Below are 101,395 nucleotides of genomic sequence, written 5' to 3' on the forward strand. Positions count from 1 at the left end.
ATCGAGGTGCAAATTACGCCGGAGCGGGGACACGGCTTCGACGCGATCGCCGAGCGGATTTATTTGTATCCGGAAGTAAAGAGCGTCTATTTGATGTCGGGCGCGTACGATTTGCAGGTTGAGGTGGAGGGCAAGAGCCTTCGCGAAATCGCATCGTTCGTCTCGAACAAATTGTCGACGCTCGAGCGGGTGCTGTCTACGAAAACCTTTTTCATATTGAAGAAATACAAGCAGGACGGCATCATCTTCGAGGAGCACGAAGGGGATCACCGGATGGCTGTTTCGCCATAAACAAAATAAGGGGAAAAAGGAGGGGAAGCAAGTGTCCATGCATCGATATTTAACGCCGCTCGTTCAAGAGCTTCAGCCTTCGGGCATACGGAAGTTTTTCGATCTGGTCAGCGCCAGCAAAGATATTATCTCGCTCGGCGTAGGCGAGCCCGATTTCGTAACGCCTTGGCGGATGCGCGAAGCGGCGGTTTACGGCTTGGAGCAAGGGCGCACCACCTATACCGCCAACTCCGGCTTGCCGGAGCTGCGGGAGGAAATCGCCTCTTATTTGTTCAACGGCTTTGCGGTTCGTTACGAGCCCTCGAACGAGGTGCTGGTAACGGTCGGCGGCAGCGAGGCGATCGATTTGGCGCTCCGGGCGCTCGTATCGCCGGGCGACGAAGTGCTCATCCCGGAGCCTTGCTACATCTCTTATTCTCCGATTACGCTGATCGGCGGCGGCGTGCCCGTCGGGGTCGAGACGTTCGCCGCAGACAACTTCAAGCTCCGGCCGGATATGCTGGAGAAGGCGATCACGCCGAGAAGCAAAGTGCTCATCCTCAGCTATCCGAGCAATCCGACCGGCGGCATTATGACGAAGGAAGATTGGGAGCCGATCGCGCGGCTGGTCGAGAAGCACGACTTGATCGTCATTTCGGACGAGATCTACGCGGAGCTTACGTACGGCGGGAAACATGTCAGCTTCGCGTCGATGCCGGGCATGAAGGACCGGACAATTCTCGTCAGCGGATTTTCCAAGGCGTTCGCCATGACCGGCTGGCGCATGGGTTACGCATGCGGCCATCCCGATCTGATCGGCGCCATGCTGAAAATTCACCAATATACGGTCATGTGTGCCCCGCATATGGGTCAGCTGGCCGCTCTTGAGGCGCTGAGAGGCGGCATGGAGGAGAAGGACCGGATGGTGGAGTCGTACAATCAGCGGCGCCGTCTGGTCGTGAAAGGCTTCCGCGAGCTCGGGCTCGAATGCCATGAGCCGCAAGGCGCATTCTACGCCTTCCCTTCGATCGCTTCCACGGGAATGACGTCCGAGGAATTCGCGCAGCGGCTCCTGGTGGACGGTAAGGTTGCCGTCGTACCGGGCCAGGTGTTCGGCTTGGGAGGCGAAGGCTATGTGCGCTGCTCGTACGCGACGTCCGTCGCCAAGCTGGAGGAGGCGCTGGAGCGAATCGGCGCATTCCTGCGAACGGTGGTTTAGGTTTCAGAGACGATATAGACGAACGAATACGTAGTTGGGAGAGTCGAACGATGCTGCGGGGCAAATTTATTATGATGACGCTGCTTGCCTTATGTATGCTGGCGCTGCTTTCCGGCTGCGGAGGCGGACCGAAGGCCGACGTATCGGTTTTTATCATTACGAAGGCTCCGCTTGATATGGAGAAGACGGACGGGATGAAAGCCGCGCTGCAGGAGCGGATGGGCGAGAACACCGTCGATGTGGCGGTCAGTCCGATGTTCTCCATAGAGAAGCTGATTGTCGAGCTCGCCGCCGGAGGGCATGGGATCTTGATCGTGGACGAGGAGCAGTTCAAGGCGTTCGCTAATCAAGGGGCGTTCTATTCGCTGGAGGATACGTTCGATCCGGCCGAATATCCGGAAGGCGTCATCGATATGACGATTAAAAAAGGCGATACGGAGCAGGTGGTTAACGGGCTGTACGGCATGCCGGTCGATCGGACGGATTGGCTTCAAAGCGGCGGATATGCCGGTGGGCGCGCTTATGCGTTTATTCCGCTGAATGCGCCGAATCCGGAGCTTGCCAAGCAGGCGCTCAAGGCGATCGTGGAGTGGAAGGCGCAAAATTAACGTTGCCAACGATTGTCTAAATCTATATAATCTCTATTTGAGATGAAGCTCGAGAAAATTCAATAGCCTGGAACGTATGCAGGTCCTTTCAATCCCGTTTATGACGGGTGGAAGGTTAATAGGGAAGCCGGTGCAAGTCCGGCACGGTCCCGCCACTGTAAATGGGGATGCCCTCACGATGCCACTGTCCGATTGATCGGATGGGAAGGCGAGGCGCGTCATCCAACCCATGAGTCAGGAGACCTGCCTGCATATGATAAGCTGACGAAATCCTTCGAGGAAGAGGATGCGGCTGTTCGTTCATAATCGGAAGGTTTGGCCCTGCACTGCCGGCGCGGGAGATTCAAGCCTTTGCTAAGAACAAGCTGACTGCCCCTGTTTCTTCGGAAACGGGGTTTTTTCGTTGGAACAGGGTGAAGATCGGGTTCTTCTCTCCAACAGCTCAACAACATCGCACAAGGGAGAGGGAAAAAGGTGGATAAAAGATTGTTTACGAAAAAATGGTTCGCGGTATTGATGCTTGTAGTTTTGGCGCTCGGTTTGGCGGCGTGCGGGGGCGGCGGCGGAAGCGCTGATTCCGGCGATGCGGTGCAGGGAGCGGCTCCGGGGGACACGGCACAGACCGACGTGACGAATGCGGAGTCCGCGGATGCGGAGGAAACTGCAGCGGAGGCGGATGTGCAGCAAACCCAATATCCGCTGACGGTGACGGATGCCTCCGGCAAGCAATTTACGTTTGAGAAGGCGCCGGAGAGAATCATATCCTTGGCGCCGAGCTTGACGGAGGTGCTTTTTGCGCTCGGGCTCGACGATAACGTCGTGGGCGTCAACGATTGGAGCGACTATCCGGAAGAGGCAAAGTCGAAGCCGAAGGTCGGCGGGATGGAAGCCAACACCGAGGCGATCATCGAGGCCGAGCCGGATCTTATTGTCGGCGGCTTGTCGTTGAACGGCGCCACGGTCGAGCAGCTTCGCGGTCTCGATTTGACCGTTTTTACGACCGAGCCGAAATCGGTTGAAGAGACGATTGCGCAGATCGAGCTGGTCGGGAAAATTACGAATCGGAATGCTGAAGCGGCCGAGGTCGTCGCCAACATGCGCGAAGAGCTGAAGCAGGTTCAAGACGCGGCGGCAACGCTCTCGGATGAAGAAAAGCGCTCGGTGTATCTCGAGTTTGCGCCGGGTTGGACCGTCGGCAAGGGCGAGTTTTTGGACGAGCTGATCGCGTTGTCGGGTGCCGTGAATGTAGCGGATGGAACCGGCTGGTATGAAATTAACGAGGAGTCGATTATCGAAGCGAACCCCGACGTTATTTTGTTTACGCGAAATATCGAGGGATTGGGCGATCAAATTAAAGCCAGGGCAGGCTGGGACAAAATCGAGGCGATCGCTCAAAACCGCATCGTCGGCGTAGACGACAATTTGGTAACCCGCACGGGGCCTCGCGTGACGCAAGGCTTGCTTGAAATCGCAAAATCGATCTATCCGGAGAAATTCAAATAACAATGAGAAAAAAATTGGCGTTTTGGGGAGGGGCAGGCATTCTGTTCCTCCTTCTCTCTATCGTGGTCAGTGTGTCGATCGGCTCGGCGCAGGGGCTCTCGATCGGGACCGTGTGGCGCATTTTGCTTCGGGCGGTTCCTTTTATCGGCGATTGGGTGGTTGCTGACTGGAAGTCGGCTTACGAGCAGATCGTGCTGGATGTTCGTCTCCCTCGGATAGTTCTGGGCGTGCTGGTCGGCGCATCGCTGTCCGTTGCAGGTGCCGGCTTTCAAGGGGTGCTGCGCAATCCGCTGGCCGATCCGTTCACGCTGGGAGTCGCATCCGGCTCCTCGGTGGGGGCGGCGTTCGTCATTTTGGTCGGATTGCAGTACTCCTTGTTCGGCAATTGGACGATTCCGCTCATTGCCTTCGGAACGGGGCTGGCTACGCTTGCGGCCGTATACACGCTTGCCCGGGTCGACGGCGTCGTGCGCCGGGAAACGCTCATTCTTGCGGGTGTCGTCGTACAGGCATTTTTGGGAGCGGTCGTTTCCTTCATGGTTTCGTTGTCGGATGAGGTGATCAACTCGATCGTCTTTTGGCTGATGGGGAGTCTGCACTTGCGCGGATGGGGTTACTCGGGGATGGTGGCGCCGTTTTTGGCGGCGGGGCTTGTTGTTCTGCTGTTGTACGCGCGGACGCTCAATTTGTTCGAGCTGGGCGAGCGGAGCGCGGCGCATCTGGGGGTGAACGTGGAGCGGACCAAATGGATCGTGCTCTCCGTATCGACCTTGCTGACGGCGGCGGCGGTATCCGTAACGGGCGTCATCGGCTTTGTCGGGCTCATCGTTCCGCATCTCGTGCGTCTTACGGTAGGCCCCGATTATCGGCTCATCGTTCCGCTTTCGGCTGTCATGGGGGCCGTTTACGTCGTCTGGGCGGATACGCTCGCCCGAACGCTGCTGTCGCCGACCGAAATTCCGCTCGGCGTCGTGACGGCGTTTATCGGAGCTCCGTTCTTTGCTTATCTGCTCGTCAAGCATAAGAGATCGTTAGGAGGGATCGAGCGGTGATCGAAGTCGTTTCATGCTCCCGGTCGTTCGACGGCCGAGCCGTGCTAAACGGCGTAAGCTTCGGTGCTGCTGCCGGCGAAATGCTCGGCGTCATCGGACCGAACGGAAGCGGCAAATCGACGCTCCTGAAGCTGATCTCGGGGTTGGATACGCCAAGCTCCGGCGAGGTGCTGATCGGCGGCAAGCCGATAGGCTCGTATCGGCGCAAAGATTTAGTGCGCATGCTGGCGGTGCTGCAGCAGGATGCCTTGCCGCCGACCGGCTTTAAGGTGAAGGAAATCGTGGAGATGGGCCGGTACCCTTACCAGAATTGGCTTGGAGAGGAGCGGGGCGGCGGCGATGTGTCGAGGTTCATTCACTCCGTCATGGTGCGGATGGGACTGACGGAGCTGGCCGATCGCCCGACGGAGCTGCTTAGCGGCGGAGAACGGCAGCGGACGGCGCTCGCCAAGGCGATGGTCCAGCAGCCGAAGGTGCTGCTGCTGGATGAGCCGACGACGTATCTGGACATCGGCTATCAAATTTCGCTGATGGATTCGATCAAGGAGTGGCAGCGGGAAAGCGGGCTAACGGTCATTGCGGTGCTCCATGATTTGAATTTGGCCGCCCAGTATTGCGACCGGCTGCTGCTGCTGCACCGGGGCGAAACGGTGAAGATCGGGGATCCGGCCGAGGTGCTTCGCCCGGAAACGATCCGATACGTATACGGGGCGAGCGCTGTCGTGCTGGAGCATCCGGATTCGGGGAAACCGCAAATTTTGCTGCAGTCGAAGGTTTAAAGGGATGCCGTCTTTTTCGCACTGCAGAAAATGTTGGATATTTCAAGTATAATACGTGTAAGACATGCGAGGAATTTGACGATGAGTATTGAACGATTGCGGGACATAGCAGCGCGAATCGAACCGCTCGACGAGGAATGGATTCGGCGGGCTCGGTCGCGGCTCGATTCGCTGACAAAGCCCCAGGGCAGCTTGGGGGAGCTTGAAGCGATCGCCGCTCGGATGGCGGGCATTCATCGGACGCTTCAGCCTCCGGTATCTCCGAAAGCGGTCATTGTGATGGCGGCGGATCACGGCGTTTGCGAGGAGGGCGTGAGCGCTTATCCTCAAGCGGTGACGGAGCAGATGGTCCGCAATTTTTTGGCCGGCGGCGCCGCGGTGAACGTTCTTGCGCGGTCCGCGGGGGCGGATGTCGTTTGCGTCGATATGGGCGTGATCGCGGATATCGGGCACCCAGGGCTATCGGTGCTTAAGCCGGCTCGGGGCACCGCGAATATGACGAAGGGTCCGGCCATGAGCGTCGAGGAGGCGCTTCGAGCGATCGAAGCGGGGATCCGGACGGTTGGGGATTGGGCCGAGAAAGGCTATCGTCTGTTCGCTGTCGGCGAGATGGGCATCGGCAACACGACGGCGGCTGCCGCGCTGCTGACGGCGCTGACCGGCGTCGAGCCGGGGGGGCTCGTCGGCCGCGGAACCGGAGTCGACGATGCCGGGCTCGCGAGGAAGCGCGGTGCGGTGGCGAGGGCGCTTGAGGCGAACCGGCCGGACCGCGGGGATGCGTTCGATGCGTTGCGCAAGGTAGGCGGGTTGGAGATCGCCGGTATGGTCGGCGTTTATTTAGGCGCCGGGCTGCTGCGGGTGCCGGTCATCGCCGACGGGTATATTTCGACGGTGGCGGCGCTGGTAGCGGCACGGATCGCTCCGGCGGCGGGGCAGTACATTATCCCGTCGCATTTGTCCGAGGAGCCGGGGCATGCGCTTGCGCTGCGGGAGCTTGGCCTTTCGCCGCTGCTTTCCTTGAACATGCGGCTTGGGGAAGGCACCGGTGCGGTGCTGTGCATGAGCTTGGTCGAGGCGGCGGTGCGCCTGATGAACGAGATGGCGACGTTCGATTCGGCCGGCGTGTCGGGGAAGGACGGCTAGAAGGCGCAGTCGAGGCAGCCAAGGCGGGCCGGTTTAACGCCAAAAACTCTCTTGTCCATGCGGGGAATGTACTGTCGGCGCTTTCGGTACTGCCGATGCTGCCGGTATCGCCGGTGTTGTCGGTATCGCCGGTGTTGTCGGTATCGCCGGTTACCACTGCTTCCCGAACTGGCGCTAATCGCGTTGGCGCTAACGGAACCGGATGTCCGCTAATTTTGTCGAAACCGGGTAAAAGGGCTCATTAGCGGAACCGAATGTCCGTTAATTCGCTTGAATCGCCTGTAATTGGCGGTTTTCGGGCGATTAGCGGACAACTTGTTCCGTTAATTTGCAGCTTTTAGGGGTGAGGCGGATTTTAGCGGACATTTTGTTCCGTTAACTCCGTCGGCGCAAACAGGCGTTAGCACCAAAAGTTGGTGCTAACGGAACCGCAAATCGAAAATAAAGCCGTAACAGGGAGTCGTATACTTTGATCGTATTGGTGACAGGCGGGGCGCGGAGCGGGAAAAGCACATTTGCGGAGCGTTATTCCCACAGTCTCGGGAAAAATGGCATTTACGTAGCTACCGCCGAGTCGTGGGACGACGAAATGAAAGACCGCGTAAAACGGCATCAAATAAGACGCGACGAATCCGGCTTCCAATGGAGAACGCAGGAGGAGACGCTGTGCCTGCCCGAACGGCTGGAGTCCATCGACTTTGAATATAATGTGTATCGCAGCGGCAGTACGGTCGTGCTGGTAGACTGCCTGACGCTTTGGTTAACGAACCTGCTGCTGCAGTGGGAGAACGAGCCGGATGCCGAGCAGCGCTGCATGCAGCGGGTCGGCGAGCTTACCGACGTGCTGCGGCGCTTCCAAGGCGATGCGGTGCTCGTAACGAACGAGGTAGGCTACGGCATTGTCCCCGCAACGCCGCTCGGCAGAAAGTTCAGAGACATATGCGGCCGAATGAATCAGGAGGTTGCCGCCGCGGCAGATCAAGTGTTTTTGGTTACGGTAGGCATACCGATCGAGCTCAAAAGCCGTCAATTTAAGTGGTGATGCGAAGTTGCTGTTTTTTTCATGGGAAGAAACGTTATGGATGGCGGCCGCGGCGCTGGCGGTGGACCGCATTGTAGGAGACCCGGAGCGGATCGTGCATCCGGTCGTTCTGTTCGGACGGTGGATCCGCGTTTTCGAGAAACACATGTATAAAGCTGAGGCCGCGCGAGGGACGTTTCTGCGCGGTTTATTACTATGCGCATCAACAGTCGTCGGAGCCGGTGCGGCGGCATGGGCCGTCGTCGCGGCGGCATCGGCGGTGCATCCTTGGCTGGGGTATGCGGCGAACGTGTGGCTCATCTCTACGACGATCGCATGGAAAGGGCTGCGAGACGCCGGCAAAAAGGTGTACGAGCCCTTAACCGCAGGCGATTTACCCGAGGCAAGGAAGTACACAGGGTACATTGTGGGCAGGGACACGCATTCGCTGGACGAAGCGGAGTGCTCGCGCGTCGCGGTGGAGACGGTTGCGGAAAATACGGTGGACGCCGTCGTGTCGCCGGTCGTATACGCGCTGCTCGGCGGGGCGCCGCTCGCTTTCCTATATCGTGCCGCCAATACGCTCGATTCGATGGTCGGGTACCGGAACGAGCGGTACGAACGGTTCGGCAAGGCGTCGGCAAGGCTCGACGACGCGCTCAATTATGTCCCGGCCAGACTGGCCGGGCTGCTGCTTGCCGCCGCGGCGGCAGTCACCCGAGGAGGCGCCGCCGGGTGGAAAGCGTTACGGTCGATCGCCGCATTCGCCCGCCTGCACCCGAGTCCGAACAGCGGCATTCCCGAATCGGCGGTGGCCGGCGCGCTCGGCATTCGGCTCGGCGGCGTGAACAGCTATAACGGGGTGTTGTCGAAACGGGCGACGATGGGCTTCGGGGAACGCCCGCTGGAAATGAACGATATCGTGCGCTCCATCGCTCTGCTCGATGGAACAAGCGCGCTGCTGACAGGAGGGATCGTATGCGCCGCGGTATGGATTACTTGGCTCAGTGGGGCATAGCCGCCGTCGCTTCGCTTCAGTTGTTGACCCGGATTCCGATTCCGGTCATGCTCCCATGGAACGACAAAACGGGCCGAAGAAGCGTAGTGTTCTACCCGTTCGCCGGCGCCGTCATCGGAGCGCTGTTGTTTGGCGCATATCATCTGCTCACAGCGTTTCTTCCGCCGGCGCCGTCGGCGGCGCTGCTGCTCGTTTGCTGGATTTGGCTGACGGGCGCGCTGCATCTGGACGGCTTTATGGATACGGCGGACGGGTTCGGCAGCAATCGCCCCAAGGAGCGAATGCTTGAAATTATGAAGGATCCGCACGTAGGGGCGTTCGGCGTCGTTGCCGGCGCCGGCCTCATGATCGCGAAGTTTGCGCTGCTGCTTGCGCTGATCGAATATGCTCGGTCGGGCAGCGTCAACGTCATTGCGGCGGTGGCCGCGGTGCCGGTGCTGAGCCGCGCGTTCATTCCGTGGGCCGTTGTCCTATGGCCCTACGCGGGCGGCAGCGGCGGCATGGGCGCCGCGCTTAAAGCTACCGGCGTCCGGCACGCGGCCGCCGCAACGCTCGTCGCCGCGTTATGCGGCGCGGCGCTGTTTGCGTCGCTCGGCTCGGGCGACGCCGAATTTGCGCTGCCGCTGCTGCTCGGCGGCGCGGTCATGACGGCGGCGGTCGGAACGCTCGCCGCCTGGCGCATGTCCCGCCGGCTCGGCGGGCTCACCGGCGATACGTACGGCGCCTTGATCGAGATCCTGGAGCTGGCGCTGCTGCTCGCGCTTACGGCGCGTTAAAGATAATAAGCACGCAATTGCAAAGCGTTGGGAGAGGAAGAAGCATATGCTTGAAATATACGGTCACGGGGGCGACACGGCTACGGCGGAGAAGCTGTACGGGCGCCCTCGCGACACATTCATCGATTTCAGCTCGAATATGAATCCGTGGGGACCCCCGCAAGGGGCAAAAGAAGCGATGCTGGCCGCATGGGAACGCATCGCAGCTTACCCGGACCCCGAGTCGCGGGAATTAAGAGCCGCGTTAAGCCGGCGGCACGACGTTCCGATCGAAGCCGTCTGGGTCGGCAACGGAGCGGCGGAGCTGATCGATTTGACCATGCGATCGATCCGCCCCGCCTCGGTAACGCTGCTCGCCCCCGGCTTTGCGGAATACGAGGCCGCAGTGCGGCACGCGGGAGCCGTTCCGGAGTTCGTGCCGCTGGACGAAGAAAACGGCTTTGCACCCGACGCCGGCCGATTGCTGGACTCCGCTTCGCGGACGGATGCCGTTATGGTCGGCAATCCGAACAATCCGACGGGCCGGCTGCTGCCCCCTTCCGTCGTAGAAGCGCTGCTGCGGCTGGACAAGCCCGTCGTCATCGACGAGGCGTTTCTCGACTTTGCGCCGGACGAAGCCGTACGTTCGGCAGCCTGCCGTGCGGCATCGAAAGACGGCGTGTACGTTATCCGATCGTTAACGAAGTTTTATTCGATCCCGGGACTGCGTCTCGGATACGTAGTCGCGCATCCGAACGCAATCCGGCGCATTCGGGAGTTAGCCGTCCCGTGGAGCGTAAATGCGATCGCTCAAGCTGTCGGAGCGGCCATTGTGACCGACCGCCCATTTGAGCGGCTCACGTTGAAGTGGCTCGCGGAAGAACGGGCATGGCTCATACGGCAACTCACGGACATTGGCCTCAAGACGTACCCCGGCGAAGCCAATTATATATTGTTCCGGTTTCCCCCGGAAAGCGGCCGCAGAGCAGGCGAGGCGCAAGCCGCTCTGGGCGCTCAAGGTATTCTGATCCGGAACGCGTCCACGTTCCGCGGCTTGGACGATACATACTGCAGAGTGGCGGTAAAAAAGCGGGAGGACAACGACCGATTGGTCGAAGCGCTGCGTCAGTGGATGAACGGAGGATGAACGGGATGAAGACTAAAGGCAAAACGCTGATGATCCAAGGAACGGCCTCGGATGTCGGAAAAAGCCTGCTAACCGCCGCGTTGTGCCGCATTTTCGCCGAGGAGGGAGTTCGTGCGGCTCCTTTTAAATCGCAAAATATGTCCCTCAATTCGTACGTTACTCCGGACGGAAAAGAGATCGGCAGAGCGCAAGGCATGCAGGCGGACGCCTGCGGCGTTCCGGCGACAACGGATATGAATCCGATTTTATTAAAGCCGTCCGGGGACCGCACCTCGCAGGTAGTCGTACACGGCAAGCCGCTGCGGAATTACGATGCATACGAATACCGAGAGTCGTATTTGCCGGTCGCCGAATCGATCGTAAAACAATCGCTGGGGCGGCTGCGGGAGTCGTATGATCTTGTCGTTATGGAAGGCGCGGGCAGTCCGGCGGAGGTCAATTTGCGGGACCGCGACATCGTCAATATGCGGGTCGCGGCTTGGGCGGACGCTCCTGTGCTGCTGGTGGCCGATATCGACCGGGGCGGCGTGTTCGCCTCGATCGTCGGAACGATGGACATTTTGAGACCGGAAGAACGGGATCGGGTAAAAGGCTTCATCATCAACAAGTTCCGCGGCGACGTTTCGCTGCTTAAGCCCGGGCTCGATTGGCTCGAGGAACGGACGGGAAAGCCGGTTTTAGGCGTAGTGCCGTATATGCGGGATGTAGGGCTCGAGGACGAGGACTCCGCAGGCTGGAAGGATCGCGAAACGGAGCGCGCCCGCGCGGCCGAATCGCGTGACGATGTGCTCGACATTGCGGTCATCCGTTTTTCGCGAATATCCAACTTTTCGGATTTTGACGCGTTTCGCGGCGAAAAGGACGTGCGAATCCGCTACATAAGCCGTTTGGAGGAATGGGGGAGTCCGGATGCGGTTATTTTGCCGGGGACGAAAAACACGATCGGCGATCTTCGCGAGCTTCGTTCCGAAGGGCTTGATGAAAAGCTGCTTCGGTATGCGGCCGAAGGCGGCCATATTGCGGGCGTGTGCGGCGGCTATCAGATGCTGTGCCGAACGCTTTCCGACCCTTACGGCGTAGAGTCCGGGGCGGAGAAGGAAGAGGCCGGTCTCGGGCTGCTCCCGGGGGATACGGTGTTTTTGGAAGAAAAAAGGACGGTACGCGTAGTCGGTTATTTTACAGGTTGGGGCTCGGAGGAGGAACCGCTTCGGATTCCGGTTAGCGGCTACGAAATTCATATGGGGGATACGAGGCATCAGGATGGAGTTCGGCGTCCTTTTGCCGTTGGAGAAAGCAGTGATACGGTAAGGGCGGAAGGGGCTTGCGCCGAGGATGGGCGAGTGTGGGGCACCTATGTACACGGTGTTTTTGATAACGACGAGTTTCGGAGATATTGGTTGAACGTGCTGCGTGCGGGTAAGGGCTGGACGCCTCTCGAGGTCGGCTTCCGGTACCGGGAGCGGCGCGAGGCGGCTTTCTCCGCTTTGGCGGAGCATGTGCGAAGAGCTGTCGATATGAATGCGATCCGCGGGATTGCGGGATTGTAACCATAGATGCGGAGGTTGAGCGAAACGATGAAAATTTATACGAGGACCGGAGACGCCGGGCAAACCGGTGTGATCGGCGGAAGAGTGAGCAAGGACGATGCGCGCGTGGAAGCGTACGGCACGGTGGATGAACTGAATTCGTTCGTGGGCGCGGCGGTCAGTATGATGTCGAAGGACATTTTTGCCGATATGATGGAGGATTTGGTCGAAATTCAGCACGAGCTGTTCGATTGCGGCGGAGATCTTGCGATATTGAAGCCGGGCGTGCGCCCCTACAAGGTGAATGATTCGCATGCCGAAAGGCTTGAAGCGTTAATTGATAAGTACGATAATGAAACTCCCGATATTACGAGGTTTATTTTGCCGGGCGGGTCTGCGGTTTCTTCCGCGCTTCATGTGTGCCGTACGGTTTGCAGGCGGGCGGAACGGCGCATTGTGACGCTCGCGGCTGCCTCTGAGATCAACGAGCCGGTACGGAAATATATAAACCGGTTGTCCGATCTGTTCTTTACGATGGCGCGGGCCGCCAATGCCCGCGAGGGTGTCGGCGACGTGGAGTACGTCCGAAGCGCGGAGGTTTTCAGGAGCTCGAAAAAAGGATGAGCGGAACGCCGGAGCTGGTGCACGTTGTAACGCCGGAGGAGGAAGGCTGGAGGCTGCGGTCGGTACTGCTGACGGGGATGAAGCTGTCCAGGAAAATGCTGTCCAGGCTGAAGCTTGTGGAGGGCAGCATTTTGGTGCATGGGGAGCGCATTCCGCTGCATACGCCGATGCGGGCGGGGGACCGGGTGGTGGTCAGGCTGCCGGAGGATTCGTCGGACGACATTTTGCCGCAGCCGATGCCGATTGAAGTGCTTTACGAGGATGAGCATCTGTTCATCGTGAACAAGAAAGCCGGGCGGATCGTCCATCCGACGAAAGGTCATTACACGAATACGGTGGCGAACGGCGTCGTTCATTTGTGGTTGAGTCGCGGCGAGACATACCGGTTCCGTCCGATTCACCGGCTCGATCAGGATACGTCCGGCGTGCTGGCGATCGCGAAGAACGCTTATGCGCATCAATACGTTTCGGATCAGTTTCAAGAGGGTCGCGTTCGTAAAACTTATTTGGCGGTAGTTTACGGTGTGGTCGGTCTTGACGCCGGAACGGTCGACGGGCCGATCGATCGGGATCCGAACGAACCGCATGTGCGCATCGTGACGCCGGACGGGTATGCGTCGGTGACGCATTATGAGACGGCGGAGCGTTTTCCGGGGGCGTTCGGCGGCTTAGGCGCGTCGCTCGTCCGGCTTCGTCCGGTGACGGGCCGGACGCATCAAATTCGGGTGCATATGAAGCATATCGGGCACCCGTTGGTCGGGGACGGCTTGTATGCCCGCGAGCTGGAGGCGCAGCTTTACTCGGAGTCGGGTGCGCTTCGGCCTCTCATTGCGCGACAAGCGCTGCATGCCGCGGATTTGTCTTTTCTGCATCCGGGGTCGGGGGAGCGGGCGACCTATGAGGCTCCGATGCCCGAAGATATGATGAGCCTTCTTGAGGCGCTTCGCTGGGAGTAAGTGTTTGTTCCGTGTTCGCTATATATTAAATGGTTTGAAGAAAGGTGTTGACCGCATGTTATGAAACTGACAGTATATCATTTACCCCAATGCGGGACATGCAAAAGCGCGCTGAAATGGCTTCGCGCCAAAGGCCATGAGCTGAACGAAATCGACATCAAGGCCGAGCCTCCTTCGAAGGAGGAGCTGCGAACCCTGATTGGCAACAGCGGGCTGGGGCTTAAAAAGTTTCTTAACACCTCGGGGGATTTGTATCGCGAAATGGGCATGAAGGATAAAATTCCGCAAATGAGCGAGGATGAGGTGCTGCAGTTGATGTCCGAGAACGGGATGCTCATTAAGCGGCCGATCGTGACGGACGGTACCCGGGTGACGGTCGGCTTTAAGGAAGAGACGTACCAAGAGGTATGGGCGTCATGATCGTTCGGCCGTCATCGCGTTTGGGCAGGCTGGGGTCTTCGATTTTCGCCGAGGTAGCGCAATGGAAAAGGGATGCGGCCGCCGGTGGGCTTAGGGTGATCGATCTCGGCATCGGGAGTCCGGATCAGCCGCCGATCGAGGCGGTTCGGAGCATATTGGCGGAAGCGGCTTTGCGGCCCGACAGCTACGGGTATCCGACCTCCGAGGGAAGTATACAGTTTCGGAGCGCTGCTGCCGACTGGCTCCGGCATCGGTTCGGAATCGAAGTGGATGCCGAGCGGGAAATTACAGTGCTGATGGGTTCCCAAGACGGGCTGGGGCATTTGGCGCTTGCGGTAACGGAGCCCGGCGATCTGGCTATTTTGCCGGATCCGGGTTACCCGATTTACGGCGCGGGACTTGCGGTGGCAGGCGTTGAGCCGTACCCCGTTCCTCTCGTTGAGGAGAACGGCTATTTGTTTCCGTTAGACGATATTCCTTCGGAGATTGCCGAGAAGGCGAAATTTATCGTCGTTAACTATCCTAGCAATCCGTTAAGTGTAGTAGCCGACCGTAGTTTCTACGAGAAGTTGGTCGCTTTTGCCGAGCGATATAAGCTTCTGATCGTTCACGATGCCGCGTATTCCGAGCTTGCTTTTGACGGCTTTCGTCCGATGAGCATATTGGAAATACCGGGTGCGAAAAATGTCGCGATAGAATTTCATTCACTTTCTAAGAGCTTTAATATGGCGGGCTGCAGAATTGCTTTCGCGGTCGGTAATCGTGAAGCGGTGGCTGCGCTGCGCCAATTAAAGGCGAATTTGGATTATGGAGTGTTTACTGCGGTGCAAGAGGCGGGAATTGCCGCGCTTCACCACGATCTGTCGAACGCCGGAGAAAAGGCGGTTTCCGTCTATCAGCGCCGGCGCGACCTGTTTGTTGGCGCGCTGCGGCGTGCCGGCTGGCCGGTTCCGGTTCCGCAGGCCACCATGTTCCTTTGGGCTCCGGTTCCGGCAGGGTGGAGTTCTCGACAAATTGCCCGGGAAATTTGTCGGCAGGCAGGAGTTGTTGTCGTACCGGGAAACGCGTTTGGCGCGCAAGGCGAAGGCTATGTGCGGATTGCGTTCGTGCAGCAGGAAGAAGTATTGTTAGAGGCTGCGGAGCGTCTCGGCCGTTTCTTTCGGGAGAACGGGATTGTGTTCTAACGGAATTAGTGTGGGGGAGCGTGCAGTAGCGGCGCTGGGGAAGTTCCGTAAGGGGTGATCGGTTGGGCGGTGCGGTGGCTGGCTGCAACGGAACGAAGTTCCGTTGGAGGTTGCTAGTTTGTGTGTGTGAGGGGCTGCAGCGGAATAAAGTTCCGTTCGAGGTGGTTGTCATGCGTTGCAGCGGGAGCAGCATTACATGCTGAGTCATGCCCAACAAGTGGAGATTCTCCCATTACTAGCCGCTTCACATGCTGGTTCACGCCAAGCAAGTGGAGATTCTCCCATTACTAGCCGCCTCCCATGCTGGTTCATGCCGAGCAAGTGGAGATTCTCCCATTACTAGCCGCCTCCCATGCTGGTTCATGCCAAGCAAGTGGAGATTCTCCCATTACTAGCCGCTTCCATGCTGGTTCATGCCAAGCAAGTGGAGTTTCTCCCATTACTGACCGCCTCCCATGCTGGTTCATGCCAAGCAAGTGGAGATTCTCCCATTACTCGCCGCTTCCATGCTGGTTCATGCCAAGCAAGTGGAGTTTCTCCCATTACTGACCGCCTCCCATGCTGGTTCATGCCAAGCAAGTGGAGATTCTCCCATTACTTGACCGCCTCCTAAGCTGAGTCACGCCGAGCAAGTGGAGATTCTCCCATTGCTGCCCGCCCCTCATGCAGGTTCGCACCAATCAAGTGGAGTTTCTCCTTTTACCGCTAATACGTTCCTCCATAACTGCCCGCCCGCCATTGGCATTCCCCGCAATATCTCTTATAATGCAAGAAAGCCTAGTTTTCTAGAGACTTACATATTTGACATTGCTAGAGAGCGTGCGAGACTCGTCAATGAATCGCTCCCACCCATAATGCAGAGGAGAATCCAAAGTGCCCGACGCCCAACTTCAACCCCAATCCCAATCCCAAACCCAGCCATCGCTCATGCTGGTCGACGGAATGGCGCTGCTGTTCCGCGCCTATTTCGCTTCCGCCTACGGCGGCTACGTCCGCAAAACGAAAGCCGGCCTGCCCGTCAACGCGGTGTACGGCTTCGTCCGCTATTTGTTCGACGCGGTCAACACCTATAAACCTACTCATGTCGCCTGTTGTTGGGACCTGAGCAGCAAAACGTTCCGCACGGAACATTTTCCGGAATATAAAGCAAACCGCCCGGAAGCTCCGGACGATATGCTGCCGCAGTTCGATCTCGTAAAAGAAGTGGTAGACAGCTTAGGAGTGCCCAATATCGGCGTGCCCGGCTACGAGGCGGACGACTGCATCGGAACGATGGCCCGCATCCACGAACAGGACATGGATGTCCTGATCTATACGGGCGACCAAGATTTACTGCAGCTCGTCTCGGACCGTACACGGGTGATGATGCTGAAGAAGGGCGGCAATTACCTTGTATACGATAAAGAGCTGCTCATGAGCGAAAAAGGTATTACCCCCGCCCAAATGATCGACCTCAAAGGGCTGACGGGGGATACAAGCGACAATTACCCGGGAGTCAAAGGGATCGGCGAAAAAACGGCCGTCAAGCTGCTCGCCGAATACGAATCGATCGACGGGATTTTGCAAAACCTCGAACAGCTTCCCGCCTCCGTGCGCAAAAAAATCGAGGCGGATATGGATATGCTGCACCTGTGCAGAAATCTCGCGACGATTCGCACCGACGTGCCGATCGAATGCGCGATTGACGACTGCCTTTGGGTCCCTAACCCCGAGACGGCGCACAACAAATTCGAGGAGCTCGAGTTCCGCAGCCTGATTAAGGAAATCAGTTAACGTAACGTTTCGCCGAACGCGCTTTCGTTGCCGTCTTCGTCGTGAGTCGCGTGGCCCGGCGGATATTGCCGGTCAAGGCCCTCATGAAGCTCCCGATTTTCCCAAGTAAACGTGTTTGGCGGCCTCTGGTCTACGCGCCACGGCGTGCTTTTGCCCAGCTTCTCCGCATCGATGCTCGAGCCGTACGGACCCTCCGGGAACTCCTCCGCCGTGAGGTCGTTTCGCATGGACTCGACGGTGGATACGTCCGTGTACTTGGAACGGCCTTCTTTCATAAAAGCCATAAAAAAACCTCCTCGCGGATGATGTGACAGTATTGTTGCCGCCGGGGAGGTTTTGTATTAAGTAAAACATAGGGTATTTAATCCGTGAACGTAACCGGCCCGACCACTTCCTGCAAGAAGTGATTCAAATCCAAAGCCGCTTCCTCATCGAGCCGAAACACGTGCTCCAAGTAGCCTTCCTCTTCCAGGTCGTCCGGTCCGATGACGGCGGTTATGCCTTTTTGCATGTCGGTAACGAGCTTTTTGCCGTAAAACCGGTTCGTTGTCGTTATCGCAAGATCGAAGCGGTGCACATTCGGGGATATAAACGTGACGAATCGAGTCGTCGTCTGCTCGGTGCTGTCGGATAAAAAATCAAATTCGTTGGACACAAAATTTACCTCCTAAAATTAGGAACTTTTTTAAACGGATTGCGTATAAAAGGTTAATTACGCACATTATAACGGAGAGAAACCGATACGGCAAAAAAAAGGAGGCGGCCTACGCATGCGTCGATTTATTGCAAATATGACCCGCCGGATCCTTGACGTCATCGTGGCCGTCTTCATCGGTCCGGTGCCGCAGGGCGGCGAACGCAGCAACAGAATCGCGGAAAACAATATGAGGCGGAGAAAATATTCGTTCATCCTGTTCGGCGTCACATTGCTGGCGATTACGGCATACACCGTCATCAGCCGCATTAACGGAACTTCGATTTAACTGGAAAAATGTTGTTGCATTCCCAATCAAGTACGTGCTAATATATAGACAACTGAATGAGCGGAGGAAGCACCTCTCTTACGATCGTCGTAGGAGAGGTGCTTTTTTTCGTTCGCTCAATAGGTTATCCCAAACCGGAAAGGAGTTTTGCGTTTTGAATCTGGTATTTATGAACAGCCTGGAGAAGAAGACGGGGGAGGATCGGGTCGCCACCGCCAAGGTTTCGATCTGCGAGCACAACGGCATTTGGCAAGTGTATTGGGCGGAGCCGAACGACAGCGGGGAGCCGGAGCAAACGATGTGGTTCGAGGGCAGCGCTTGGAATGACATGCTGAAGGTATTCCGGGTCAACGTGCTGCAGAAGATGGCGGACGGCTACGCGCCGCTGCTGGACAATGTGACGGGAGACATTCAATCGATCAACGGCAAAGCGGAATTGATCCAGAAGCTGTATTATTACAGCGAGCTTCATAAGAATGAGCCGGTGTTTGAGGAGCTCAGAGCTTGGCGGCGCTCTCAGGCCGGCAAGGAAGGCAAAGCGCCTTATTTGATCGCGACGAATCGGCTTCTGCAGGTTATCGGCTGCTTCCTTCCGCAAACGCCGGAGGAGCTGCTTCAACTGCCTGGCTTCGGACAATATAAATTGAACTTGTACGGCAGCGGGATCCTCGCCATCACGTCGAAGGCTTCAAGGGATTGGTCGTTCCCGCTAAACTGGGTGGCCGATAAGATCGATTATGTACAGTACAAGCTGTGGGTGCACCAGCAGCAGCAAGCGTTCGAGCAGCGGGAGACCGAACGGAAAAACCGGAAGCTGGCGGTGCTGGAGGCATCGCTTAGAGGGGATGATTTGGCGGCATTGGAAGCAGCGTCGGTTCCGAGAAGAGAAGCGGTAGCGTTGCTTGAGGAGCTCGATCGGGAGGGATATGACGTTGACAAAATTATCGATACGGAGCTGGAGCGGGTCGCCGCCGAAGAGCGGGACAAAGCCGCCGCAGCCTTTAAGGAGCACGGCGACCGCTACTTGAAGCCGGTGCTGAAGGCGGTCTACGGGGAGGAGGCCCTTAAGGACCAAGAGGCGGACCGGGCCTACGAGTGGCTCCGTCTGCTGCGCATCCGTCTGCGGAAGGAGAAAGAAACAAGCGCGGCCGCTTAAATCGCAAAAACCGCCGCAGCCAAGCGAATATGCTCGACCGCGGCGGTTATTTTGATAAGGCTGAAGCGTTCGGTTTCACAGCCAGTCTTTTTTCCTAAAGTATACGAACATTGCGATAGCAAGAACGATCATTACCAGAATCAACGTCAAATCGAAATGCGGCAGGTTCACCCCAGGCAATGACTCTACATTCATTCCGTAAATCCCGGTGATAAATGTAAGCGGAATAAATATGGTTGTAACGGCGGTAAATACGCGCATGATTTCGTTTGCCCGGCTGGCAATGCTGGATTGGTACGCTTCGCGCAAGTTGCCCATCAAGTCGCGGAACGTATCGAACGATTCCGCAACCTTCAACGAGTTTTCGTACATGTCCGCAAAATATTTTTGCAGGGTGCCGTCGATGAGGCGCAGCTCTTTTCGGGCCAACAAGCCGATGACATCCTTTTGAGGTCCGAGCATCTTCTTCAGCCACAGGATTTCGCTTCGCAGACCGATGATCTCGTTCAAATGCGACTTTCGGGTACGCATCAGAATGTCCTCTTCCAGCTTCTCAATGCGCTCCTCGATCCGGTCGCCGACGAGGAAGTAGTTGTCGACAATCAGGTCGGCCAGGTGATACAGGAATCTGTCGGGGGAATTGACTTCCTCTTCCCATAGAATCGGCTTTACGGATCGAAGCTCGTTGACCTTCTGTTTCGTTACGGTAATAATAAAGTGTTTCCCCAAGAAAATATTTACGGCTCGCAGAAAAATTTCTTCATCATCAAACCGAATGCTGTTGACTACGATAAAGTAATGACCCTCATGCAGCTCCAGCTTCGGGCGCTGCTCCTCTTCGGATAAGCAGTCCTCCACAGCGAGCTCGTGAAGATGAAACATAGGCTGAAGCTTTTCCAAATCCTCCGGATCGGCATCAATCCAATAGAAGCCGTTGACCGGCGGGATTAAAGCTTCGGCGACGTTGTCGATGAGCGTAAAGACGCCGTTATGAACCAAACGCACCTTCATCCGTATCTCCTCCTAAACCATAAGAAGCACCGGACGAGGTTCGCGTTTACTCGGAGATCATCAAGGAGGAGCGAATTCGCCGGTGTTCCGTATGAATGATTGACAAGCACAAGCTAGACATGCAGCATAAACACGGTCGATCGCCGTCCATTCCTAATGTCACCCCGGTTATCGTCAAAATTGCACGAACGCCGTTTGCGTTCAGTACCCGATAAGTATACTCCTGTCCCATACCGATTTTCAAGAATCATCTTGACGTCTTACTATTCATCCTTTACATTTAAATATAGATTTCATACGCGCATAAACCTAACCGAATAAAGACGTACTCTTATCAAGAGCAGGTGGAGGGACTGGCCCGATGATACCCGGCAACCGGCAGCAATCGTCAAGATTGGATGCACGGTGCTAATTCTTGCGGAAACCTACGGTTTCTGAGAGATGAGAGAGGTCTTTCGCTTGCAAACGAAAACCTTTCTCTCTGTATTGAGAAAGGTTTTTTCTGTTTACCCAATCCAACCGAAAAGGAGCGACCCAACATGCCGATCAAAGTTCCCGACAATTTGCCCGCGAAAGAAATACTTACCCGCGAAAATATTTTTATTATGGATGAGTCGAGAGCGTTTCACCAAGATATCCGGCCGCTTCGCATCGCGATCCTGAACCTTATGCCGACGAAGGAAACGACAGAGACGCAGCTGCTTCGTTTACTCGGCAACACGCCCTTACAGATCGATGTGACGCTGCTTCACCCAAAGACGCACCAATCGAAAAATACGTCCGAGCTGCATTTGGAGACGTTCTACAAAACGTTCGACGATATTCGCCATCGCCGTTTCGACGGGATGATCATTACCGGTGCGCCGGTAGAGCAGCTGGAGTTCGAGCAGGTCGATTATTGGAGGGAGCTTCAAGACATTATGAATTGGGCGGATCAGAACGTAACGTCCACCCTTCACATTTGTTGGGCCGCCCAAGCGGGTTTGTACCATCATTTTGGGATCCCTAAATATAGTATGCAAGAAAAAATATTCGGTGTGTTCCCTCACTACGTCACTCGTCCGAACGTTAATTTGACGAGAGGCTTCGACGAAGTGTTCTTCGTCCCTCAATCGAGGCACACGGATGTGGCCAAGGAAGATATCGAGAAGGTCGAGGCGCTCGAAATATTGTCCGAATCGGAAGAAGCGGGCGTGTATATTGCGGCGACGAAAGACGGGAAACATATTTTCGTCACCGGCCATTCGGAATACGATCCAGAAACGCTGAAATGGGAGTACGACCGCGACATCCAGAAGGGATTAAGCGTGCCGATTCCGAAAAATTATTTTCCGAAGGACGACCCGGCGCTGCCTCCGCGTTCCACTTGGCGGGCGCACGCGAACTTGTTTTTCTCCAACTGGCTGAACTATTACGTATATCAAGAAACGCCGTACGAGCTGGACGACGCCAACGTTTACGTGCAAGCAGGCGCTGATATTTAAACGGGAGAGTGCATTCACACCATGAAACATATCGAGAGCAAATTGGCGCAGATCGGCTCATTGGAGGATCCTGCAACGGGCGCCGTCAGCTATCCGATTTACCAGGCGACGGCGTTCCGCCATCCGAAGCTCGGACAGAGCACGGGCTTTGATTATGCGCGGACGAAATCGCCTACGCGAAAGGTGCTTGAGGAGGCTTTCGCGGAGCTGGAGAGCGGCGACGCCGCTTTTGCCTGCAGCTCCGGAATGGCCGCATTAACGACCGTTTTCGCCATGTTCGGATCCGGCGATCACCTGCTCGTAAGCCTGGATTTATACGGCGGCACGTACCGTTTACTCGAGCAAATCATGTCTCGTTACGGGGTAGCGGCGACGTACGTGGATACGAACAGCTTGGATGAGCTGGAATCCGGCTTCAGACCCGGTTCCACGAAAGCGGTACTGATCGAAACGCCGACTAACCCGCTCATGATGATCACGGACCTGGAGAAAACGGCCGCATGGGCGAAGCAAAAGCAGCTGCTGACGATCGTCGACAACACGCTGCTCACCCCGTTCTTCCAGCGTCCGATCGAGCTCGGTGCGGATGTCGTCGTACACAGCGCGACGAAATATTTGGCGGGGCACAATGACGTGCTTGCCGGACTGATTGTCACGAAAGGCAAAGAGCTTTCCGACCGTATGGCTTTCCTTCATAACTCCCTTGGAGCAGTGCTCGGACCGCAGGATTCGTGGCTGCTGATGCGCGGCATGAAGACGCTCGCTTTGCGAATGGAGCGGCACCAAGAGAATGCGACCCGCGTCGCGCACTGGCTTCAAGCGCATGACATGGTGTCGGAGGTGTTTTACCCCGCGCTGGAGTCGCATCCGGGAAATGACATTCAGCGGCGCCAATCGTCGGGGAATACGGGCATATTATCGTTCAAAATGAAGGACGCGCGGACAATCGAGCCGATCCTGAGACATATACGGCTCATCGCTTTCGCGGAAAGCTTGGGCGGAGTCGAATCGCTGATGACGTATCCGGCGGTGCAGACGCATGCCGACATTCCGGAGGATATTCGCCGCAAGGTCGGAGTGGATGACCGGCTGCTTCGGTTTTCCGTAGGCATCGAGCACGCGGACGACATCATTGCGGATCTGGACCGGGCATTCCGAAGCGCGGCGGAGGAGCTTGCGTAACGCGTAACGCGTAACGTACCCCGGCGGGGCTTTCCTTCCATATGCCGATTCAAAACCTCCGCCACAAAATGATCAATGTTTTGTATGTTTCGAAAGCCGCGATATGGTACGATAGGTTTATGTAACGTTTTTAAGGCATGGAGGGGAAGCTTTTGACAGCGATCGATGCGATATTGGACAAAGCGCTTCGCGGCGAACGGTTGACGATGGAGGACGGACTCGCTTTATTCGCTTCTGATGAAATAGAAAAGATGGGCGCGGCGGCCGACCGGATCATGCGGAAATTCCATCCCGAGCCGGTTACGACCTTCGTCATTGGCAGAAACATAAACTATACGAATATTTGCGATGTGTATTGCAGATTTTGCGCCTTCTACAGGGCTCCCGGCTCGAATGAGGGCTATGTGCTGCCCAACGAAACGATATACCAAAAAATTCAGGAAACGATCGACGTAGACGGAACGGAAATTTTGATGCAGGGCGGGACGAACCCGAACTTGCCGTTCTCTTATTATACGGATTTGCTCCGCGGCATTAAGCAACGCTTTCCGAACATTACGATGCATTCCTTCTCGCCGGCCGAAATTCGGAAGATGACAGACATATCCGGTTTGCCTCTTGAGGAAGTGCTGAAGCAGATCAACGAAGCGGGACTGGACTCGCTGCCGGGCGGCGGCGCCGAAATTTTGGACGACCGTACCCGCCGCAAAATATCGCGCCTCAAAGGGTCCTGGCGGGACTGGATGGACGTCATGACGGCGGCGCATAAGCAAGGCATGAACACGACGGCCACCATGGTTATCGGCTTCGGCGAATCGATGGAGGAGCGCGTGCTGCATCTGCTTCGCATCCGCGATGCGCAGGACGAATGCATACAGAACGGTTACCCGTCCAAAGGGTTCCTCGCCTTCATTGTATGGACGTTCCAGCCGGACAACACGAATTTGAAGGCCGAGAAGCTCGGACCGGACGAATACTTAAAGACGCTGGCCATTGCCCGTCTCATGCTGGACAACATCCCGAACTTCCAGTCGTCTTGGGTGACGATGGGACCGGAGGTCGGGAAAAAATCGCTCAGCTTCGGCTGCAACGATTTCGGGAGCACGATGATCGAGGAGAACGTCGTCTCCGCCGCAGGAACGACGCACAAGGTCAATATCGAGCTTATTTTGAAGCTCATTCGCGAAGCGGGGAAAATTCCCGCGCAGCGGAATACGAAATACGAAATTTTGCGGATGTTCGACGATGCCAACGCGCAAGTGGACAAGGACTTTATCATGCAAAATTAATAAACGGACCGTAAGAAGCTTCGGCAAACCTTGGTGTTTGCACGAAGCTTTTTTGTAGATTTCCCCCATTCTTCCAGTCTTTTGTTTGTATATCCCCTCCTTGGCGACCATATACTTTTAGAAATGAAAGGAGGGGAGAACGTGGAGCTTTTCACACTGCTTGTCAACCCCGCCCGGCTTAATACGAAGCAAATGATGGAAGAGCTGGCGAACGCGCTGCGCAGCGAGCTCGGCTTTTCCGACGATTTCGAGCTTCGTCCGGTTCCGTTATCCGGCGGCACCGGGATCGTATGCGACGTTGCCGCAAGCCAGCGCTCCGATGAAGCTTTGCCCGCGCTTCGCAAGAGCGTCGCAAGCGTGCTTGCCAGCTATATGATGACCGCCTACGAAGAGCAGGTAATGGCGCGCCTGATTCACAAAGAAATGAACTCGGCAGCGAATGAAGATATCGCATCGGTTGCCGTGCATTGCAAGCAGCTTCTGACGATGGACGTGGAGGAATGGGGAACGAAGGACGGCTGCCCGCAGCGTCAGACCAAGCTTGCGTCATTGATCGAAGCTTACTTGAGGGATGAAAAATATTTGCATTTTGAAGGCTTTCTCCGGTTTCGGGCGGGGCCTTATGTAGAAGAATTGCGCGATACCGTTTCCTATGCTGTCGACGAGTGGATGATGGAGCGGCAGTATCAAGAATTTATCGCCCTTTTGAAATATTTCGTGTACATCCAAGAAGCGAAAATTCCGGTTGCCCATCTGGTTCATAAAGGGAATCATGAATTTACGCTCCTGAACGAACAGATGAAACCGATCGATACGAAGCAAATGGATCAGTTCGTCGTCGAGCTGATCGATAAGGATATTAATTACGAAGACGTCATTGTCAGCACGCTCATTACGGTTTCTCCCGGGAAGCTGCTCATTCACACCAAAGCGCCGGAGCTTCAGGTCATTAAGACGATCTTGACGATATTCGAGGGCCGCGTCGACGTTTGCACCGACTGCCACGTCTGCGTCCCGCTGCTTGAAGAAAGCAAGAGGTAGACCGCTTCTTAGCGTTATTGAAATACGGTGACGGCTGTGGTATGATGTATGACAATCTTTATTTGATCAAAAGGCTGCGACCAAAGACAACAGCGCATATGCCGCACCGCGACAGAGAGAGGAAACATCGGCTGAAATTTCCTTCGGACTGCGAATATGGGTTTACCGCTTTGAGAGCCGCACGGATGAACACGGCAAGTTCGCGTAAGTAATCGGTGCCGGGACGTTCCCGTTACAGGACGGCATGAACGAGAGCATTCGGCGCTGTGCATGACTTTAGCCGAGTGAACTAGGGTGGAACCGCGAATGAGAAGCATTCGTCCCTATTTTGGGATGGGTGCTTTTTTTGTTTGCCAAAAAAACCGAAAGGATGAGTAGCATGTCGAAGGTAAAAATTACGCTGCCGGACGGAGCGGTTCGAGAATATCCGGCCGGCTCCACGGTGGAAGACATTGCCGGCGCAATCAGCCCGGGACTGAGAAAAAACGCGCTGGCCGGGAAGGTGAACGGCAAGCCCGTAGACCTTAGCTTCCCGATCCATGAAGACGCAGCGCTTGAAATTCATACGGTCGATTCCGAAGCCGGTTTGGAGGTGCTGCGGCACAGCACGGCGCATTTGATGGCCCAAGCGATCAAACGCATTTACGGCGCGGACAAGGTCCGCCTCGGAGTAGGTCCGGTTATCGAGGACGGGTTCTTTTACGATATCGACCTGGAGACCCCGATTTCCGTCGAGGACCTCGGCAAGATCGAGAAGGAAATGGAGCGCATCGTCGGCGAAAACCTTCCGGTGAGCAGAAGAGAAGTTAGCCGCGAGGAAGCGAAGCGTATTTTCGAAGAGCTCGGCGACCCGCTCAAGCTCGAGCTGATCAACGATATTCCGGGCAACGAACCGATTTCGATTTACGATCAGGGTGAATTTTTCGACCTGTGCCGCGGTCCGCACGTTCCTTCGACCGGCCGCATTAAAGCGTTTAAGCTGTTGAGCGTGGCGGGCGCGTACTGGCGCGGCGACGCGAAGAACAAGATGCTGCAGCGCATTTACGGCACCGCGTTCGCGAAGAAAGCGCAGCTTGACGAGCATCTGGAGCTGCTCGAAGAAGCGAAAAAGCGCGACCACCGGAAGCTGGGCCGCGAGCTGAAGATGTTCGCATTCTCGCGCGAGGTCGGCCAAGGGTTGCCGCTGTGGCTGCCGCGCGGCGCGAAGCTTCGCCGGATTATGGAGCGCTACATCGTCGATTTGGAGGAGCGTCTCGGTTACAGCCACGTGTATACGCCGGTGCTCGCCAACGTCGAGCTATACAAGACGTCCGGCCACTGGGATCATTACCATGAGGACATGTTCCCGAAGATGGTCATGGACAACGAAGAGCTCGTGCTTCGCCCGATGAACTGCCCTCACCACATGATGGTGTACAAGAGCGACATGCGCAGCTACCGCGACCTGCCGCTGCGGATCGCGGAGCTTGGCACGATGCACCGCTACGAAATGTCCGGAGCGCTCACCGGCTTGCACCGCGTTCGGGCCATGACGCTGAACGACGCGCATATTTTTTGCCGTCCGGATCAAATTAAGGAAGAGTTTGCCCGCGTCGTCAACCTGATCCGTCAAGTATACGAAGACTTCGGCATTAAGGATTACCGTTTCCGCCTGTCGTACCGCGATCCGAAAAATACGGAGAAATACTTCCAAGACGATCAAATGTGGGAAATGTCCCAGCGCATGCTGAAGGAAGTCGTGGAGGAGCTCGGATTGCCTTATTTCGAGGCGGAAGGCGAAGCGGCGTTCTACGGTCCGAAGCTGGACGTTCAAATCAAGACGGCGCTCAAGAAGGAAGAGACGCTGTCCACGGCACAGCTTGACTTCCTGCTGCCGCAGCGCTTTGAGCTGGAATACGTCGGCGAGGACGGACAGAAGCATCGCCCGGTCGTTATCCACCGCGGCATTATTTCCACGATGGAACGGATGACGGCGTTCCTGCTGGAGAATTTCGCGGGTGCGCTGCCGACTTGGCTTGCGCCGGTTCAAGCGGTCGTCATTCCGGTTTCCGATAAATTCAGCGATTACGCGAACGAGGTGCGGGACAAGCTGGCCGCCGCCCGTATCCGCGCGGAGGCGGACAACCGAAACGAGAAGCTCGGTTATAAAATCCGCGAAGCGCAGCTTGAACGGATTCCGTACATGTTCGTCGTCGGCGAGAACGAGCGCCAAGGCGGCACCGTGTCCGTCCGGATTCGCGGCGAGGGCGATATCGGGGCGAAGCCGATCGACGAAGCCATTGCCATGATCCGCGAAGAAGTAGGCGGGAAGGTCTATTAAACTAGCGTTAACCGCATAAAACCGAACGTTTTGGTCTCCCCTTTTTCCATGAAATAGGTCATCCATGTATAGAAACGAAGTTACGTGGAGAACCTCTCTGGTATAGGGGGAGGTAACCAAATGATGTTAATTGCTATGAAACGCCGATGGGTCGGAATGGGGCTTACGTTTACTCTATTGTTTACGATGCTCGGTCCGATAGAGAACGGGAAAATACTAGGGGCTCACGTCGAGCTGGCCGATCAGCTCAAGCCCGTTAAGCACCAAGTCGACAAAGTAAAGCCTGTTCCGTCCTTCGACATGCATGGGATAGTCCCCGTGGAACCGCTTGATGCGGCCGGCGTCTTCTCGGAGAGCGGCGGCAAGGTCGCGCTCGTCGATCGGCTGCGGACGACGCTTACATCCGAGAAGCAGTGGATGGAAGTCGCCAAGCTGACTCCGGTGTTTCATCACGAAAGCGTTAAGGATTTCGATACCGTTGAAGTGACGGCGACCGGTTATTACGCAGGCTTCGAGTCGACGGGTAAAACTCCGAAGGATCCGGGTTACGGCATAACATATTCGGGCGTAAAGGTTCGCCGGGGCTTATTCTCGACGATCGCCGCCGACAAGAACGTATTTCCGATCGGGACGATTTTGCATATACCGGGCTACGGCTACGGCGTCGTTGCGGATACGGGTTCGGCCATCAAAGGAAAAAAAATCGACCTGTATTTTGAGACAAAGAAGCTGGTATACTCCCAATGGGGGAAAAAGAACGTTAAGGTGAAGGTGATCCGCAAGGGCACCGGGAAGCTGACGGAAAAAGATTTGGATGCGCTGAACAGCCTCATTTTGGCAAACGATCTCCGCAAGGTTTCCGTCTAACTGGACATAATACCTCCTGTGGAGGTGATACCAGTGGCGAAACGGAACAATCGCGCAGCGAACGTTACAGCAGGTGCTAACGGCGCTGCCCAAAACCAACAACAACAACAATACAATGCAGAGTTTGCTGAAGAGGCCGTAGCAAACCGCAACGCGAGAAAAGCGGGTCAAGCGGGTGCTCAACAAGGCATGAACAAACAATAATACACAACGGGGGACGCCTAAGCGGTGTCCCTCTTTCTTTTTCTTCGTTATGTGTACATAATGACCGAGGTTGTGTCGCAACCTACTATCATTCAAATCATCTGCATTCGGGAGGCTAAGTTCGGAAATGATCCAGTTGGAATCGAAGCTGTCCGGGATTGAAACGGATTATAAAACGCTTCAGGAGCTTCTTGAGCGAAACAATTTTACACTCGGCGGAAATTGGGAGTATTCGAAGGGATGCTTTGACCGCGCATTGGACGGAGAGAAGCAAACGGTTTGGCTGCGCATTCCTTTCGACGTGCCGAACGGGAATTTCGACCCTAGCGCTTCGGACGAGCGCACGCGGCTTACGCTCGGTACCCCGGTTGTGCTGAACCATCAGTACAATACGGGAGACGATCGCAGCGCCGAGACCGGGGTATTTAGCGGGATGGTGAACCAGTTCCAATCGCCTGCCGATCCTAACGGTCCTGTGGACGAGCAGTACGTAAAGAAAGCGGAGGAGATCGTGCGGGAGCTCGAGCTGCAGTTGTAAGTCCGTTATGGCAAAAGTGTGTTCAAAATGTGTTGCGCGCACCGCAGATTTTGAACCGACTTTTGCCATACAACTCCTTATTTATGACCGCTATCCCCTCAAATCAGAAACTACCGCACCGCATCATATCGATTCACCCTCCTCTTATGACCGCTATCCCCTCGAATCTGAAACTACCGCACCGCATCATATCGATACACCCTCCTCTTATGACCGCTATCCCCTCGAATCTGAAACTACCGCACCGCATCATATCGATTCACCCTCCTCTTATGACCGCTATCCCCTCGAATCAGAAACATACAGCACCGCATCATATCGATTCACCCTCCTCTTATGACCGCTATCCCCTCGACTCAGAAACTCCCGCACCGCATCATATCGATACACCCTCCTCTTATGACCGCTATCCCCTCGACTCAGAAACTCCCGCACCGCATCATATCGATACACCCTCCTCTTATGACCGCTATCCCCTCGACTCAGAAACTCCCGCACCGCATCATATCGATTCACCCTCCTCTTATGACCGCTATCCCCTCGAATCAGAAACTACCGCACCGCATCATATCGATTCACCCTCACTTATGATCGCTATCCCCTTGAATCAGAAATGACCTTGTCCCTTTTCCCAGCAACAGCTCCTTTCCCGCCGCCTTTTTACCGCTATCCCGTCGCCTCAGAAACCATCCCGAGTGTACCGCGGCACTGCCTCGGAAAGCACTATGCTGAGCGAAGGGAATAGCGGTCAAAAGGAGCTCGGCCCCCTTAGCCTTAAGCCCCCGACATAGCGCGGTCGATTCTATAACTTTGTCTTCGTATTTTTTTATTTCGCTTTTACCCTCGTTTAAGGTTGATTTAAGCTTTCTAGTCCAAAATAGGTATCAAGCGAGGCACAAGAGTGCAAGTAAGGAAGGAAGCCTTAAACAAGGAGGAAGTTACAATGAGCGACCAAAATAAGTCTAATGAATATCATTATTTTTCATATGGGAAGCTGCCGAGCGAGCCGGAACAGGAGCGTAAGCACGAGGAAGAGGCGGCCGCCGAAGCGGAGGCGGACATTGCTTCGCCGACGAAAGAGTTCGGGGGATATCCGTATACGTTCCAGACATCGCAATCGCAGCTGCAAGCACCGCCGCCGCAGCAGCCTCAAGCTCAAGCGAGAACGAGCATGCCGTTCATCCCCGAGGCTCCGCGGAAATCGTCTTTCAAAAGCGTATTCGCATCGTTCCTTGCCGGAGCCGTGGTTGTCGGCAGCTTGATGTTCGCGAGCGACCATTATAATTTGTTCTCCGGCGGCGACGTGCTTGCCAGCGGCTCGGCGGCGGGCTCTGCGGGAACCGCGGAAACGGCCGCGAGCGGCGGAAACGGCGGAAGCGGCATTTCAACGGCTGCACTCGATATCCAAAGACCGACCTCGATTGCGGACATGGTTAAGAAAACATCGCCCGCGGTCGTAAAGATCGAGACGTTCGCAACCCAGACGCAGCGGAGCGCAAGGTCGTTGTCCCCGTTCTTCGACGACCCGTTCTTCAGTCAATTTTTCGGGGATCCGGGCAGCGGGCAGGACAACAATTCGGGGGGCGGCCAGCCGACGACCAAGCGTGTCCAAACGGGTGCGGGCTCCGGATTTTTCTTCGATAAAGAGGGCTATATCCTGACGAACGAGCATGTCGTCGACGGCGCGGAGGAAGTCCAAGTCGTTGTCGAAGGCGAGAAGGAGCCGTACAAAGCGAAGGTGCTCGGCACGGCTTACGATCTCGACCTTGCCGTGCTCAAGATCGAAGGCAAACACGATTTTCCGACGCTGCCGCTTGGAAGCTCAGACAACATTCAAGTCGGCGACTGGGTCGTGGCGATCGGCAATCCGTACGAATTCGAGCATACGGTCACTGTCGGCGTGTTGTCGGCGAAGGAACGCCAAATCAGCATCCCCGACTCTCAAGGGACGCGTAAATACCAGGCGCTTCTGCAAACCGACGCATCGATCAACCCGGGCAACTCGGGCGGTCCGCTGCTGAACCTGAACGGCGAAGTCATCGGCATTAACACGGCGGTGAACGCGGAAGCGCAAGGCATCGGCTTTGCGATTCCGACAAGCACGATCAACGATGTGCTTAAAGCGCTCAAAGAAAACAAACAAATTCCGCGTCCATTCATCGGCATCAGCATGTCCGACGTACCTGAAAAATATTTGGACGATTTAGGTCTAAAAGACAGCAAAGGTGCGTTCATTCAAGACGTTCTGTTCGGGTCTCCTGCTTACAAAGGCGGCCTGCAAAAGTATGATGTCATCCGTCAATTGGACGGTGCCGAAGTGAAAGATTCGAGTCAGTTCTCCGACTTGATCGCCAAGAAAAAGCCGGGCGAAAAAATTTCGCTCGTCATCGTCCGCAACGGCAAAGAGATGACGGTGAACGTAACCGTCGGCGACAAAAACGATCAGCCGCAGCAATAAGAAAAAAAAACCGCTCAGCGGGGCCGCAGGGTCCCGCTTTTTTTGCCGACGCCCCCCTGTGGGAGTTACAATATGGAAAAGGCGGCATACAGGGCAGGAGTCAGGAGGGAAGCAGCATGCGCGAAATGATATTGGTGATCGACGACGATGAGAAGATTACTTCGATGCTTCGCCGAGGCCTTGCGTTCGAAGGGTATCGGGTCGTTACGGCCCGTAACGGCCAAGAAGGGCTGCAGGCTGCCGCGGAGCACGATCCGGATTTGATCATTTTGGATATTATGATGCCGGTGCTCGACGGCTGGGAGGTTTGCCGCAGGCTGCGGGAAGGCGGGCTGAAGATGCCCGTGCTCATGCTGACGGCGAAGGACGAAGTCGGCGACCGCGTGCGCGGGCTCGATGCCGGCGCGGACGATTATCTCGTGAAGCCGTTCGCTCTGGAGGAGCTGCTCGCACGGGTCAGGGCGCTGCTGCGCCGCAGCGTCAGAGACGATTCGGACGGCGCGTCCGCGAAAAACCGTCTGCAATTCGAGGATTTGGCGCTCGATCTCGATACGCGGGAGGCGTTCAGGGGCGAGCGGGCGATGGAGCTGACGGTAAAGGAATTCGATTTGCTGCACATGTTTATGTCCAATCCTCGCAGGGTGCTTTCCAGGGACATTTTGATGGACAAAATATGGGGGATCGACTACAGCGGCGAATCGAACGTGCTCGAGGTTTATGTCGCGATGCTGCGTCAGAAGCTGGAAGAGGGCGGCGAGCCGCGGCTCATTCAGACGGTTCGCGGGGCGGGCTACGTGCTGAAGGGTGATCGGGGATGACCATCCGTTTAAGACTTACGCTATGGTATTCCGCCGTCCTGGCCGTTACCGTCGTCGGTCTTTGCATCGCCATTTATTTATTCGTGTCCTACGTGCTGTACTCCAGCGAAAAGAACGACATGCGCGCTCTGGCGCAGAAGGTATACAACGAAATGGGAGTTCGGTACGGTTGGGACTTTTTTGAAGGGCCGCAATACGTGCTGGAGCTCCCTGAATTGAACGAATTCGGGTATTCGGGGTATTTCCTGCAAATTGTGGACAGAGATGGGAACATTCGCAGAAAAAATATTCGCGGGAATTTGCCTGTGCCCGAGGAAATAACCAAAGGCGGCGAATTGAAACAGGCGGTATTCCGGGAAAGCTACGTAAAGCCGTACAGCCTTCTCACTTATAGCAAACCGATTCTTTTCCAGAATCAATTTGTCGGCGTACTGCAGGTCGCGACTACGATCAACGATTTAGAGAAGACGCTCGCGAATATTCGGACCGTGCTGACGCTGGCAAGCCTCGCTTCCGTCGTTGTCGCGGCGACGCTCGGGTGGCTGCTCGCCCGCAAGGCGCTTCGCCCGATCGAGCAGGTAATCGGCCAGACCGACAAGATCGAGGCGGGCCCGGATTTGGACAACAGGATCACCTACGCGGGCCCGATGGACGAAATCGGCATGCTGACGGTGAAAATCAACGGCATGCTGGGGCGCATCCAGTCCGCCTACGGCGAGCTGGAGGAAGCGGTATCGGCGCAGAAACGGTTCGTTTCCGACGCTTCGCACGAGCTCCGCACGCCGCTGACCACGATAAGAGGGAACGTAGAGCTGCTTCAAAAAATGTGGACGACGCTGCACCAAGAAAAAACTTCGCCCGTGACCGGCATTTCCGACGATCAATACGAGATTGTGCTGGAAGCGCTGCGGGACATCGCCGGCGAGGCCGAGCGCATGAGCCGTCTGGTGAACGATCTTCTTATGCTGGCGCGCGCGGATGCGGGGAACAAAATGCGGATGGAGCCGGTGGAGCTGCTTCCGCTCGTGGAGGATGTGGCGCGGAAGGCGCAGCATTTGCCCAGAAGCGCGGAATGGATGACGGGCGACCTGTCTCCGCTTGCCGGCGTGCGGGTAATGGGCGATCCCGATTATTTGCGGCAGCTGCTGTTCATTTTCATAGAGAATGCATTTAAATATACGCCGAGCGGGGAGGTTGAGCTGAGCGCTTTGCCGTCTCCGGCACCGGACAGAGTAGGTATCCGGATTCGCGATACCGGCATCGGCATGGACAAAGAGGATGTGCCCCGCATCTTCGACCGGTTTTACCGCGCAGACCCGTCGCGGGGCGTCACAAGCGGCACGGGGCTCGGACTGTCCATTGCCCGCTGGATCATCGATCAGCATAGCGGTTCCGTCGAAGTATTGACACGAAAAGAGGAAGGCACATCGTTCATCATTTGGCTTCCGGTGGTATAATGGTGATGCGTGTACTGTTTTTTCGGCAACTGAAGAAAGGAAGGGAACGAACGATGGAAGTCGTGAAAATATCTCCCCGAGGGTATTGCTACGGCGTGGTGGATGCGATGGTGCTGGCGCTGCAGACGGCGCGAAACCTCGATTTGCCGCGGCCGATATATATTTTGGGCATGATCGTCCACAATGCGCATGTGACGGAGGCGTTCGAGAAGGAAGGCGTCATTACGCTCGACGGGCCGAACCGGCTGGAAATATTGGAGCAGGTGGACAAGGGTACGGTCATATTTACCGCGCACGGCGTCTCGGAGGAGGTGCGCAGCCGGGCCGCGGAGAAAGGGCTCACGATCGTGGACGCGACATGCCCGGATGTGACGAAGACGCACGATCTGATCCGGAGGAAGACGGCGGAAGGCTACGAAGTGATCTATATCGGCAAGAAAAACCATCCCGAACCGGAAGGTGCGATGGGCGTTGCGCCGGGTAAGGTTCATTTGATCGAGCGCGAGGAGGATATCGAGAGCCTCGCCGTGCCGCAGGATTGCCGGGTGCTCGTAACAAACCAGACGACGATGAGCCAGTGGGATATTCGCCATATTATGAAGCGCGTCGTCGACAAGTATCCTCATGCAGAGATTCACAACGAGATTTGCCTGGCGACCCAGGTACGGCAGGAGGCGGTAGCCGAGCAGGCGTCGCAGGCCGATTTGGTCGTTGTGGTCGGCGATCCGCGAAGCAACAACTCCAACCGTCTCGCTCAAGTGTCGGAAGAGATCGCGGGCGTGAAGGCGTACCGCGTGGCCGATGTAACGGAAATTCAAACAGAATGGCTGCTTCCGCTCCGCAAGGTGGCCGTTACCTCCGGAGCGTCGACGCCTACGCCGATTACGAAGGAAGTCATCGCGTATTTGGAAGCGTTCGATCCGAACGACCGGTCCACCTGGGAAATTCGCCGGACGGTAAATCCGAATAAGCTGCTGCCGATGGTGAAGGAAAGATAATTGAACTGTTGTACCCTTTGCGAGATCCCTTGCGTATATTTTGCGTAAGGGATTTTCGGCATGATTGCGCTCGCTCGAACATTTTTTCCTTGACGGGTTCTCGTTTCATCGCTTATAGTTACTTTAGTGCTTAAAAGCGTATAAGCGTCGAAGTGTCGAAGTGTCGAAGTATAAAAGTGTCTAAAAAGGAATCAGCAACGGGGAGTGGAGAGCATGATCGCGATTTTGTCCAACAAAGCAGGGGATGAGCGAATTCAAGAAATCGTGCAGCATATCGAGAAGCGGGGGCTGCAGGCGCACGTGTCCAAGGGGACGGACCGTACGGTCGTCGGAATTATCGGGAAATTCGAGCCTACGCTCGCGGAGCAATTGCGCCAGATGAAGGGCGTAGAGAACGTTATTAGAATATCGAAGTCGTATAAGCTTGCGAGCCGCGATTTTCATCCGGATAATACGGTTATTGAAATTAAAGGCGTAAAGATCGGCGGAGACGAGCTTGTCATTATGGGCGGTCCGTGCGCGGTCGAATCGCGGGAGCAAATTATGGAGATCGCCGCGCGCGTGAAAGCGGCCGGAGCGCAAGTGCTTCGCGGCGGCGCGTTCAAGCCCCGTACCGGTCCATACAGCTTCCAAGGCGTCGGGGTGGAAGGACTCGAGTGGATGGCCGAAGCGGGAGAAAAGTACGGCCTGCTTACGATTACGGAAGTTATGACTCCGGAGTATGCGGACGTATGCGCGCAATACGCGGATATTCTCCAGGTCGGCACGCGCAACATGCAGAACTTCGATCTGCTGCGCAAGCTCGGCACGCTGGATAAGGCTGTCCTGCTAAAGCGCGGCTTCAGCGCCACTTACGATGAGTGGCTGAACGCGGCGGAGTATATTTTGGCCGGCGGCAATCCGAACGTCATGCTTTGCGAGCGCGGCATCCGCACCTTCGAATCGTACACGCGCAACACGCTGGATTTGACGGCGATCCCGGTCATGCATCAATTGAGCCACTTGCCGGTCATCTCCGACCCGAGCCACGGCACGGGACGCCGCGAGCTGGTGGAAACGATGTCCAAGGCTTCCGTAGCAGCCGGCGCGGACGGTTTGATTGTCGAGATGCATACGGATCCGGACAATTCCATGACGGGAGACGGTGTTCAATCGTTGTTCCCGGATCAGTTCGACAACCTGCTGCGGGACTTGGAGAAGATGGCGCCGCTCGTCGGACGCACGTTCTCGACTCCGAAGCAGCCGGTATACGCTCAGAAGTAAATTGAAAGATAGTGTGGCCTGTCGTGCCTGGCGCGGCAGGCTTTTATGTGTTGACACGGCACGGGGCGTAACCTTAGTACCAAACTTTGGTGCTAACTCAGTCGAGCGGCGGGGAAGTGGCAGGGTTAGTACCAACTTTTGGTGCTAACGCCGGAGCGTCACCGTTATCCGGTTTACGCCGCCGAAGTTAACGGAACGAAATGTCCGCTAAAAACCGCCTAACCCCTAAAAGCTGCGAATTAACGGAACAAGTTGTCCGCTAATCGCCCGAAAACCGCCAATGACCGGCGATTCAAGCGAATTAACGGACATTCGGGTCCGCTAATGAGCCCTTTTAGCCGGTTTCGACAAAATTAGCGGACATCCGGTTCCGTTAGCGCCAAAGCGATTCGCGTCAGTTCCCGAAGCAGTGGTAACCGACGTACCGGCAGCACCGGCGATACCGGTAGTACCTGAGATATCGGCAGTTCCGGGGATACCGGCAGCGTCGGCAGTATCGGAAACGCCGAAAGCATCGACAGTACTGATGGCGTCCGCATGGACAAAAGAGATCAGAGTTTTTGGTGATAAGTCGCCCATTCTTCATACATTCATTTCCTCCCCGGTTTACAATTACCAAACCCCACCACACCGTGTCACAATACCTAACACGAAATTTAAAAATACCTTACATAAGTGTTGACGAATCGAAAAGGACGCGTATATAATAAACCACAAGGATAATTAATTTACTGAACGATTCGTACCAATATAAAAAGGAACGTTCGGATTTGGGGAGGGTATAAGCATGTCTGTGCAAAATTTGCTAAACCTTATCAAGGAAAAAAATATCGAGTGGATCGATTTCCGGTTCATCGGGTTGTCCGGAAGACAGCAGCACATCTCATTGCCTGCAGTAGAAGTTGACGCGGAAACTTTCGTTAACGGCGTTGCGTTCGACGGTTCCTCGATCCCTGGCTTCCGCGGCATTGAAAACTCCGATATGGTTATGATCCCGGTGCCTGAGACAGCTTACATCGATCCGTTTACCGCTCATCCGACGTTGATCGTAATGTGCGATATCTTTACACCGGATGGGGAGCGTTACGACCGCGATCCGCGCGGCATCGCTCAGAAAGCCGAAGAGTATTTGCAATCCACCGGTATCGGTACGGCCGCTTATTTCGGTCCTGAATCGGAGTTCTTTATCTTTGACGACGTTCGCTTTGAATCCGGCATGAATAAATCTTACTTCGAAGTAGATTCGGTAGAAGCCGCATGGAATAGCGGCCGCAAGGAAGACGGCGGCAACCTTGGCTTCAAGGTGCCTGTCAAGGGCGGCTATGTTCCGGTACAACCGGTCGATACCCAGCAAGATATCCGCAGCGAAATGTGCAATTTGCTGATGGAAGCGGGCCTTCGCATCGACCGTCATCACCACGAAGTGGCAACGGCGGGCCAAGGCGAAATCAACTTCCGTTTCGATACGCTTACGAAAACGGCAGACAACCTGATGAAATACAAATACATCGTTCATAACACGGCTCGTAAATACGGAAAGACGGCAACGTTCATGCCGAAGCCGCTCTTCGGAGACAACGGCAGCGGAATGCACGTGCACCAATCGATCTTCGACGGCGACACTCCGCTGTTCTGGGAAAAAGGCGCATACGCAAACATGAGCGAGCTTGCAATGTACTACATCGGCGGCATTCTGCACCACGCTCCGGCGCTGATCGCCTTTACGAACCCGAGCACGAACTCGTTCAAGCGTTTGGTTCCGGGCTATGAAGCTCCGGTTAACCTCGCCTTCTCCAAGGGCAACCGTTCCGCGGCGGTTCGGATCCCGGTCGCAGCGGTAACGCCTAAAGGCGCGCGCATCGAGTTCCGTACGCCGGACTCCACTGCGAATCCGTATCTTGCATTCGCGGCTATGCTGATGGCGGGTTTGGACGGCATCAAGAACAAGATCGATCCCCGCAAGCTCGGCTACGGTCCGATGGACAAGAACATCTACGAGCTGTCCGACGAGGAGAAGAAAGATATCCGCAGCGTACCGGGCTCCATGGAAGAGTCGCTCGACGCACTCGAAGCGGACTACGAATTCCTTACCCAAGGCAGCGTATTTACGAAGGAATTCATCGAAAACTACGTGGAAATGAAGCGCGCCGAAGCGAAATCGGTAAACATCCGCATTCATCCGTACGAGTACAACCTGTACTACGACTTGTAAAACGCAATCTTAAAAAGACCGTCCGGGACTGTTCCCGGACGGTTATTCTTCTTTAAAAGCCGATTATTCGAAAGCTATAACGGCAACAATCTTGAAAAGGGGGAAGGAGGGCGTTACAGTGGTAATAAGGCAAGATAAGCAAAGGGGTAAAAAGATGTCTTCAGACTTTCGTATAACCGGACCTAACGCTTCGACGCCGGAATGCAACGACCAGGTGCTGTACATCTGCTCGGACTCCGTCGGCGAAACGGCCGAGGCGGTTGCCCGCGCTACGATCCGCCAATTCGAAGGGAAATCGATACGTATTAAACGGATCGGACACGTGAAGCAGGTGTCGGAGGTTCGCAAAGTCGTCAATGAAGCGAAGGAGCACGGGAGCTTTATCGCCTATACGCTGGTCCAGCCGAAGCTAAGAGAAGCGATGAAGGATGAAGCCGCAAGGCTCGGTGTAAAGGCGGTCGACATTATGGGCCCCATGCTTCAGGCGTTCACCGATACGTTCCATGACGCGCCGAAGCGCAAGCCGGGTCTGCTCCACGAAATGGACGACGATTATTTTCGCCGGGTGGAAGCGGTGGAGTTTTCCGTCAGGTATGACGACGGCCGCGACCCGTCAGGCTTGCTGCAAGCTCAAGTCGTGCTGATCGGCGTCTCGCGAACGTCCAAAACGCCGCTAAGCATGTTTTTGGCGCATAAAGGCTACAAAGTCGCCAATTGGCCGCTCATTCCGGAGGTCGGGCTGCCGACCGAGTTCGAGAAGCTCGAGACAAGCCGCATCTTCGGACTTGTTATGAATGCGGAGGCGATTCATAAAATCCGCACCGAGCGGCTGAAGGCGGTAGGATTGCCGCCGGGGGCGAAATATGCGACCATGGAGCGAATCGAGCAGGAGCTGAAATACGGACAAGAAATAATGAAGAAGCTTCGATGCCGGGTGATCGACGTTTCCGATAAAGCGATCGAAGAGACGGCGGGCATCATTATGGGATATTTCTCTTGAAAGCCGTGGAAACTCGCTGTATCATTACGGGTAATATTCAGATAAATAGGAGTGTGGAGAGTGTGGCGAAACGAGCGTACAACTTTAACGCCGGACCGGCGGCGCTTCCGATTGAAGTGCTGCAAACCGCGGCGGAGGAAATGACGGATTACAAAGGTACGGGCATGTCCGTTATGGAAATGTCACACCGGAGCAAGCAGTTTGAAGACTTGAACAACGAGACGCAAAGCTTGTTCAAGGAGCTGCTCGGTTTGCCCGACGGCTATAAGGTTTTGTTCCTTCAAGGCGGCGCGAGCACGCAGTTTGCCATGATCCCGATGAACCTGCTCGGAGCGGGCAAATCGGCGGGTTACGTGCTGACGGGGGCGTGGGCGACGAAAGCTTACAAGGAAGCTCAGCTGTTCGGCGATACGTTCGCGGCCGGCTCGTCGAAAGAGTCGGGATACCGGAGGGTGCCGGATATTTCGGGATTCGCGACGCCGGACAATGCGGCGTATTTGCACGTCACTTCGAATGAAACGATCGAAGGCGTCCAGTTCCAGCGGTTCCCCGAAACGGGCAATGTGCCGCTGATCGCCGACATGTCCAGCGATATATTGAGCCGTCCGGTCGACGCGTCGAAATTCGCTCTCATATACGCCGGCGCCCAAAAAAATCTCGGACCTTCCGGCGTGACCGTCGTGATCGCCAGGGAAGAACTCGTATCCGAGTCGCCGAAGCACCTGGCGACCATGCTTCGCTATGACACTCATGCGCAAAGCAACTCTTTGTACAATACGCCGCCTTCCTTTTCGGTTTATATCATGAATTTGGTGCTGCGCTGGATTCGCGATAACGGCGGACTCGCCGCGATGGAGCGCAAAAATATCGAAAAGACGGATTTAATCTATAAAGCGATCGATGACAGCGCGGGTTTATATGTAGGACATGCCGACAAGCCATTCCGCTCCCGAATGAACATTACGTTCCGCCTGAACGACGAAGCGTTGGAGAAGACGTTCCTGAAGGAAGCGGAGGCGGCAGGATTTGTCGGTCTGAAAGGACACCGCAGCGTCGGCGGCTGCAGAGCGTCCACCTACAACGCAGTACCTTACGAATCATGCAAAGCGCTCGCCGAGTTCATGACGGATTTCCGCCTGCGCCATATGTAAAAGAGGTGTTCCTAAGAGAATGGCATTTCATATTATGCTTGTCGAACCTGAAATACCCGCCAATACGGGCAACATATCCAGAACGTGCGCCGGAACCGATACGCATCTTCATCTGGTGAAGCCGCTCGGCTTCTCGATCGAGGACCGCGAGCTGAAGCGGGCGGGGCTGGACTACTGGCCGTCCGTAAAGCTTCATGTGCACGACTCCTTCGATGAAGCGGTTGCCGAGTGCGAAGGCGGACGGTTTTTCCTGGCTACGACGAAAGCTAAGAAGTCGTATGCCGATTTCGAATATCGGGACGGGGACGTGTTTGTGTTCGGCAAAGAGACGGCCGGCTTATCGCAGTCGATTTTGAGCCGATACCCGGACACGCTGATCCGGATTCCGATCAACGACAACATTCGTTCGTTAAACTTGTCCAATTCGGTTGCCATCGTGTTGTTCGAAGCGCTTCGGCAAACGTCGTTTCCCGGGTTAAGGTAACTATCTAGAATCAAGAGCCGCGATGTATGCGTGATGCATGCATTGCGGCTTTTTTTAACGATGCGCCAACGGATAACTAACTCACGCCACAGACGCTAAACTCCGACTTTTGGCGCTGATGCGTACTTTTTCTAGGCAATAACTGCATCGTTGTCCGTTAGAAAGCTCCGGCTTTTCCGTAACGGGAACCAAGGGCGATTGTCCATTACGAAAAAAGTGAGTCATACATATAGCTGTAACATCAATGCTAAGGAGGCGTTACAGCCTATGAAAAATATTCCGGTCAAAGGCTTCGTCGTGCATTCGGACAACGGAGACGGAGAGCATTCGCACCGGTTATACATTACTTCCTGGAACGGAAGGCAGGTGCATGTGCATCCTTTCGCCGGTACGACTTCGTTCGACGACGGACATGTGCATCAATACGCGGGAACGACGGAGCCTGCACCTACAGGCGTACAGCACACTCACGGCTATTATGTGGAAACGAGCTTCAATCACGGGCACACTCACGTCATCCGGGGCGTAACCGGGCCGTCGGTGCCGCTTGCGGGAGGCGGCCATATTCATTACTTCGAAGGGGTTACAACCGTTAACGGCCGTACGCCCCACACGCATCATTACCGGGGGCATACCGGGAACGAAAGCGGACGATGAGCGAAAATAGGGGGTGCGGCGGAGCTGACGGATAAAATCGCTGCCCCCTATTTTATGGATCCAGCATAAACCAGCATATGGTAAAATTGGAGTACATTCACGCGGCCGGGGGTGATCGTTTTGTCCAACATTCTCTATGTATTATGGGCGGTACTATTGGGCGTCGTTTCTTTTTTTACCGGGGAAGTCGTTACGTATGTAATGTTAGGTTTTATATTGCTGGCATTGAACAATATTCACAAAGTAATGAAAGAGATTTCGCGGAAAATGGAACGAAAAGACGGAAGCTGAGGTGATCTATTGTTCGTGCGCATTAGGGAGAAAATGATATATATCAAAAACGCTTTGATGATCGTAATCCCGGTTTTATTCATCCTGATGCTTTGGTGGTTTCAGCCTGCCAAATCTTTGTATGATCGAATCGAAAGTGCGTTGCGTTTAGCAAATCCCCATTATCAACAATTGCTGCACGTTCATGTCGATCGGCAATGGTCCATAGCGTTCTTCAAGACGGAAAGAGGAGAACTGGGGGCAGGCCTGCTGGAAGAGAGATACGGCCGATTCAAAGTCGCCGATTTACTCGGGAGACATCCGATACATACGGGAAAAGCCTTGGACTGGTATGGGATTGAGCACAGCGAGCGTAATATTCATTTGCTGTTTGGGATCGTTCAAGATCCGAACGTATCGCAAATTATTTTGATCAGCGAGAGGAATAAAGCGGCGCGCATCATTTCCGAAGGAAACCTTACGATTTGGTATTCGTTGATGGAGGACGGCTTGAACCTGCCGGTTACGATCCGCGCAACGAATCGGAACGGAGACGTTATATATGAAACGGGAGATGCGGAATATTGGGGCCAATAAAGAAGGCATGTCGTCAATGATCTCTCGGTTTGCCGCAGGAAGTATATAAGAGGAAAAGGATATTATATATAAACTATCGAAATGGTTAGGAAATGTTGAAACTACCGTAATTCAAGGAGGTTGGTTAACTATGGCGACTGCGTTTCCGGCGATATCCGAGGAGCTGCGTGTACAGCGGCTCGCTCACCCCGGCCGCAAAATCCGGATGGTGCTCGACACCGACACGTTCAATGAAATCGACGACCAATTCGCCGTCGTCTATGCGCTGAAATCTCCGGAGGCGATGGAGGTCGAAGCGTTGTACGCGGCTCCGTTCTTCAACGAGCTGTCGAGCGGACCGGCGGACGGAATGGAGAAGAGCTATCAGGAAATATTGAAAATCCGAAGCATTCTCGGACGGGAAGACATTCCGGCGTACCGCGGCTCCGCCGCTTACTTGCCGGGCGCGGACCGGCCGGTCGAGAGCGAAGCGGCCCGCGATTTAGTGAGCCGCGCCATGGCGAGCGATCCGTCGGATCCGCTGTATGTCGTGGCGATCGGAGCGATCACCAACGTCGCATCGGCGCTGCTGCTCGAACCGCGGATTGCGGAGCGCATCGTTGTCGTCTGGCTTGGCGGCAACGCCATGCACTGGCCGGACACGCGCGAGTTTAATTTGCAGCAGGATATTCACGCGTCCCGTCTCGTGCTCGATTGCGGCGTGCCGCTGGTCATCGTGACGTGCATGGGGGTCGCCACGCATTTGACCACGACGCTGTCGGAGCTGGCCGAGCATGTGAAAGGGAAAAGCCCGATCGGCGATTACTTATACGAAACTTACAAGGGGTGCGCTTCCGACCACTATGCCTATTCCCGGGTCATCTGGGATATTTCCGTAATCGCGTGGCTGAACAATCCGGCTTGGTGCCCGAGCTCGCTGGTGCACAGTCCGCATTTGTCGGACGATCTGCGGTGGAGCTTCAACCCGCACAGGCACTTCATCCGCTGCGTGCAGTTTATTCAGCGGGACAGCGTGTTCCGGGATTTGTTCCGGAAAGTCGCAAGCGCTCAATGACGGTGGCGGCGTACGAATGAAGCGCAAAAATCGACCGTCTTCCCGATCATTCGGGATCGTGTGACAAATTTTACTGGCTGAGAAAACTTTCCTCCTTTATAATGGTGACATATGATTATGTAGCCTGCAGGAGGGGAACTCGATTATCATGTCTTGGACGATTGTTCGAAAGATGGTTCTCGGCATATCTTGCGTTTCGGCTGTAACTTACGGCACGAGCGCCTTTTTTATTTTTGTTCTGAAGCCGTACTTGGCTCCGTCGATGCCCGACGGGATATACATAAGCGGTGTGCTGGCACTGGGCGTGTTCTGGACCGGCTTTCTCGGATGGTTGGCCGCAAGAGCGCTCGCGAATCCGCTCCGCAAACTGACCGAAGCTTTGAATACGGCCGCGCAAGGTGACCTTCGCATTGAAATTCCGGCATATTCGAGTAAAGACGAAATCGGAATGCTCACCGAATCGGTCGGGACGATGCTGCACAATTTGCGGGAAACGATTCGCGACGTATCGGAAAGTGTGGCCATGTCGTCGCGGCAAGCGTCTTCCTTGAGTACGGCGACTCAGCACGCCGCCCGAGGGGCGGAGACGATCCGCAACGTTACGGAGCAAATATCAATCGGCGCCGAGCGGCAATCCGAATCGACGCGCTCGACGCTAATTTCCGTGGAGCAGGTAGTACAGTCGGCTAATTCCGTAGAGCAGCACGCCGGACAAGCGAAGCTCTCGGCGGAACGGCTCCGGAATGCGGCGCGGGAAACCGGCGCAGCCATTCAAGCGCTGGTCACCGGCTTATCCCAAATGATCGAATCGACCAGAGGTTCGATTCAGGATATGAATCGGCTGCAGGAGGAGGCGGCCGAGATCGGAAACATTTCATTGCTTGTACAGCAAATTTCCAGCCAAACGCAGCTTCTCGCATTGAATGCGACGATTGAGGCGGCTCACGCGGGCGAGCACGGGCAAGCCTTCGGGGTTGTAGCCGCCGAGGTGCGGAAGCTGTCGGAGCAAACGTCGGAAGCTGCCGCGCATATCGACGAATTGATCGGCCGAATGCAGAGAGGCGTAGTCGATGCGGTGACGCGGATCGAGTTGGATGCTGCGGCGGCTGAAGCGGAGGCCGTCAGAGGCGAACAGGCAACGGAGGCACTCAAGGATATGGAGAGAGCGGTGGGCGAATCGGCCGCCGCAGTTGGCATTATATATGAAGGCACACAGGCGCAGGCTGCGGATGTAGAGGCTGCGCTCGGCGAGACGAAGCTCGTTGCCGAAGCGGCGGTACGGATCGGCGAAGGGGCCAGGCAGGCAGCCGATGCGGTTAAGGAGCAATTCGCTGTGATGGAGGAAATTGCGGCTTCCACGGAAGAATTAAAAGTGTACGGGGAGCGATTGCAAGGGAAGATGGGCAAATTCATTCTCGAATAAAGTCGCATATTTACTTTAAGCAGGCCGATCCCTAATCGGCTTGCTTTTTTTTCTTCCTATACGGGTCGGTTGACCATATCGGACGGATGCCGTTCTGAGTAGAATAAATGGACGTAAAGGGAGAGGAGGTAAAGCCTTGCAGCTTATTAGTCCGATCAACGCTGCCACTTGTACGCCTTATATCGGCCGGCAGGTTTGCGCCGTTCTTGTGGATGGAACGCCAGTCGTCGGAACACTCGCGGGTGTAACGCCGGATGGATTGCAGTTTAATGCGGCTTATCCTGGCGCAACCGTGCTTTCCACGCAACCCGGGAAAGCGAAGAAGCAGCTGAAAGCTCTCAATGAAAAAGCGAAAACAAAGTTCTTCGGTTTCCCTGGCTTCGGATTCGGAGCTTTCTTCCTTCCGTGGGCGCTTTTGTCGCTGCTGTTCCTTACTCCGTTCTTCTTTATTTAATGTACATGCACGGATCGAAAAAACCGGAGGTGCTCCCGAGCATCTGCCGGTTTTTTCAAGAGAAATACGACTGCATTGGAGACCGGAACTATACGCAGGCGGTTTTCTTGGCGCCATAACAAGAAAAAAAGCCGGCAGGTAAACATCGGTTTACCCGCCGGCTTATTTACTTGGCCGGCATAAGCCGGACGTTCTTAGATGAAGAACGAACGAGTAATGATGACAAGCAGGATATACAATACGAGAATAAATGCTGTGCTAGCACCGAAACCGCCGAAACCTCCGAAACCTCCTACACAGGACATGGAAACGCCCCCTCTCACCGTATTATTCGAGATGAAATACGAACCTCCGCATTAAATTACAAATGTCATAGAGATAATGACAAGAAGGATAAACAGCACTAGAATGACACCTGTACTAGCAAAGAGCCCGCCTCCGAAGCAACCCGTACCGAAGCCGCCTGCAAATCCCATCTGCGTTCCTCCTTTCCCTTATCCTGTGAGTCATTATATTCACCCGATGCCCTGCGGATTGGACGGATACACCATAAATCAAAAAAGCGGGCAAACACCCGGCATACCCTTTGCAGGCAAGTAACGATTTAATCATAAGCGCCATATGATGAAAGGACTGGAGGAATGGTTAAATGCCTACGGTGAACAACATCTTTAACATAAAGATTACTTATGTCGCCAATAACGGTTCCATAAATTTCGGAAATACGATTCAAAAGGGCCATACGGCGAACCAAAAGAGCGTCGGCGGTTTCTCGGTCATCGGTGACGGCAGCTTAGGAATGAATGCGGAGCTAAGCAAAGTGAACGATCCTGATTTTGCCGATCAGCCCAATAGTCAAGTGTAGAAGGTGCGCCATGAATATCAATATCGGAATGATCAAGGTAAACACGATCGGTACGATTGGTTCTCTAAATATCGGGAAAGTCATCTTGTGCAGAAATGAGAGCAATGTGGCTCAGTATGGCACAGGGGAAATGGTTGGCGACGGAGTGAAGCATATACCGGAGAAGGTGCCGTCGCAGCAGCTCGAGCTGCCGGAAGCGCCGGAACCTTCTCCGGTGCCGCCCGTACCGGCCGCGCCCCCGGCAGCCTCATAATAATATTTCCGCCGAATAAGGAGTGTGAAAAACTCGCCATGTACAATTACCATGCCTATTTGCAAATGCTGGAGCATCGTGTGAGGCAGCTGGAAGACCGCGCCTTGCTCGCCGAGAAAGAAGTCAAAGATCTGAAAGAGGCGCTTCAGAAGATCAAGCCGGTCAATATCGAGGCGATCAACTACAAAGTGCAAGAGCTTGCGGTCAGAGATTTGTCGGGAACGCTGAATATCGGATTGACGGCATTGTCCGACCCGGAGCAGCTGCAGCAATGGCTTCATCAAGGCGAGGGAGACTCCTCCGGCGGCGAAGTGACGCTCGAAAACCTGCAGCACACTCAAGAAGGAGATGGTCAGCTTGGCTGACGCTAACGAGAAGGGAAATCCGTGCCTCCGATGCGGTTATGAACCCGACAAAAAAGATCAATATTGCGTAGCTTGCGGGGCTCCGGTCGTAAACCGGTGTATGGACGAGGGGGGGCTGCTGAATGAACCGTGCAACAACGTTTGCGGTCCGAACGCGGCCTTTTGCCCGAAATGCGGTTGTAAGACGGCTTTCAATAAGGCGGGGCTTGTACCGTCCCCGTATCCCGAAAATCAGGTGCTGGCAAGGGATGAAACGCAGGAAATGAATCTGTTTTCGCATCGGTTTTTTATGACGGATTAAAAGCCCCAAGGGTAAGAGAAAGCGGTTCGTCTCCGCCCCTTGGGGAATCTTTACTCTTCGATATACACTTCATGAAACGATTTCGGCTCCCGAATTTTCGGCATCCGGACTTCCAGAACACCTTCCTTATATACGGCTTGCGACCGTTTCGGATTGACCGGCTTCTCCAGCTTAATTTCCTGCAGCTTTCCCGACGGGAGCTCGATCCGGACTTTTCTTCGGTTGACGGACGCTTTGACCTCGTGCGGCGACATATTTTTCGGTATATTCAAACGCAAAATGACGCTGCGATGCGTTTCGAACAAGTCGTAGCTTAACAATGCGGAGGCAAACGGATTAAAGACGTTCGGCTGCAAGCCTTCATTTAAGTACCGGTCGATGCTTTTCTTCACGATGTCGCCTACCCAAGAGTTGTTTCGGATCGATCCGCCGTTCATAAAATCTTTCGGTAAGAAAGGGAATTGCTTCAGCATTTGTTTTTCAAATTCGCCCCAGTCCACCGGGAAATTGGAATCATTCATCACCCTACCGTCCTCTCCAAGATGATCTCTATATTTTATGACGCGAGCGCAGAGGTGATACTAACGGGACTTTAGCGGAACATGGACATGGGTTCAACATATATTAGTAATATGCGGCGAAAGGGGTAGCTTCTAATGCCGGCTATTGTAGGCAATATAAAAATATTAAGCGTCGGGTCCAGCGGGATCGTGCAGTTCGGAGATGCGCTGTTTCTGGTTCCCCGGAGCACCTCAAAGACGTTCTCCGGATCGGGCTCCTTCAATACGGGGGATTTCCCGGTGACGAATTCAGGGGTTAATATGACGCAAACCTGGGACCCGGATTTGATAGACTCGTCGGTTACGAAGGGGGTCGGACCGTTATAATATGCAAATTGTTCAAACGATCTCCATACAAAATTTACGCATAGAAGGCATTACCAATTCATCCGTGCTGCAAATCGGCACCGCCGGAATCATAAAAGCTCTATCCAATCTATACAACACAGGTGCCTTTACCGGCCCTGCGCCGGCACCCGGCGAGCTGTCGGGAACGCCGCTGATTCCATTTACGGGCGGCCGGTAAACATCGCGTTCCAAGGGGAGTGATTCCATGTTCACAAACCAGCAGGCTATGAATATATTATGCGAGACATACCGTCTCGTCCGCTGGCAAACGGAGAGGATCGCGCAGCTGGAGGTTGAGCTGTCCGAAATCAAGAGCCAGCTGCAAAGCCTGCAATCCTCCCCTCGAACGAATATTGAAAAGATCGAATATAACTTCGAGCAGCTAAAGGTGGAAACGCTGGAGGGTACGCTGACGATCGGCATAAGCGGGGCGGGCTTAACGGGGAACATCGAGGACTTGATGGCCGGTCAGCAGCATTCGCAAGACGTGTCGATCGGCCAACAGGGAGACGATGCCGGAGGCGGGATGCTGTCCCGGCTTCGGGGGGAGGTAAACCAATACATACATAACAGCATCTCAAGCAGTATCGACAAACGATCCGAAGCAATGCAAGTGCCAATTACCCCCGAACAAAAAAGCATGATCTTGGAAGATATGGTCCGGCAAGCCGGAGAGCGAATCACATTGTATATAAAACAGCTGAAGGAAACATTGGCGGACGGGGACCCGTCGCTGCCCGGGCAGGTATTCGAACGGCTGCGCGGCGATATCGATTTGGCGGTCGATGCGTATATCGAGCATTTCCGAAAGGATGAGGAAGATGATCAGACAGGCACCGGCAATACAAGTGATCAATAGGCAGCTTCAGGTGAATCACATCCGCATTATCGGCGTAGCGAGCTCGGCCGTTGTCCTTGTCGGAGATACGCGGAGCATTAACTGCTCTTCTATCTTCGATACGCCGCCGGAATCTTTGATCGTGGGTCCGCTCGTTCCATTTGTAACGTAAGGAGAATACCATATGTTTAGAACGTCGAGAGTCGGCGGAATCAAAGTCAGATCGCTGCTGTTTTCCTCCACCATACACGTCGGAGACTGTTTAAACATATCTCCGCACAGCTCCGTGCTCGCGATTCAAAGGGAGCAGCCGCGTTTTCGGGGGAATGAAGGAGACTTAAGCCGATATCCGGTGTTTCAACAGCCGTTCGTCCGGCCGGAGCACGAGGAGCCGGATTTTATGTCGGTCGAGTCGCTTGACCCGTTCATCGATGTCGGTATCGTTGATATTATCGGTATTTCCGTAGCTGCCGTCCTGCAAATCGGCAGCACGGGGGATGTAGACACGACGACAAGGGTAAAGCATGTACGCGAGATTTTGCCGCGGCGGCGCTAAGAAGCAGGCTACCAGTTGGAAGGCTCCTGGCCGATCGGCGTGCCTGTTCGTCCAAAGAATGCGTGGGTGTGACGGGGAATCTCCTGCACCGTTTCATAGTAGTTTCCTAAAAAAATAAACGGCTCATCGTCAACCTCGGCGCTGATTTCATGCACGTGAGAGCCGTCCGGCAGCGGAATTGCAGGCCGTGTCGAACCGAAAAACCGATGGAAATGGCCGGCATCGGTTCTGGTTATCCCTTGGTACCGATGAACATGTCCGTCCGTACCGGAGCCGTTCGTCGGATACGTATTTAGGACCAGGAAATGGGCGTGGCCCATCGTTTCGGATGTGAGCGCAGCAAAGCCGTGAGCGTGCGCCGGAGCCGGAAACCGGTCATGCTTCGCAACCATTAAGGTGACAACTCCTTTTTTGTGCAATACCATTCAGACGGAAAGGATTTGATATGCAGCTATGAATTATTTGGATTTATTAGCCCGCTTCGGAGCGGGCAGCGCCCATCCGGGCGGATTTTCGGGCACACTGGAGCAGCTGGAGCAATATCCGATCAAGGAGGGCAGCCGAATTCTCGAGGTCGGCTGCGGGACCGGGAGAACCGCTTGCTACCTGTCAAAACAAGGATATGAAGTAGTGGCTGTCGATATACGTAAAGAGATGATCGAGAAAGCTTTAAGAAGGGCGGCGGCGGATGAAGCGGAGGTTACGTTCCTTCAGGCGGATGCCAACGAGCTCCCCTTTGCGGACGGCAGCTTTGACGTCGTGCTTGCGGAATCGGTTACGCTGTTTGCCGGACCGCGAGCCTTCAAGGAATATAATAGAGTGCTTGTCCCAGGCGGCCGATTGTTTGATAGAGAGCTGCTGCTAATGAAAGAGCTCGATGCGGAACAGGCGGAGCCGATCCTCACCTTCTTCGGAATCGAACGGTTATATTCACCGGACGATTGGTGCATGGCGGCAAAACAAGGCGGATTAGCGGAAGTGGAGCTGTGGAACAAAAGCGCGCTGCCCGATAACCAGTGGGAGGACACGTTGAAGCATCCGGATTTCCATCAGATGTTCGACGACGACGTCGTTGTCGGAAGCGCGGAATGGGAAGCGGCTGCTCAATATGAGGATATTATGGCTAGAAACAGAGCGTATTTAGGCTACGGCGTCATCATCGGAACGAAGGGGTAAGAACGATGGCACGTATAGGCGCTGTCGAGGCTGCGGAAATGTTTGTCGCGGAACATTTTCCCGATTGCTTGCTTGCCGTCTTGGGCGGCAGCGTCAGCAGAGCGGAAGCAACCGACCGTTCCGATTTGGATATTGTCGTCTTGCTCGGTTCGGAGGAGGATCCGTTTCGCAAGGTTTATAGAGAGCACGGCTGGATTATCGAATGCTATGCAGTCACTCCGGAGACATTCAGAGAATATTTCGACGAGGGAATCCGATTGGGCGTTCCTTCCTTGCAGCGAATGCTCGTCGAAGGGCTTCCGATTCGCGGGGACGATCGGGCGGAAGGAATCATTGAGGAGGCGCGCACCGACCTCGAATACGGACCTATGCCGTGGTCTGTCTTCGAAATCGATCGGGCCCGCTATACGATTTCCGATTATTTGGAGGATGTAAGAGGGGCGGAAGAAAGCTGGGACAGGTGGTTTTCGGCCAACAAGCTCGTCGCTTCTTTATGCGAGTTTGTTCTGCGGACGAACAACTGTTGGCTCGGAGAAGGCAAGCATTTGTACCGGGCGCTGGCGTCCTGCTCGAAGGAAACGGCGGAGAGGCTCGCGGCGGCGATGGAAGCTCTGTACCGAAACGACGATATTGCCCCATTGGAGCGGTTGTGCCTGGATGTGCTTGAGCCGTTCGGCGGATATTTGCTGGAAGGCTACGAGGAATAGCGAATGAAACGAAAGCGTGCATCTCCGGAAGCGGGATGCACGCTTTTATCGTCCGTTATTTAAAACTTTGTCGAATAAATTGTCTTCCTTCTTGGGGGGGGACTGCTGCTGCCCGTTGTTCAGAAGCTGGAGCAACGTATCCTTCGTCACCGGCTTGGCATGCTCAAACAACTCGTATCCGAGCTGTCCGTTCGGCTCGATGGTCGCCACCTTCACGTCCGAAATATATGAAATTCCTTGCTCCCTAAGACGCATTTCAAGCTGCCGCTCCGTCATTCTAAGCCGCCTGAGCTTCTCGAAGAGCACTTCTCCGTTAATGATGACAGGGGTAGCGACGCCGATTGCGTATTTTTCCACCTTATTTACTTTTAATTGAGCGTACTGAACGAAGATCATGAGCATAACGAACGTAACCAAGACAAGGAGCGTTTTCCAAACCGTAGTTTCATGTATGGCATGGCCCATCGTCGTTCCGATGGCAAGAATCGTAATCGTCTCTACGCCCGTCATTTGCGCAACGGATTTTTTTCCCGCAACGCGAATCAGTATGAGGGAAGCCGCTAGTATTATGATTGCTTCCAGGAAAAAATTCATTTTCATTCCATTCACCGCACTTTATCATGCAGTGTTGACAAATATTCGGGTTTTAATGCTTTCGATTGCGCCTGACGGCCGATTTTTTGCCCGACCCTTTCTTTCCGCTATGCCGCTTTTGCTGCGGTCGAACGTTGCTCGTCGCGGCTTGCCCGCCTCCCAGCAGCGGCCCTAACGAGCGGAACATGTTTAACATGGGCCCGATCTGCTGAAAGAGCGAGAACATCTTCGGAATCATCGAAAAGATGCCGCCAAGTCCGCCGAGGCCTCCCGCACCTCCTGCGCCTGCGGCTCCGGTAGCGCCGGGCGCTCCAAACAACCCGGGGAAATTGCCGCCAAACATGTTGACTTTCGCCTTTTCATTTCGTTTCAAGACAGTCACCCCGCTTCCCGTCCTTAAAAATAAAGCATGTTCATTAGTATAGTATGAAGCGTCTCCGTGAAATGGATAGGCCGTTGCTGCCTAATTGTCGTCTCTTGTTGGAAGGAAATTTGGACGTTTGCCGGCGAACAAATGCCTATTCAATCCCGTCTCTGGTTTCGTACAATGATATATCTTCGTACAGGAGGTGAGCTCCATGTCCGCAGTAGGTGGGTTTGGAATTTCGACGGCGGCTATTTTGGTGTTGTTCATTTTGCTCGTCATTATTACGCGATCTTTCTTTATTTAACGTTTCGCGGTCAAATCCCCAAGCTTACTGGCTTGGGGATTTACTCTCTTCCGCTTTAAAGAACAGCTTCATCATCGGCGGTGTTACAATCGTTGTGATAAGTACGACGACAACGAGGGAGGTAAACAGCTCTTGGCCGAGCAGCCCGCTTTCCAATCCGATCGCCGCGATGATCAAGGCAACCTCACCGCGGGATACCATGGCCGCCCCGATGCCAAGCGATTGCTTCCAGCCGAAGCCGCCTAATTTAGCCCCGGCCGCGGAGCCGAAAAGCTTTGTGGCGATCGCTAGAAGGCTCAGCCCGATAATGACGCCGAGCTGGCTGACGATTCCGGAAAAATCGGCCGCAACGCCGATCGAGGTGAAGAAAACCGGGACGAATAAGGAATACCCGATCGTCTCCACCTTCTCGAACACTTCATGCCGGTAGTTCGTTAAGCTGATGGCTACCCCGGCAATATAAGCGCCGATTATGGCCGCTACTCCGGCATAATCCGCTAAATACGCGAAAAGAAAGCAAATGATGAGCCCTGCGGAGATGACGGATTCCGCCACCTTCAGCGGAGCGAACATCCGAAGCACCCAAGGAATGACCTTCCAGCCGAGCAGTATGGCGATCGCGAAGAAAGCAACCTTCTTCAATACGACGATGCCGAGATTGACGTCTCCGCCAGCCATGCTCATCAGAAACGCCAGCGCGATAATGACGAGAATATCGTCGATGACCGCCGCGCCGAGAATCGTCGTTCCTTCCTTGGATTTGAGCTTGCCCATTTCCTTCAAGGCTTGAACGGAAATGCTGACGCTCGTCGCCGAAAGCAGCAAGCCCAAAAACACGGACTGCAGCATCGGCAAACCGATCCATAGACCGGCGAGATAGCCGAGCGCGAGCGGTACGACAATGCCTGCGACACCTACATAAGTGGAGGCTTTCCCGGTCTTCTTGAATTCTTGGACGTCCGTCTCGAGACCGGCAATGAACATCAACAGAATGACGCCGATCTCGCTGATTTCGCTCAAAATATGAGTATCCGAAATAATGCCCAACACGGCAGGACCGAGTACAATACCGATCAGCAGCTTTCCGAGTACCGCGGGCTGCCCTAATCTTACGCTCAGATCACCTGCCAGCTTCGAAGCGATTAGAATGACGGCCAGTTGAAAGATTAACATCTCTCTACACTCCTTTTGGTTTAGTATTCCGATTTGATGAAAAATGAATAAAAAAAGGACCCTGAAACCAGGGCCCCCTAAAAATGAACAAAGAGGGGCCTTGGTGTCAGGCTCCTCCAGTAAAACCGTCTTTCCTATGAAAGCTGTTAACGTGCGGACTACAAGCCTTTCGTCTTATCCTCGTTGTAGGACGACGTGAAAATCACGGACAAAAACAAGGCAATGACGACCATGATAATCCAAAATGCGCTGCTGAACAAAAGATAAACCCCCTTCGTTCCTTTACCTTTCCAAGATACAGTATATCGACATTATACCCGACCGCCGCACAAAAATAAATGTACATCCGGTGAACAAAGTGTCTTTACAAATGCAACGGTTTAAACATATAATTCCTATATAGTTACTAGGAATTAAAAGGGGCCTTTCTATGGATATGACAATTGCCATAATCGGACTGATCGTCGGGTTCCTTGTCGGCTTAACGGGAGTCGGGGGCGCGGCTCTGCTGACGCCAATCCTGATTTACATAGGAATCAACCCGTCCATTGCCGTCGGTACGGATTTATTTTATAACTCCGTTACAAAATTATTCGGGACGGTTCAACACTGGAGACAAAAGACGATTCAATGGAAGCTGGTGAGCTATCTTGCCTCGGGGAGCGTGCCCGGCGCGGTTGCGGCCGTCGCTTTGCTTAAAGCGTTCGAGGTTTTCTTCGATTCGCAGGAGGACCTCATCCGGAGCTCGCTCGGGATTATGCTCGTGATCGTTGCGGCGTCCATCCTTGCCCGGCAATATTTATTTAAAGAAGCTAAGGAAAACAAATGGCAGGCGAAGCCGATCGAAGAAAAGCGTCTTCTTACCGTCGTCATCGGGTTCGTTCTAGGATTTATCGTAGGGCTTACGTCGATCGGCTCCGGGTCTTTGTTTGCGCTCGCATTGATATACTTCTTTCGTCTACCCGCCGCCCGGATCGTCGGAACGGATATTGCACATGCTTTCTTTCTCGTGGCGGCAGCCGGATTGATGCATGCGGGGATCGGCAATGTCGATTTTCCGCTTGCTTTGAATTTGCTCGCCGGATCGGTACCGGGGGTTCTGATCGGAAGCAAGCTGAGCACAAGAGCGCCTTCGAAGCCGCTAAGAACGGCGGTAGCGGTGCTCATCCTGATCAGCGGCGCAAAGTTACTATAATTCAACGATTGAATGGACACTCTAACCGAAATAAGGGGGTGTCCTTTTTTGTACGACAGTATCATTGTCGGCGGAGGGATTGCCGGACTTCAGGCGGCGATACAGCTTGGGCGTTACCGCCGAACCGTCGTAGTGATCGACCGGGAAGACGGACGCTCGACGCTGTGCCGGAGCTATCACAATGTGCTGGGGTATCCGGAAGGAGTCAGCGGGGAATGGCTGCGTCAATCGGGCCGGAAGCAAGCGGCCGCATACGGGGTCCAATTCGTTGCCGCAGAGGCGGCGGAAGCCGAAAGGCATAAGGACGGCATCTTTACGGTGGCTTGCCGCAAGGGCGGTCGTTATGCGGCGAGATCGGTGCTTCTGGCTACGGGAGTTAAGGACAGAATCCCCGAAGTGCCCGGGCTTCGGCCATGCTTAGGGTTAACGGTTTATATTTGCCCCGATTGCGACGGCTATGAAATCCGCGGGAAGCGTACGCTCGTTCTCGGCTCCGGAAACGCCGGAGCGGGAATGGCGCTTGAGCTTATGTACCATAAGCCCGCCGGCATTACGCTTATCAATCATGAACGGATCGCGGCGACTCCGGAGCTTGAAGCGAAGCTTGCGCAAGCGGGCATTGAAACGGTTCCCGGGCCGATCGAACATATCGTCCATAACGGTCCGGAGCATGTAGGGACGTTTGCCGGGGTGCGGCTGAAAGACGGGACGGCGATTGAAGCGGAGCGAGCTTTTATCGCTTTCGGCGGAAACGAGGTTCGCTCGGATTTGGCCGCGAAGCTTGGAGTGGAGCGGATGGAAAACAAGCATATCGCGACCGATTCCCGCTCGAAGATGACCAATGTACCCGGCGTGTGGGCGGCCGGCGATGTGGCCGTTCATTCACAGCAGCTTACGATTGCGATGGGCGAGGGCTTGCAGGCTGCGATCTGGATGCATAAATGGCTGTTGAAGCAGGACGCCTTGACGGGCATGTGTTCGGATTCGGGCTCGGGCTCGGGGAATAGCGGCTCTTGAAACGGTACATTATACCTTTGTATTTACTCAATAGGAGGTAACGGCCAGTGGTAAACAAGAACGGCATTACGGACGCGAATTCTGCGAATACGAACGACAACATGACGGCGCAGGCGGTTGAAGGCGCGGTGGACAACCCTCACAACGTGATGAGCGTGAACGACAAGCTGGCGGGAATCGAAACGGAGCGGTCGATCGAAGCGAATGAACGCCAGAAGTCGGCTGAATAGCTTCACTGGAAAAGAAAAGGTCCAATCATCCGCGGCCCGGAGATTGGACCTTTTCTTTGTTTATGTTAAAGCCCGCCACCACTTCTTCAAACTCGCCAAGCGCCTTCTCTCCTTCCGGCGTCAGCTCATACACGCCGCGCGATACCCGGCGGAACCAGCCGTACACGTTGCCGCGAACAATGAGCGCTGCCTTGTCGGTGCCGGCAAGCTCCCGCAGCCGTCTGGGCGACAGCGGGCCGTTCGCGTGAAGCGCCTCGGCGCACCGCAGCGCCTTCTCTCGGTACGCGGTCACCAGCTTTCGGCCCGTTCCGCCTCCGGCGTTGTAGTCGCCGCTTCGTTCCCGGAACTCCGTTACAAGCTTTAAGGTACGGCGTCCGGGCTTGGCGGGGCCGATCCTGGGCGGCTCGTCCCCCGGGTGCGCGTGCACCTCGACGAGCGCCGGCTTGCGCTTATACAACCTCACGGTAAGCAGGCCGATGCCGAGCATCCGGCACAGCCTGCGCATCTCCCCTACGGCGAAGCCCCCTCTGCCGACAGTGAGCTCCGCGGCAATGTATACGTTAGGCGTTGCCGACAGCCGCTGAACCGCTTGCAGCACAAGCGACAAATTAAAGCGCCGCTTCAGCTCCACAATGACCGGCCACTCCTCTCCCTCGCGGATGGCCACGACATCGCAGTCGCGAACCTCGCCGCGAACCGTAAAGCCTTGCTCCTCCAGCCACTTCTTTACCGGCGCATACAGCTCCGTCTCCGCTCTGACCCGTTCCGTAACCGGCGCGCTGTTGTCCCTGCCTCCGCTTTCCTTCCGCTTTCCCACGTTCGCCGCACTCCCGCCTGTACTCCGATATTAATAAGAATTATAGCACGTCCCCTGCAAATTATGGGGAAACTTATCCTTTACCCCCGCATACACTTAACTACAGTAACAGTCGGTAAGATAACCTTCCGTGTCTTATGATGTAGGCGGCCTTTTAGCAACCTTGGAGGGGGTTATACGAATGGATATTTTGAAGCGAATATCGGATTACCGCGGCGAAGAGGAACGTCTAGCCTGGTCCGGAACGTTTGCCGATTATCTTCAACTGGTTCGCAAACAGCCCCACTTGGCTATGACGGCGCATGCTCGAGTGTATGAAATGATAAAGCATGCCGGAATCGAGGAGTCGAACGGCCAAAAAAGATATATGTTCTTCGAGAAGGAAATATTCGGCCTGGAGCGTGCGCTGGAGAAGCTGGTGGAGGAATATTTTCATTCCGCCGCGCGGCGGCTTGACGTCCGAAAGCGCATACTTCTTCTCATGGGACCCGTATCCGGCGGCAAATCGACGATTGTGACGCTGCTGAAGCGGGGATTGGAGAAGTTTTCGCGGACGGATATGGGGGCGGTGTACGCCATTAAAGGCTGCCCGATGCACGAGGACCCGTTCCACCTTATTCCGCTCGAGCTGCGCCCCGAAGTGGAGAAGGAGCTGGGCATCAAGATCGAAGGCAACCTGTGTCCGTCGTGCCAGCTTCGGCTGAAGACCGAATATGACGGCCGCGTCGAGCATGTGCCTGTGGAGCGCGTGCTCATTTCCGAGGATCAGCGCATCGGGATCGGGACGTTCTCTCCCTCCGATCCGAAATCTCAGGACATTGCGGATTTAACGGGGAGCATCGATTTCTCGACCATTACGGAATACGGCTCCGAATCGGATCCTAGAGCGTACCGGTTTGACGGCGAGCTGAACAAGGCGAACCGCGGCGTAATGGAATTTCAAGAGATGCTCAAGTGCGACGAGAAGTTTCTGTGGAACCTTCTCTCGCTTACGCAGGAAGGCAACTTTAAAGCAGGCCGGTTCGCGCTCATCTCCGCGGATGAACTCATCGTGGCGCACACGAACGAATCGGAGTATAAATCGTTCATTGCCAACAAGAAGAACGAGGCGCTTCAATCGCGGATGATCGTGATGCCGATTCCGTACAACCTGCGGGTGACCGACGAGGAGAAAATATACGCGAAACTTATCGGCCAGTCGGATATGAGGCACGTGCACATCGCCCCTCACGCGCTGCGTTCCGCGGCTATATTCTCGATATTGACGCGGCTTAAGGAATCGAAGAAGCAAGGCATGGATTTAGTAAAAAAGATGCGCATGTACGACGGGGAATCGATCGAAGGCTTCAAGCCGGCAGACGTGAAGGAAATGCAGAACGAATTTCTGGACGAAGGCATGAGCGGCGTCGATCCGCGTTATGTCATCAACCGGATATCCTCGGCGCTGATTCGTCAGGATTTGCCGTGCATCAACGCGCTCGACGTGCTTCGCGCCATCAAAGACGGGCTCGATCAGCACGCCTCCATTACGAAGGAGGAGCGGGAGAAGTATTTGAACTTCATTTCGCTCGCCCGCAAGGAATACGACGAAACGGCGAAGAAGGAAATCCAGAAGGCGTTCGTCTATTCGTTCGAGGAGTCCGCGAAGACGTTGTTTGAAAACTATTTGGATAACGTGGAGGCTTATTGCAATTGGAATAAAATCAAGGATCCGCTCACAGGCGAGGAAATGGACCCGGACGAAAGGCTGATGCGCTCGATCGAGGAGCAAATCGGCATATCCGACAATGCAAAGAAGGCGTTCCGCGAAGAGATTCTGATCCGCATGTCGTCCTACGCCCGTAAAGGGAAGACGTTCGAATACGCGACGCACGATCGTCTGCGCGAGGCGATCGAGAAAAAGCTGTTTGCCGATTTGAAGGATGTCGTCAAAATCACCACCTCCACAAAGACGCCGGACGAAGCGCAGCTGAAAAAAATTAACGAAGTAAGCCGCAGGCTGATCGACGAGCACGGATATTGCCCGGTTTGCGCCAACGAGCTGCTTCGCTACGTGGGCAGCCTGCTGAACCGATAGCCGCTCTTAAAGCCGGATAGCATTTCTTCCACAGGGGACAATAGCAATTATTCAACCCTGGTTAGTGGAGGAGATACGCTTTGGCTGAGAAGCTTCAAGAGCGGGAGAAGGAGCAGCGCGCAGTTCATGAAGAGCTGCAGTCTCCGTCATTTATCGATAACCGCGTCGATGTGAAAGCGGCGACCGTCGTCACCTTGGAATTCATGTTCAGGGCGTTAAGCGAAAACCGGGAACCGAAGGAAGGCGACAAGAAGCGGCCGAAATTCAATCTGCTGACGAACTTCGGACTGGTGGAGGGCGCCGTCGTCAGAGGGCCGGCAGCCGAAGTCGAGGCGGAAGGCGATCAAGCGGCGGAACGCCACGTTTACGTAACGGAAATGTTCCAGCAGTCCATGGATATCCGCAACGAACAGCTGAAGGCGGCGGTTGACGAGATGGAGGGCCAGCCTGTAGTGGTCAACAATACGGGAGCGATTTTGGTGGAGGATGTGACGATTACTCCCTACGCCAATCCGACGCATAAAATTCATATGGATCATGTGTATTTATTTACCGATCAAATTATAGGCGTCACCGCCAGCTTGTAACCGGAAGTTTTTCTTGCGATTTAAGAATGGTTGTTCTTTTGAAAAACCCGGCTTCGATGGAAGCCGGGGTTTTACCGTTTCGATTGCTTCTTGTACCGTTCTTTCCTTGACAGCGGCCCCGGTTCGTCGTCCTTCTGCTCTTCGTTCCTTCGGCCCATGAACGGCAGCGGCATCGGCTCGATCGAAACGGCGGCTTCCGAGGCGGTTCCGGCATCCATGACGGAATACAGCTGCGATCGCAGCGTTTGAATTTCCAATTGAAGGTCGTCGATCATGCGCAGCAGCCGCAGCTGATTGCGAACGACGGCATGCAGCAGCTTGTCCTTATCGCCGCTCTCCAATCGGGGGTCCTCGTCCCCCTTCATCGTCTCGTCTGTGTAATCGTGTAAGAGCGCTTCCAACTCCTCTTTGGATAAAACATTTTCCACCATTGGAAGGTCCCTCCCGGAAACTTCGACTCTGCTAAAAATTGTTATTTCCAATGTAGCATATTTCTAGAAGAGGTTGAAGGGGAAAAATTGAAGCGATCCGGAAGCCGGCACGCCGCGGTCCGCCCATTCTTCCAACGTCAGCTTGTTTTCGTATATCGTCCGGGCTGTTTCGACGCCTACGTAGCGAATATGCCAAGGCTCATATGCATAGCCGGTTATGCCTTCCTTGCCTTCGGGGTACCGGAGGATAAAGCCGAAGCGGTGCGCGTTGTCCGCAAGCCATAAGCCCTCCTTCGTTCGGCCGAACGGCGCCGACAGCGTCAATCCGACGCTTTTCGCCGAGACGTCCAGCGCCAGCCCCGTCTGGTGCTCGCTCATCCCGGGAGATGCGTTGTAGCGGGAAGCTGCGGCGACACCTTTCATCCGTACATTATAGCGCCACAGCGCGCTCTGGGTTTTATAGGAACGGTACCCGGATACGCCGTACAGCATAACGCCTTCCTTCGCGGCGGTACGGAACAGCTCCTCCGCGGCGTCCGCCGCCGGCTTGCGCAAATACCGCTTTTCGGCTTCCCCTTCGAAGCTGAACGGAATATCGGGCACGACCAAATCAATCGGCGCATAACTGGCGGAAAGCGGCTGCAGCTTGTTCACAATCAAAGAAATGCTTTCCGCTTCCATAGCCCCTGCTTCGACCGAAACGCTTTCTTCGAAAGCGGGAGCCGGCTCCCATACGGACGCTGCCTGCAGCGTTTGCTCCAGCAGAAAGGCCGTTGCGACGGCGATGATCGGAGCGGCAATGACGGTTAGCGCTTTTTTGTGGAGCATACGCACCTACCCCTTATATTCGAATCTCTGTTAATACATTGTATGCCGCTTGTCCTTCCGGTAGACGGGAAAAAGCGCCCCGCCCGACCATTCGATCATGGCGCAGGCGCGGGCGCGGCGGGGGATGTCATAATAATCGTATGGCTCATCGCATCCCATTCGACATTATAGCCGGACATTTGGGCGACATCCCGGAGCGGAATCATGATCGTCCCGTTCAGATTGCGCGATTCCAGCGTCAGCTCCATTGGCTCGCCGTTCACCTCCACGCTTTTCGTTTCGGCCTGGTGAACGATCGTCCGATTTCCGATGGTTGCGGTAACCGTCTTTGCGCTTTGGTCCCAGAGAATCGTCCCTCCGATAAGCTCGAAGCTGTTGCGCAGCGGCACGAACACTCTATCTTTATACAAGATCAGCTCCCTCTCCACCGGCTTCGTTTCCCCGTCGATCATCAAGGTGCCTTTGAAGGTTTTCAATAAGGGGTACTGGTGTTTAGCCGCGATTTCATCGAAGGATAGCTTTGAGTTCGTTATAACGACGTAGGTGAACATTTTTACTTGATCGTAAAGCCAATGAATTTCATCGTTATTCATCCGAATACAGCCGGCGCTCACATATTTTCCGATCGAATCCGGATTGTTGTTGCCGTGGATCGCATAAGTCGTTCCATAGGTTTTCCCAACTTCAAGGCCGAGCCAGCGGTCGCCGAGCGGATTTTTCGGGTCGCCGCCCGGAATGTTGTCTTTGTAATACGGGCGGTTCTTGATTTTGCTTACGATTTTGAATTTCCCTTCGGGTGTGAGCTTAGTGGTGCGGCCGGTCGCCACGGAAAACTCCTTCTCCAGCACCCCGTTCCGATAATACGCGAGCTTATTCGTCTTTTTATTTACGATAATTAAGTCCTCCGAAGACTCGCCGGCCTTCGCGGTTCCCGCTAAGCAGCAAGCCAGAAGCAAGGCGAACAAGACGGCCGTGACGGTACATCGATAAAGATTGCGGTTCAATGGATGAACACCCCCTGGAAGTGATTTCTTAACACTGTTAATCAATATTAGGGAAGGTGTGTGTCCTATGACCTAAATAAATCTTACTTTCGGTGCAACATTATCGGGGGTTGAGTCGTCGCTCGGCCATCAACTTGCAAGCTGAGCGCGGAGGTGCGAGCCGGAAGTAGGGTCTTTGGAACCTTTTTGCCGTTCTTTTCGTCTATTGATGTAACTGCGGAAGAAAGGCGTGATGGAATGCTAGCCAAAAACAAGTGGGCAATTCTCAGCTGTGTGCTTTTGATCTTAATAGCGGGCACCGCTTTCCGAAACGCGATTGCGGCTTCGCTGTTCCGTATGTTTGTAGCGCCGAAAATCAACGAACAACTTGCGGAAACGTATGTGCCGATCGAGCCTGACCCATCCTCCGAGGCGACAGTGTTGCAGCCCGAGCCGGAGCGGGGTAAGTCGCCTATTACGTTCTTGCTGCTTGGGGTTGACCAGCGGGGGAAGGAACGCGGCCGATCGGATACGATGATGTTCGGCGTGTTTTTGCCGGAGAGCAAAGACCTGACTTTGGTTTCGATCCCGAGGGATTCATATATTTATTTGCCTGAAGAGGGCCGGTACGATAAAGCGACCCATGCATACGCGTACGGCGGCGCGAAGGGCGCTGTGAAAGCCGTCGAGCGGCTGCTGGACCAGCCGATAGACTACTATGTGTCCATCAATTTTAAAGGCGTGGTCGAAATGGTGGACAGTCTGGGCGGAATTGAGTTAAATATCGGGAAGGATCTTGTCAATGACGACCCGGACCATGAGAAGTTTGTCGTAAAGGCCGGCCAGGATAAGTATATGGGAGTCGATGCGCTAAATTATCTCCGTTACCGGGAGGATGCCGGGGGCGATTTGAGCCGTGCGGCCAGAAACCAGGAGTTTATCGCTGCATTGCTCAAGAAAGCTAAGAGCTTTGAAAATTTGACCAAGGTCAGCGAGCTGCTGGGCATTGTAGGCGACAATCTCCAAACGAATATGCCGCCTGGGGATATTACGGAACGGATTGCCGATTATATCGGGGATAACGAAAAGAGCTTAGCCATCCATTCCACTACGCTAAGCGGGCATGGCGCTTGGAAGGATAAGGTGTGGTATCTTGAACTGGATGAAGTGAAGGTAGCCGAAGCGAGGCTTCAGATTGACGAGCTTATTCGGCAAGCGGACCTTCCTTCCGTTCAGGCCGAAGCAGCTTCGTCTTTATCTCCGATTAATTAAGTTTATATCTACCATAAAAACCTTGAAGTTTTGCTCATTGCCTCCCCATGGTACGATCCCAATATATACCTTTTAAAAGCGTACAGGGGGAAACGGCCGTGAAGGATCATTTGTCGGGACAGTTCAAGTCATTCGCGTTCAAGGAATGCAAAGGTTCAAGCCGATTATATGAGATTCTTTCGCAATTTACCGCCGATGACGAGCAACTGCTCGGCATTGCTTCGCATGCGGGCGAGGGACAGCCTGTGCCCAATTTGTTTTTCGGGGCGGTGCAATACTTGCTGCTAAATGGGGCTCGACACCCATTGACGGACTATTACGGCAGCGTGGCGGATACGCCTAAAGAGAGTTTGCAGGCATTTCCGGTCTTCAAGGACTTTTGTTTACAGCATAGGGACGAATTGATCTTTATCCTCCAGCATAAAAGAGTCCAGACGAATGAAGTCGGAAGATGCGCCTACCTATACCCTTGCTTTTGCCGAATTTTCCGTATCGCGGGGAGGCCGTTGTCCTTAATCGAAATCGGAACAAGCGCAGGACTGCAGCTTCTATGGGACCAGTATGCGTACTCTTACGACTCCGGCGAAGTATACGGCAATCCGCGCTCGGAGCTAAGGCTGAATACGGAGCTTCGGGGAGAAAGACGGCCTTTCTTGTTGCAGGAAAGCCCCCCAATTGCTTCAAGAGTCGGCGTCGATCTGCACGTTAACGATGTTAACCGTCCGGACGATGCGCTTTGGCTGCAGGCTTTAATATGGCCGGAGCATGCGGATCGGAGGTTACGGTTCCGGAAGGCGGCCGAGATCGTTAAGTCGAAGCCGCCGATGTTGATTGAGGGGGACGGGGTAACGCTGCTAACCAGGTTGGTGAATAAAACGCCAAAACATTCCGTTATTTGCATATTTCATACGCACGTTGCCAACCAAATGCCGGCAGCCGTCAGAGATGAACTGCTGGAGCGCGTACGTGCGGTAGGCCAATCCAGAGATGTATTTCATTTATACAACAATATTGGTGACTCCGATCTTCACTTGGATTATTATTTAGACGGAGAAGAGCATTCAGAAACGTTGGCCGCGGCCGAGGGACACGGGCGCTGGTTTGAATGGAAGCAGTAATGGCCACAGGCAAAAAAATACGCGCGATAATTTTTAGAGTGACAATACCAGGAAATCAAGTTACAGTAATTGCGAGGAATAACAGGTGTTTACTCGGCGGTGACCATGTCGGTGCGGCGGTAGAGGGGATCCGATGTTAGGAATCGACAATTTGCTGTTGAATTTTTTGTTCATATTAGTCAGCGTTCTCACCTATTTCTCCCTTGGCCTGTATCGGTCCAAATGGAATAAGCTGCTGATCGGCATTTTCGGCAGTCTCTCGGTAATGTTTTGCATGAGCTTTCCGTTTACCGTGTTCCCCGGCTATATTTATGATTTGAGAATTATTCCGTTCGTTGTCACGATTGCGTACGGCGGGTTCGAATCGGGAAGCATGGTCGCGCTGGTGCTGATCTTGTACCGGTATCACCTTGGGGGCATAGGCTTTGAGGCCACTTTGCTGTCATACCTTCCTTTATATTTGATTATGGTGCTATTTTCAAAGTTTTTAAGACATTCGTCGAAGTCAGGGCAGATCGCCGCAGGCACGTTAGCCTCTCTCTCCTCCGCCGTTTTTGTCGCGGCCAGCAGTATGATGAAATCGTACGAAGCGCTTAGCGAGCAATTCGGTTTTTTTATATACTATTGCCTGCTTGTCGGCGTTTGCGCATGGATCACCATGTTTATCATTGTTACGATGCTTGATAATATCAGGATGCGCGAGGAGATACACCGTGCGGAGAAGCTGTATGTATTGGGGGAGCTGGCTGCAACGATCGCACACGAAATCCGCAACCCGATGACGGTGGCCAAAGGCTTCCTGCAATTGCTGAAGCATCGTATGAACAACGATACCGACACTAAATATTCCACTTTTGCTTTGGAAGAAATCGACCGGGCCGAATCGATCATATCCGAATATTTGCTGTTTGCGAAGCCGCAGGCCGAAAAAATCGAAACGGTTCATGTAAAGGACCTGATTGCCAATGTGGTCAATATCATTGAGCCTTATGTCACCTCGCACAACCACATCGCTCGCTGGCAGGCGGAAGAATCTTTGTATGTGAAAGCCGATTCCAAAAAACTGACGCAAGTGATGGTCAATATTATTAAAAACGGCGTAGAAGCGATGGAGCATAGCGGCGAGATCACGATCCGCGCGTTTCGCAAGGGCGATAAGGTCGCAATCAAAATCGCGGATACCGGAGTCGGCATGACGAAGGATCAAATTGCAAAACTCGGAAGCCCGTTCTATTCCACGAAATCGAAGGGCACCGGTCTCGGGCTTATGGTAAGCTACCGGATTATCGAATCGATTGACGGTGAAATCATTGTTGAAAGCGAGAAGGGCAAAGGAACTACGTTCTGTATTATCGTGCCTCAATCATAAAGGCTTGCAATATTCGGCTGCGATTCCAATTGGGATTGCGGCCTTTTTTAGATTTTTTTGCGATGCGTCACAAAGCAACTACGACGATTGTCTTATATGGTATGCAATGGAAAGGGGGAAGAAGTTGATGCGGGAGCGGCTTCATTTTTTAGTAACCCGATATCACAGCTCTGTTTTCAAATATTGTTACCACATGCTTAGGCATAAAGAAGAAGCGGAAGATGCCGTGCAGGAAGTGTTTCTTAAAGCGCTGAAAGCCGACCCGAAGGACAAACGCATTCGTTCCGATTATGCATGGCTATTAACGATCGCGCATAACCACTGCCTGAATGTCATCAGAAGAAAAAGGCTTTACAAATTTATTCCCTTCCGGGTCGAGCAGCCGAGCCAAGCCGATGGTTATGAAGCCGTCGAACAGCATTCATCGATTCACGAAATTTTATCCCACATACCACCGTTAGACCGGTCCATCTTGCTGCTTCGAATTATTGAGGATAAAAGCTACGAGGAAATCGGCGGCATCGTTCAGGCAGCTCCTGCTACGGTAAGAAAACGGTTCGAAAGAGCAAAGACGAAGATTCGTAAGAAGTACATAGCCGAAGGAGGGGTTTCGGATGAAAGCGAGGCCGTATCGTTCATTCGAGGAGTTTGAGTCAGCTTTAAAAAATAGCGAAGTCCCTTATGAAAGCAACGAAAAGCTTGAGGAGAAGCTGCATAACGCATTAACGGCGGTAAGGAGGCGAGGTTGGAGCAAAAAAGCGGTCATGCTGTCATTGGGTTTATGTCTTATTTTGGTTATGGGGACCGCTGCGATGGCGGCCAGAGTCGTCTTGCAGCTACATAACAAAGACGGGGAAATTGTTTTTAAGTATTCTCAGACCAGCGAATCGCGGGTGGAGAAAGACGCGAAGGTACGCGGTATTTGGGCACGGTACAAAGCGGAAATGAAGGAAGTGGAGAACGAATTGGGCCCAGGGGAGTACGCTTTGTTTCTAGCTCCCGAAGCGTATGAAGTCGACAGATACTATCAAGTGCTCATGAATAAGGCGGTATACAATGATCCTAAGGAATTGGCGAATGCGACGGTCACAAATTTTATCGCGCCTACGCATATTCCCGACGATCTTTCGTTCATGCAAGGTTCCATCTCATATGAGACGGATCCAATGGAATTAAGCGAATTGGACGCGTTATATGAGGAAGCGAAAAGTAAAAATAAAGAATACATCGTTAAAAAAGGACGGCTTACCGAAGAGTCAAGACGTATAAACCTGGAGTACGGTACAGACCAGTTTCCGCACATGCTGCACCTCTATATCTACAAATCAGAAGGCATTATGTCATCCATTTCCCCGGACGCGTTGGAAGTGATCAATATTGACGGTCACGAAGCATTGTATTACCGGGACGGAAACAGGCTGACATTCGGAATCAACATTGGCGGCGAAAATTATGCTTATGAGTTAGCTGGAATGATGCCGCAGGAACAATGGATCTCCAAAGAGGAACTGGTGGAGACCGCACGAAGCATTTTGCAGCAAAATAACGAGCATTAGAGTTTTCGCGGACAATCCCAACCATATGGTAAAACTGTGTTCAAAATCTGCTGCGCAAACTGCCGGTTTTGGACACACTTTTTCCATAATGGCCGGCTGAGGCGGAATTTCGGCGAAATGATAGAAAAACCACGACACGATATGAATATAGTTTTGCCATATTCGCGCACGACCCGGCAAGAAAACGGGTTACCGCCGCCAATTCCAATTACATCGGCATCGGAGTCGGCGTCGGGGCCGCATAGCCCTTGCCGTACGTTTGATCGATGAAATCGCGGATTTCCAGGTCCGACTTGCCTTCCGATTTCAGCTTCACCGATTGCGCGGCAATTTCCAGGCAGACGCCGCAGCGCGTGCCGTGATCGTCCCAGACGACGGTGCCGTCCTCCCGAGCCTCCTTAATGAAGCAGTTCATGTTGCTTCGGTGCCCGACGCTTTCCCCGCAGCCGCAATAACAAGGAATCCACTGGAGCAAATCGGTCGAAGCTCCAGCCAACCGGTACACCAGCCGAATTTCCTCCGCCTTTCCGTCAAGGAAGCTGGGAAGTACGTCGGCCGACGAGGTTTCCTCCTGCAGATCCCCATGCGTATGCCCCTCGTGGGATTCGTTGCCCGCCCCGGTGCAAGCCGCTAAAACAACCGCCATGACGAACAAAATGATCGCGCCTTTACTACGCATTGCCTTCTCCTCCAACAATGTAGATTACAGGTAAATATAACATAAAATCCGGCTCGATTTCCGTTCGGTCACAATTTGTCCATTGGGAATAAAAACCTATCCGCGAGGGAATCTAATGGGGCAGCAATGTGTGAAGGAGATGAGGGGGTATCGTTAGATGGCTTACGGTCGCTTTGTTGGCAATGCTCTTCAGTTCCCTTTCCCCATCCTTCCTGTCGGCGCAGCCGGTGGAGGACGATATTTGCGTTGTGATTGATAAATCACGTCATAGGCTTCAAGTATTTTTAAACGATCACGTCGTATACTCATTTCCTGTCGCCACCGGAAGGGGCGAGCTTACGCCGGAAGGCGAGTTTACGATTGCAAATAAAACAAAAAATCCTTGGTACGTTAGGAAAAATATCCCTCCCGGCGATAAGCGAAATCCGTTCGGTTCACGTTGGATCGGAATCAACGTCCCGAACACGGGAGGATATAAATACGGAATACACGGGACGAACAATCCGTTCTCCATCGGACACAGCGTTTCTTCAGGCTGCATCCGCATGCGGAACAAAGATGTGGAGTGGCTGTACCGCCATATTCCGTTAGGTACGAGGGTCATTATTAAGGACTAACCGGCGGATCGTCATGCCGTGTCGCGAAGCTGAAAGGGGTGCCCAAAACAGCCATTATAAGGCGGCTGTAGGCGTCCCTTCCAAATTTTGAGGGTTTATCCTTCTCTATTCTATAAGTTAGCCTTATAGTTAGAAAGGAGAGAAGGAAATGAAAGTCTTTACTTCCATGTTTGTCGCAGTAATCATGTCCGTTCTTGTCTTTGCTACATCGGCTTCGGCAGCCTACAATGTTGAAGTCATCTCCGGCGTAAACTTCCGAAGCAAGCCGAGCGTCAATTCTACCGTCTACCGTTTTCTTTCCAAGGGCACTGACGTAAAAGTATTATCGAAGGTCAATAAGTACTGGCTGAAGGTGAGTGTGAACGGGAAGACCGGCTACATCTCTGCACTTAGCAAGTTTACCCGTAAAGTCGGAACGACCACCGCAACCGGCACCAGCACCAGCACCAGCGCGACGTCGAAAGCAAGTAAAATCGTTGCTACGGCCAAAAGCTACATCGGCGACTTTAAATATAAGTTCGGTGCAGAGCCGTGGAATACAGGCTACAGATACTCCGATTGCTCGGCGTTCGTTCAATTGGTATTCAATAAGAAGCACGGGTACAGCCTTCCCCGGACTAGCAGAGCGCAAGCAAAGGCCGGGAAATATGTGTCCAAGTCGAATTTGAAGCCGGGAGATCTCGTATTTTTCGATACGACCAACAACGGCATCGTTAATCATGTCGGGATCTATATCGGAAGCGGGAAATTCATTCACAGTTCCCCGATCAACAAGGTCGGCACGAGCGATCTTAGCACCGGATATTGGAAAAACCATTATAAAACGGGTAGACGGGTAGTTTAAAACGGAAAAAATAAACGTAATATTACGCAACACATAATACGGACATGGGAAAATAGGCGCGGAGTATGCCATAGGCATACTTCTGCGCCTATTTTTTTGCTTCCGGACAACATACGAACGCCCATAGAGGGCCATATGATAATGAAAAGATAGCTGATAGAGGGGAGAATCGTTTATTACCATGTACTTTCCTTTGGAATACACGTTCCGCCAGGCAGGGGACACGGTCTTAATCAACGACGTCGCCAAAGCGATTAACGGCGAATATTCCGCCATAGCCTGTTACGAGCAGCTGGCTAAGCTGGCACCGGGCCAAGAAGAAAGATACCGGATTCTTGAGATTCGCAACGACGAGATTCGGCATTACCGAACCTTTACGCAAATTTATATGCAGTTGACCGGGAGGCAGCCGATACCCCAAATTACCGAGCCGTGTCCGAATGAATATCGCGCGGGTCTTCGCGCCGCTTTTCGGGACGAACAAGAGACGGTCGACCGTTACTTGGATATTGCGGAGCATGCGGCAAGCCCGCACATGAAGGAAAGCTTCAAGCGTGCGGCGGCAGATGAGCAGAATCACGGGGTTTGGTTCCTTTATTTCTTGACAGCCGGATAATCGGAAAAAATCGCCTGTTGAGGGCGTTTTTTTTCATATCTGCTGTTTTTTGCACTGTTTTCATAAGCCCGTCGGTTACTATTGTGATTTCTGAAGTTCATGCGCCGCAAATCGTGTTATAATTTGTTTGTTATTCCCGGGCAACAGATTATAACATGACTTTAAAGGAGGCGCTTTTTTGGAGGGGAGCTTTTTATCGGTATTGGTATTCGGTTTCGTGCTTGGAATCAAACACGCCGTTGAACCGGACCATGTGATTGCGGTATCCACGATCGCAAGCAAGAGTAAAAATATATGGCGCTCATCCCTATCGGGCGTATTTTGGGGAGCGGGTCATACGGCCACTTTATTGGTCGCGGGCATTGTGCTGCTGTTGATGAAGGACGAAATTCCCCGGATGTGGGCGATGTCCTTGGAATTTTTAGTAGGCATCATGCTGGTGTATCTCGGGACCGTCAGCCTTTTTACATATAAAACGATCCGGCCTCACAGTCATGTGAGCGATCGGGTTCGCAAAGATTCGTCTTATATAAAATCCGTCTTGATCGGGTTCGTCCACGGCCTTGCGGGAAGTGCGGCTATGGTCATACTTGCCATGTCGTCCGTAAGCACCGTATGGGAGGGCGTCATTTATATTCTGATTTTCGGCGCCGGCACCGTAACCGGAATGCTTGCCTGCACGACGGTCATCGGCATTCCGTTTGCGCTCAGCGCCAAGCATGCGGCGTTGAATCAAAGGTTGTCGCAAGCCGCAGGGTGGATCAGCGTCGCCTTCGGATTATTTTATATGTACAACTTAGGCGTTACGGAAGGCTTGTTCCGGCTTTGGATGCAGTAGCGCCGCGTTAATTTGCGATAGGAGCAACTATGAGACACTACATGTTTATTGGTTTGGTTGTATTAACGATCATCGCGGGCTGTTCCTCATCCGTAAATCAGAGTAATGACGCAAATGCTTTTTTATCGCAAATTTACGGCAATTATCATGAATTAGTAAATCATAAGTACGAAATTGCGATTGTTAAGCGGACCGTCGACGGCGATACATTCGAAACGGACGCCGGATTAAAAGTTAGACTGATCGGTGTAAACAGCCCCGAAAGCACGCGAAAGGTAGAATTCTTCGGTAAAGAAGCGAGTCATTACAGTCGGGACCGATTGACCGGCAAAAAGGTGTACATGTTTCAAGATGCCGGAGACAAAGATAAATACGGAAGATTGTTGCGGTACGTCTTCATAGAGAATGATAGCGTCATGTTCAACGAAGCTCTTCTAATCGAGGGGTACGCAAACACAATGACAGTGCCGCCCAATGTACTGTTTTCGAAAAAATTTGTTGAGCTTGAACGCGAGGCGCGAGAAAAAAATAAAGGCTTATGGGGTAAATCGGACGAAAATATCTCAAATCCCGATAAGTGTGCCGAACCGCAAATTAAAGGGAACATTAATTCCAAAAAAGAAAAAATTTATCATGTCCCCGGCGGTCGCAGTTATGAAAGAACGATCGCCGAAGAAATGTTCTGCACCGAAGAAGAAGCTGTTGCTGCAGGATATAGGAAAGCTAAAAACTAAAATGAATAAATGTCGCGTCTTTGCCTTAATTTCCTCGCTGCGATTCCGTGGGTAGGCGAAAACAAAAGCGCCAATACGAGAAACGCTCCGGCTACCGTTATCATGCTTGCCGCGATGGAGGCGTCCAGCCATCTAGCCAGAAAGTAGCCCGCCACCGCGCTGACCGAGCCGATCAACACACTGTACGCGATCATTCGGCCTAGCTTCTCCGTAAGTAAATATGCCGTTAGAGGCGGGACGACGAGCATTCCGACCACGAGAATGGCGCCGACGCTTTCGAAGGAAGCAACCGTCGTTACCGAGACGAGCCCCATCAACAAGTAGTGGAACGTCGCTACCGGTATGCCCACGGCGGCTGCGAGCCCGGGGTCGAAGGAGCAAACCTTGAATTGCTTGTAGAATAAGCCGATGACGACGACGTTAAGCGCCAGCGCCGATCCGACGAGCCAAATCGCCTTCGGGCCGATATCCGCCCCGAGCAGCTCGATCGTATTCCAGGGCACGTATGCGATTTCCCCGTATAGAACGCAGTCCAGATCGAGATCAATATGACGTGCGAATAAGCTGACCAGCAGAATGCCTACTGCGAACAAAGCCGTAAATACGACCCCGATCGAGGCGTCGGATTGCACGCCGCTTTGGTGAAACAGTTGGATAAGAAATACTGTAAGAAGTCCCAGTACGGCCGCTCCGAGCATCATGGCAACGGAATCGCGCGAGCCGCTCATTAAGAAAGCGATGACGATGCCGGGCAGCACCGAATGGCTGATGGCGTCGCCGATCATCGCCATTTTGCGCAGGACGAGGAAGCAGCCGACTATGCTGCACGCGCTTGCGACCAATATGCCGGTCAATATGACGAATAACATGTTCACGCCGTCTCCTCCTTCCTTGCTCCGACTGAGCTTTCAATGAGCACCCGTCGCTTGACCGCGAGCCGTGTCAGCAGCTTCGCCAGAAGCCCCCTCCGCGGCGCAAATACGACGGATACGACGAATAAACCCGTTGCGCACAGGACGCTGAGCGGCCCCGTTGGCAAATTCGCGCCTTGCGTGCTGATGAATGTGCCGACAAAGCCGGAAACGGCACCGATCGCACCGGACAAACAAACCATAACCCCGAGCTTTTCCGTCCAGTATCGAGCCGATACCGCCGGAGTAATGAGCAGCGACGCCATCAGGACGACGCCTACCGCCTGAATCCCTACTACTACGGCCACAACGATCAGCAGCATGATGATTTGCTCCAGAAGCGGCACCCGAAAGCCGAGCCCTTTGGCAAAGCCGGGATCGAAGCTGACCAGCTTGAATTCTTTGAACAAAAGCGTACATACGACGATCAGCAGCGCCGAAATGACGGTCATCGTATAAACGTCGGTCTGCACCATCGTAGCCGCCTGGCCGAACAAAAATTTGTCCAGCCCGCTTTGGTTGCCGCTGCCGCTGTGCTGAATTTCCGTCAGCAGCATAATGCCGAAGCCGAAAAATACGGATAATACCGCAGCGATCGCCGAGTCCTGTTTAATTCGCGTGTACCGCGTCATGAAGCCGATAGCGAGTGTGGCCGCAATGCCGGCCGCCGCCGCACCGGCCATAAAGCCGAAGATCGACTTCGACCCCGTCAGCATGAAGGCGATGCATACGCCAGGCAATGCCGCATGAGCCAGCGCATCGCCCATGAGCGACTGCTTTCTCAGATAGGCGAAGCTGCCGATGATGCCGCTGCCTAAGCCGAGCAGCATGCACCCGAGTAATATCCATTGCGTGTTCGGATCGGTAAACACCTCGAGCAAGCCGTTCAATTCCATCACCTCTTTGAAATTATCAGGGGTTGGTCATCGCGGTCCAATATGGCCAGCTTTCCGCCGTACGTCCGCTGTAAATTGCGGGCGGTAAACACTTCCTCGGCCGGGCCGAACTCCACCAAGTTTACGTTAAGCAGCATGACCCAGTCGAAGTACTCTTTGACGGTTGCCAAATCGTGGTGCACGACAAGAACCGTCTTGCCCTGCCGCTTCAACTCGTTCAGGAGCGTAATTATCGCTTTTTCGGTCGCGGCGTCGACGCCGACGAAAGGTTCATCCATAAAGTACAGCTGTGCGTCCTGAGCCAGCGCCCTCGCCAAAAAAATCCGCTGCTGCTGCCCGCCGGAGAGCTGGCTTATTTGCCGGCCGGCATAATCGCTCATCCCGACCTTGGCTAAGGAGTCGAGCGCGATCCTCTTTTCCTCCGAGCCGGGACGTTTAAACCAACCCAAATGCCCGTATCGTCCCATCATGACGACATCGAGGGCGTTCGTCGGAAAGTCCCAATCGACCGATTCCCGCTGCGGCACGTAGCCGACGAGCATCCTTTGCTCTTTATACGGCTTGCCGTAGATCGTCACGTCTCCGGTCAAACGGGGAATCAAGCCTAGCGAAGCTTTAATAAGAGTGGATTTGCCCGCTCCGTTCGGACCGACGATTCCGATCAGCCTTCCTTCCGGAACCTCGAACGATATGCCGCGAAGCACCGGTTTTTTCTGATATGCGACAGACATGTCGCTGACTGCCAACGGTGAGCTCTTCATCGCGTTCTTCCCCTCCCTTATTTCAGAGCTTTCACGATGGTGTCGACGTTATGCCGCACCATGCCGATATAAGTCCCTTCCTCCGTGCCTTCCTCGCCCATTGCGTCGGAAAACAGCTCCCCGCCGATCACAATGGTATGCCCCTTTTCCTTGGCGCCTTGGATGACGGCGTCGATCGCTTTGCGAGGCACGCTCGATTCGATAAACACAGCTTTGATTTTGTTATCCACCAAGTAATCCCGCAGCTCCGTTACATCCTTCGTCCCCGCTTCCGAAGCGGTGCTGATGCCCTGCAATCCCATAACTTTGATGGAATAAGCTTCTCCGAAATATCCGAAGGCGTCGTGCGCTGTAACAAGCACCCGCTGCCCCGCCGGAATGGAAGCGATCTGTTCCTTGGTATATGCGTCAAGCTCCTTGAGCTTCTTCAAGTATTGCTCCGCATTGTTCTTGTAGGTGTCCGCATGGCTCGGATCGAGTTTGACCAGCTCGTCGCGAATCGTCTCCACAGCGCTCATCCAATGCTGAACATTAAACCAGATGTGCGGATCATGGCCGGTTCCTTGTTCAGGGTCTCCGGCCAGCAGCCTGGAAGGCGGGATATTTTTCGAAACGGCAACGGTCGGTTTGTCTTTCGCCATCTTTTCTAAGATTTCAACCATTTTCCCTTCCAAATGCAGACCGTTATAAAAGATAATGTCCGCTGTATCCAGCTTGTGAATATCCCCTTCGGAAGCCTTATACAGATGCGGATCGACGCCCGCCTTCATAATGCCCGATACCTCCACATGCTCTCCGCCTACGTTCCTCACAAGGTCCGTGATCATGCCGATCGTTGCGGTTGCTTTCACTTTCCCGCCGGCGGATACCCCTGTCGACGCTTCCTGCCTCCCGCATGCACTCATCACGACGGCCATAACGAGTACGATCGCCGTAGTCGTAATTTTGGTTAAAGCTCCGCGGTTCATTTTCACCGTATTCACACTCCTTCCAATGTTTTATGCAGGACAAACTTTTGAACAAGGTGAACTATGTTTCTCTAGTGATACACTATAGAGTATATACAAAAGTTTTTCCTTAGTGCAATATTTATGTAAAATTTTATGATGGTCCATGCATAATACCCGACTGGGTTTGGAAGCATAATCCTTATTCATTCATGAATGGAGGTGTACCGATGTCCGAACAGAACGAAAACCGGGACAATGCGCTAGAGAACGCAGCCGATGCTGCACGAAACGGCCTGGAAAATGCGGCGGATGCAGTGCAAAACGCCATGGCTAACGCTGCGGATGCAACCCGGAATGCGGTACAAAACGTGTCGAATAACGTAATGAACCGAGATAACCGGGAAAGCGAACAAAACGAATAAAAGGCCAAACAAAAGGGGCACCCGCGAACGCGACGGGTGCCTCTTTGTTTGGCCGCGAATGACAGCAGCGCCGGGATGTTTCCCCCATTGACAATTTATGAAGATTTACTGATATACTCCAATCATACGAAGTGCAAATAGTAGTCTAAGATGACATCAATCTATTAATCAGTCAAGGGGGGAAGCTGGTGTGAAGGCACTGATAGATGAGTACGCCCGCGGATACGAGCAGCTTCGCGAAGCCGTCGAAGGCTTGTCGGAGGAGGAGCTTCGATTTAAGCCCGCACCGGATCAATGGAGCATTCATCAAATTGTTATCCATGTGGCGGATGCGGAGCTCGTATCGACCCATAGGCTGAAAAAAGTGTTAACGGAAGAGGAGCCGCTTCTTACATCGTTTAACCAGAATGCATGGACGGACACCTTGCAATATGAGCATTTGGATCGCGAGCAACATCTTGTTCTGTTTAAGCTGCTGCGGTCCGCCATGCTGCCCCTGCTGGAGCGCTTGACCCCTGAGCAATGCGAGAGAGTCGGAGTGTATGCCGATGCCGGGCGGTTCACCTTCAAGCAATTGCTGGAATACCGCGTTGAGCACATTCGCGGACATCTTGCACAAATCGAACGGGTGAAGGAATCGTATCGCAAACGCCAATGATGTACCAATGATGAAACAGGTAGAAATCGCCTCGGGTTTGAGGCAGTTTTTTTGTTGCATGGTATCGATGAGCATTGGTCTGGGATAGAAACGGTTCGAGCTGCGGATGTTAATGGAAAAGAGAGGCTCGGCGCAATTTGAGCGGATTATGCACCGGAAAGGGTGTTTACATGGCTTGGGTGCAAATCGCGAACACTCGTGACATCGCTGCGGGGGAAATGAAACAAATCGTTTTTAACGAAGAATGCCTTGCTTTGTTCCATGTAGAAGATGGATATTATGTTACTTCTAACCTGTGTACCCATAGAAAACAATACTTAACGGACGGCTCGCTGGACGGAGAGATCGTCTCTTGTCCGAGACACGGAGGCAAATTTGATGTAAAGACGGGAGCTCCGACCGCAGGGCCTTGCTACACACCTTTGCCGACCTATTCCGTGGAAATACGAAATGATGAAATATGGATTGATATTGACGGATCTCCCGAGGTGAAATGACGATGGACGATAAGTTATGGTTTAAAGACTTGGAGGATCTGGATCTGGAAGATTTGGTCCAATTGAAGCTGAGTATCGGGCAGGGGAAATTGCCGGCGGACGATTGGCACCGTAAGCCGTCAACCGATTGTCCGGAAGGGATCACGATGGATGAATGGATTCTCAGGCTTGAGAAGGAGTTTCAGCGGTTGGGCATTTGATGGATTCGCCGCTGCAATAGGATCGGCCATGCGATGGCCCGAAGTCGGGGGCTGCATAAAAAGCGGCGCTTTGTGGAATTCTTTTCAAGATACTTCATTTCCGCAAAAAGGAGACGTTAGTTATGGCAAGGCCCGACAGCCGCAGCGAAAACGTTGACAGACTAAAGAAAAGCGTCAAACACACGATGGAGAACTTGAACGAAGCGCAGGAATATTTGCAGGAGCACGCGGAGGAGCTGTCTCCCCAACAATCGGCGGCTATTCGCGCAAAGAACGAACGGCGCCGCGCGGACATTGAGAGGCTGGAAGGGGAAATCGAGGAAGAGCGCCGGGTGGAGCAATAAAAAAAAGATAGGGAAAGCCATGCGTCGTGCATGGCTTTTTTTATATTCGAAGCTTTCCGTAACTCTCGCAAATTCAGCAAACCTACTAAGGATTTTGTCCAAACGCGGTATTCCTTTATTTCATAGAATGTACCATCAAATAGAAAAGGAGGGGAATGAAAATGGCTAGAGTAGTTCGAGTGAAAAACTACGCCAGCATCGTCCGTAAAGCTCTGAAACGAATTAGAGTAAAAGGCAAAGTTAAAATTAAAGGAGGATGCGGCGGCAACGGCGGCGCCTCATTCGGCCGGTTCACCGGCTCCAACACTTTCGGCGCGGTTACAAAAGAACCGTTTGTTGGCCCTTCGCTGCAGCAGCGTCTGTTCGGCTGGGCGCTCGCGAGCACGATTGTAACGGTCAGCCTGGAGACCGCCCGATTCCGCGGGCGCGTCATCAGTGTTGACGGCAATGGATTTGAAATGACGGTAACCAATCCTTTGACTTCGGGCTTTATTCCCGGATCGATTGTATTTGTGAGCTTCAGGCAAGTAAATGCCGTATCCGCCGACGGCTAAATAGAAGAAAGCCCAACCCAACACCAACCTCCTGCTTTCGCCATGGTCACTCCTTTATCGGGGAAAAGCCGCGCATTTTGCGCGGCTTTTCTGCATGTCCGGCAATTCTTTGCTCCTGCGTAACATTAGGATTCTCTCATATTTCCGCAAATCTACTATCGGCCGGCTAACTCGTAAAAACAAATCGCAGCAGGGATGCGTTCGCCTCGCTTCCCTGCTGCTTGTGCAATGGATGTGAAATGACGGTAACCGATCCGTTGATTTCACATGATTACTATATTCCGCAAAGTAAAAAAGGTTCGAGCATGTTTAGGAAAGCCGCATTTTAAGCCTTTCTTTTCCTTTTTTTGTGAGGAATGTCCAAACGGTCCGAATCGGATTTGAATAGATTGTTTTATCACGATGCAAAGGAGGAAAGCAGCTTGAAAAAGAAATATGCCAAAGCCAAAACAAAGGGCTTCGGTTACGGCTTTTATGGCGTAGATCCGTTTCTTGCTCCTTTTGGCGTAATTCCGAATCAGCCGGTTGCTTACGGTCCGGAAGGGAAAGTATTGCCCAATGACGATCCCGGCGAAGGGGCCGGTGCGGGGGCTGGGACAGGAATAGGCACAGGAATAGGTACGGGGGCCGGCACAGGAACAGGTACGGGGGCCGGCGCAGGCGCAGGGTTAGGAGCGGGATTAGGCGCAGGCGCGGGAGCCGAGGCAGGCGCAGGCGCGGGCACTGTCGTCGGCGCATCCGCATACAAGCCTCGAGCAAAGAAAAAAAGAACCGTATAATACATCGAAACGGGGAACCCTGAAGCGGGTTCCCCGTTTCCTTCATCTATATTTAGGAAGAATACTGTGTGCTTATCGACCTGCCCGGCCCGCCAACGTTTGCTCCGCAATCTCCACCATGCGGCGTACCATATGGCCTCCGATTGCGCCTGTATCGCGGGTAGCCATGTAACCGTAATAACCGTCTTCCGGAATTTGTATTCCCAATTCCCGCGCGATCTCAAATTTTAATTGCTCCATCGCTTGTGCCGCTTGCGGTACTACAAGAACATTGGAGCTTCTGGATTGACCCTGTGCCATTGGTGTCACCTCCTTATGTAAACCTATTATTTTCCGCAGCCGTTTTTATTATGCACTTTCATTTCCACGACCGGCGGAATTTTTTGCGTTGCCAGCATCTCCATAATGTGAACTTTGCCCTATCGTGTTATGGTGATTGTTGGAGGGATTTATATGCTACATGAACCGCTAAAGCCGATGCTGCTTTATTCCTCCCCGACGGTTCCTGCCGGCCAGTACATGTATCAGCTTAAATTTGACGGGCATCGTACTCTGTTACATAAAGAGGGCGAGAACATAAGCATGTTCACAAGACAAGGAACCCACTGCACCGCACAGTATCCCGAAGTAGCGGCCGGTGCGGCAATCGGTGCCGACAACGTTATTTTGGACGGCGAAATGATCGTCATGGGCGCGGACGGCAAGCCTTGCTTCGATTCATTGATGGAGCGCTTTTCAGCCAAAAAGTCGATAAATCGTTTGGCGAATAAGATGCCGGCTCATTTCGTTGCCTTCGACATTCTTTATTTAAACGGCAAAGACGTAACGAAGCTGCCCATTGAAAAGCGGCTGAGCCTGCTGCAGGATGTCGCGGCTTCCTCGGAAGCGATGAGCGTGTGCCGAAGCAGTGATGACGGCGAGTCGTTGTTTGAGGCTGTCAAAACGATGGGCCTTGAAGGGATTGTCAGCAAAAAGAAGCATAGCGTGTATCAAATGGATACGCGGAGCGCCGCATGGGTCAAAACGAAAAATTACTTGTATGAAACGGTGCAGATTGCGGGGATTCGCAAAGGCGGAAAGTTCGGCTGGCTATTGCAATTGGACGGAAGATATCTCGGCGTTATGGAGCTTACGCCGCTTGCGGCACGCCATGCGTTTGCGGCGATAGCGCCTAAAATAAAAACGAGCGAGGACAAGCATTTCGTGTTCGTGAAGCCGCTGATCCGCTGCCGCGTGAAGTTTCAGTGCTATACGAAAAAGGGACTGCTTCGCTCGCCGAGTTTTATGAAGTTTGTTTCATAAACCGGCGGACGGCTTTTTAAGAAGGGAAAACCCACAGCTTCATTGCTGTGGGTTTTCATCTATATGAATGAAAAAGGGGATGTACTTATAGTAACGTGCGTTCCTTAAAGGAAGCTGAAAATAAAAAGTCAGATGTGTTACAATTCGCTTATCAATTATTTCCTTTTTTGAACAAAATATGACCGCGGCAATAAAGCAAAAGTCCTACCAACTTTCGACCCAATGTGATAAAATATTTCACGAATCGACATAACTCACGATAACGGCAAAGCTGATGAAAATCAGTGACGCAAAGCTAAAGGGGCTAAAGTGTTCATCCACCATGCTCGCCAGCTACCGAAAGAGGATTTTTGTACACCTTACAAACACTCCCTTCGGCAGGGAGTTTTTTTTATTGCGGAGGATTATTCATGAAACGGGTAATGATTGTAGACGATTCCGCTTTTATGCGGATGTATTTAAAAAATATGTTTGGCGAGCTGGGGCATGAAGCGGTCGCGGAAGCTTCCAATGGATTCGACGCGATTGAATTGTGCCGCAAGTGCCAGCCCGATTTAATTACATTGGATATTAACATGCCGGATATGGACGGAATTGCTGCGGTGAAGGAAATCAGAAAATTTGATCAAACGGTTCATATCATTATGGTTTCTTCCATGGGACAGCAATCCTTCATTAGGGAAGCTTTATCCTACGGGGCGAACGATTTTTTGGTAAAGCCTTTCGGTAAAGAAAGATTGATAGAAATTAATGATAAGTATATGGCTTCATGACTTTGCCCCGGAACGGCAATACATAAATAAAAACCGCCTCTGCATCGGAGGCGGTTGTCGCTTTTTCTAACCGAGCAATGTTCGAAATAAAAGATAGGCGTTTAATCCGATAATCACGGAGGTCACAATCCAAGCAAGCGCTTTAAGCCACGGAGGATTGACAAACTCCCCCATTTTCTTTTTGTCCCCGGTAAATTGGACTAGCGGCACTACCGCAAACGACAGCTGTAAAGACAGAATGACTTGACTGAGAATCAGCAGCTGCGCCGTCCCGCTTTCCCCCGAGATCGCCGTAACAATAACCGCAGGCACGATGGCAATGAGCCGGGTGATCAAGCGGCGGAGCCAAGGGGCGAGCCGTATGTTCAAGAAGCCCTCCATCACAATTTGACCGGCTAGCGTTCCGGTTAAAGTAGAGTTTTGGCCTGACGCCAGGAGCGCGACTCCGAATAAAATGCTCCCGAGAGCCGTTCCAAGCAGCGGCGTTAACAAATGATACGCTTCGCCGATTTCCGCCACCTCCGTCAACCCCGCACGATGAAAAGTGGCCGCGGAAACGATCAGAATGGACGCATTAATGAACAACGCGAAAAATAAAGCGATCGACGAGTCCCATGTCGCATATTTGATCGCTTGGCGTTTGCCCAAGCTCGTTTGTTCAAAACGACGGGTTTGCACAATGGAAGAATGCAGATACAGATTGTGAGGCATGACCGTCGCTCCGAGTATACCGATGGCAATGTACAGCATCGTAGGATTGCTTACGATTTCCGTGCTCGGAACAAAGCCTTGCATAATCCCGCCGAAATCCGGCTTCGAGAGGAAAATGTCCGTTGCGAAGCATGCGCCGATTGTGACGATGAGCACGATAACCAAACTTTCGATCCATCGAAATCCTTTGTTCTGCAAGAGCAAGACGATAAGGACGTCCAAAGCGGTAATAATGACGCCGTAAATTAGGGGAATGCCGAAAAGCAGATTCAAAGCGATCGCCGCGCCGATCACCTCCGCCAAATCGCATGCCGCAATCGCCAATTCGCAGAGCACCCATAGCACCATGGCAACGGGCTTGCTGTAATGGTCGCGGCAAGCTTGAGCCAAATCCCTTCCCGTCACGATGCCGAGCTTTCCGGCTAATGCTTGCAGAAGAATCGCCATTACATTGGAGAGAAAAATAACCGAGAGCAAGCTATACCCGAAAAGAGAACCTCCTGCGATATCGGTAGCCCAGTTTCCCGGGTCCATATAGCCGACCGCAACCATATATCCGGGTCCGGCAAAGGCAAGAAATTTCTTGAACCAAGAGCCTGTTTTGGGAATCCGAAGGCTTCTGTATACTTCAGGCAAGCTTGCCTGCGTTCGTGCTTGTCGCCAGCCTTCTTCAGCGGGAATCGGCAGTTTTTCTACGTTCTCGCTCATTATCATCACCTCATTATTGGTACTGTCCAAATATTTTGTATAAGGGCAACTTTTACGGTAAAAAAAAGGTTTGAAGACTTTAGAAATATTATATGCATGAGCATAACAAAGTTGTTTTGCCCTTGCAACATTTTTTTGTCCTTGGGCAACTTTTGGGACGGCGCGTGCTTCATAACTTTCTCAATCATGATATACTAAACCAAACGGCGAAAAAGGAGGAAGGATTCATCTGATCACGAGCAGATTCAGAAGGTGGCTGTTGGTTGCCGTTGCTTTCTCTTTGTTTTTCCTTCATACGCCGCTGCACGACGATGAAATATTACTGCAGCAACCGGACGAACAAATCACGACAAGCGCCGATAAAGGACTTGTTTCATTTCATACCAACGGTTCCCAATTGCATGCGGTTCAGCCTGTAAAGCAGCTCATTTACTACGTATTCGATAAAACGGCCGTCACGCTCAATTTGCTTTTCTTAGTTGTTTTTTCGGCTTATTGGTTGTCCAGGTTTCATATCTTGTTAAAGCACCGGCTGCTGCGGCCGATTAAATTCACATCGATTTTCGTGGATCGTTCTCCAAGAATGTGAGGATAAAAAATTCTTGGAGGGATTGCTCGTGAAAGAACAGGCGAAGAAGACCTTGAAGCCGCTAGTACATGATTCTCGGGAAGAGCTTCGAGGGAAGGTGTTTAGGGAGCTGCGCGGCGTATTGATTTTTGTAGTATTTACGGCTGCGGTGCTCACAGCAGCTTTTATGATCTTAAAATAACGATTTGGACATAATTTTAAAAATCGAAAGCCCCTGAGAAGGGGCTTTATTGCTGCATATGCAGTGGATCAAAATATCAATACATCCTTTGAAAAGTCTTCTTCCAGTTTCTCAACCGGATTTTCTTTATTTGCATCGGCGCTTTTTTCTTTGTTCCGTTTTTCGCTCGATTCGGATTTATTTTCTTCCTGACCCGTTGTCATGCAGTTCCTCCTAGTAATTGTTCGCGTTTATTTTATCCAAAAATTCCATTTATAACAAAGTTGTCAATGTTCCGCCCAACGCTCCCAAGAGCACTACGATCCACGGCGGCAGTTTCCAAAACGCCAGCGCGATAAATAATACGGAGGCTAATACAAAATCGGCCGGAGAAACAATCGAACTTGTCCAGATCGGGTCATACCATGCGGCAAGAAGAATGCCCACCACTGCAGCGTTAATTCCAACAAAAGCGCCTTGAACCTTCGGAAGACGTCGGAGCTTGTTCCAGAACGGCAACGTGCCGATGACGAGAAGAAAAGCAGGCAAAAAAATACCGGCCGTCGCAATCAACGCGCCCGCCCATCCATTGATTACCGCTCCTAGATATGCAGCGAACGTAAACATCGGACCGGGAACGGCTTGAGTCGCCCCATACCCGGCCAAAAACTCCGCCTCGGAGACCCACCCCGCAGGAACAAGCTCCCTTTCAAGGAGCGGTAATACGACGTGTCCTCCGCCGAAAACAAGCGAGCCGGAACGGTAAAAGCTATCGAAGAGGGAGAGCCATCCGCTCGGTGCGAGTCCTTTCGCTACAGGGAGCAGCATCAGCAAAGCAAAGAAAAGAACAAGGCTGATCACAGCTATGTAACGAGGAATGGGGACGTTCATTTGCGGCACGTCGTCGGATTTTTTTTCTTTGTACAAAACGAGCCCAAGCAATCCGGCCGCGATAATAATCGCGACTTGACTTACCGCCGTTTGCCATAGCAATGCGATCCCCGCTGAGACGATCGCAATCGTAATCCGATTGCGATCCGGGGTCAATTTTTGCCCCATCCCCCAGATGGCGTGCGCCACGATGGCTACGGCGATTACTTTAAGTCCATGAATCCATCCCGTATGAGCTGCGTCAAAACCTTGTACCAACATCGCAAATAGCACCAATACGATGACGGAAGGCAGCGTGAATCCGATAAATGCCAGAAGGCCACCCAGCAAACCTGCACGCATAATGCCAATGCCGATGCCCACTTGGCTGCTGGCGGGGCCAGGCAAAAACTGACAAAGAGCCACTATATCCGAATAACTTCTTTCATCCATCCATTTCCGCCGTCTGATATATTCGTCATGAAAATAGCCCAAGTGGGCGATCGGTCCTCCGAATGAAGTTAACCCGAGTTTCGCGGATACGCCTAATACCTCCAATAGGCGTTTCAGTCGGGAACGGTCCTCTCCCACGCTTTGTTTGCTTTTCATGGCTGCCTCCCATTGTCTGTGTTATTAGGATTGAAGCTGCACAAATCCCCGCTGTGAATGTTCGTGGTTTCAATTTGAATTGTTGTGTGCGGGATTTGAAAATGCTCCTCAACAATATGGACCGCTTGCTGCAATATTTTTTGGCTGTCCTTCCCTTCTTCAATCAGCAAATGGCAGCTGAGCGAATCAAGTCCCGATGTGATGGTCCAAATGTGCAGATCATGAACGTCCCTTACTCCATCAATGCTTTCCAGTTCTTGCTTCACCTTGTCCCTGTCGATCGTAATCGGCGTGCCTTCCATCAAGATGTGGACCGTATGTTTAATGACTCCCCAAGCTCCCTTAAGAATTAACAGCGCAACCAGAACGGAGATGATCGGGTCTGCGACATACCATCCGAACAGCCACATCAAAAGACCTGCCGCAATCGCGCCGACCGAGCCTAATGCATCTCCGAGAATATGAAGATAGGCGCTGCGCAAATTTACGTTGTTTTTCACGTCGCCTTGTCGCATGAGTACCCAAGCGCTGACCAGGTTTGCCAGCAAACCGATGAATGCGATCAGCATCATGGAGCCGCCGGCGACTTCAGGCGGACTCGTAAATCGCCGTACGGCTTCCCAGGTGATCACGCCTGCAATGGCAAAAAGTGCAATTCCATTAAATAATGCGGCGAGTATTTCAAAGCGGTAAAAGCCGTAGGTTTTATTCGGCGATGCCGGTCTGGCGGCGAACCACATGGCCGCAAGGCTTAAAAATAAAGCGCTGACGTCGCTGAGCATATGTCCCGAGTCAGACAGAAGGGCCAAGCTGTTGGTGATCAATCCCCCAAAAAACTCTATAAGCATGATGCCCGCTGTGATGAATAATGCAATCGTTAACCCTTTCTTATTTCCTTCGCGTCCGTGTCCATGGTGATGTCCATGACTGTGCCCGTGTGCGTGGTCGTGCGAATGTCCATGTCCATGATGGTGATGCATCGAAATTCCCCCTAATGGTGTTTTGCGTGGTCGATGACCTGATGCAGCAGAGAGATCACGTGCTCATCGTCGCAAGAATAAAACAAGGCTTTCCCTTCTCTGCGATATTTTACAAGCCTGAGGTTACGAAGCATGCTGAGTTGATGAGAAACGGCCGATTGCGACATTTCTAAAATTTCCGCGATATGGCCTACCGAGCATTCTTCCTGCGATAACAAATAAAGCAATCTAAGACGTGAGGGGTCGGCGAGCGCCTTTAGTATGAGCGTTGCATTCTGTACCGCTTCGGGAGCCAAGAAGGCGTGTTCGCTTTTTCTCATTATACTTATCTCCATTTCAAATTCATTCATATGAGCACTTGTTCATATGTATATTATGATATTGCCGTGTTATTGTCAACATTAGGTAACCATATTTTATGGCATGATATTTTTAATTTCGTGAAAAATAAACTAAATATATGTACGTGGCAAAGGTGGGCGGGCTCATTTGTCGGAAATTGTAACAAACCGCATGATCCTTATAATCGTTAATATTATTACTGCCTTGTTGCTCATCTTCACAGTGCCCAAGGATAAACTCCGCGAGGCATCGGTGATGTTTTTCTTCAAACAAACGATAACATGGAGTTTCGGGCTCCTGGTTGTAGAGTGGGGACTTATAAAATACCCTGTACGCGAATTTGTCAAAGCCGATGCAACGAGCTTTTCATTTGAATATTTCATTTATCCGTCCTTGTGCGTCATCTTTAACTTGCGTTATCCGAAAGGGGAAAAGTGGAAGAAGGCAGTCTGGATCCTTGGATTCCCCACAGTCATGACTATATTAGAAGTCATTATCGAGCATAATACGGATTTGATTAAGTATGTCCATTGGTCATGGTATTTGACATGGATCACGTTGTTGTTGACCTTTTTGATTTCGAGATTGTATTTTGTTTGGATTTACAAAAAAAGCGATAAGAAATACACTTGGTAATAAATGCGCAAGGGTCTTTACAACCGCGACGTTAGGGAGTAGTATTCATTTCATGATAATTAAATAAGGAAATCAATTCTTATTCGCTGAGTTTCCGTTATGGAAAGCGGGGGAACCAAAGTGAAGCTTTCCTGGCCTGGCCTTGAATGGCTTCATATGGGGTGAATTCTGATATTTTTTGACTTGCGGGACTTCAAAGTATCAGATAGGGCTACTCTCACAGCCCGAATCCGACAGCTAACCTCGTAAGCGTCGTTGGGGAGAGGAGTGTTAAACCTTGTGACCGATTAGGACCACGGAGGGCATTGCCTCTGTGGTTTTTTGGCGTTCATCAATAATTGACATGAAAAAGACCAAAATAAGCAAGTGAAGGAAGTAAATCATTATACCTTTATTGGGAGCGGGGGGAGCCGTACAATGAAACAACAATTCGTCGTTATCGGTTTGGGGAGATTTGGTTCAAGCTTGGCGCTGACGTTAACCGAGAACGGTTACGAAGTATTAGGAATCGACAAGGATGAAGAAGTAGTAAATGATCTATCCAATCGATTGACTCACTGTGTTGTAGCCGATACGACGGATGAAGGAGTTCTCCAATCGCTGGGCATTCGTAATTTCGATTGTGCCGTTGTTGCCATCGGCAGCGATATTCAGGCCAGCGTGTTGACCTCGATTTTGCTTAAAGATTTCGGAGTGAAGACGGTTGTGGCCAAAGCGTTGTCCTCTGTGCATGGGAAGGTCCTTGACCGGATCGGAATTGACCGGGTCATTTATCCGGAAAGAGATATGGGGGCGCGAGTGGCGCATCAATTAATGTCGCCGAATTTACTTGATTATATCGAGCTGTCTAAAGATTATACGCTCGCTGAGGTATCCGTTCCTTCCCGTTTAGCAGGTTATTCGCTGAAGGATTTAAATATAAGGGCAAAGTTTGGGTTAAACGTCGTCGCAATTCATAAAAGCAATGGGATGAACATTTCCCCTTCCGCAAACGATGTGGTTGAGGAAAAAGACGTAATGGTAATCATCGGATCCATTGAGCAAATCGAAAAGTTCCAAAAACAATTCGTTTAGCAAACAAAGGCTTATATATTTTGAGAAATCAGGTGCTGCATGTTTGGGATGAAATCAAAGAAATGGAATCAAATTCGATTAAGCCCGCCGCAATCATTGGCTACAGGATTTTTGATTGTCATTATAATAGGGACGCTGCTCTTGTTGCTGCCGATATCAACTTATTCCGACCGTCGAATCTCATTTATAGACGCTCTGTTTGAAGCGACATCGGCGGTTTGTGTCACCGGCTTAGTCGTTACGGATACGGGAACTACTTTTACCGTTTTTGGACAGGTTGTATTGATGGGGCTAATTCAGCTGGGCGGCCTTGGTTTTATGACGTTCGGAATTTTGATCGCTCTTCTATTGGGCAAAAGAATTAGTTTATCGGACAGGCTGCTGGTGCAAAGCGCGATGAATCAGTTTTCATTGTCCGGAATGGTGAAGCTCGTTCAAATTATATTTTTAATTACGTTAATAATCGAAGGTATTGGAGCGGCTTTGTTAGCGATCGTTTGGTCTAATGAAATGGGATGGGTCAAAGCGCTTTACTTCGGTTTATTCCATTCTATATCCGCTTTTAACAATGCGGGGTTCGACCTCATGGGGAATTACAGCAGCCTCACAAATTATGCTGCGAATGTTCCCGTAAATTTGGTTATTTCCATGCTGTACATCCTGGGGGGGCTTGGATTTACAGTCATTATGGAGGTGGCGAAAAAACGTAAACCCCGTAATTGGTCGCTTCATACCAAATTAGTGCTGATTACAACAGCCGTATTGATTGTCGTGCCCTCGGTTCTGATTTTTTTTACTGAATATCATAATCCCAATACGTTAGGCCCAATGCCGGTTGGAGAGAAAATGCTCGCAGCGTATTTTCACGGCACTGTGCCGCGCACCGCAGGTTTTAATACGTTGGATTTATCTCAGTTGAACAGCGATACCATTCTTCTTACGATGGCTTTGATGTTTATTGGCGGTTCTTCGGCAGGAACTGCGGGAGGAATCAAGATAACGACTTTTTTAATTCTTCTTTTAGTCGTATGGAGTTTCATTGCTCAGAAGGAAGACATCAATATATTAAAAAGAAGAATTCCGCAGGAGCTGATTATACGGGCTCTGACGATCTCGATGATCGGAGTTGTTCTCATATTTAACGCGGTATATTTATTGGAGTTAACGGAAGATGGAATTCCTTTGATGAATTTAGCCTTCGAAGCGGTCTCGGCATTCGGGACGGTAGGTTTGAGTTTGGGGGTAACACCGCATTTAAGCGTTATGGGCAAATTCATCATTATGCTACTAATGTTTATCGGCCGGTTAGGTCCTATAACGATCGCCTTTGCATTGTATAGAAAACAAACCAAGGCGAATTTCCAATATCCTGAAGAAAAAATATTAATTGGTTGAGTGCTCGACGGAAGTGTCAAGAAATTTCAGAAACAGAACATTCGAAAGGTGCGACCCTATGCAGCGGGAAGTTAGTATATTCAAAATTGAAGATGTTACGTTACAATATTCGGTTAGCGGAAAGGGAAAAGCTATTTTGCTGTTCCACGGCGGACATTCCGGCTGTCAAGAGGAATTCGGATACGAAGCTTTGCTTCATTCAGGCTATTCCATCATCACGCCTTCCCGTGCAGGATATGGCGATACGTCCCCGATGACGGACATAAGACAAGCTTGCCGTCTTTACAATTCGCTGTTGGATAATCTGTCTATCGATAAAGTTCATGTTGTAGCGGTATCCGCAGGGGGCCCTACCGGCATCGTGTTTTGCTCCATGTTTCCCGATCGGATTGCCAGCTTCACGCTCCAGTCCGCAGTTACGAAACAGTGGCTTACACCAAAAGATAAAGAATACAAATTGGCGAGGCGCATTTTTAAGCCCGAAACCGAAAAAAGAACTTGGAAAATGCTCGCAACGATGAATAATGTATTACCCCGATTTACATTCAGAATGATGGCATCTTCCTTCTCTAAACTGCCTTACTCTGAAATTCGAAAACGGCTTGACGACAAATCGGTTGAAGCGTTTCGGCAAATGAATAATCGCCAGCGCTCGTATTCCGGCTTCTTCATTGATTTAGAACAAACGACGCTTGATTATACGAAGGAGCTGGCGAGCATTCAAGCGCCGACTCTCATCATGCACAGCCAATACGACAGCTCGGTACCGTTAAGTCATCCGGAAAACGCGAAGGCACTAATACCCCGATCTGAAACATGCATTCTTGATTCATGGGGCCACCTCATATGGATCGGAAAGCACGCTGCCGAGTACGATCATGCTCTCATTTCGTTCTTGTCGCGACATAACAATTAAAGCGAACGCCCCTTGGCAGGGGCGTTTTACTTTTTCCGGAATACGGCTTTTCTTATGCTTGGTAATAATTTTGGGGGTACCTCAATGGTTGGGACTATGCTATAATCGACACCGTTGACCATCGGACCTTGACTTTTCTGAGAGTGGAAAGTCACCAAAATTCATAATGAAAAGAGGAGTTTATTTGAGTTTTGCCCAAAAACTGAAAACGGAGTGGCTGTTCAATCCCAAGAACGATATATTGGCAGGGATGACGGTTGCTTTTGCGCTCATTCCCGAGGCTATTGCGTTCTCGATTATTGCGGGTGTCAACCCAATGGTCGGCTTGTACGCCTCGTTTTGCATCGCTGTGATCATTGCGATCGCAGGCGGGCGCCCAGCCATGATCTCAGCGGCGACAGGGGCCATGGCGTTGCTTATGGGGTCGCTCGTGGCCAATTACGGCTTGGAGTATTTATTTGCCGCCACCGTCGTCACAGGCATCATCCAGGTGATCTTAGGCATGTTGAAGGTAGGCAGATTCATAACGTTTATACCGCATTCGGTCATGACAGGCTTTGTAAATGCGTTGGCGATCCTGATCTTTATGGCCCAGCTGCCGCACTTTGCCGGCGAATCTTGGATTATGTACGCCATTGTGGCCGGAACGCTCGCAATTATTTATATTCTTCCTAGATTCACGAAAGCCGTTCCTTCGGCGCTTGTTGCTATCATTGTGATGACTGCGGTTTCCATTTTTGCGGGACTGCACACAAAAACCGTCGGGGATATGGGGAATATCTCAAACACCCTCCCTATGTTCCATTTGCCGGCGGTGCCGTTTACGCTGGAAACGTTGATGATCGTTTTGCCGTACGCAATTCCATTGGCGGCGGTCGGTATTTTGGAATCGTTGTTAACAGCGACGATTGTCGATGAATTTACCGAGACAAAAAGCAATAAAAATAAAGAAATTCGCGGGCAAGGCATTGCGAACTTTATTACCGGCTTTTTTGGCGGTATGGCCGGCTGCGCGATGATCGGGCAGTCGGTCATCAACGTGAAATCGGGCGCTCGCGGCCGGTTGTCCACTCTTGTTGCCGGTCTGTTCCTGCTGTTCTTAATCATTGTGCTAAGTGATGTAGTGGTCCGCATACCGATTGCCGCTTTGGTCGGTGTTATGATTATGGTATCGATCGGCACGTTTGATTGGAAGTCCGTTTCGAATATCCGAAAAGTGCCGAAAAACGATTATTTAGTCATGGTTACAACGGTACTCATTGTGGTGTTTACGCACAATTTGGCGCTTGGCGTCGCTGCGGGGGTTATTCTAAGCGCCGTTATCTTCGGTTGGAAGATCGGTAAGCTCAATAGCAGCATCCAGTTTAAAGAAAACGGGACGAAAGTGTATGGCGTATCGGGCCAGTTGTTCTTTGCAACAATGGCGCACTTTGTAGAATTGTTTGATTACAACGGCGACCCGGATTCCATTGAAATCAATTTCAGCGCTTCGCACGTGTGGGATCACTCAGCGGTAACTGCAATCGCTAAGGCTGTTCTAAAATATGAATCGTTAGGCAAACACGTTTCGATTGTGGGTCTTAATGAAGAAAGCAAGCTGCTCATCGAGCGGGTCGGTTTGACGGCACCATCGCATTAGAATGTAATAAAGAGAGGCCGGGGCTCCGGCTTCTCTTTATTTTTTAATGTTTATTTTCCTGTTTGGACAAACTCACTGATGCGGTGTTTGATCGCATCGCGCACATCGCGGAATTTTGCCATGATTTCATCTTCAGTCCCTGTCGCTTTTGCGGGATCGTCAAATCCCCAGTGCCATTTTACGACGTGTTTGTTTGAAATGGCAGGGCAATGCTCATCGGCGTGTCCGCAAAGTGTGATTACGTAATCGGCGCGGTTAAGGACATCGGGGTCGATGACGTCCGATGTATGTTCTGATATATCCACACCGGCTTCTTTCATGACTTGGACGGCACGCGGATTTAATCCGTGGGCTTCAAGTCCCGCGCTTTTCACTTCGTACCTTTCGCCTCCAAGCGCTTTTAAAAAACCATCCGCGATTTGGCTTCTGGAGGAATTTCCTGTGCACAAAAAGTAAACTAACGGTTTCTTCTCCATGAAGATTTCTCCTTTATTTGAACCGATTGAAATACAAGCACTGCCAGAACGAAACCAACTGCGATCAAAGCGATGATGAGCCATACGTTGCCTTGGTAGGCATCAATAAAACGAAGCCAAATATACAGGCCTGCGAGCGTAATGAACAGAGTTGGCAAGGTAAGCAGGATACCCACCTTAAAGTAGTAGCCCCAGCTGATTTTGACTCCCTTCTGTGAGAGAACGTGCAGCCATAACAAGGTCGCCAATGAGCCGATGGGCGTAATTTTCGGTCCCAAATCGGAACCGATGACGTTGGCGTACACAAGGGCTTCCCTGATAATGCCTTCCGTCTGAGTGCCGTTGATGGCAAGCGCGTCAATCATGACCGTCGGCATATTGTTCATGATCGATGAGAGAATGGCGGCAATGAAACCGGTCCCGACGGTTGCGGCAAAAAGTCCCCGGTCGGCAACACTTTCAACGGCCTGTCCAAGCAGGTCGGTTAACCCGGCGTTTCTTAAACCATATACGACGACATACATACCGATGGAAAAAATGACAACGGACCATGGTGCATTCCTGATCAACTTTTTCGTATCGATGGCAGTGCTTTTTCGAGCTGCAAAGAGAAAGAACACGGCTGCCATGCCTGCGATGATCGAAACGGGAATGGACGCATATTCGCTCAGGAAATAGGCGAGCAGCAGTACGGCGAGCACGACCCAGGAAAGTCGGAAGAGCTTAACATCGCGTATGGCATCGTGCGGTTTTTTTAGCTCTTCAAATTGGTATGCCTTCGGGATGCTTTTTCTGAAAAAAATGTACAATACAAGCAAACTTGCAAGGATGGAGAAAAAGTTGGGGACAATCATGCGGCTTGCATATTCGGCGAATCCGATTCCGAAATAATCGGCCGAAACAATGTTGACCAGATTGCTTACGATTAACGGAAGAGACGATGTGTCCGCAATAAAACCGCTGGCCATAATGAACGGGAGCACCATCTTATCATCAAATTTGAGCGCCCGCACCATGGCGAGAACAATCGGGGTCATGATCAGCGCAGCTCCATCATTGGCGAAGAAGGCCGCAACCGCTGCGCCAAGCAAGATGATATAGGAAAACATAACGCTGCCGTTTCCATTTGCAAGACGCGCCATATGGAGCGCCGCCCACTCGAAAAATCCGATTTCATCGAGCACGAGCGAGATCAAGATGACGGCAACGAATGCGAGCGTTGCGTTCCAGACGACCCCCGTTACCGTGACGACATCGGAGAAAGACACGACGCTAAAGGCAAGTGCCGATAGTGCGCCGCCTATAGCGGACCAACCGATGTTAAGGCCTTTGGGCTGCCAGATGACGAATACCAACGTAACGAAGAAGATAAAGACTGCAATGTAAGCCATTGTTTCCTCCAATTGTTCTAACAGCAGTTGTTGGTTTTTAACCGGGCGATTTCTTCTGTAAAGGATGGTGTATGTTCTAACACAGCCTGAATATAAGGCTTATCGTCGAGATTCAACGAATAGTACACCCACTTGCCTTTGCGTGTTTCATTCACTAGTGAGCCTGCCTTTAATTTGCGTAGGTGCTGGCTGGCGTTAGGTTGGGATACGCCTAAGAGGCCGACAATGTCGCAGACGCAAAGCTCGCGCTCTTTCAGGAGCGATAAAATCGTGAGCCGCGATTTGTCGCTTAGAAGCTTAAATTGTTCAGCCATTGCTTCGATTTGGTCCATGGGTTCTCCTTTCATCTAATATCTTCAATGATTGCCGATGACTTAAGATGTATTATAACATAAACATATAATGATTCAATTATATGAACGGCTTACGAGAAATAAATGTTTGATAAGTCCTGCCGCCAAGGAGACCATTCGGGACCCTTCTTCTCGAAGACGAACAGATCCAGCTCCTCCACCAGCTCCTTCATCAAATAGTTGCGCAGGAACGATACGTCGTTATCCAGCTCGCGCACCTCGAACATCATGTCGCGGCCGTACCTTTTTTCGATGTCTTCGAAGATTTTGTAGCCCAAGTAATATGGGTTAAGCTGCACCCGCGACGGAACGACGACGGAGGAATTTCAGCTTCGAGATGGAAGAGAAGCGTTTTATTTGATACTGTCATTGAGACTTTTACCGTTTATCCCATCTGGATTCGTCACCTTTGCAAGCTCGATTGGAAAAGTTTCATCAGGTGTCTTCTTATTGGCCAGTACTATTGGGAAAGCTCCGGCACTTCTGATGGAAGCCTACTCAGTGTACCAAGTGACAAAGTTCGGATGGCAGGGGAAGTTGATTTTACTACTCGCCGCCAGCTACTTCATTTTCTTAGCATGGAGAAAAACGAAGTAACGCCTCCCGCACAATAAGGAGAACCCGAGCAGGTTCAACCGAAAGGCATTATGAAACCCTCTGCCCAAAACATTCGTATTATCTTGATGTGTCTGTCTTATCATAATAAAATATTGGATAAGCATTAACTAAAAATTTCAGGAGGAAACATGGATCCCGAGCCCGAACGAGAAAATTTGTTGCAATTAATCAAGAAAGGCAATAAGTCATCCGCGATAGCGATGATTGGAAATGCGGTCATTGCGATTGCGAAAGGTATTGGTGCAGCTCTTAGTGGTAGCGGCGCGATGTTTGCATCAGCGATGCACTCCCTAGCGGATAGCATCAATCAAGGGTTTGTGTTCGTCGGAAGTATCCTTGCGGAGAAAAAGCCGACTCGGCGCTTCCCTACTGGATTTGGCCGAGTAATCAATATCTTCTGTATGATTGCTGTGATTGTAGTAACGATCATGGCGTACGAAACCATTCGTGAAGGCTTGCATTTAATTCAGCATCCAGCAAGTACAAGCGGGGCTTTATGGCTTAATGTATTCATCTTATTGTTAAACTTACTCATTGACGGTGGCATCCTCATTAAAGCAATGAAGGAAATCGTAAAGGAAGCTCGTGTAGAAACCAAAGGATTGTCCTACATTGCAGCGTCATTTAAAAACGTTGGCCGCGCGGCGCCGCCAACCCGATTGGTATTTTACGAGGACCTCGTTGCCGTCACAGGTGCGTTGCTGGCGATGATTGCCGTAGTAATCACCTCACTAACAGCAGCAGATATGATTGACGGTGTAGTAACGATTCTGATTGGCATCCTCATGGTTGGTGTTGCGTTTCGGGTAGGTTATGACAACATGGTTGGCCTAATCGGTGTAGCCGCTCCCCGCGATGTAGCCGAAAAGGTGACCAAGATTATCCTGTCTGATAAAGACGTTACGGACATCAACAGCATAAGGATCACTCAAGAAGGACGTTATTATCATGTTGATGCGATGATCGAATTGCGCAAAGGCTTATCTTTGGCCGATGCTGACGATATAAAATTCCGCATTCAAGATAAATTGATCGCCGATCCCGATATAACAGACGTAGTGTTAGGGATTATCGAGGACAACGGTGTAAAAAACTGGACCCCCGAATTGCTAAATGATTTTGCATAACGGATAAAGCTAAAAAATTTGCACGAAAAAGCTTGGTCGCCATTAAGGTTGCCAAGCTTTTTTCTTGTAATGCCCGCTTTTTCATTTACAATATCCCCCCTGGGGGGATAAAATCGACATCAAAAGGAGTGACTAAAAAGTGAGCGATAACCACCAACATAATCATCACCACCCGCATAAGCATACACAAAGCATCGTGAACCGATTAGCAAGAATTGAAGGCCATGTTCGTTCGGTAAAAGAGATGACCAAAGAAGGAAGAGATTGTTCCGAGATCTTATTGCAAATTGCAGCTGTACGCAAAGCCCTGGATAACACAGCAAAATTACTATTAAAAGATCACTTAGAGGGCTGTGTTGTGGATGCCGTTCACAAAGGTAATGAACATGAGGTGCTCGCTGATTTACACAAGGCGCTTGATCATTATTTAAAGTAAGGGGTGTGCAGATTGGATACCGAATCCATGCTTAAGCAAAATACAAGTACGAAACAAAAAATGTTTGTGGTACTTGCTCTTGCCGTCCCCGCAATGGTCGAAAATTTGCTGCAAACAATCGTCGGGTTTGTAGACACATTGTTTGTGGCGAAAATCGGTCTCGCGGAAGTAACCGCTGTGGGCATCTCCAATGCGATTCTCGCGGTTTACATGGCTATTTTTATGGCAATCGGGACGGGGACTTCGGCGCTTATTTCAAGGAGTATTGGTGCAAGAAATATTGAAAGGGCCAAATTGATCGCAAAACAATCCACATGGACTGCCATCATCGCGGGATTGTTATTTGGGCTCATTTCTTTATTTTTTGCAAAGCCGCTGCTTCAAATCATGGGTGCCGAACCACAAGTATTAGAGATTGCCGTTACGTACTTTACAATTGTTGCAGCGCCATCGGTGTTTATCTCCTTGATGCTCATTTTCGGAAGCATATTGCGTGCGGCGGGAGATACCAAAACACCGATGAAAGTCAGCATCTGGATCAATATTTTACATATCGTGCTCGATTACGTTCTTATTTTTGGGATGATGGGTTTTAGCGGCTGGGGGATTGCTGGAGCCGCGTGGGCGACCGTCATTGTAAGGGTTATGGGTGCCATTGCTCTTTATTTTTACATCAAGAGAACTCCGTTGTCTTTTTCGATATTTTCAGGATTTTCGTTTAACGAACATACCAAAGCATTGCTCAAGTTATCTACGCCAGCAGCCATAGAACGGTTAATTATGCGCCTAGGGCAAGTTTTATATTTCGGGCTTATTGTTCAAATTGGCACCAATACGTTCGCCGCGCATACGGTTGCTGGAAACATTGAGATCTTCTCCTATATGCCCGGTTATGGGCTGGCGGTGGCCGCAACCACATTGGTGGGCCAAAACCTCGGCGCCAACCAAAAACGGCAAGCTTATGTATATGGGATGCTGACAACTGGGGTCGCGGTTGCTTTTATGTCCTTTGTGGGCGTGATCTTATTTTTCTTCTCTCCCTACTTTGCAACCTGGTTTACTTCGGATCACAGCGTCATTGAGATGGTATCAACCGCATTAAAAATTGACGCCATCGCCCAGCCCTTTCTTGCGGTTGGTTTAGTGCTTGCAGGGGCTCTCCAAGGTGCGGGAGATACAAAGAGCCTGATGTACTCGACAGCGATTGGTATGTGGGTTATTCGTGTGGTCGGGGTATATGTACTGGGAATTCAATTCGGCATGGGAATCGCGGGAGTATGGCTGTCCATCGCCATAGATCTTTTTGTTCGAGCAGTTTATTTATTTTACCGATTTAGAAAGCAGCTATCTTAAAGAGACGGCGGGATTCCCCATGGGTAGCTGGAAAAGAGGGACATATCAATAACGGCGTTTACCAATACAGTGTTCCCCGTTCTGCCGAAGAGGTAAATCCCGTTGCCCGTACTTTGCGTGATAATCATATAACAGTGACAGCCGTAATTAATCACATGTTGCACGAAAATCCACGACTTTTCTTCATGCATTTTTGGGCAAAGGGCGACTCAATAAGTTAACCAAAGGACTCCGTCTGGCTCTGGCTAAAATCGTATCCCACTGACTAACGGCAACGATAGTTCACGACAATTTTAAGGCTGCCGCCAAATAGGGCGGCTTTTTTTGTTTTCAAAACATAAAAAAGGCATTGACGGTGGCATCACTCTGGGAGTCCCGTCCGCTTTTAGGAAAAACTAGCGATATGATCATAAATTAATTTATTTGTTCCCGTCGGCACCGCTCCATTGCCCGAAGATGCAGAACCGTTTGATATACCGGGCGTCCGTTTATCCCATCGAAGGAATCACAGTACATTCCACACGATGCTGACAGAATTCAATCTTCATGACCCTGTTTTGGAGCGATTGGCTCGAATTGTCGATGAAGCCGACACAGTGCAGGAAGTTGTCTTTGAATCTGTGGCTCCTGGGCTTGATTACATTTGCGACGGCATACGCTTAATTAGCCCTGATGATGAAACGGCACTTGAAAGAGGCCGTTTGGTTTATGAGGCCTTGTACAAACAATTATCATTAGAATAAAATGTGGTGTTTTTTAAAAAAAGACTTGCGGCCACTGACCGCAAGTCTTTTTCCAGTTATTTATTTTGAAGGCTGCAATGAAATGGGGTGTTTGTTTTATAAGAATCTCCTATGATGCTTCTTCCCGTCGAACGTGAACACAATCGGCTTGCCTTCGACCACCGTCTCCAGATGCACGGTTTTGTTCCACAGCTCATAGACGGATGGCAGCGTGCGCTCGAGGTGCTTCATATCTAGCTCCACACCCTCATAAGCGTGCTTCAGGTAAAGCTCGCCGTTGCGCAGATAATCTCCGTCGTATACTTTGATTACGGGGATGCCCCCGTTCACCCTCGAAGCGGCCAGTTGATCGCGAACTTGTTCCCATGCTTTATCGGTAATGAGCCATTCGGGGCCTTTCTTCTCGAAGACGAACAGATCCAGCTCCTCCACCAGCTCCTTCGTCAAATAATTGCGCAGGAACGATACGTCGTTGTCCAGCTCGCGCACTTCGAACAAGTGGTCTCGCCCGAACCTTTTTTCGATGTCTTCGAAGATTTTGTAGCCCAAGTAATATGGGTTAAGCTGCACTCGCGACGGAACAACGACGGAGGAGTTCAGCTTCGAGTACTCAATGGTCTCCTCCGAAGTAAGGTCCAGCTCGCGCATGATGCGGGTGTGCNTCGCGACGGAACAACGACGGAGGAGTTCAGCTTCGAGTACTCAATGGTCTCCTCCGAAGTAAGGTCCAGCTCGCGCATGATGCGGGTGTGCCAGTACGAAGCCCAGCCTTCGTTCATGATTTTGGTTTCCATTTGCGGCCAAAAGTACAGCATTTCATCGCGCAGCACGGATAAAATGTCCCGCTGCCACTCCTCCAAATCACGGGCGTATTGCATGATAAACCAAACAATATCCTTATCCGGCTCGGCGGGAAACCGTTTCTTTTCAGCCGATTGGTTGGCAGTGCTTGATTCCGCTTTTTTGTCCAGATCCCACAAATCTTCATATGGCGACGAGGGGGCTGGAGGGGTTTTCACCGAAGAGGCGTTACCCGCCTCCGGGGATCGCGTGGAGCGATCCCTCCGGAATTTGGACGGGTCCACATTCTCTTGAATGGCCAGAGCCGCATCCAAAAATTTTTCAACCCGGTCCGTTCCAAATTCGATTTCATATTGACGGAACCGGTCCGCCGCGGACGCCATCCGCTCCACCATGTCCCGATTCGTTCTCCCAAAGTGTGCATTATTCTTGAAAAAGTCGCAATGAGCAAGGACGTGCGCGACAATGAGCTTGTTTTGGATCAGCGAATTACCTTCAAGCAAGAAAGCATAGCACGGGTTGGAGTTGATGACGAGCTCGTAAATTTTCGATAGTCCGAGGTCGTAGTGCGTCTTCATTTTGTGAAACGCTTTGCCGAAGCTCCAATGGCTGAAGCGGGTCGGCATGCCGTAAGCGCCAAAGGTGTAAATGATATCGGCAGGGCATATTTCGTACCGCATCGGATAAAAATCGAGCCGGAAATCGCGCGCTACATGAGTGATTTCCTCAATCGCCTTCTCCAGCTCTATCATTTCGCTTGGCTCCATTCGCGTCACCTCGCGTTTTAGATTTTAAGGTTTTCCCGTTATTTCGCGGGAGCGGCTTGCCTTGCAAAGAAAGTGCGCAGCGCTTGGTGTACCTCTCCTTTTTCACGAATGATACTGTATTTGAAGCCCGGATTGTGAATGCTGCGATAGGCGGACATTAAGGTGCTGTTGCGGTTATATTGGTTTACTTCCCCGTATCCGAAAATATTGCTGACCTTGAGCAGCTCGCCGATCAGCTTCACGCACCGGTCGTTGTCGCTCGTCAGGTTGTCTCCGTCGGAAAAGTGGAACGGATAAATGTTGTACTGTGCGGCCGGGAACCGTTTTTCAATGGTTTCGAGCGCTTTTACATAGGCGGAAGAGCAAATGGTGCCTCCGCTCTCGCCCTTCGTAAAAAACTCTTCCTCGGTAACCTCTTTCGCCTCCGTGTGATGGGCGATGAACACAATTTCGACATGCTCATACTTTCTGCGCAAAAACCGGGTCATCCAGAAGAAAAAGCTGCGCGCGCAATATTTTTCGAACGATCCCATCGAGCCCGAAGTGTCCATCATTGCGATAATAGCCGCGTTGGAGGCCGGTTTGACGGTAATTTCCCACGTTTTAAACCGCAGATCGTCAGGGGTGATGTCCCCGAACCCGGCTTTTCCTTGGGTCGTATTGCGGCGCAAATTTTCAAGGAGAGTCCGTTTTTTGTCGATGTTGGCCATCATGCCCTTTTTGCGGACGTCGGTGAAGCGGATTTTTTCGGTGGTCAGCTCTTGCTTCTGAGTTTCCCGCAGATTGGGCAGCTCCCAGTCCTCGAACAACACGTTCTCCATCTCTTCAATATCCACATCGGCTTCATACACGTCTTCGCCCGGGGAATCCCCCGCACCTTGGCCTTTGCCGGGACCGTCGGCCGCGGAGCCCGCAGGATCCCTTCCGAGCACATCTCCTACTTTGGTGTCTCCGTCGCCTTGGCCTACGTGTTTGCTTTTGCCGAAGTTGTAGCGGAATCGATATTCGTCTAAGCTCCGCATCGGCACTCGAACCTGCTTGCGCCCGTCGGAGAGAATAATGCTTTCGTCGGAAACCAGATCGGGCAGGTTGCTCTTCAGTGCGTCGCGGATCTTTTGCTGGTGGCGCGTTTGATCTTGATAGCCTTTACGATGGAGGGACCAATCTTCGCGAGAGACGATAAACAGCGGTTCTGTCATAAGCGATTCCTCCTTTTAACGAACAGTATATTCGAGAGCGAGCCAAGAATTGCTTTATAAATGCCGTCATATGGAGGGAAACCTGAAATCGTTTCAGGGAATTCCCTGAGCCGCGGCTGAGGAACTATATCGAAAACATGCCTTCCAACCCTAACCATATTTCAGGAAAATGCTATGGCGTTTTCAGTGGTTCTCCCGATACGAAAGCGGCTTGCAAGGCGGTATGATTAAGCCATAGAAAACGAGGAGCTGATCGAAGATGATGTTTAACTGGGTTAGAAATAATAAGTATGCTGCGCTGATCGTAACGTTGATTCGTCTCTATGTCGGGTACGAGTGGATAACGGCAGGCTGGCACAAAATTACGGGCGGGTTCAGCGCGGAGGGCTTCCTGAAAGGGGCGATCGCGAACCCGGTGGTCGATAAAGCGACCGGCGAATTGGTTTACCCGACGAATATCGCCTTCTTGGAGCATTTTGCGCTGCCGAATGTGAAGCTGATCAACGTCATGATTCCGTACGGCGAATTCCTGGTCGGGCTCGGATTGCTCATCGGTGCGTTGACGACGGCGGCTATGTTCTTCGGCCTGATGATGAACTTTATGTTCCTCTTCGCCGGAACAGTAAGCACGAACCCGTGGCTGGTACTGCTCGGCGTGGTAATCTTGGTCGCCGGGCGCAACGCAGGCAAATTCGGCGCCGACTACTATGTGCTGCCGTACTTGGGCAAGTTGTTTAAGGCGGAGCGCGGCGGCCGAACGGCCGGCGGTCATGCGGCGGGACGATAAATAACGGTAAGGGGCGGATCGACACGTGAGTGTCGGTCCTTTTTTTCTACGACGGCATGAATAACTAACAGGAATTTCCTGAAG

General features: G+C 52.5%; 120 protein-coding genes, 2 pseudogenes and 4 riboswitches (1 of these 126 running past the window's edge). Of the genes and pseudogenes, 92 read left to right on the top strand and 30 right to left on the bottom strand.

From position 1 onward, the window contains the following. The 17 genes from PT964_RS11215 to PT964_RS11295 all read left to right on the top strand — a co-directional run. Positions 1-291 carry the 3' portion of an Lrp/AsnC family transcriptional regulator gene (locus PT964_RS11215; protein WP_274363438.1) on the top strand. It extends 201 nt beyond the left edge of the window, so the window shows 291 of its 492 coding nt (coding positions 202-492); the start codon falls outside the window, past its left edge; it ends in the stop codon at positions 289-291. Between the two features lie 37 nt (positions 292-328). Further along, positions 329-1,489, top strand: coding sequence for an aminotransferase class I/II-fold pyridoxal phosphate-dependent enzyme (locus PT964_RS11220; RefSeq protein WP_274363548.1), 1,161 nt, complete (start codon positions 329-331; stop codon positions 1,487-1,489). 50 nt (positions 1,490-1,539) lie between these two features. Continuing rightward, positions 1,540-2,097 carry a hypothetical protein gene (locus tag PT964_RS11225; RefSeq protein WP_274363439.1) on the top strand — a complete coding sequence of 186 codons (558 nt, stop codon included), beginning with the start codon at positions 1,540-1,542 and terminating at the stop codon, positions 2,095-2,097. 63 nt (positions 2,098-2,160) lie between these two features. Further along, positions 2,161-2,362: riboswitch (cobalamin riboswitch) on the top strand. Positions 2,363-2,571: 209 nt separating this feature from the next. Then, complete coding sequence (locus PT964_RS11230; protein WP_337995022.1) at positions 2,572-3,600, top strand: ABC transporter substrate-binding protein; 1,029 nt, start codon at positions 2,572-2,574, stop codon at positions 3,598-3,600. Positions 3,601-3,602: 2 nt separating this feature from the next. Then, a complete protein-coding gene (locus PT964_RS11235) occupies positions 3,603-4,652 on the top strand; it encodes a FecCD family ABC transporter permease (RefSeq protein WP_274363440.1) in 1,050 nt (349 codons plus the stop codon). After that, the gene (locus PT964_RS11240; RefSeq protein ID WP_274363441.1) at positions 4,649-5,431 is read left to right on the top strand and encodes an ABC transporter ATP-binding protein; all 783 of its coding nucleotides are present in this window, start codon (positions 4,649-4,651) and stop codon (positions 5,429-5,431) included. The genes PT964_RS11235 and PT964_RS11240 overlap by 4 nt, the downstream gene beginning before the upstream one ends. An 81-nt stretch (positions 5,432-5,512) precedes the next feature. Further along, positions 5,513-6,574 carry a nicotinate-nucleotide--dimethylbenzimidazole phosphoribosyltransferase gene (cobT, locus tag PT964_RS11245; RefSeq protein ID WP_274363442.1) on the top strand — a complete coding sequence of 354 codons (1,062 nt, stop codon included), beginning with the start codon at positions 5,513-5,515 and terminating at the stop codon, positions 6,572-6,574. Positions 6,575-7,043: 469 nt separating this feature from the next. Continuing rightward, positions 7,044-7,616, top strand: coding sequence for a bifunctional adenosylcobinamide kinase/adenosylcobinamide-phosphate guanylyltransferase (gene cobU / locus PT964_RS11250; RefSeq protein ID WP_274363443.1), 573 nt, complete (start codon positions 7,044-7,046; stop codon positions 7,614-7,616). A 7-nt stretch (positions 7,617-7,623) separates the two neighbouring features. Beyond that, positions 7,624-8,613 (top strand): adenosylcobinamide-phosphate synthase CbiB, encoded by a 990-nt coding sequence (gene cbiB, locus PT964_RS11255; RefSeq protein WP_274363444.1) that lies wholly within the window; start codon positions 7,624-7,626, stop codon positions 8,611-8,613. Continuing rightward, positions 8,574-9,389: an adenosylcobinamide-GDP ribazoletransferase gene (locus PT964_RS11260; protein ID WP_274363445.1), complete on the top strand. Its 816-nt coding sequence runs from the start codon at positions 8,574-8,576 to the stop codon at positions 9,387-9,389. The genes cbiB and PT964_RS11260 overlap by 40 nt, the downstream gene beginning before the upstream one ends. Positions 9,390-9,435: 46 nt before the next feature. Next, positions 9,436-10,515: a threonine-phosphate decarboxylase CobD gene (cobD, locus tag PT964_RS11265; RefSeq protein WP_274363446.1), complete on the top strand. Its 1,080-nt coding sequence runs from the start codon at positions 9,436-9,438 to the stop codon at positions 10,513-10,515. Between the two features lie 5 nt (positions 10,516-10,520). Next, positions 10,521-12,062, top strand: coding sequence for a cobyric acid synthase (locus PT964_RS11270; RefSeq protein ID WP_274363447.1), 1,542 nt, complete (start codon positions 10,521-10,523; stop codon positions 12,060-12,062). A gap of 27 nt (positions 12,063-12,089) precedes the next feature. Then, positions 12,090-12,665 (top strand): cob(I)yrinic acid a,c-diamide adenosyltransferase, encoded by a 576-nt coding sequence (locus PT964_RS11275; protein ID WP_274363448.1) that lies wholly within the window; start codon positions 12,090-12,092, stop codon positions 12,663-12,665. Continuing rightward, the gene (locus PT964_RS11280) at positions 12,662-13,621 is read left to right on the top strand and encodes an RluA family pseudouridine synthase (protein WP_274363449.1); all 960 of its coding nucleotides are present in this window, start codon (positions 12,662-12,664) and stop codon (positions 13,619-13,621) included. Before PT964_RS11275 ends, PT964_RS11280 begins: the two co-directional genes overlap by 4 nt. Positions 13,622-13,681: 60 nt before the next feature. Further along, a complete protein-coding gene (locus tag PT964_RS11285) occupies positions 13,682-14,041 on the top strand; it encodes an arsenate reductase family protein (RefSeq protein WP_274363450.1) in 360 nt (119 codons plus the stop codon). Then, the gene (locus PT964_RS11290) at positions 14,038-15,225 is read left to right on the top strand and encodes an aminotransferase class I/II-fold pyridoxal phosphate-dependent enzyme (RefSeq protein WP_274363451.1); all 1,188 of its coding nucleotides are present in this window, start codon (positions 14,038-14,040) and stop codon (positions 15,223-15,225) included. The genes PT964_RS11285 and PT964_RS11290 overlap by 4 nt, the downstream gene beginning before the upstream one ends. Before the next feature lie 927 nt (positions 15,226-16,152). Beyond that, positions 16,153-16,998 (top strand): 5'-3' exonuclease, encoded by an 846-nt coding sequence (locus PT964_RS11295; RefSeq protein ID WP_274363550.1) that lies wholly within the window; start codon positions 16,153-16,155, stop codon positions 16,996-16,998. Here PT964_RS11295 and PT964_RS11300 read toward each other — a convergent pair. After that, on the bottom strand, positions 16,995-17,282 hold the full coding sequence (locus PT964_RS11300; RefSeq protein WP_274363452.1) for a hypothetical protein: 288 nt from the start codon (positions 17,280-17,282) through the stop codon (positions 16,995-16,997). The two genes, PT964_RS11295 and PT964_RS11300, sit on opposite strands and share 4 nt — an antisense overlap. A 77-nt stretch (positions 17,283-17,359) precedes the next feature. Next, positions 17,360-17,653: a DUF3055 domain-containing protein gene (locus PT964_RS11305; RefSeq protein ID WP_274363453.1), complete on the bottom strand. Its 294-nt coding sequence runs from the start codon at positions 17,651-17,653 to the stop codon at positions 17,360-17,362. 115 nt (positions 17,654-17,768) lie between these two features. On the opposite strand from PT964_RS11305, the gene PT964_RS11310 reads away from it, so the two are divergent. Together PT964_RS11310 and PT964_RS11315 are read left to right on the top strand one after the other, a co-directional pair. Then, positions 17,769-17,981 (top strand): hypothetical protein, encoded by a 213-nt coding sequence (locus PT964_RS11310; RefSeq protein ID WP_274363454.1) that lies wholly within the window; start codon positions 17,769-17,771, stop codon positions 17,979-17,981. Positions 17,982-18,135: 154 nt separating this feature from the next. Continuing rightward, entirely contained in the window at positions 18,136-19,137 is a 1,002-nt protein-coding gene (locus PT964_RS11315) for an HRDC domain-containing protein (RefSeq protein ID WP_274363455.1), read from the top strand. Positions 19,138-19,212: 75 nt separating this feature from the next. On the opposite strand, the gene corA is transcribed toward PT964_RS11315, so the two are convergent. Continuing rightward, a complete protein-coding gene (gene corA / locus PT964_RS11320) occupies positions 19,213-20,148 on the bottom strand; it encodes a magnesium/cobalt transporter CorA (RefSeq protein WP_274363456.1) in 936 nt (311 codons plus the stop codon). Between the two features lie 328 nt (positions 20,149-20,476). Further along, positions 20,477-20,596, top strand: a riboswitch (SAM riboswitch). 91 nt (positions 20,597-20,687) lie between these two features. On the opposite strand from corA, the gene metA reads away from it, so the two are divergent. From metA to PT964_RS11435, 23 genes are all read left to right on the top strand, one after another. After that, positions 20,688-21,632, top strand: coding sequence for a homoserine O-acetyltransferase MetA (metA, locus tag PT964_RS11325; RefSeq protein WP_274363457.1), 945 nt, complete (start codon positions 20,688-20,690; stop codon positions 21,630-21,632). Positions 21,633-21,653: 21 nt separating this feature from the next. Further along, complete coding sequence (locus PT964_RS11330; RefSeq protein WP_274363458.1) at positions 21,654-22,814, top strand: PLP-dependent transferase; 1,161 nt, start codon at positions 21,654-21,656, stop codon at positions 22,812-22,814. A 152-nt stretch (positions 22,815-22,966) separates the two neighbouring features. Further along, a complete protein-coding gene (gene mqnC, locus PT964_RS11335; protein WP_274363459.1) occupies positions 22,967-24,103 on the top strand; it encodes a cyclic dehypoxanthinyl futalosine synthase in 1,137 nt (378 codons plus the stop codon). 141 nt (positions 24,104-24,244) lie between these two features. Continuing rightward, complete coding sequence (gene ytxC / locus PT964_RS11340; RefSeq protein ID WP_274363460.1) at positions 24,245-25,144, top strand: putative sporulation protein YtxC; 900 nt, start codon at positions 24,245-24,247, stop codon at positions 25,142-25,144. Positions 25,145-25,523: 379 nt separating this feature from the next. After that, positions 25,524-27,464 (top strand): threonine--tRNA ligase, encoded by a 1,941-nt coding sequence (gene thrS / locus PT964_RS11345; RefSeq protein ID WP_274363461.1) that lies wholly within the window; start codon positions 25,524-25,526, stop codon positions 27,462-27,464. A 318-nt stretch (positions 27,465-27,782) separates the two neighbouring features. Beyond that, positions 27,783-28,331, top strand: coding sequence for a 3D domain-containing protein (locus PT964_RS11350; RefSeq protein WP_425262705.1), 549 nt, complete (start codon positions 27,783-27,785; stop codon positions 28,329-28,331). 33 nt (positions 28,332-28,364) lie between these two features. Beyond that, positions 28,365-28,535: a hypothetical protein gene (locus PT964_RS11355; protein ID WP_274363462.1), complete on the top strand. Its 171-nt coding sequence runs from the start codon at positions 28,365-28,367 to the stop codon at positions 28,533-28,535. A gap of 127 nt (positions 28,536-28,662) precedes the next feature. Continuing rightward, complete coding sequence (locus PT964_RS11360) at positions 28,663-29,073, top strand: YugN family protein (protein WP_274363463.1); 411 nt, start codon at positions 28,663-28,665, stop codon at positions 29,071-29,073. A 943-nt stretch (positions 29,074-30,016) separates the two neighbouring features. Next, the gene (locus PT964_RS11365; RefSeq protein ID WP_274363464.1) at positions 30,017-31,531 is read left to right on the top strand and encodes a S1C family serine protease; all 1,515 of its coding nucleotides are present in this window, start codon (positions 30,017-30,019) and stop codon (positions 31,529-31,531) included. 116 nt (positions 31,532-31,647) lie between these two features. Beyond that, complete coding sequence (locus PT964_RS11370; protein WP_274363465.1) at positions 31,648-32,349, top strand: response regulator transcription factor; 702 nt, start codon at positions 31,648-31,650, stop codon at positions 32,347-32,349. Next, complete coding sequence (locus PT964_RS11375) at positions 32,346-33,806, top strand: sensor histidine kinase (protein WP_274363466.1); 1,461 nt, start codon at positions 32,346-32,348, stop codon at positions 33,804-33,806. The genes PT964_RS11370 and PT964_RS11375 overlap by 4 nt, the downstream gene beginning before the upstream one ends. Before the next feature lie 53 nt (positions 33,807-33,859). Beyond that, positions 33,860-34,804: a 4-hydroxy-3-methylbut-2-enyl diphosphate reductase gene (locus PT964_RS11380; protein ID WP_274363552.1), complete on the top strand. Its 945-nt coding sequence runs from the start codon at positions 33,860-33,862 to the stop codon at positions 34,802-34,804. Between the two features lie 213 nt (positions 34,805-35,017). Then, positions 35,018-36,067, top strand: a complete 1,050-nt coding sequence (aroF, locus tag PT964_RS11385; protein ID WP_274363467.1) for a 3-deoxy-7-phosphoheptulonate synthase — start codon at positions 35,018-35,020, stop codon at positions 36,065-36,067. A 787-nt stretch (positions 36,068-36,854) separates the two neighbouring features. Beyond that, positions 36,855-38,279 carry a type I glutamate--ammonia ligase gene (gene glnA / locus PT964_RS11390; RefSeq protein ID WP_274363468.1) on the top strand — a complete coding sequence of 475 codons (1,425 nt, stop codon included), beginning with the start codon at positions 36,855-36,857 and terminating at the stop codon, positions 38,277-38,279. 154 nt (positions 38,280-38,433) lie between these two features. Continuing rightward, complete coding sequence (locus PT964_RS11395; RefSeq protein ID WP_274363469.1) at positions 38,434-39,279, top strand: pyruvate, water dikinase regulatory protein; 846 nt, start codon at positions 38,434-38,436, stop codon at positions 39,277-39,279. Positions 39,280-39,341: 62 nt separating this feature from the next. Next, positions 39,342-40,430 (top strand): 3-phosphoserine/phosphohydroxythreonine transaminase, encoded by a 1,089-nt coding sequence (gene serC, locus PT964_RS11400; protein WP_274363470.1) that lies wholly within the window; start codon positions 39,342-39,344, stop codon positions 40,428-40,430. A gap of 19 nt (positions 40,431-40,449) precedes the next feature. After that, positions 40,450-40,914 (top strand): tRNA (cytidine(34)-2'-O)-methyltransferase, encoded by a 465-nt coding sequence (locus PT964_RS11405; protein ID WP_274363471.1) that lies wholly within the window; start codon positions 40,450-40,452, stop codon positions 40,912-40,914. Positions 40,915-41,181: 267 nt separating this feature from the next. After that, positions 41,182-41,571, top strand: coding sequence for a YmaF family protein (locus tag PT964_RS11410; RefSeq protein WP_274363472.1), 390 nt, complete (start codon positions 41,182-41,184; stop codon positions 41,569-41,571). Between the two features lie 120 nt (positions 41,572-41,691). After that, a complete protein-coding gene (locus PT964_RS11415; protein ID WP_274363473.1) occupies positions 41,692-41,862 on the top strand; it encodes a hypothetical protein in 171 nt (56 codons plus the stop codon). A gap of 33 nt (positions 41,863-41,895) precedes the next feature. Further along, positions 41,896-42,438, top strand: a complete 543-nt coding sequence (locus tag PT964_RS11420; RefSeq protein ID WP_274363474.1) for a hypothetical protein — start codon at positions 41,896-41,898, stop codon at positions 42,436-42,438. Positions 42,439-42,568: 130 nt separating this feature from the next. Continuing rightward, on the top strand, positions 42,569-43,492 hold the full coding sequence (locus tag PT964_RS11425; RefSeq protein WP_274363475.1) for a nucleoside hydrolase: 924 nt from the start codon (positions 42,569-42,571) through the stop codon (positions 43,490-43,492). 148 nt (positions 43,493-43,640) lie between these two features. Then, positions 43,641-44,915 (top strand): methyl-accepting chemotaxis protein, encoded by a 1,275-nt coding sequence (locus PT964_RS11430; RefSeq protein ID WP_274363476.1) that lies wholly within the window; start codon positions 43,641-43,643, stop codon positions 44,913-44,915. A gap of 136 nt (positions 44,916-45,051) precedes the next feature. Then, a complete protein-coding gene (locus PT964_RS11435; protein WP_274363477.1) occupies positions 45,052-45,369 on the top strand; it encodes a hypothetical protein in 318 nt (105 codons plus the stop codon). Positions 45,370-45,725: 356 nt separating this feature from the next. Here the strand turns inward: PT964_RS11435 and PT964_RS11445 are convergent, their stop codons facing one another. Continuing rightward, positions 45,726-45,845, bottom strand: a complete 120-nt coding sequence (locus tag PT964_RS11445; protein ID WP_274363479.1) for a YjcZ family sporulation protein — start codon at positions 45,843-45,845, stop codon at positions 45,726-45,728. A 173-nt stretch (positions 45,846-46,018) separates the two neighbouring features. On the opposite strand from PT964_RS11445, the gene PT964_RS11450 reads away from it, so the two are divergent. The 4 genes from PT964_RS11450 to PT964_RS11465 are packed head-to-tail and all read left to right on the top strand — an operon-like array spanning position 46,019 to position 47,153. Continuing rightward, entirely contained in the window at positions 46,019-46,234 is a 216-nt protein-coding gene (locus PT964_RS11450) for a spore germination protein (RefSeq protein WP_274363480.1), read from the top strand. A 10-nt stretch (positions 46,235-46,244) separates the two neighbouring features. After that, positions 46,245-46,487, top strand: coding sequence for a hypothetical protein (locus PT964_RS11455; protein ID WP_274363481.1), 243 nt, complete (start codon positions 46,245-46,247; stop codon positions 46,485-46,487). A 38-nt stretch (positions 46,488-46,525) separates the two neighbouring features. Further along, positions 46,526-46,852 (top strand): spore germination protein GerPC, encoded by a 327-nt coding sequence (gene gerPC / locus PT964_RS11460; RefSeq protein WP_274363482.1) that lies wholly within the window; start codon positions 46,526-46,528, stop codon positions 46,850-46,852. Continuing rightward, positions 46,845-47,153 (top strand): hypothetical protein, encoded by a 309-nt coding sequence (locus PT964_RS11465; RefSeq protein ID WP_274363483.1) that lies wholly within the window; start codon positions 46,845-46,847, stop codon positions 47,151-47,153. Before gerPC (PT964_RS11460) ends, PT964_RS11465 begins: the two co-directional genes overlap by 8 nt. A 50-nt stretch (positions 47,154-47,203) precedes the next feature. Here PT964_RS11465 and PT964_RS11470 read toward each other — a convergent pair whose 3' ends face one another. After that, positions 47,204-47,674, bottom strand: coding sequence for an Hsp20/alpha crystallin family protein (locus tag PT964_RS11470; protein ID WP_274363484.1), 471 nt, complete (start codon positions 47,672-47,674; stop codon positions 47,204-47,206). A 135-nt stretch (positions 47,675-47,809) separates the two neighbouring features. Between PT964_RS11470 and PT964_RS11475 the strand changes: the two genes are divergently transcribed. From PT964_RS11475 to PT964_RS11495, 5 genes are read left to right on the top strand one after another with little or no spacing between them, the layout of a single operon-like run. Next, entirely contained in the window at positions 47,810-48,040 is a 231-nt protein-coding gene (locus PT964_RS11475; protein WP_274363485.1) for a spore germination protein, read from the top strand. Position 48,041: 1 nt separating this feature from the next. Further along, positions 48,042-48,239 carry a spore germination protein GerPB gene (locus PT964_RS11480; protein ID WP_274363486.1) on the top strand — a complete coding sequence of 66 codons (198 nt, stop codon included), beginning with the start codon at positions 48,042-48,044 and terminating at the stop codon, positions 48,237-48,239. Positions 48,240-48,266: 27 nt separating this feature from the next. Then, positions 48,267-48,920, top strand: a complete 654-nt coding sequence (gerPC, locus tag PT964_RS11485; protein WP_274363487.1) for a spore germination protein GerPC — start codon at positions 48,267-48,269, stop codon at positions 48,918-48,920. Further along, positions 48,883-49,071 carry a spore gernimation protein GerPD gene (locus PT964_RS11490; RefSeq protein ID WP_274363488.1) on the top strand — a complete coding sequence of 63 codons (189 nt, stop codon included), beginning with the start codon at positions 48,883-48,885 and terminating at the stop codon, positions 49,069-49,071. Before gerPC (PT964_RS11485) ends, PT964_RS11490 begins: the two co-directional genes overlap by 38 nt. A 12-nt stretch (positions 49,072-49,083) precedes the next feature. After that, positions 49,084-49,455 carry a spore germination protein GerPE gene (locus PT964_RS11495; protein ID WP_274363489.1) on the top strand — a complete coding sequence of 124 codons (372 nt, stop codon included), beginning with the start codon at positions 49,084-49,086 and terminating at the stop codon, positions 49,453-49,455. A gap of 8 nt (positions 49,456-49,463) precedes the next feature. Here PT964_RS11495 and PT964_RS11500 read toward each other — a convergent pair whose 3' ends face one another. After that, positions 49,464-49,847 carry a YmaF family protein gene (locus PT964_RS11500; RefSeq protein WP_274363490.1) on the bottom strand — a complete coding sequence of 128 codons (384 nt, stop codon included), beginning with the start codon at positions 49,845-49,847 and terminating at the stop codon, positions 49,464-49,466. Between the two features lie 61 nt (positions 49,848-49,908). On the opposite strand from PT964_RS11500, the gene PT964_RS11505 reads away from it, so the two are divergent. Beyond that, positions 49,909-50,631 (top strand): class I SAM-dependent methyltransferase, encoded by a 723-nt coding sequence (locus PT964_RS11505; protein ID WP_274363491.1) that lies wholly within the window; start codon positions 49,909-49,911, stop codon positions 50,629-50,631. Positions 50,632-50,636: 5 nt separating this feature from the next. Continuing rightward, positions 50,637-51,338, top strand: coding sequence for a nucleotidyltransferase domain-containing protein (locus PT964_RS11510; RefSeq protein ID WP_274363492.1), 702 nt, complete (start codon positions 50,637-50,639; stop codon positions 51,336-51,338). Positions 51,339-51,383: 45 nt separating this feature from the next. On the opposite strand, the gene PT964_RS11515 is transcribed toward PT964_RS11510, so the two are convergent. Then, entirely contained in the window at positions 51,384-51,938 is a 555-nt protein-coding gene (locus PT964_RS11515) for a DUF421 domain-containing protein (protein WP_274363493.1), read from the bottom strand. A gap of 46 nt (positions 51,939-51,984) precedes the next feature. Then, a complete protein-coding gene (locus tag PT964_RS11520; RefSeq protein ID WP_274363494.1) occupies positions 51,985-52,305 on the bottom strand; it encodes a hypothetical protein in 321 nt (106 codons plus the stop codon). A 205-nt stretch (positions 52,306-52,510) separates the two neighbouring features. Here PT964_RS11520 and PT964_RS11525 point away from each other — a divergent pair, with 205 nt between their 5' ends. After that, complete coding sequence (locus tag PT964_RS11525) at positions 52,511-52,603, top strand: YjcZ family sporulation protein (RefSeq protein WP_274363495.1); 93 nt, start codon at positions 52,511-52,513, stop codon at positions 52,601-52,603. A 24-nt stretch (positions 52,604-52,627) separates the two neighbouring features. Here the strand turns inward: PT964_RS11525 and PT964_RS11530 are convergent, their stop codons facing one another. Beyond that, entirely contained in the window at positions 52,628-53,776 is a 1,149-nt protein-coding gene (locus tag PT964_RS11530; RefSeq protein WP_274363496.1) for a cation:proton antiporter, read from the bottom strand. Between the two features lie 430 nt (positions 53,777-54,206). Here PT964_RS11530 and PT964_RS11535 point away from each other — a divergent pair, with 430 nt between their 5' ends. From PT964_RS11535 to PT964_RS11545, 3 genes are read left to right on the top strand one after another with little or no spacing between them, the layout of a single operon-like run. After that, positions 54,207-54,971: a sulfite exporter TauE/SafE family protein gene (locus tag PT964_RS11535; protein ID WP_274363497.1), complete on the top strand. Its 765-nt coding sequence runs from the start codon at positions 54,207-54,209 to the stop codon at positions 54,969-54,971. A gap of 48 nt (positions 54,972-55,019) precedes the next feature. Then, positions 55,020-55,988, top strand: a complete 969-nt coding sequence (locus tag PT964_RS11540; protein WP_274363498.1) for an NAD(P)/FAD-dependent oxidoreductase — start codon at positions 55,020-55,022, stop codon at positions 55,986-55,988. A 47-nt stretch (positions 55,989-56,035) separates the two neighbouring features. Beyond that, positions 56,036-56,218 (top strand): hypothetical protein, encoded by a 183-nt coding sequence (locus tag PT964_RS11545; protein ID WP_274363499.1) that lies wholly within the window; start codon positions 56,036-56,038, stop codon positions 56,216-56,218. A gap of 25 nt (positions 56,219-56,243) precedes the next feature. Here PT964_RS11545 and PT964_RS11550 read toward each other — a convergent pair whose 3' ends face one another. After that, on the bottom strand, positions 56,244-57,035 hold the full coding sequence (locus PT964_RS11550) for a DUF2161 domain-containing phosphodiesterase (RefSeq protein ID WP_274363500.1): 792 nt from the start codon (positions 57,033-57,035) through the stop codon (positions 56,244-56,246). Positions 57,036-57,216: 181 nt separating this feature from the next. Here PT964_RS11550 and PT964_RS11555 point away from each other — a divergent pair, with 181 nt between their 5' ends. Together PT964_RS11555 and PT964_RS11560 are read left to right on the top strand one after the other, a co-directional pair. Continuing rightward, positions 57,217-59,112 carry a PrkA family serine protein kinase gene (locus tag PT964_RS11555; RefSeq protein WP_274363501.1) on the top strand — a complete coding sequence of 632 codons (1,896 nt, stop codon included), beginning with the start codon at positions 57,217-57,219 and terminating at the stop codon, positions 59,110-59,112. An 80-nt stretch (positions 59,113-59,192) separates the two neighbouring features. Further along, on the top strand, positions 59,193-59,699 hold the full coding sequence (locus PT964_RS11560; RefSeq protein WP_274363502.1) for a hypothetical protein: 507 nt from the start codon (positions 59,193-59,195) through the stop codon (positions 59,697-59,699). Positions 59,700-59,770: 71 nt separating this feature from the next. On the opposite strand, the gene PT964_RS11565 is transcribed toward PT964_RS11560, so the two are convergent. The 3 genes from PT964_RS11565 to PT964_RS11575 form a co-directional block, all read right to left on the bottom strand. After that, entirely contained in the window at positions 59,771-60,130 is a 360-nt protein-coding gene (locus PT964_RS11565; RefSeq protein WP_274363503.1) for a hypothetical protein, read from the bottom strand. Positions 60,131-60,193: 63 nt separating this feature from the next. Continuing rightward, positions 60,194-60,958: a M15 family metallopeptidase gene (locus PT964_RS11570; RefSeq protein WP_274363504.1), complete on the bottom strand. Its 765-nt coding sequence runs from the start codon at positions 60,956-60,958 to the stop codon at positions 60,194-60,196. A gap of 95 nt (positions 60,959-61,053) precedes the next feature. After that, complete coding sequence (locus tag PT964_RS11575; protein ID WP_425262703.1) at positions 61,054-61,962, bottom strand: L,D-transpeptidase family protein; 909 nt, start codon at positions 61,960-61,962, stop codon at positions 61,054-61,056. A gap of 237 nt (positions 61,963-62,199) precedes the next feature. On the opposite strand from PT964_RS11575, the gene PT964_RS11580 reads away from it, so the two are divergent. The 5 genes from PT964_RS11580 (at position 62,200) to PT964_RS11600 (ending at position 67,256) form a co-directional block, all read left to right on the top strand. Next, positions 62,200-63,213 carry an LCP family protein gene (locus PT964_RS11580; RefSeq protein WP_274363505.1) on the top strand — a complete coding sequence of 338 codons (1,014 nt, stop codon included), beginning with the start codon at positions 62,200-62,202 and terminating at the stop codon, positions 63,211-63,213. A 98-nt stretch (positions 63,214-63,311) separates the two neighbouring features. After that, on the top strand, positions 63,312-64,331 hold the full coding sequence (locus PT964_RS11585) for a DUF2332 domain-containing protein (protein ID WP_274363506.1): 1,020 nt from the start codon (positions 63,312-63,314) through the stop codon (positions 64,329-64,331). A gap of 133 nt (positions 64,332-64,464) precedes the next feature. Further along, positions 64,465-65,700, top strand: coding sequence for an ATP-binding protein (locus PT964_RS11590; protein ID WP_274363507.1), 1,236 nt, complete (start codon positions 64,465-64,467; stop codon positions 65,698-65,700). 127 nt (positions 65,701-65,827) lie between these two features. Next, the gene (locus PT964_RS11595) at positions 65,828-66,352 is read left to right on the top strand and encodes an RNA polymerase sigma factor (protein ID WP_274363508.1); all 525 of its coding nucleotides are present in this window, start codon (positions 65,828-65,830) and stop codon (positions 66,350-66,352) included. Beyond that, the gene (locus PT964_RS11600) at positions 66,315-67,256 is read left to right on the top strand and encodes a hypothetical protein (protein ID WP_274363509.1); all 942 of its coding nucleotides are present in this window, start codon (positions 66,315-66,317) and stop codon (positions 67,254-67,256) included. Before PT964_RS11595 ends, PT964_RS11600 begins: the two co-directional genes overlap by 38 nt. Before the next feature lie 208 nt (positions 67,257-67,464). Here PT964_RS11600 and PT964_RS11605 read toward each other — a convergent pair whose 3' ends face one another. Further along, a complete protein-coding gene (locus PT964_RS11605) occupies positions 67,465-67,902 on the bottom strand; it encodes a PCYCGC motif-containing (lipo)protein (protein ID WP_425262706.1) in 438 nt (145 codons plus the stop codon). Between the two features lie 281 nt (positions 67,903-68,183). Between PT964_RS11605 and PT964_RS11610 the strand changes: the two genes are divergently transcribed. The 5 genes from PT964_RS11610 (at position 68,184) to PT964_RS11630 (ending at position 71,584) form a co-directional block, all read left to right on the top strand. Then, entirely contained in the window at positions 68,184-68,552 is a 369-nt protein-coding gene (locus PT964_RS11610) for a L,D-transpeptidase (protein ID WP_337995023.1), read from the top strand. 148 nt (positions 68,553-68,700) lie between these two features. Further along, positions 68,701-69,396, top strand: coding sequence for a C40 family peptidase (locus tag PT964_RS11615; RefSeq protein ID WP_274363511.1), 696 nt, complete (start codon positions 68,701-68,703; stop codon positions 69,394-69,396). Between the two features lie 181 nt (positions 69,397-69,577). Continuing rightward, entirely contained in the window at positions 69,578-70,012 is a 435-nt protein-coding gene (locus tag PT964_RS11620) for a ferritin-like domain-containing protein (RefSeq protein ID WP_274363512.1), read from the top strand. 178 nt (positions 70,013-70,190) lie between these two features. Further along, positions 70,191-70,850 carry an urease accessory protein UreH domain-containing protein gene (locus PT964_RS11625; RefSeq protein WP_274363513.1) on the top strand — a complete coding sequence of 220 codons (660 nt, stop codon included), beginning with the start codon at positions 70,191-70,193 and terminating at the stop codon, positions 70,848-70,850. 41 nt (positions 70,851-70,891) lie between these two features. Continuing rightward, positions 70,892-71,584 (top strand): thermonuclease family protein, encoded by a 693-nt coding sequence (locus PT964_RS11630; protein WP_274363514.1) that lies wholly within the window; start codon positions 70,892-70,894, stop codon positions 71,582-71,584. On the opposite strand, the gene PT964_RS11635 is transcribed toward PT964_RS11630, so the two are convergent. The 4 genes from PT964_RS11635 to PT964_RS11650 are packed head-to-tail and all read right to left on the bottom strand — an operon-like array spanning position 71,581 to position 75,069. Beyond that, positions 71,581-72,453, bottom strand: a complete 873-nt coding sequence (locus tag PT964_RS11635; protein WP_425262707.1) for a metal ABC transporter permease — start codon at positions 72,451-72,453, stop codon at positions 71,581-71,583. The genes PT964_RS11630 and PT964_RS11635 overlap by 4 nt on opposite strands. Before the next feature lie 2 nt (positions 72,454-72,455). After that, on the bottom strand, positions 72,456-73,385 hold the full coding sequence (locus PT964_RS11640) for a metal ABC transporter permease (protein WP_274363516.1): 930 nt from the start codon (positions 73,383-73,385) through the stop codon (positions 72,456-72,458). Between the two features lie 5 nt (positions 73,386-73,390). Beyond that, complete coding sequence (locus PT964_RS11645; protein WP_274363517.1) at positions 73,391-74,152, bottom strand: metal ABC transporter ATP-binding protein; 762 nt, start codon at positions 74,150-74,152, stop codon at positions 73,391-73,393. A gap of 17 nt (positions 74,153-74,169) precedes the next feature. Then, positions 74,170-75,069 (bottom strand): metal ABC transporter solute-binding protein, Zn/Mn family, encoded by a 900-nt coding sequence (locus PT964_RS11650; protein WP_274363555.1) that lies wholly within the window; start codon positions 75,067-75,069, stop codon positions 74,170-74,172. A 260-nt stretch (positions 75,070-75,329) separates the two neighbouring features. Between PT964_RS11650 and PT964_RS11655 the strand changes: the two genes are divergently transcribed. The 7 genes from PT964_RS11655 (at position 75,330) to PT964_RS11685 (ending at position 78,556) form a co-directional block, all read left to right on the top strand. Next, a complete protein-coding gene (locus PT964_RS11655) occupies positions 75,330-75,524 on the top strand; it encodes a hypothetical protein (protein ID WP_274363518.1) in 195 nt (64 codons plus the stop codon). 190 nt (positions 75,525-75,714) lie between these two features. Further along, a complete protein-coding gene (locus PT964_RS11660; protein ID WP_274363519.1) occupies positions 75,715-76,182 on the top strand; it encodes a DinB family protein in 468 nt (155 codons plus the stop codon). A 170-nt stretch (positions 76,183-76,352) separates the two neighbouring features. Then, entirely contained in the window at positions 76,353-76,679 is a 327-nt protein-coding gene (locus PT964_RS11665) for a Rieske (2Fe-2S) protein (RefSeq protein ID WP_274363520.1), read from the top strand. A 2-nt stretch (positions 76,680-76,681) separates the two neighbouring features. Continuing rightward, on the top strand, positions 76,682-76,879 hold the full coding sequence (locus tag PT964_RS11670; protein WP_274363521.1) for a hypothetical protein: 198 nt from the start codon (positions 76,682-76,684) through the stop codon (positions 76,877-76,879). Between the two features lie 122 nt (positions 76,880-77,001). Next, positions 77,002-77,223, top strand: coding sequence for a small acid-soluble spore protein Tlp (locus PT964_RS11675; RefSeq protein WP_274363522.1), 222 nt, complete (start codon positions 77,002-77,004; stop codon positions 77,221-77,223). Between the two features lie 161 nt (positions 77,224-77,384). Continuing rightward, complete coding sequence (locus tag PT964_RS11680; RefSeq protein WP_274363523.1) at positions 77,385-77,777, top strand: hypothetical protein; 393 nt, start codon at positions 77,385-77,387, stop codon at positions 77,775-77,777. Between the two features lie 422 nt (positions 77,778-78,199). Further along, the gene (locus PT964_RS11685) at positions 78,200-78,556 is read left to right on the top strand and encodes a hypothetical protein (RefSeq protein WP_274363524.1); all 357 of its coding nucleotides are present in this window, start codon (positions 78,200-78,202) and stop codon (positions 78,554-78,556) included. 72 nt (positions 78,557-78,628) lie between these two features. On the opposite strand, the gene PT964_RS11690 is transcribed toward PT964_RS11685, so the two are convergent. Continuing rightward, on the bottom strand, positions 78,629-78,856 hold the full coding sequence (locus PT964_RS11690) for an alpha/beta-type small acid-soluble spore protein (protein ID WP_274363525.1): 228 nt from the start codon (positions 78,854-78,856) through the stop codon (positions 78,629-78,631). Positions 78,857-79,009: 153 nt separating this feature from the next. Between PT964_RS11690 and PT964_RS11695 the strand changes: the two genes are divergently transcribed. Both PT964_RS11695 and PT964_RS11700 read left to right on the top strand, forming a co-directional pair. Next, entirely contained in the window at positions 79,010-79,858 is an 849-nt protein-coding gene (locus tag PT964_RS11695) for an ATP-dependent DNA ligase (RefSeq protein ID WP_274363526.1), read from the top strand. Between the two features lie 254 nt (positions 79,859-80,112). Continuing rightward, positions 80,113-80,199: riboswitch (cyclic di-GMP riboswitch) on the top strand. Positions 80,200-80,268: 69 nt separating this feature from the next. Further along, a complete protein-coding gene (locus PT964_RS11700) occupies positions 80,269-80,631 on the top strand; it encodes a response regulator (protein ID WP_274363527.1) in 363 nt (120 codons plus the stop codon). 66 nt (positions 80,632-80,697) lie between these two features. On the opposite strand, the gene PT964_RS11705 is transcribed toward PT964_RS11700, so the two are convergent. Next, positions 80,698-82,050 (bottom strand): Nramp family divalent metal transporter, encoded by a 1,353-nt coding sequence (locus PT964_RS11705; RefSeq protein WP_274363528.1) that lies wholly within the window; start codon positions 82,048-82,050, stop codon positions 80,698-80,700. A 259-nt stretch (positions 82,051-82,309) separates the two neighbouring features. Here PT964_RS11705 and PT964_RS11710 point away from each other — a divergent pair, with 259 nt between their 5' ends. Together PT964_RS11710 and PT964_RS11715 are read left to right on the top strand one after the other, a co-directional pair. After that, positions 82,310-82,639 carry a hypothetical protein gene (locus PT964_RS11710; RefSeq protein ID WP_274363529.1) on the top strand — a complete coding sequence of 110 codons (330 nt, stop codon included), beginning with the start codon at positions 82,310-82,312 and terminating at the stop codon, positions 82,637-82,639. A gap of 28 nt (positions 82,640-82,667) precedes the next feature. Beyond that, a complete protein-coding gene (locus tag PT964_RS11715; protein ID WP_274363530.1) occupies positions 82,668-82,820 on the top strand; it encodes a hypothetical protein in 153 nt (50 codons plus the stop codon). Positions 82,821-82,888: 68 nt separating this feature from the next. Here the strand turns inward: PT964_RS11715 and PT964_RS11720 are convergent, their stop codons facing one another. The 4 genes from PT964_RS11720 to PT964_RS11735 are packed head-to-tail and all read right to left on the bottom strand — an operon-like array spanning position 82,889 to position 85,578. Continuing rightward, positions 82,889-83,023: a hypothetical protein gene (locus tag PT964_RS11720; RefSeq protein WP_274363531.1), complete on the bottom strand. Its 135-nt coding sequence runs from the start codon at positions 83,021-83,023 to the stop codon at positions 82,889-82,891. 49 nt (positions 83,024-83,072) lie between these two features. Continuing rightward, positions 83,073-84,278, bottom strand: coding sequence for a chromate transporter (locus PT964_RS11725; RefSeq protein WP_274363532.1), 1,206 nt, complete (start codon positions 84,276-84,278; stop codon positions 83,073-83,075). Next, a complete protein-coding gene (locus tag PT964_RS11730; RefSeq protein WP_274363533.1) occupies positions 84,275-85,258 on the bottom strand; it encodes a cation diffusion facilitator family transporter in 984 nt (327 codons plus the stop codon). The genes PT964_RS11725 and PT964_RS11730 overlap by 4 nt, the downstream gene beginning before the upstream one ends. 11 nt (positions 85,259-85,269) lie before the next feature. Further along, positions 85,270-85,578 carry an ArsR/SmtB family transcription factor gene (locus PT964_RS11735; protein ID WP_274363534.1) on the bottom strand — a complete coding sequence of 103 codons (309 nt, stop codon included), beginning with the start codon at positions 85,576-85,578 and terminating at the stop codon, positions 85,270-85,272. 169 nt (positions 85,579-85,747) lie between these two features. Between PT964_RS11735 and PT964_RS11740 the strand changes: the two genes are divergently transcribed. The 5 genes from PT964_RS11740 (at position 85,748) to PT964_RS11760 (ending at position 91,260) form a co-directional block, all read left to right on the top strand. Beyond that, on the top strand, positions 85,748-86,236 hold the full coding sequence (locus PT964_RS11740) for a CBO0543 family protein (protein ID WP_337995024.1): 489 nt from the start codon (positions 85,748-85,750) through the stop codon (positions 86,234-86,236). A gap of 74 nt (positions 86,237-86,310) precedes the next feature. Further along, a riboswitch (cyclic di-AMP (ydaO/yuaA leader) is annotated at positions 86,311-86,503 on the top strand. A gap of 150 nt (positions 86,504-86,653) precedes the next feature. Continuing rightward, entirely contained in the window at positions 86,654-87,310 is a 657-nt protein-coding gene (locus PT964_RS11745; protein WP_274363535.1) for a potassium channel family protein, read from the top strand. Positions 87,311-87,358: 48 nt separating this feature from the next. Further along, positions 87,359-88,705 (top strand): TrkH family potassium uptake protein, encoded by a 1,347-nt coding sequence (locus PT964_RS11750; protein ID WP_425262704.1) that lies wholly within the window; start codon positions 87,359-87,361, stop codon positions 88,703-88,705. A gap of 58 nt (positions 88,706-88,763) precedes the next feature. Continuing rightward, entirely contained in the window at positions 88,764-89,621 is an 858-nt protein-coding gene (locus PT964_RS11755; RefSeq protein WP_274363537.1) for an alpha/beta fold hydrolase, read from the top strand. Between the two features lie 184 nt (positions 89,622-89,805). Continuing rightward, positions 89,806-91,260: a SulP family inorganic anion transporter gene (locus PT964_RS11760; RefSeq protein ID WP_274363538.1), complete on the top strand. Its 1,455-nt coding sequence runs from the start codon at positions 89,806-89,808 to the stop codon at positions 91,258-91,260. 50 nt (positions 91,261-91,310) lie between these two features. Here the strand turns inward: PT964_RS11760 and arsC are convergent, their stop codons facing one another. The 4 genes and pseudogenes from arsC to PT964_RS11780 form a co-directional block, all read right to left on the bottom strand. After that, the gene (gene arsC / locus PT964_RS11765) at positions 91,311-91,736 is read right to left on the bottom strand and encodes an arsenate reductase (thioredoxin) (protein WP_274363539.1); all 426 of its coding nucleotides are present in this window, start codon (positions 91,734-91,736) and stop codon (positions 91,311-91,313) included. Beyond that, positions 91,718-93,127: an arsenic transporter gene (locus PT964_RS11770; protein WP_274363540.1), complete on the bottom strand. Its 1,410-nt coding sequence runs from the start codon at positions 93,125-93,127 to the stop codon at positions 91,718-91,720. Before PT964_RS11770 ends, arsC begins: the two co-directional genes overlap by 19 nt. Positions 93,128-93,144: 17 nt before the next feature. Then, positions 93,145-93,459 carry an ArsR/SmtB family transcription factor gene (locus PT964_RS11775; RefSeq protein WP_274363541.1) on the bottom strand — a complete coding sequence of 105 codons (315 nt, stop codon included), beginning with the start codon at positions 93,457-93,459 and terminating at the stop codon, positions 93,145-93,147. Between the two features lie 134 nt (positions 93,460-93,593). After that, positions 93,594-93,806: pseudogene (locus PT964_RS11780) on the bottom strand (SpoVR family protein); the annotation flags it as partial. Positions 93,807-93,849: 43 nt separating this feature from the next. On the opposite strand from PT964_RS11780, the gene PT964_RS11785 reads away from it, so the two are divergent. From PT964_RS11785 to PT964_RS11810, 6 genes are all read left to right on the top strand, one after another. Beyond that, a complete protein-coding gene (locus PT964_RS11785) occupies positions 93,850-94,077 on the top strand; it encodes a TVP38/TMEM64 family protein (RefSeq protein ID WP_425262708.1) in 228 nt (75 codons plus the stop codon). Positions 94,078-94,226: 149 nt separating this feature from the next. Beyond that, positions 94,227-95,225, top strand: a complete 999-nt coding sequence (locus PT964_RS11790; protein ID WP_274363542.1) for a cation diffusion facilitator family transporter — start codon at positions 94,227-94,229, stop codon at positions 95,223-95,225. Between the two features lie 139 nt (positions 95,226-95,364). Next, positions 95,365-95,661 carry a metal-sensing transcriptional repressor gene (locus PT964_RS11795; protein WP_274363543.1) on the top strand — a complete coding sequence of 99 codons (297 nt, stop codon included), beginning with the start codon at positions 95,365-95,367 and terminating at the stop codon, positions 95,659-95,661. A gap of 12 nt (positions 95,662-95,673) precedes the next feature. After that, on the top strand, positions 95,674-97,014 hold the full coding sequence (locus PT964_RS11800) for an MATE family efflux transporter (RefSeq protein ID WP_337995025.1): 1,341 nt from the start codon (positions 95,674-95,676) through the stop codon (positions 97,012-97,014). A 134-nt stretch (positions 97,015-97,148) separates the two neighbouring features. Continuing rightward, positions 97,149-97,235: a DUF1259 domain-containing protein gene (locus tag PT964_RS11805; RefSeq protein ID WP_274363558.1), complete on the top strand. Its 87-nt coding sequence runs from the start codon at positions 97,149-97,151 to the stop codon at positions 97,233-97,235. Positions 97,236-97,427: 192 nt separating this feature from the next. Beyond that, positions 97,428-97,757, top strand: a complete 330-nt coding sequence (locus PT964_RS11810; RefSeq protein ID WP_274363559.1) for a chromate resistance protein ChrB domain-containing protein — start codon at positions 97,428-97,430, stop codon at positions 97,755-97,757. Positions 97,758-97,853: 96 nt separating this feature from the next. Here PT964_RS11810 and PT964_RS11815 read toward each other — a convergent pair. Both PT964_RS11815 and yhbH read right to left on the bottom strand, forming a co-directional pair. Further along, positions 97,854-99,325 (bottom strand): annotated as a pseudogene (locus PT964_RS11815) (SpoVR family protein). Between the two features lie 38 nt (positions 99,326-99,363). Next, entirely contained in the window at positions 99,364-100,524 is a 1,161-nt protein-coding gene (yhbH, locus tag PT964_RS11820; RefSeq protein ID WP_274363544.1) for a sporulation protein YhbH, read from the bottom strand. 262 nt (positions 100,525-100,786) lie between these two features. Here yhbH and PT964_RS11825 point away from each other — a divergent pair, with 262 nt between their 5' ends. Next, positions 100,787-101,311 (top strand): DoxX family membrane protein, encoded by a 525-nt coding sequence (locus tag PT964_RS11825; RefSeq protein WP_425262709.1) that lies wholly within the window; start codon positions 100,787-100,789, stop codon positions 101,309-101,311. Positions 101,312-101,395: the final 84 nt, after the last annotated feature.

The organism is Paenibacillus thermotolerans (assembly GCF_028745515.1).
Taxonomy (GTDB): Bacteria; Bacillota; Bacilli; order Paenibacillales; family YIM-B00363; genus Paenibacillus_AE; species Paenibacillus_AE thermotolerans.

Coding starts and splice junctions, on each gene's coding strand:
- yhbH (WP_274363544.1), bottom strand. CDS start 100,524: ATGACAGAACCGCTGTTTATCGTCTCTCGCGAAGATTGGTCCCTCCAT.
- PT964_RS11410 (WP_274363472.1), top strand. CDS start 41,182: ATGAAAAATATTCCGGTCAAAGGCTTCGTCGTGCATTCGGACAACGGA.
- PT964_RS11270 (WP_274363447.1), top strand. CDS start 10,521: ATGAAGACTAAAGGCAAAACGCTGATGATCCAAGGAACGGCCTCGGAT.
- PT964_RS11605 (WP_425262706.1), bottom strand. CDS start 67,902: ATGGCGGTTGTTTTAGCGGCTTGCACCGGGGCGGGCAACGAATCCCAC.
- PT964_RS11275 (WP_274363448.1), top strand. CDS start 12,090: ATGAAAATTTATACGAGGACCGGAGACGCCGGGCAAACCGGTGTGATC.
- PT964_RS11310 (WP_274363454.1), top strand. CDS start 17,769: ATGCGTCGATTTATTGCAAATATGACCCGCCGGATCCTTGACGTCATC.
- PT964_RS11455 (WP_274363481.1), top strand. CDS start 46,245: ATGAATATCAATATCGGAATGATCAAGGTAAACACGATCGGTACGATT.
- PT964_RS11755 (WP_274363537.1), top strand. CDS start 88,764: ATGCAGCGGGAAGTTAGTATATTCAAAATTGAAGATGTTACGTTACAA.
- PT964_RS11675 (WP_274363522.1), top strand. CDS start 77,002: ATGGCAAGGCCCGACAGCCGCAGCGAAAACGTTGACAGACTAAAGAAA.
- PT964_RS11725 (WP_274363532.1), bottom strand. CDS start 84,278: ATGAAAAGCAAACAAAGCGTGGGAGAGGACCGTTCCCGACTGAAACGC.
- PT964_RS11225 (WP_274363439.1), top strand. CDS start 1,540: ATGCTGCGGGGCAAATTTATTATGATGACGCTGCTTGCCTTATGTATG.
- PT964_RS11405 (WP_274363471.1), top strand. CDS start 40,450: ATGGCATTTCATATTATGCTTGTCGAACCTGAAATACCCGCCAATACG.
- PT964_RS11295 (WP_274363550.1), top strand. CDS start 16,153: ATGCTGGTCGACGGAATGGCGCTGCTGTTCCGCGCCTATTTCGCTTCC.
- cobT (WP_274363442.1), top strand. CDS start 5,513: ATGAGTATTGAACGATTGCGGGACATAGCAGCGCGAATCGAACCGCTC.
- PT964_RS11680 (WP_274363523.1), top strand. CDS start 77,385: ATGGCTAGAGTAGTTCGAGTGAAAAACTACGCCAGCATCGTCCGTAAA.
- PT964_RS11535 (WP_274363497.1), top strand. CDS start 54,207: ATGGATATGACAATTGCCATAATCGGACTGATCGTCGGGTTCCTTGTC.
- PT964_RS11670 (WP_274363521.1), top strand. CDS start 76,682: ATGGACGATAAGTTATGGTTTAAAGACTTGGAGGATCTGGATCTGGAA.
- PT964_RS11395 (WP_274363469.1), top strand. CDS start 38,434: ATGTCTTCAGACTTTCGTATAACCGGACCTAACGCTTCGACGCCGGAA.
- PT964_RS11260 (WP_274363445.1), top strand. CDS start 8,574: ATGCGCCGCGGTATGGATTACTTGGCTCAGTGGGGCATAGCCGCCGTC.
- cobD (WP_274363446.1), top strand. CDS start 9,436: ATGCTTGAAATATACGGTCACGGGGGCGACACGGCTACGGCGGAGAAG.
- PT964_RS11495 (WP_274363489.1), top strand. CDS start 49,084: ATGTTTAGAACGTCGAGAGTCGGCGGAATCAAAGTCAGATCGCTGCTG.
- PT964_RS11635 (WP_425262707.1), bottom strand. CDS start 72,453: ATGTTATTCGTCATATTGACCGGCATATTGGTCGCAAGCGCGTGCAGC.
- PT964_RS11475 (WP_274363485.1), top strand. CDS start 47,810: ATGCCGGCTATTGTAGGCAATATAAAAATATTAAGCGTCGGGTCCAGC.
- PT964_RS11380 (WP_274363552.1), top strand. CDS start 33,860: ATGGAAGTCGTGAAAATATCTCCCCGAGGGTATTGCTACGGCGTGGTG.
- PT964_RS11565 (WP_274363503.1), bottom strand. CDS start 60,130: ATGGTGGAAAATGTTTTATCCAAAGAGGAGTTGGAAGCGCTCTTACAC.
- PT964_RS11490 (WP_274363488.1), top strand. CDS start 48,883: ATGATCAGACAGGCACCGGCAATACAAGTGATCAATAGGCAGCTTCAG.
- PT964_RS11300 (WP_274363452.1), bottom strand. CDS start 17,282: ATGGCTTTTATGAAAGAAGGCCGTTCCAAGTACACGGACGTATCCACC.
- PT964_RS11330 (WP_274363458.1), top strand. CDS start 21,654: ATGAAACATATCGAGAGCAAATTGGCGCAGATCGGCTCATTGGAGGAT.
- PT964_RS11525 (WP_274363495.1), top strand. CDS start 52,511: ATGTCCGCAGTAGGTGGGTTTGGAATTTCGACGGCGGCTATTTTGGTG.
- aroF (WP_274363467.1), top strand. CDS start 35,018: ATGATCGCGATTTTGTCCAACAAAGCAGGGGATGAGCGAATTCAAGAA.
- PT964_RS11235 (WP_274363440.1), top strand. CDS start 3,603: ATGAGAAAAAAATTGGCGTTTTGGGGAGGGGCAGGCATTCTGTTCCTC.
- PT964_RS11695 (WP_274363526.1), top strand. CDS start 79,010: ATGCTACATGAACCGCTAAAGCCGATGCTGCTTTATTCCTCCCCGACG.
- corA (WP_274363456.1), bottom strand. CDS start 20,148: ATGAAGGTGCGTTTGGTTCATAACGGCGTCTTTACGCTCATCGACAAC.
- PT964_RS11825 (WP_425262709.1), top strand. CDS start 100,787: ATGTTTAACTGGGTTAGAAATAATAAGTATGCTGCGCTGATCGTAACG.
- PT964_RS11420 (WP_274363474.1), top strand. CDS start 41,896: ATGATATATATCAAAAACGCTTTGATGATCGTAATCCCGGTTTTATTC.
- PT964_RS11365 (WP_274363464.1), top strand. CDS start 30,017: ATGAGCGACCAAAATAAGTCTAATGAATATCATTATTTTTCATATGGG.
- PT964_RS11570 (WP_274363504.1), bottom strand. CDS start 60,958: ATGCTCCACAAAAAAGCGCTAACCGTCATTGCCGCTCCGATCATCGCC.
- PT964_RS11580 (WP_274363505.1), top strand. CDS start 62,200: ATGCTAGCCAAAAACAAGTGGGCAATTCTCAGCTGTGTGCTTTTGATC.
- PT964_RS11665 (WP_274363520.1), top strand. CDS start 76,353: ATGGCTTGGGTGCAAATCGCGAACACTCGTGACATCGCTGCGGGGGAA.
- PT964_RS11655 (WP_274363518.1), top strand. CDS start 75,330: ATGTCCGAACAGAACGAAAACCGGGACAATGCGCTAGAGAACGCAGCC.
- PT964_RS11790 (WP_274363542.1), top strand. CDS start 94,227: ATGGATCCCGAGCCCGAACGAGAAAATTTGTTGCAATTAATCAAGAAA.
- PT964_RS11510 (WP_274363492.1), top strand. CDS start 50,637: ATGGCACGTATAGGCGCTGTCGAGGCTGCGGAAATGTTTGTCGCGGAA.
- PT964_RS11700 (WP_274363527.1), top strand. CDS start 80,269: ATGAAACGGGTAATGATTGTAGACGATTCCGCTTTTATGCGGATGTAT.
- PT964_RS11220 (WP_274363548.1), top strand. CDS start 329: ATGCATCGATATTTAACGCCGCTCGTTCAAGAGCTTCAGCCTTCGGGC.
- gerPC (WP_274363487.1), top strand. CDS start 48,267: ATGTTCACAAACCAGCAGGCTATGAATATATTATGCGAGACATACCGT.
- PT964_RS11730 (WP_274363533.1), bottom strand. CDS start 85,258: ATGCATCACCATCATGGACATGGACATTCGCACGACCACGCACACGGG.
- thrS (WP_274363461.1), top strand. CDS start 25,524: ATGTCGAAGGTAAAAATTACGCTGCCGGACGGAGCGGTTCGAGAATAT.
- arsC (WP_274363539.1), bottom strand. CDS start 91,736: ATGGAGAAGAAACCGTTAGTTTACTTTTTGTGCACAGGAAATTCCTCC.
- PT964_RS11375 (WP_274363466.1), top strand. CDS start 32,346: ATGACCATCCGTTTAAGACTTACGCTATGGTATTCCGCCGTCCTGGCC.
- PT964_RS11505 (WP_274363491.1), top strand. CDS start 49,909: ATGAATTATTTGGATTTATTAGCCCGCTTCGGAGCGGGCAGCGCCCAT.
- PT964_RS11720 (WP_274363531.1), bottom strand. CDS start 83,023: ATGACAACGGGTCAGGAAGAAAATAAATCCGAATCGAGCGAAAAACGG.
- PT964_RS11450 (WP_274363480.1), top strand. CDS start 46,019: ATGCCTACGGTGAACAACATCTTTAACATAAAGATTACTTATGTCGCC.
- PT964_RS11690 (WP_274363525.1), bottom strand. CDS start 78,856: ATGGCACAGGGTCAATCCAGAAGCTCCAATGTTCTTGTAGTACCGCAA.
- PT964_RS11515 (WP_274363493.1), bottom strand. CDS start 51,938: ATGAAAATGAATTTTTTCCTGGAAGCAATCATAATACTAGCGGCTTCC.
- PT964_RS11370 (WP_274363465.1), top strand. CDS start 31,648: ATGCGCGAAATGATATTGGTGATCGACGACGATGAGAAGATTACTTCG.
- PT964_RS11480 (WP_274363486.1), top strand. CDS start 48,042: ATGCAAATTGTTCAAACGATCTCCATACAAAATTTACGCATAGAAGGC.
- PT964_RS11290 (WP_274363451.1), top strand. CDS start 14,038: ATGATCGTTCGGCCGTCATCGCGTTTGGGCAGGCTGGGGTCTTCGATT.
- PT964_RS11555 (WP_274363501.1), top strand. CDS start 57,217: ATGGATATTTTGAAGCGAATATCGGATTACCGCGGCGAAGAGGAACGT.
- PT964_RS11615 (WP_274363511.1), top strand. CDS start 68,701: ATGAAAGTCTTTACTTCCATGTTTGTCGCAGTAATCATGTCCGTTCTT.
- PT964_RS11590 (WP_274363507.1), top strand. CDS start 64,465: ATGTTAGGAATCGACAATTTGCTGTTGAATTTTTTGTTCATATTAGTC.
- PT964_RS11595 (WP_274363508.1), top strand. CDS start 65,828: ATGCGGGAGCGGCTTCATTTTTTAGTAACCCGATATCACAGCTCTGTT.
- PT964_RS11735 (WP_274363534.1), bottom strand. CDS start 85,578: ATGAGAAAAAGCGAACACGCCTTCTTGGCTCCCGAAGCGGTACAGAAT.
- PT964_RS11530 (WP_274363496.1), bottom strand. CDS start 53,776: ATGTTAATCTTTCAACTGGCCGTCATTCTAATCGCTTCGAAGCTGGCA.
- PT964_RS11775 (WP_274363541.1), bottom strand. CDS start 93,459: ATGGACCAAATCGAAGCAATGGCTGAACAATTTAAGCTTCTAAGCGAC.
- PT964_RS11425 (WP_274363475.1), top strand. CDS start 42,569: ATGGCGACTGCGTTTCCGGCGATATCCGAGGAGCTGCGTGTACAGCGG.
- glnA (WP_274363468.1), top strand. CDS start 36,855: ATGTCTGTGCAAAATTTGCTAAACCTTATCAAGGAAAAAAATATCGAG.
- PT964_RS11705 (WP_274363528.1), bottom strand. CDS start 82,050: ATGAGCGAGAACGTAGAAAAACTGCCGATTCCCGCTGAAGAAGGCTGG.
- PT964_RS11360 (WP_274363463.1), top strand. CDS start 28,663: ATGATCCAGTTGGAATCGAAGCTGTCCGGGATTGAAACGGATTATAAA.
- PT964_RS11630 (WP_274363514.1), top strand. CDS start 70,892: ATGTTTATTGGTTTGGTTGTATTAACGATCATCGCGGGCTGTTCCTCA.
- PT964_RS11600 (WP_274363509.1), top strand. CDS start 66,315: ATGAAAGCGAGGCCGTATCGTTCATTCGAGGAGTTTGAGTCAGCTTTA.
- PT964_RS11470 (WP_274363484.1), bottom strand. CDS start 47,674: ATGAATGATTCCAATTTCCCGGTGGACTGGGGCGAATTTGAAAAACAA.
- PT964_RS11620 (WP_274363512.1), top strand. CDS start 69,578: ATGTACTTTCCTTTGGAATACACGTTCCGCCAGGCAGGGGACACGGTC.
- gerPC (WP_274363482.1), top strand. CDS start 46,526: ATGTACAATTACCATGCCTATTTGCAAATGCTGGAGCATCGTGTGAGG.
- PT964_RS11650 (WP_274363555.1), bottom strand. CDS start 75,069: ATGGCCGTCGTGATGAGTGCATGCGGGAGGCAGGAAGCGTCGACAGGG.
- PT964_RS11280 (WP_274363449.1), top strand. CDS start 12,662: ATGAGCGGAACGCCGGAGCTGGTGCACGTTGTAACGCCGGAGGAGGAA.
- metA (WP_274363457.1), top strand. CDS start 20,688: ATGCCGATCAAAGTTCCCGACAATTTGCCCGCGAAAGAAATACTTACC.
- PT964_RS11770 (WP_274363540.1), bottom strand. CDS start 93,127: ATGGCTTACATTGCAGTCTTTATCTTCTTCGTTACGTTGGTATTCGTC.
- PT964_RS11445 (WP_274363479.1), bottom strand. CDS start 45,845: ATGGGATTTGCAGGCGGCTTCGGTACGGGTTGCTTCGGAGGCGGGCTC.
- PT964_RS11645 (WP_274363517.1), bottom strand. CDS start 74,152: ATGAAGAGCTCACCGTTGGCAGTCAGCGACATGTCTGTCGCATATCAG.
- PT964_RS11750 (WP_425262704.1), top strand. CDS start 87,359: ATGAAATCAAAGAAATGGAATCAAATTCGATTAAGCCCGCCGCAATCA.
- PT964_RS11745 (WP_274363535.1), top strand. CDS start 86,654: ATGAAACAACAATTCGTCGTTATCGGTTTGGGGAGATTTGGTTCAAGC.
- PT964_RS11285 (WP_274363450.1), top strand. CDS start 13,682: ATGAAACTGACAGTATATCATTTACCCCAATGCGGGACATGCAAAAGC.
- PT964_RS11500 (WP_274363490.1), bottom strand. CDS start 49,847: ATGGTTGCGAAGCATGACCGGTTTCCGGCTCCGGCGCACGCTCACGGC.
- PT964_RS11430 (WP_274363476.1), top strand. CDS start 43,641: ATGTCTTGGACGATTGTTCGAAAGATGGTTCTCGGCATATCTTGCGTT.